Source organism: Denitrobaculum tricleocarpae, assembly GCF_007004665.1.
GTDB lineage: Bacteria > Pseudomonadota > Alphaproteobacteria > Kiloniellales > Kiloniellaceae > Denitrobaculum > Denitrobaculum tricleocarpae.
Map to the genome: position 1 here is coordinate 1 of NZ_ML660064.1, position 115,343 is coordinate 115,343.

The following is a 115,343-nucleotide window of genomic DNA, read 5'->3' on the forward strand; positions in this document are numbered from 1 at the left end:
CGATCGCTGTATCGCAGCTCGGACAGCATGAGTCGTCGTGGCGCTGCCGTGTAGTACCTGTCCCATAGTGCTTCCTTATCGATGGTCTTCAATGTGATACCATCACACCGTGGGACTATACACCTAGAGCGCGTCATGTTTTAACGGAAACACTCTGTGTTTTCGCTAAAACATGTGAACCCGCTCTACATCATATAGTGAGAGCAGATTCACCGGTGCGACGGATCGCCAAAGGCGATTCCATCTAAACCGGAGCTGCCCTAGTGCCTCATACGGGATCGAGGCATGGGCGTTCGGAGTCGAGAGAGCTCTGGGCCGCAGAGGTTCGGCCAGGCGTGTTGAAGCAATAGTGCTTCGGTGTAACGTCGAACCGGTACACACAAGCGGTCTCGCCAGGCCACTGCCCAGGACTTTGTCGGCTGAAGCCTGCATCCGGTATACGACTTATGCCGGATATTATTTTAGGGACAGTATATTTTATAAATGATCAGCGCCGAAAAATCGATGATCAAAGGCAGCGTCAAGAACGGAAAGATGCCGGTGAGTACTGCTCTTGAGATTCAAGGCGGGTGGCGTGAGACTGTTTATGACTTAAAGTCGTGCGATCGGGAGGCACGCCCTGCCGCTGTCGCAGTTTGAAACCTGCCGCCGCTAAAAAAAGAGTGGGATGCACGTACATCCCACTCGCAGTGACAGTAACTCTAGGAGATGGCTTATTGCAGCAGTGACAGGAGGCTTTGGGGCAACTGGTTGGCCTGGGAGAGCGCCGAAACCGACGCCTGCACAAGGACCTGGGAGGAGACCAGTTTGCTCTGTTCTTCGGCCAGATCGACGTCCATGATCGCGGAGCGTGCGGCCGCTACGTTTTCGAGCGCCGTATTGATCTGCTGGCCGCGGAACTCGAAGCGAGAAAGAATGGCGCCGACTTCGGCACGGGCTTCGGAGATCCGATCGATCGCGATATCCACTGCCGACATGGCGGAAGTTGCCGTTGTGACCGACGTGACGTCGGTTGGTCCCGTGAGCGCGAGGCCGCCTGATGTAAAGCTGTCGGAGCCGAAGCTCGTAAAGTCCACCAGGATCACGTCGGCGGGGTCGGTGCCGACGAAATAGCTCTGCTGTGTGGTCGTACCGTCCAGGAGGGAATCACCGTTAAAGCGGGTCGTGGCCGCCATGCCGTCGATTTCCGCCAGAAGGCTCTGGAACTCAGCATCGATGAAACTGCGTTCGGTGTCGGTCGGCACGCCGGAGAGCGATTGCGCGGCCAGCGCCTTCAAGCGCTGCAACACATCGGCAATCCGGGCCAGGCCACCGTCCGCGACCGACATGATCGAACCGCCCTGGGAAGCGTTGATCGCAGACTGGCGCAAAACCGTCACGTCCGAGTTCAGCCGCGTGCCGATCGCCAGACCGGCAGCGTCATCGGATGCCTTCACGATCCGTGAGCCACTTGCCAGCTTGGACACCGAACTTCCCGACTGGGCGGCGTTGTAGTTTAGAAACCTTAGGGCAGAATTTGCTGCGGTATTTGTCGTTACTGTCGGCATTCCGCATCTCCTTAAATTATCGGCTCGTCTCCGAGCGGTTGGCTTTGACCTCACGCCGCGCCGCCCCGATCCGTCTGACCCAATGGCACAACATGAGAGTATCGTTGTGAGCAATTGAGCAAACTACGTGCCAAATTTTAGATTCCACCTTTTCTTCAATTCAATCAAAGGTTTGCGCCGGCTCTCGCACAACACGAAGTGAAACGGTGAGCGCCACACAGCCCCCCATTCCAGAAAAAACTTCCCTGCTCCCGGCAAAGACTGCCGTCTGCCGGACAGAACTGCCCGGCGGGAGTACGTCAAATACCAAGGGTCGGGAAGTTGCCGGACAGATCTTGCGTGGCATGCGTCCCAAGCAAGAAGACAGGAGCGCCGGCTACTTGCTTACTGCAGGAGTGACAGCAGGCTTTGGGGCAGCTGATTGGCCTGGGAGAGTGCGGAAACCGACGCCTGGACAAGGACCTGAGACGACACCAGCTTGCTCTGCTCCTCAGCAAGATCGACGTCCATGATCGCCGAACGGGCCGCCGCCACGTTCTCGAGCGCCGTGTTGATCTGCTGTCCGCGGAATTCAAAACGGGAGAGAATGGCGCCGACATTGGCACGCGCTTCCGAAATCAGATCGATCGACAAGTCGACCGCCGTCATGGCCGAGGTCGCGAGCGCGGCGGTGGAGACGCTCTCACCCGCGAGCGATATACCGCCCGTCGTGTAGTCGGTCGCGCCGAAGCTCGTAAAGTCCACCAGGATCACGTCGGCGGGGTCGGTGCCCACGAAATAGCTCTGCTGTGTGGTCGTACCGTCCAGCAGGGAATCACCGTTAAAGCGGGTCGTGGCCGCCATGCCGTCGATCTCCGCCAGCAGGCTCTGGAACTCCGCATCGATGAAACCGCGTTCCGTGTCGGTCGGCACGCCGGAGAGCGATTGCGCGGCCAGCGCCTTCAAGCGCTGCAACACATCGGCGATCCGGGCCAGGCCACCGTCCGCGACCGACATGATCGAACCGCCCTGGGAAGCGTTGATCGCAGACTGGCGCAAAACCGTCACGTCCGAGTTCAGCCGCGTGCCGATCGCCAGACCGGCAGCGTCATCGGATGCCTTCACGATCCGTGAGCCACTTGCCAGCTTGGACACCGAACTTCCCGACTGGGCGGCGTTGTAGTTTAGAAACCTTAGGGCAGAATTTGCTGCGGTATTTGTCGTTACTGTCGGCATTCCGCATCTCCTTAAATTATCGGCTCGTCTCCGAGCGGTTGGCTATCACCCCTTGCCGCGGCGCTCCGGTCTTCGCGGATTCGTGGCATGACACATGAGTGTTCGTATAAGCAATTGAGCAAACTACGTGCCAAATTGTATGTAGTCTAATTTTTTTCGTTTGTATTCATATACTTATACGACTAATTCAAAATTCCGGCCCCCGGCACAGGCCGTTTCGGGCGAGATAGGAACTGCAAAAACTACCCCTGCCCCGGCAAAGACTGCCGCCGGCAGGACAGAAATCGCCGGGATGGATGCCTGAAACGGCTGGCGGCCGAGATCGGGCGCAGAGAGAAATGAGATGCCGCCGGAGGGGTTCGGACAGCGTTGCGCAGAGCCATGCCAAACGGCAGACACACCGCCAGCGGACGTAAAAACGCGAGACGCCTGTACCAGATCTGACGTGATTCTGACGTTTACCTCTTGAAGCGGAGCGAAGGCCGCGTCGCGGACGGGCGGGACAATTGCCCGGGGCTAGTCTGAGATCACAGGCCGATGCGATAGGGCACGGCGAGGTCATAGCGGGGGCCGGAGCGCCTGCGATATCCCGTCGGCCCAAGATGCACGCAAGGCCGATTACTGCAGGAGTGACAGCAGGCTCTGGGGTAGCTGATTGGCCTGGGAAAGCGCCGAAACCGATGCCTGGACAAGGACCTGTGACGACACCAGCTTGCTCTGTTCCTCGGCAAGATCGACATCCATAATCGCCGAACGGGCCGCCGCCACATTCTCGAGCGCCGTGTTGATCTGCTGCCCGCGGAACTCGAAGCGCGAGAGAATGGCACCGACATTGGCACGCGCTTCGGAAATCACGTCGATCGCCGTGTCCACTGCTGTCATGGCCGCTGTCGCCGATACCGCGGTCGATACAGCCTCGACCGAGAGCGAAAGCCCGCCCGACGTCGAGGTGGAAAAGTTCGTAATGCCGGTTCCGCCAAAGCTTGAGAAATCGACCAGAATCACATCGGTAGGGTCGGTGCCGACGAAATAGCTCTGCTGTGTGGTCGTACCGTCCAGCAGCGAGTCCCCGTTAAAACGGGTCGTGGCCGCCATGCCGTCGATTTCCGCCAGCAGGCTCTGGAACTCCGCATCGATGAAACCGCGTTCCGTGTCGGTCGGCACGCCCGAGAGCGATTGCGCGGCCAGCGCCTTCAAGCGCTGCAAAACGTCGGCGATCCGCGCCAGGCCGCCGTCGGCGACGGCCATGATCGAGCCGCCCTGGGAGGCATTGATCGCAGACTGGCGCAAAACCGTCACGTCCGAGTTCAACCTTGTGCCGATCGCCAGACCGGCAGCATCGTCGGAAGCCTGCACGATCCGCGAGCCACTCGCGAGCTTGGACACCGATTTGCCCGACTGCATTGAGTTGTAGTTCAGAAATCTCAGGGCAGAGTTTGCTGCGGTATTTGTCGTGACTGTCGGCATTCCGCATCTCCTTCGTGTATCTGCTCGTCGCCAAGCGGTTGGTTTAAATCTCTTACGCTGCTCTACCGTGGTCGGTTTGACCCCGGGCAGGACAGGGAGAGTTCGTCAACCGCTCTTGCGCAAGCCACATGCCACTTTTTTCTGATTTGCCTTTTTCGTTTGCATTCAATCACTTGACTACAAACGAAATAACCGGCCGCTCTGAGAGAGCTGCAGTCTCTGCACGGCGGTAGAGGTAAAAACCTCCATCTCCCGGCAAAGACTGCCGGATCGCGGCTTATGGCATCAGCAAAGATCTGCGGGGGAGAATAAGAGAGAATCTGGCAGCGGGCGCTATCCGCGCAGGGCTGCAATGACCGCGGTTTTAACCCTGTGGATGTCGTCACGGGTCATATCAATATAAAAAGGCAAGCCGATTACGCTGTCCGTCAGACCCTCCGTCACCGGCAAGGCGGTCCGTGGGCAGGAGTCAAAGGCCGGCGCCGTGGCGCAGCCGTCACCCCACCAGCGGCGGGCGGCGATCCCGCGCTGGGCAAGAGCGGCAATCAGGGTCCGGGCACTCACATCCGGCACCGCAAAGTTAATGGTCGCCGAGACCCAGGGTTCCAGGCCGCCGGGTTGCGGCTGCAGCTCGGGGATATTCTCCAGTATTGCGTAATAAGCATCGCGCACGTCAAGGAACCGCTGGCGCGTCGCCGGCCAATCCTCCAGCCCCGCGAGGCCGACGGCGGCGCAGTACTCGCTGAACTTGGCGTTCAGGCCGGGCAGGAGCGCAGCACGCGGCTCGGTCTTTTTTGCCGGATCGAGCGGGAAGCCGAAGCTCGAGAGACTGCGGATCTGCGAGATAAGCGCCTTATTGCGCGACAGGATCAAACCACCCTCGCCCACCCCGAAAACCTTGGTACCATGCAGGCTGATCATAACCGGCGACTGCCCGACCCGGGCCGCATCGAAGCTCGCCGCCCCGTCGATCACGGCGGGAATCCCGGTCTCAAGGCTGAATTCATCCCAGGCGGCCACGTCGACGGGCCGCCCGAAGACCGATACCGGCATGACCGCGGCAACACGCCCCGGTGCGTTCGGCAAGCAGTCGCGCGCAAGCGCGGGCTCCAAGGCCCAGCTCCCGGGATCGACATCAACGAACCAGGGCGTCAGACCCGCCGCCATAACCGCGGACGCCGACGCGCTGAAGGTAAAGGCAGGCAGCATACAGAGATCGCCGGGCAGCGCCGCGGCCGCCTGAAGCGCCAGCGTCAGGCCCAGGGTACCGTTCGCGACCGCCAGGACAGAGCCCGCGCCGCTGCCGAACTGCGAAGACAGCCGCTCCTCGAAACGGCCGGCCAGAGGTCCGAAGTTCGAATACCAGCGGCTCGCGTCGATTTCCTCCAGATAAGGCGCGATCCGTGCCGCAGTCGGCAATTGCGGCCGCATAAGAGGTATTGGAGAGGCCGGGTTCTGTTCTACTCTTTGAAAAGAGTCTTGGATGAGATCGGATTCGCCTAATGATTGTGCCACGGGATTCGCTCGGCTGGTTGTTTTTCCTGCGACGAAGAGACTGACTTTCCTCGTCTTTAAGACAGTTTTAAGCAGTAACGTTAATAATTCTACTCTATGAAAAACAAGGGACTGTTAACGCCTCGGCGTGAAACGTGCCGATAACGGGTATATATGGCCAAAGTCGATAAAGTGAGCCGCAAGGGCATTGTCCTTGCCGGAGGCTCGGGCACCCGCCTTCATCCGCTGACCGTTTCGGTCAGTAAGCAGCTTCTGCCCGTGTACGACAAACCCATGATCTATTACCCGCTTTCCAATCTGATGCTCGCGGGAATCGACGAGATCCTGATTATCACCGCGCCGGATCAGCAGGATCTGTTCCGCAACCTGCTTGGCGACGGCAGTCAGTACGGTATTCATCTGGACTATGCGGTTCAGGAGAACCCCGATGGCGTGCCACAGGCCTTCGTGATCGGCGCAGATTTTATCGGCGACGATCCGGTCACCCTGATTCTCGGCGACAACATCTTTTACGGTCAGGGACTGGTTCAGCAGCTGCGGCGGGCCGTCACCTCGAACCACGGAGCGACGATCTTTGCCTACGTCGTGACCGACCCGGAACGCTATGGGGTCGTGACTTTCGACGATGAGGGCACCCCCATCGCCATCGCCGAAAAACCGCGGCGCCCCCGCTCCGACTACGCGGTGACGGGCATGTACTTCTTCGACAACGACGTGGTGGAGATCGCCCGCAATCTCACCCCCTCGAAACGGGGGGAGACCGAGATCATCGATGTCATCCGCAGCTATATGAAACGCGGGGATCTCTCCGTGGAGCGTATGGGCCGCGGCATCGCCTGGCTGGACGTCGGGACGCACGATGCGCTGGCCGAAGCAGCCGCCTACATACAGGCGGTGGATCACCGGCAGGGTTTCAAGATCGCCTGTATCGAGGAGATCGCCTGGCGCCAGCAATGGATCAGCGACGAGCAGCTGCTGTGTCTCTCCGAAAACTACGGCAACTCTCCCTACGGCGCGTACCTGGCCGGGCTGATGGAAAGCCGGCTATGAAGGACGCCGTACTGGACCGCAAAGGCAGGAAACAGGAGACCGCGCCCGGTTACCGCCGACTGGTCGAACACTACGAAAACTGCTTCGAGCGGCACGGCGCCACGCCCCAGGGAGTCGACTGGCCGGATGCGGGGGACCTCGCCACCAGGTTCGACGTCATGACCGGGGTGATCCGCCCGGACACCAAGACCTGCCGACTGCTTGACCTGGGGTGCGGCCCGGGCCTGCTGCTCGATCACCTGAGGGACAAAGCCGCCCCTGCCCCGATCCGTTATCTGGGTATCGATCTCTCGGAAAAGATGATCGCGGCGGCCCGGCAACGGCACCCCGATGAGAGCTTCGAAGCACGCGATCTGCTCGCGGATCCGCTGAAGGAACGCTGCGTCGACTACGTGATCATGAATGGCGTGCTGACTGAAAAACGCGAACTGCCGCAAGCCGAGATGGTCGCCTTCGCGAAGGAAATCATCGCCGCGGCCTTTCATGCCGCGGAGATCGGCATCGCCTTCAACGTGATGTCGACCCAGGTCGACTGGACCCGCGACGATCTTTTCCACTGGTCCTGCGACGAGGTCCTCGGCTTCGCCGCCAGGGAGCTGACCCGTCACGCCGTTATCCGGGCCGACTACGGTCTCTACGAATACACAACCTACCTTTACCGAAGCCCGCAAAGGTGAAGCAGCGATGAAGCAGTTCGATTTGATCATTGTCGGCGGCTCGATCGGCTGCCTGGTCGCCGCGGCGCAGGCCGCGCGCGCGGGCAAGCAGGTCAAGCTCTTCCTGCCCGAACGCGGGGTTGGCAGCGGTTTCGGCGCCCGGCCTTTCAGGGGCCGGCGCCTGGACATCGGCACCCGGGTCTTCGACCTCAATGCCCATCCGAACGCCGCGGCCCCGGCGACGGGTCTCGACGAATACCGCGGCAACGAGGACTTTCGCCTCTACATGCCGCACATCCGGGCCTTCGTTGAAGAACTGCTCGACGGTGAATTGCAGGACCTGCCATCCGCCGAACTGTCCTACGGCGGCAAACTGGTGCCGGAGTTCCTGGCCAGCCTGGACCTCTCCAGCCTGCCGCGGCTCCTCAATGAGGACCAGATCGCGCGGATCCGCGAAGAGACCGCGCAGATCCTCGCCCAGGAGCTGAACGGTACTCCGGTTCTGGGCCGCTCCAGCGAGCTCGATTTCACCGGACTGGACTATCAGTCACTCTCTCTGACCAATCACGGCCGGGCATTTCACGACGCCTTCATCGCACCCTACAGCGCGAAGATCTATCCGGAGAACTGGCAGGAGGTTCCGGCCGACCTGCGCCACAAGATCTGGTCGCCGCTCTTCTACCCCAAGACCCTGAACCAGGCCTGCGACGGCCAGTTGGAACGGGGCCGGGAAACCCTGGTCTTTAGCACCGTCAGGAATGGCGACTTCGGCGTCTTCGTGGACCGCCTGATGACCCGGATCGAAACCACGCCCGGCATCGAACTTGAGCGCACGGGCAGACTGCTCGGCCTTAGGCCACAGGGGGCCGGCCACAGCCTGACCTTCGAAGACCGCGAGGCAACCGCCGAGGCGGCGGGACAGCTGGTGCTCGGACTTTCGGTTGCCGACATCGTGGGCCTGAACGGTCACGCGGCGGAGATCGATATGCTGAGTCTGGGTATCGCCTGGGCCGAAGTGGATGAAGCGGATATCAACAGCCTCGCCAGCTACGTCACGGTCCACGACCCGGATAATCCCGCCTACCGCCTCTCCTTCGGCGGCAGCGGCGCGCCCGAGGGCAAACGGATCGCCAATGTGGAACTGAGCTGCCGAATCCCGCGCGAAGATTATGAAAGCAGCGTCCGCTATGCCCTGGAGCAGAGCGGCGTCTTACGCGAAGGCGCGCCCATCGAGCTGCTGGACGGCATCGCCGGCGTCCGCATTCCCGCCCCGACCCGGCAGAACCGGCGCAGCCTGGAACAGGCCAAGCAGCAGCTCGCGGATGAGGGGGTCGAAGCCGACTACATCGGCACCGCCAAAGACATGTCCCGCGACATCCTGAACCAGCACATTCTGCAGGGCCTGACGCTTGCGGCTTGAACGGAAACAGACAGACTTCTCGCAATCAAATCAGATTGAGGTAAGGCCCAACCTAGCGCGGTGCCCGATATGCCGGGAAGTAACCGTTCCGGTTCTGCGCATCGCAGGCATTTTCCTCGCAGAGCGCGTCGTAAGCTTGCAGATCGTAGACCTGTTTCAGGCACTGCGTCGGGGTCAGGGTGGCGCCGAAGCGGCGTTTGAATTCGCCCACGCCGTCCCCTTCCTTCACCGCACCGCCCAGATTGATCCACTCGGCACCGCGCGCCTTGGCCTCGCGCATCCCGCACCAGATCAGGCCGACGGAATGATCGCGGGCGTCCTCGGTCGCGGCGAAGAAGAGGTAATCGGCACAGGGGGCGGTGACGGCGGTCATGGAGACGGCCTCGATTTCACCGGCCTCGTTGCGCGCGCCGAAGAGAACGACCGAATCCAGCCCGGCCATCCGGCGAAGAGCATCATCACCGAAGAAATAGACGGACGCCGCGCCCAGACGTGACATATGCGGCGGGTAGAGCTTCACGAAGGCATCGACCAGTTCGGCGCGGCCGGTCGCAACCTCGACCTCTTTCAGCCAGCGGCGCAGGCTGGGGCGGCGCCGCTTCGACATGCCGGCAATGATATCGTCCTCGCCGGGCCGTAGATCGAGGAGGTATACGGGGCTCGATTCGAAACGCTCTTCATCGGCGCCAATGGCACTGCAGGACAGGGAAGGATGCTGCGCGAGGTATCCCGCGACATATCCCCGCTCTCGGGCAAATGCCCGCCAGGCCTGGTCCAGACCGGTGAGATCGCCGACCCCGATGAAGCCACCGAAGCCGTAGGGTGTCGCGATATCCGCGCGCGTCTCCAGAGGACGTTCCAGAACCGGGCAGACCGCTTTGCCGCGCTCGCTCTCTGCAACGAAGAGGACACACTGCGCATCGTCGCGACCGGTGTCCAACGCCGCGCGAAAGGCCGCTTCATGGGCTATCGAATGCGGCAAGCCCTCGAGGGCTGCACTCCAGGCCGCCGGGTCTTTAAGGCCGACCAGACGGGTTCGCATTTCCGTCGTCATGCCAAACGCTCCCCCAGCGTCACCGGCGGCTCACTCCGGCACTTCAGAATATCGCCCGCGCCGCAGGCAACTTCGAACCAGCCGCCGGCGCTGCAGGCGAGGACCTCGCCGGGCAGGGCGTCCGAAGCCCGGTGAACGGCGGACAGCCGCGCCTCTTTGACCCTGATCTCGCGGCCCTCCTGCCCCACAGCAAAGGCAGAGGGTAACGGCTCAGGCAAGGCGCGGACAAAGTTGAAAATCGAGCGTGCGCTGAGCGACCAATCGATCCTGCCGTCTTCAGGTCTACGGCGCGGGGCATAGGAACTCTCGCCTTGTTGCTGTTTTTCCTTCGGCAGCGTCCCATGTTTCTCAATGTATTCGAAGACCTCGACGGCCAATGCAGCCGAGAGATTATCGAGATCCCCGGTCAGGCTCCACAGGTCATGGTGATCCGCGATGGAGATAGCACGAGCAGCCAGGATCCCGCCGGTGTCAACACCCGGATCGATCCGATGCAGCGTCACGCCGGTTTCCCGCTCGCCGTTGATCAAGACCCAGGAGACCGGATGGACACCGCGGTATGCCGGCAGCAGAGAAGAATGGATGTTGAGCGATCCAAGACGCGGCGCGCTGAAAACCTCTTCGGAGAGAAGGTTGAAGCGGCAGACCAGCAGCAGGTCGAGATCCTGCAGCCTCGCAGTCTCATCCCGCAGGTCGGAGGTTTCAAGCAGCTCGACGCCGCGCGCCGCGCACCAGCCGGCCAGTTCGGCACGGTCGCTCTCGGGCGCTTCGGGCATAGACGCGACGAAGACCGGGACAAAGCCCCGGTCTTCGAGTGCGGTCAAAACCCGGATGGCTTGCGGCTTACATCCCGCAAAGGCCCACCGCAGGCTCACGCCACGTTTTTCCTTTCTTTGAACTTCTTCCATTCCCAGTCCTGGGGGAAGGTCGCGTACTGCGGCCGGATATAGTTCTCGATGCCCGGGTGCGATTTGCGGTCGAGCACTGCCTGAATATTCTTACTGTCGAGATCGACGTGGTATTCCAGCCAGAACCAGAAGCGGCCCATGTCGCGGGTGAAATCGACGTGCTGATCGGCCTGGCCGACCCACTGGATGATATTCCACATCAGCTTGCCCTGCAGGATACCTGCCCAGATGTGCTGCGGCACGTACAGGGTTTGCTGTACGGGTTCGTCATCGTCCCAGTCGAACGCAAAGCCGTCTTCGGGGCTGGCTTTCAGCACAAAACTGAAATCCGCCCTGTCGCCCTCGATGAAAAGCCGGAAGCGTGAGGTGAAATCGATGTAGTCCTTGGTCATCCACTTCTGGACGATGTCGCAGCGCCGGCGGGACCGGGCCTCCAGATCGTCCAGATCAACCTCGTGCAGCCATTCGTTCAAGGCATCGACCTTGGGCTGGAACAGGCTCTTGATCTTCTTGACCTCGCCGAGCATGTCGTCCCAATCAATCTCGGGATGGTTCCGGGTGACACCGCCGCTCATGGTCCAGGTGTCTGAAGGATAGAGCACCACCACCTCCGTGCCGCTGTCGGGGTAGTCCTGTTCGATCATTTCCCAGAAGAGCTTCAGAGTGGTCCGGTTGGCCCAGTTGTTGTGGAAGTACTTGTCGTCGAGCCAGCAGAAATCGCCGGCAAAGGGCGCGATCCGCGCGGGCGTCACAAAATCCATCAGGCGGCGCTGATCGCGGAAGGCGACCTTGCGCTTCTGCGCGGCTTCGCGCATCTCCGCTTCATCCATGCGGAAACAGCCCGGGAACATGGTCACGCCGCCGGACTGGATAAATCCGATATCGACCTTCGGCCAGCGCGCCTTGATCTCCTTGCAGAGTTCCTCGTCATTGACGTTGTCGTTCATGTTCAGGAGCGTGCAGTCGGGATGCTCGATCACGAAGCCGCTGTTTTCCCAATCCTGGTCCCGGGTCTTGGCGGAGGGCACAACGGTAAAGGGCGTCACACCGCCAAGCTTAACGGTTTCCCAGGAATGCAGCTTCTTGATGTTGTGAAACCCGAGCTCGCGCATCACCCGCTCGACCGTCAGGGCGCGCATTCCAGGGTGTTCGTTATAGGCGGGCAGATAGACCTGTACGTTCCGGTCGATGTAATCGATCGAGGGAATGTGAAAGTGGTCTTCGTGGGAGTGGGTGATGTAGAGGTAGTCGACGTCGCGCGCGACCTCTTCCGGTGGCACGGCGGCAGCCGGGAACTTCCAGGTGCTCAGGTTGTAGACCGGTTCGTTCAGGAACCAGGGATCGCAGAGGAAGGTTCCGAAGTCACCGCGAATTTTCAGGGTTGCGTGAGAGATGAATTCTACTTCTAGCTCGCTCATTGACCGAAATGTCCTTTAGAGATTGCGCACAGCCACCTCAATCTGGCTGGGTATAATGAACCGCAGGTCCGCTCCGTTATCCATTAGATAACATTCATAGTTAATAAAGGCTTACACTTAGGTCCCGCACTACAACCGCCGGTCAAAATGTCGCAACGTGAGCGGTGTTTCAGTCTTTGCTGCGGCCCGGTCCCGGAAAGTCCGGATGGATCAGCTTTTCCGGCGCGGCGTAAGAAAAGGGATTGATAAAAGAGCGCTCTACGAAACTGCTCTCCAGCGCGTTGTTGTAACGGAAGTTCACAGTCAAGCGCGTCCGGTCGGTTGTATTCGTTCCCGAACGATGGACGAGGAAGGACGAGAAGAACAGAACCGAGCCCAGAGGCACCTCGACCTCGACAAAGTCTTCCTCGCGCACGGCATCCCGGCTGAGCGCCAGGGGATAGTCAGCCTCGTCATCAGGCGCGAAAGGCAGGAGGCCGTCCCGATGACTGCCGGGAATGACCTGCAGGCGCCCCATCTCGGGGCTGACCTCGACAAGCGGCAGCCAGGCGACCGCGCCGTCAAGGCTGCCCTGCATGTTCGACCACTCCTGATGGGCCGGCAGGCGATGATAACGTTCCGTCTTGGCAAGACGCCGCGAATGGAACCACATCAGGGGACGCGCGCAGATGGCGGGAAACTCGAGCCCCAGCATCTTCAGGCTCTCCACGAGTTCGTCCGAGGTGCCCAGACGATGCAGGCTGATCAGATGATTGCAGAGCTTTGCCGCGCCGAGATAGCCCTCGAAGTCATTCTCGAACAACCACTGCAGTGTCTCGTCCAGGCTCTCGCGGCCCCGGCCATGGTTCGAGACGTCCGCGCGGGCCGAAAAGACGGCCGCCACGTCAGCGCGCAACGCCGCCAGCTGTTCGGGCGCCAGAAGCTTCGGCAGGATCACAAACCCCTGCTCATCGAAACGGTTACGCAGGTCCGCAAGGGCGCTGTCCGAACTATCGCAGGCCAGGGTCATCCCCCTCCCCCTTCCTTGACGAAATAGGCATAGGGCACGGTGGAGAAAGGAAATTTTTTCATTTCCGGCACGCCGCCCCTATCGGCGAAGAATTCCTCGATCGCCTCGGCCTCACCCTGCCAGGGCGGCATTCCATAGCCGTTGAACGCGACCACGCCGCCGGGCATCACCAGGGGATAAAGATGCTTGAGCCCCGCCATCGTGGGTTCGTAGAGCCCGATATCGAAGTACAGGAGGCTCAGGCGCATTCCGAGGTTCTCGGCGGCGAAACGCGGGAGCGTCTGTGAAATCTCTCCATCGATGATGCGGCAGCGCTCGACGCCGGGCAGCAGATTGTCCTGGTTGTGCAGATCGACGAGACCATGCGCCAGATCCCCGTCGGACACCATCTTTCCGAGGACGCGCTCGACCCAGGGCTGGGCATTGCCGTCGCGTTCCTCATAGGCGGCGTAGCCTTCAAAATGATCGAAGCCGAAAACCTTGCGGGTCCGGTCGCCAGGGCAGAAGGTCTCCAGAAGGTTTGCCCAGGTGAAGAGTCCTGAGCCCCGGAATACCCCCAGTTCCGCCACCGAGCCCGGCATGTCGGCGATCAGTTTGAAGAGTTCGTAGTGGCCAAGGATTCGCGGCAGGTCGCGGCGCTGAATAAACGCAGGATAACTCTTGAGCACATCGCGGATCGAAAGGCCGGCTCCGGCGATCAGGGCTTCGAGTTTTTCCCAGTGCGCGGCGTCGCGGGCGTCGTAATCGGTCCGGACGCTGCCGCCGACGCGGTCTTGATAAGCTTGATCTGTCATACCGAAGCTTTAGCCCTCCGAGGCTTACATATGGTTAACAAAACACCAATCAGGCGATGAGCGGCTTGCTTTGGCTGATGATTTCGCGGGTCAGGTTTGCGGGACCTTCGCGGCGCAGCCGGTGAAGAATGCTGCCCCAGTCCCCCTCGTAAGGCGCGAGAAACCCCAATTCGATCTCCGCGGCCCGAAAGGTCTCGGGATCATAGAGATCGCGGCCGCCAGGCGCGTTGATGTAAGAGCTGCCTTCCAGGCGTTTCACAATCTCGATGATGCGCGCCTGGCCTTTGAGCCCGACCGGCAGGTTAAGGTCGCTGGACCTCACAAACCTGGGAGCGAAGCCCAAAAGTGCGCAGGTCGTCTCGAGGTATTCCGCCAGCCAATCCCCCAGACTGCCCTCGGCTTTGAAGAGAGGCGCGACGAGCGGATGACTCCTGTCCTGAAGATCCGGAAAGCTGCGGGCCTCGGTCTCCAGGCGGCTCAAGGAATCCTGCGAAAACCGCATGGCGTTGATTGCCGTGCTCTGGGGCGCTTTTGCCAGAGGCAGAGTGAGCCAACGGACCACACCCTCGCCGTCCGGCAGCCTGTTCCGGTGAACCCAGCCGCGGCGCGGAAACTGGACGCAATCGAAAATGACAAAGATGTCGCTCGCCGCCGCCAGCCGGAAGTATCCGGCATAGGGTGCGAAGTAGGGCTGCATGACTGCGATCCGGGTCACAACCGGGAATCCTTTTTACCAGGCGGCAGTTTTATCAAATGGCGGCGTCGCCGTATCCCTCGACCACGCCTGCCTCAACCTGCCCTATGCTTGTCGCACCAGCGCCGCCACATGTCACGATAGGCATTTTCAACATCGCGGGTCTGTGCCACCGGATCCGTAATGCCGGTCGCCACGAACCGCTCGCGCAATCCGCCGCGCATGGCGCCCAGCTTCTCCGGGTGCTTCGCGAAGTCCACGCCCTTGGCGATGTAGTCCTCGCGGGACGATGCAATCAGGCTTTGCATACCCATGGCGTCGAGGATCGCGGAGCCGTTGCGCGAAACCCAGGTTTCGCCCTCGAGCGCCAGAAGGGGTATGCCCATGTAGAGCGCTTCGAGCGTCGTCGTTCCGCCGTTGTAGGGAAAGGGATCCAGGGCAATATCGATGGCGTCGTAGCGCTTCAGGTAGTCCTTATGCCCTGATGGCCCCTCGCAGGTAATACGTTCGGGATCAACACCGTGGGCTTCGAACGCCGCCTTGCTGGTGGCAACCACGCTTTCGCTGCGGTAAGCATGGGCCTTTAACAACAACTTGGTGTCGGGTGCTTCACGGAGAATCCCACTCCAGGTTTCGATCGCCGTTGCCCCGACCTTGATGCAATTGTTGAAACAGCCGAAGGTCACGTGACCGTTGCGTTCATAGGGATTGCCGGAGAGTTCGGGGACATCATCCGGAATCCTGAATGTCGTCGGGACACGCGGCAGATAGTAGACCTCTTCGCTGAAGTACTCCTTCAGCGCGGGCGGAACGTAGTTCTTCGTCGTCAGAATGTAGTCCATGTTTTTCAGGCCGGTGGTGTTGGGATAACCGATCCAACTCACCTGCACGGGGGCAGGTTTTGCCCCGAAGACCGGCAAGCGGTTGTTGCCGGTGTGCCCGGCCAGATCCACCAGAACATCGATCCCGTCATTGACGATCTGTGTCGCGACTTCGGTATGGTTTCGGTCGACGGTCGAATACCAATGATCGAAGTAACCCTTCAAACGCTCGGTTATATGATCAGGATTGTGAACCTCGGCGTAAGCGTACAATTCGACCTGGTCCCGGTCGTGCGCCTTGAGCACTTCCTCGATGAACTTGATGACGACGTGTTGCCGGAAATCCGGTGAGACGTAACCGACTTTTAAACGGCGGTCCGGATCGGGCTGGTTGGTAAAGTTGGCTTCGTCATACGGGAGATCCCAGCGCTCACCGTACTCGAAGTGCTGGTCTCTGCTCTCCGACAAGGAAACCTCAGGTACGTAGGTCAAGGAAAACAACTTGTTGGAATGCGCCAGACTGAACTTGGGAGCGGCAGTGATCGCGTCGTCGAAACTCTTGAGCGCCTTGTCGAGCTGGCCCAAAAGGATATAGGTCATCCCGATATTGTTGTGGGCGATGCAATCCTCCGGATCTTTCTCCAGCGCCTTAGTATAGGCCTTCAAAGCCTGTTCGTATTCCCCGTTTTCGGAGAGCGTCAAACCCATTTCACGATAGGCTTCAGATATTTCGGGAGCCAGCTTGATGGCCTTGTTCAAGGCCTGGACGGCCTCGATCCTCTTGCCCTGTGCCCTGAGAATCTTTCCCAACACACAATGAGCGGCCGAGGAGTCGGGCGCCAGTTCGATCCCTTTACGCACCTCGGCTTCGGCGCGCTCGTTATCGCCGAAAGCGTTGTAGGTCGCCGCCATGTTGTTGTGGGCGTCGCCAAAGCCCGGCTTGATTTCCGATGCCATGGCAAAACAGCTCATGGCGTTATCCAGGTAACCATCCCGCCGCCAGGCCACACCCATGTTATTGTAGGCCTCGGCGTTTCCAGGATCGAAGCTCAGAGCCTGCTCGAAGTAGGTCTTGGCATCTTCGGTTTCATGACGCTCAAGCAAAATCGCACCGATGTTCAGATGCGCATCTGCGTAGTCGGGACTAATTTCCAGAGCGTTGCGGTAGGCAGTCATCGCCACATCTTTATCGCCCTTGAGACTCGCCGCCCGTCCCAGGTTCAGGTGCGCCTGCTCCGACTCCGGAGCAAGCTTGATCAGCTTTTTGAAGACCGACGATGCCCGGTCGTACTGTTCCAGGTCCATATAGACGTTGCCCAGATTGAGGTGGGCCGGCGCAAGGTTTTTGTCACCTTTGATCGCTTGGCTATAAGCCTTGGACGCTTCCTTCAGCTTGCCCTGCTCCTGAAGAGCCACACCGAGATTGAAATGCCCCTCCGCGAACTTCGGCTGCTTCCGCAGGGCTTTCGTGAGGTACTCCGCCGCAGCATCATTCACACCGTTCTGCAAATAGAGAACGCCCAGGTAATACAGCGCGTCGATCTGCCCGGGAGAAATCGCGAGAGCCTGCTGGTAGAGACTCTCCGCCTCCCGGATCCGGCCCGCGTGATGATGATCGAAGGCCAGCTCTATCGACTGCCTGGCGAGATCCCCGCGCGCGGGGGTTCCATTGCCACCTGCCGGCGGCACGGCCGCTGCACCCTGAAATTTTCCGGCCATTAAGCCCTCTTTACGGATAAATCGTGTTGCTTTTCTGCCCATGCGAAGCAGCGGATGCCAGAAGGACATGCCAGCGTCTTTGCAATGATGGTGAAGAGAGTTTGACCAAACAGAGTTAATGAACGCTTTACCTGCGGTGGGTTGTGGCGCTGATAGTGCCCTTCACGCCTCTCCCGGAACCAGGACATGCGGTTTCCGCCCTGCCCGGTCCCTTGCGGAAATTTTTACCCCGAGGTCAGGCGCAGCTAGGAAAAGTCCGCCTACCTGCTTGGGTTTTCACGCCCAAAATCATAAATTATATATAAAATACAATGAGTTATGTTTTTCTCGAATTTTGGCCCGCCCTTTGCAAAGACTTGGCCGAACCAATCCGTCCCTGTATCGGCGCAGTACTTCGCCGGGACCATACGAGGAGGTATCGGAGGACCCTGCAGATCCGATCGGCAGATCAGATCAGCGGGTCCGACACAAGAATGGAGTAAAGCAATGGCACTACCCGCTGCTCATACAGACTACGGCGAGATGATGGAATCCCGCCCTGGCCGCGCCATGGTCGAATTGCACGACGAAGCAATCACGGCCCTCCTGGCTGCGGTTGAAGCCATCGGCGCGCAGAAGATCGAGGAACGCTTCAACGAAACCGCGGCGGCCATGCAGGCCGTCACTGCCCTCTACACCATGATCGATCAGACCAATGGTGGCGAGCTCGCGGTCAATCTGGGACGCATCTACCACGATGTGCTCACCAAGCTCGGCCGGATTTCCTTCGACAGCGATCCGGCAAGGCTTGCCGGGGAATCGATCGATCTCCTGAAGCCCCTGCGCGATGCCTGGGACGGCCTGGACCGGCGCGAGGCCGGTGAAGAGGAACCCGTTGCCCCGGTACGGAAGGTTATCTCGGGCGCAAAAGCAAGTGCAGTCCAGTCGCAAGCCGGTCACCTGTGACCCGGGCCCGTCTTGCCCAGTCCCGTCTGACTTAGGCCCGTCTGACTTAGGCCCGTCTGACTTAGGCCCGTCTGACTTAGGCCCGTCTGCAAACAGGATCTCAAGAGCAAACGTTAGAGAGCAGAGCACCGCAATGAGTTCGATCCTATTCGACCCAGCGACATCTTCCGGTCATTCCGCCGGATCGCACAACACCTCCAGGTCTGCGGCCAACGCAGCGGCAGGTCTGTCGTTCGACTCTTTTCTGGCCAAAAACCAGAGCAGGTATGAAGCGAGCACGGCCTTGCGCTCTGAGCGGGCCGACAATGACCGCGGTTACGATAACGACCGTGATTACAAGTCAAGCCGGACGGACGAGCGTGACACCAAGGTAGATTCGAGCAGTCGAACCGAAGACACGGGTGATGATTACAGTCACTGGGACGATGAAGAAGATCTCAGCGCAGATGCTCCCGAGCGTGAAGCCGGCATAAGCGAGACCGAGGACGAACACCCGGAAGCGAGCGCTGCGCAGAGCAATAATGAAGCGGCTCAAACGGAAGAAAGCTCCGATGCTCGTCCGGGGACACAGGAAACAGACGCTGTCAGTGCTGCTGACGCGACCGCAGATCCGGCCGCAACCGCGGCTGCCGCCGCGAGCACGAACGCGTCGGCAGGCGCCGCGTCATCGGCTGCCGCCGCAGGCAACAATCCGGCGAGTGCGCAAGCTTCCCAGGCCGCCGGGAACACCGCAGCAGCGGCGCAACAGGCGGCCAATGCCAATGCAGCCAATCAGAATCAGGCCGGCAAGGGCAGCAGCGAAAAGAATACCGCAACCACCACCAGCGTCTCCAACAATGCGTTGGTGTCACAGTCGAACACGGCCCTGACCAGCGGCTCGGCAGTGATCACCCTGCAGTCCGTCGACCCGAAAACCGGCGCGCCGGCCGGGCAGATAGCTGCGGGCGATGCCGCGGTGACAGCTCAAATGGATGGGAAACCCGAGGCCGCGGCAGAACCGAAGCCGGCGAATGCCGCCGCACAGGCCGCGAAGGCCCAGCAAGCGGGTAATCCCGCTGCTCAAGCCAACGCAGGCCAGGCTGCTCCGAACGCCGCAGTAAACCCGGCGGCAGCCCAGAGTGTCCAGACGGCACCCACCGCCCCCTCTGCCGCACCGCTTGACGCCTTGGCAAACGTGAGTGCGCCGCAGGCCGCCACCAGCACGGGCACCCCGGCCTTCACCAGTCTGACACCGGTCGGCGGGGTCACGCAGACCGCGAACGCAACCGGGGCCGGTGCCGCGGCATCGGGGAACGCTTCGGCAGGCGCAGCCACCCCGACCGACCAGGTCGCTGTAGAGATCCGCAAAGGGGTCGCCGCCGGCAAGGACTCGATCACGATCAAGCTCAATCCGGCGGAACTCGGGAAAATCGACGTAAAAATGGAGATCTCCGACGACGGCACCCTTCGGGCGACCATCGCCGTGGAGAAATCCGAGACCCTCGACATGCTCCAGAAAGATGCCAGAGGCCTGGAACGGGCACTCCAGAACGCGGGCCTGCAGGCCGACAGCGGCAGCCTGAACTTCAGCCTGCGCGGTGAAGGCAACAATAACGCGAACGAATTCGACACGGCATCGAACGCGGGATCCGGAGACGGAGGAGATGATACCGCCTCCGGCGACCCGGTTACCGGGAATGAAGCAAACGGCAGGTCGTCGCACGACGGCGCGCTCGACATCTCCGTTTAACGGCAGCGACTGAGGACTCAGATCTATGGAAACGACCGCAACCAGAGCACCCGTTAATGGTGTGGACTACGTCGACACCAGTGGCGGCAGCACCGGGATCGCCGGCGCACAGTCGCTCGCGGAGACCTTCGACAACTTCCTGGTACTGCTGACCGAACAGCTCAAACACCAGGACCCGCTCTCGCCGATGGAATCCAACGAATTCACTTCGCAGCTGGTCGAATTCACCGGCGCAGAGCAGGCCGTTCTGACCAACAACAAACTCGATAGCCTGATCCAGCTGCAGTACAGCAATCAGCTGAATTCGGTGGTCAGCTACATCGGAAAAACCGTGACCGCCAACAGTCTGGCCCTGAACCTCGATGAGAACGGTGCCACCATCAAGTACAGCCTCGGCGGCAATGCGAAGACCACCGAGATCAGAATTATCGACGAAGACGGGAACACGGTCACAACCCTCGAAGGCAAGATAACCGGCGGCACCCACGAGGTGACGTGGGACGGCAAAAACTCCGAAGGCGAGCAGATGAAGGAAGGCGTATACGGCTTCCTGGTGGTGGCGAAAGACGCCGAAGGCGAACCTGTCCAGACCACCCAAGGCATTGTCGGCGAAGTGACCGGCGTGGAATCCGACAACGGCACGCTCCTGCTCGCCATCGGCAAGGTCGTCATTCCTCTGGACCAGATTTCCTCGGTCCAACAGACCAAGACGGCGGAAACGCCTCCCGATGAGGAGCCCGCCGATGAGGAGCCCGCCGATGCCGCAACCTAATTCACACCTTGATCAATACTCTATTGGTTTCAGAGTGTTCGACCGTTTCTTTAAGAACGAACTTAACATCACAAGCGCTTCGCTTCCCAAGTCAACCAGGGAGATTCGACTATGAGCTTATACGGCGCACTTTACGCAGGTGTTTCCGGTCTATCGGCCCAGGCCAATGCGATCGGTATCATCTCAGACAACATCGCCAACGTGAACACCGTCGGCTACAAGGGAACCAGTGCACGCTTTTCGACGCTGGTCACCCAGCAGGCCACACAGACTCTGCATTCGCCTGGCGGTGTCAGGTCCCAGCCCTTCAACCACATTGACCAGCAGGGACTCTTGCAGGCATCCGCGTCAGCCACGGATATCGCGATCGCGGGCAATGGCTTCTTCGTTGTCAACGAATCCGCCACCCCGGGCGTTGGAGATGAATATCTCTTCACACGGGCCGGCTCGTTCTTTCCGAACCAGAACGGCGATCTGGTAAACACGGCGGGCTTCTTCCTGCAGGGCTATAACCTTGCCAACGGTCCGGCAACGACCAGCGCGAGCACGGTCACTGGTTTGGAGACCGTCAACGTTGCCGACCTGGCCGGCGCCGCCACCCGGACGTCTGAGATTGAAATCGGACTGAATCTGCCCTCGACCGCCGCGAACGGCGACACAGAAACTCTGACCATCCAGGTTTACGATTCCTTGGGCAACTCCCATGATCTCGATCTGCTCTTCACCAAGGTAGCGGACAACGACTGGTCGATCACACCGCAGGACCCCACACTCACGTCAAGTGGTGCCGCCAGCGGTAACGTCACCAGCGGCGCAGGCAGCATCACCTTTGTTGACGGCTTGCCCGCAACCATCACGATGCCTGACATCGACATAACCTGGACGATCGGCGGCGCCACAAACAGCAGCATAGTCGTGGACGCCGGCGCCATCGGGCAGCCCAACGGCATCACCCAGTTCTCCGGCGAATTCACAGTCCGGAAGTCAAACCAGAACGGTGTCAGTTTCGGCAACTTCTCGGGCGTATCGATCGATGAGGAAGGGATTGTCACCGCCCTGTTCGATAACGGCGAAACCCTCGATATTTATCAGCTTCCCATCGCAACCTTTCAGAGTCCCAACGGGTTGAGCGCGGAGTCCGGAAACGTCTATCAACAGACGTCACGCTCCGGTCCCTTCCTGCTGAACCTGCCGCAGTTGGGCGGTGCAGGAACGGTTGCTCCGTCGTCCCTGGAAGCCTCGACCGTCGATCTGGCCGATGAATTCACCAATATGATCGTGGTTCAGCGGGCCTATTCGGCAAGCGCGGAAATCATCACCACCGCCGATGAGATGCTTGAGGAACTGATCAGAATCAGCCGTTAGATCTGACGCCTGATCACTTGAAGACAGAAAACAGCGGCCTGAGTGAAGTAAAGCCTTCGCTCAGGCCGCTCTTGTTTGGGCCGCAGCGCAGTAACTCAAGGCGGGGCGGGTAAAAACATAGATAAAACTTCCTTAAACCCTTGAATTAAGGGTTTTTCAACACCGAAGCGATAGTTTGTGCAGACCATCAATTGTGAGGAAATTTGGAGCGTCTTGATGGAGTCAGATCGCCCAGGTAGGCCAACACGAGTCATTGGACCGGCAGGAGAGCCGTTGACCCTTAATGACTTGCCGCCACCGAGTACAAAGCGTTGGGTTATCCGGCGCAAAGCAGAAGTCGTCGCCGGCGTCCGCAATGGCCTGATCACCATTGAGGAAGCCTGTGAGCGCTATAAGCTTTCGATGGAGGAATTGCTGTCCTGGCAACGCCTTATTGATTCGCACGGCATGCGCGGCCTGCGGACAACCAGGCTGCAGCAATATCGCCGAAAGATTGAAAACGCGACGCCGAACTCAGGCAGCGCGACCTCCGGCGCGTCATCGTAACGGAAAGCGAGATCGCCCGCTTTTGAAAAGCATAGAGAAACCGTTGAATTAGTTCCTTTATTCAACTTCAAGATTCTTCCTCACAAAGCCGGCGAACATCGCGTTCGCCGGCTTTTTCATTGGCTTTTTTACCTACCTTTGGATGTCGGCAATTTTTTCCCAAAGCTAGGCAATAATTGCCTCACCGTTAACGCCCTATTTACCCAAACGCCTTAGCCTCTCTTAAACAGGCAAGGACATCTGCGCGGTCTCCAGGAGCCTGAAAAATCAGTACCCCTCCAGGCAGGATTCATCGCAGCGTGAACTCAACAATCGTCGACACCTTCCGCAGTCTTGGCCCCATCCGTTTGGGGATCATGGCAGCCGTCGCCGCGGGCGTTCTGGCATTCTTTGTCTACCTCACGAGCCGCCTGGCAACGCCGGACATGTCCCTGCTTTATGCCGAGCTGGACAATCAGGACAGCGGACAGATCGTGGCGCGCCTGGAAGAACTCAACGTCCCCTACCGCATCGAGGGCAACGGCTCCCGCCTGATGGTTTCGGAAGACCAGGTGGCGCGCGTGCGCCTTCAGATGGCGCAGGAAGGCCTGCCCAGCGGCGGTTCCATCGGTTACGAGATTTTCGACCGTTCCGAAGGCTTTGGCACCACAAACTTCGTTCAGAACATCAACCATTTGCGCGCCCTGGAAGGCGAACTGGCCCGGACCATCAAATCCATCGCCAATGTGAAGCAGGCGCGCGTGCATCTGGTCATGCCGCAGCGCGAGCTTTTCAGCCGCGAACGGCAGGAACCCAGCGCATCCATCGTGCTGGTCATGCGCAACACGGGCCGGCTGGAACGCAACCAGATTGCCGCGGTTCAGCATCTTGTGGCTGCGGCGGTGCCGGGGCTCAAGCCCACCCTGGTTTCCATCATCGACGACAAAGGCACTCTGCTGGCGCGCGGCGCGTCCGATGACGACCCCACGCAGCTTGCCACCACCGCGGAAGAGCGCCGGATCGCCCACGAGACCCGATTGATCCGCACGGTCGAGGAAATGCTGGAGCGCACCGTCGGCCCCGGCAACGTGCGCGTGCAAATCTCGGCTGAAATGGACTTCGACCGCATCACTGAGAATTCGGAAACCTATGACCCCGACGGGCAGGTCGTGCGCTCCACCCAGGTCGTAGAGGAAAACGCGGGTTCGAACGAAGGACAGGACCCCGGCGTTACCGTCGGCAACAACCTGCCCGACGCCGATCTCGATCAGCTCGGCGAAGGCGGCGGCAGTCAGTCCAACTCCTCACGCAGCGAAGAAACCGTCAACTACGAGATCTCGCGCACGGTCAAGACGGCGGTGCGGGAAACCGGTCTGGTCCGGCGCCTGTCGGTCGCGGTTTCGGTCAACGGCCTGACCTCGGTCGGCGAAGACGGCGAGACGGTCTACGAACCACGCAGCGAAGAAGAAATGGCCCAGCTCGCGGCGCTCGTGCGCGCGGCGGTGGGCTACGACGAAGAGCGCGGCGACACCCTGGAGATCGTCAATCTGCGCTTTACCGGTATCGATGCGGGCCTGCAGGCCGACGACACCATCTTCGGTTTCGAAAAGGCCGAACTGATGCGCTTCGTCGAGCTTCTGGTCCTGGGCGTCGTTGCCATCCTCGTGCTGCTGCTGGTCGTGCGCCCCCTCATCGCCCGTGTACTGGACGGTGATTTCGAGGCCGGCACGATCGATCCGGAAACCGGTCTGCTGCGCGGTCCCGAGGGTATGCAGTACGCGATTGCCGGCCCCGGCGGCGGCGCGATCGCGGGCGCGACCGAGAGCGGCCCGATGCTGATCACCAACCCGGACGGCACGACGACCACGGTCGCCCGCCGCGTCGGCGACGGCGGCGGCGGCGAGGACGGCCCGACGGTTGCCGAAGAGATCGAACAGATGATCGACATCAACAAGGTCGAGGGCCGTGTCCGCGCCTCCTCCGTCCGCAAGATCGGTGAGATCGTCGAAAAGCATCCGGACGAGGCCGTCAACATCCTGCGCGCCTGGCTGCACCAGACGTAACTGAAAAACGAACGACAACGATGAACGAGCACAGAAGCAATGCGTGACGATTACCGCACTATGACGGGCCCGGAGAAGGCCGCTCTGCTGGTTATGACCGTCGGCGACGAGAACGCCGCGCGCCTTTTCTCGATCATGGAAGACGACGAGATCCGCGAGATCTCGCAGGTCATGGCGAGCCTGGGCACGGTGAGCTCCGAAATCATCGAACGCCTGCTGATGGATTTCGCCGACCAGATCTCGACCACCGGGACCGTGATCGGCAACTACGACAATACGGAACGCCTGCTGAACAAGGTTCTGGATAAGGACCGCGTGAGCTCGATCATGGAGGAGATCCGCGGTCCCGCCGGACGCACCATGTGGGAGAAGCTCGCCAACGTGAACGAGCAGGTGCTGGCCAACTACCTGAAAAACGAATACCCGCAGACCGTTGCCGTCATCCTGTCGAAGATCAAACCGGAGCACGCCTCGCGCGTCCTGAGCCTGCTGCCCGAGCCCTTCGCCATGGAGGTCATCATGCGGATGCTGCGCATGGAATCGGTGCAAAAGGAAATCCTGGACGACGTCGAGCGGACCCTGCGCAACGAGTTCATGTCGAACCTCGCCCGCACCAACCGGCGCGATTCCCACGAGCTCATGGCGGATATTTTCAACTTCCTGGACCGCAACATGGAGTCCCGCTTCATCACGGCCCTGGAAGAACGCAACCGCGATTCCGCTGAGCGAATCAAAGCCCTGATGTTCACCTTCGAGGATCTCGGCAAGCTGGATCCGGGTGGCGTTCAGACCCTCATGAGCAATGTTGAAAACGACAAAATGGCCCTCGCCCTCAAGGGCGGATCGGAAACGGTCCGGGACCTCTTCTTCTCGAACATGTCCGAGCGCGCGGCCAAGATCCTCAAGGAGGACATGGCCTCCATGGGACCGGTTCGCCTGCGCGATGTCGACGAAGCCCAGATGTACATGGTCACTATCGCCAAGGACCTCGCCGCCAAGAACGAAATCGTTATCGCCGACTCAAAGGGCGACGACGAGTTGGTCTATTAATCGGGGCGCCACCGGATGTCAGCAGGACAAAAATTCCTCTTCAACGATGCCTTCGAAGCCCCGCTCACAACAGAGCGGCAGGCCGAGGCCCAGGCTGCAGCTTCGGCCCCGCCGCCGGAGCCGGAAGTTGTCGAGCCGGAAATCTCGGAAGCGGACCTGGAGCAGGCCCGGGCCGAGGGACGGCAGGAAGGTCTTGCTCTGGGCCGGGAAGAAGGCCGTACCGAGGCCTTTACCGGGATCGAGCAAACCACGCAGACCCTGCTGCTGAACCTGACCGGCCGTGTCGGCGAGCTGCTGTCGGAGCAGCCACGGATGCATGAGACGGTCGCAGAAGAAGCCTTGAAAGCGGCCTCGACGATCCTGCGCAAGCTTGTGCCCTCGTTGGAGAAATCGGCCGCTCTCAAGGAGATCGAGGCCGTGGTCTCGGAATGCCTCGAGCGCGCCCAGGACGAACCCCGCCTTGTGGTACGGGTGTCCGAGCCGATGCTGGAACCGGTCAAATCGAGAATTGACGCCTTGGTCAAGGCCGAGGGTTTCGAGGGGAAAGTCGTGTTCCTCGCGACCGACGATCTCGGCGACAGCGACGTTCGGGTCGAGTGGGCCGACGGCGGCGCGGAACGCAGAACCGATGAGATCTGGCGCGACATCGACGAGGTGCTGGGGCGTTTTCTCAAGGTGCCGGCGGAGAGTCTCTCCCGGCAACCGGTGTCGGCACCTCAAGTTCAGCCGGCGGTTCAGCAGGCGCCTCCGCTCCCCGCGGCCGCAACAGAAGCACCGCCACAGCATCAGCCCGAGGTAAAAACCCCCGGGGGAACGCAGCCCGAACCGGCTGAGACGCCACCGCCTCTGGTATCGCCCATGGAACAAATGGGTCTGGCGACCGTGGAAGACGGCTCGAGCGCCGGGAACATCTCAACCGCACCGGCGCAGCCCGTTCCGGCCACGCCGCCTGTACCCGACACAGCACCGGTAGCCGAAACTGCACCGGTGGCCGATACAGCAACAGCGCCGGATACAGCAGCGGTCACCGAAACGCCGGTCGCCGAACCGCCGGTTACTGAAAACACACCGCAGACCCTTCAAAAGCCGGCAGCCCCCGCCGCCGGCCCTCAGGAGCCTAGCCATGACTGATTCTGAAACACTGACGCTCGACGACCTGGATATGGCGCAGCCCGATCAGGTTGCCCTTATCGACGAAGGCGAGGTTCCCGAGGTCGCGGGCCGCCCGCCGACCAATGCCAAGGAACTGGAAGCGGTTTACGACATTCCGGTTCAGGTTTCCGCTGTCCTGGGCAAAGCCAACATGCAGGTCAGCCAGCTTCTCAAGCTCGGCCGGGGAGCCGTGGTGGAACTCGACCGTAAAGTCGGCGAGGCCATCGATATCTACGTCAACAACCGGTTGGTCGCGCGCGGCGAAGTGGTTGTCGTTGAAGACCGTCTGGGTGTGACCATGACGGAAATCATCAAAATGGACCGCAATTGATCCCGATGCGCCACCTGAACCCACAGCCGAACGCGCGTTCACAGCCGAGAAGAGTCCGTCATGGCTAATGTAGCAGCCAATCCGCCAAGGGCCCGCCGGCCTGCAAAAAAACGCAAGGCACCGGCCGGACCGACGCTCGATTTCGCGACTCTCGTCGGGGCTATCGGCGCCTTCGTCGTCATCGGCGCGGCCATGACCCTGGGCGGCTCTCCAGGTTCCTTTATCGACATTCCCGCCATGCTGATCGTCTTGGGCGGAACCTTCCTGGTGTCATCCGTATCCTTCTCGATCACGGAGGTCGTGCAGGCCCAGCGCGTGATGCTGCAGGCCGTGCTCTATCAGGTGGTCGAGCCTGACGACGCCGCGCGCCACGTTCTGACCCTGGCTGACCACGCCCGAAAGAACGGGATCCTGGCGATCCAGAACACGCTCAAAGACCTGAAGACCATGCCATTCCTCTACCGCGCCGCGGCGATGGTCATCGACGGCATGCCGCCGGAACAGGTCGAGAGTATTCTGATGCGCGAAGCCGATGCCATCCGGCAGCGCCACATCCGTTCGGCAGGCGTCTTGCGCCGCGCCGGGGAAGTGGCTCCGGCCATGGGGCTGATCGGCACTCTGGTCGGCCTGGTACAGATGCTGGGCAACCTGGAAGACCCCTCGACCATCGGTCCTTCCATGGCAATCGCCCTGCTCACCACCTTTTACGGGGCCGTGCTGGCGAACATGCTGTTTCTGCCGCTGGCCAACAAACTCGACCGAAATTCAGAAGCCGAAAGCATGATCAACCAGATCTACGCCATCGGCATCGCATCGATCAGCCGGCAGGAAAACCCCCGCCGTCTGGAAGTTGAACTCAACACGATTCTGCCACCTGCGCGCCGGGTGGAGTACTTCGATTAAAAGGGACTTGGAGAAAAAATATGAGACTCCTCATCGTCGGATCACTCGAGGGTCACATCGTTACCGCAGGCAAGATTGCCCTGGATCGAGGCGCGAAAGTCGCCAACGTCGACGATATTGATGCAGCCCTGGATGCTCTGCGCTCGGGCCAGGGTTCGGAGCTGCTGATGGTCGATGTCGATCTGGACATTGCTCAGCTTTGCGCCAGCCTTGAAGCGGAACGGATCTCCATCCCGGTCGTCGCCTGCGGCATCGATACCTCGCCGGCCCGCGCCGTGGAGGCCATCAAAGCCGGCGCGAAAGAGTACATTCCCCTGCCCCCGGACGCAGAGCTGATCGCTGCGGTTCTGGCCGCCGTCACCGAGGAATCGACCTCGCTGGTGTTCCAGGATCCGGTCATGAACGCCGTCCTGAAGCTGGCCGAACAAATCGCCCCCTCCGAAGCCAGCGTGCTGATCACCGGTGAATCCGGCACCGGTAAAGAGATCATGGCGCGCTACGTGCACAGCAAGTCCCGCCGCTCCAAGGCCCAGTTCATCTCGGTCAACTGCGCGGCCATTCCTGAAAACCTGCTGGAGTCCGAACTCTTCGGCCATGAGAAAGGCGCCTTTACCGGCGCAGTCGGCCGCCGCATCGGTAAGTTCGAGGAAGCCAGCGGCGGCACCCTGCTGCTGGACGAGATCTCGGAAATGCATCCGCGTCTGCAGGCCAAACTCTTGCGCGCCGTCCAGGAACGTGAGATCGACCGGGTTGGCGGCAGCCAGCCGATCAAGGTCGATATCCGCCTGCTGGCGACGTCGAACCGGAACCTGGAAGACGAAGTCCGGCAGGGCAACTTCCGGGAGGATCTCTACTTCCGTCTGAACGTCGTCAACATCGCGCTGCCGGCGCTGCGCGAGCGCCCCCGGGACATCGAAATTCTGGCCGATCACTTCATCGCAAAGTATGCCGAAGCCAACGGCGTTCCGGTTCCGCCAATTTCCCCGGAAGCCCGCCAGATCCTCTTGAACCATCACTGGCGCGGCAACGTGCGGGAGCTGGAGAACACCATGCATCGCGCGGTGCTGCTGGCGCAGGACGGCCGGGTCACCGAAAACTCGATCATGCTGACCGGCGAAATGCTCGCACCGGAAGGAAGCCCGGCATCGCAGGCTGCGCCTTCTCACGGCACAGCGGCAGCGGGTTCGGCGGCTTCACCCGCGCGCACAGGAGACGCGAGCGAACTGGTCGGACGCACGGTCGCGGACGTGGAACGGGATCTGATCCTGGACACGCTGGAGCATTGTCTCGGCAATCGCACCCATGCCGCAAACATTCTCGGCATTTCGATCCGGACCCTGCGCAACAAGCTGAAGCTCTACGGCGAGAAGGGATTGCCGATTTCCATGCCCGGCGAAGCCGAACGCACGACCGCCTGACCCGAAAAAAGACAACAGCGATTGGCCGACGGTACTTCGCGGCCCGGTATCACGACTGGATTAGTTTATGTCCGAGACCAGCACTTCGGATGATCCCCAAGCAAGCGGTTCGCGGGAGTCATTCAACAACGCGCTGGATTTTTTAAAGCGCGGCGACATTGCCCTGGCGTTGGGCGTCGTCTGCATTCTGGTCGTCCTGATCCTGCCGATGCCGGCGTGGCTGCTGGACGTCGCGCTTGCGCTTTCCATGACTCTCTCCGTGCTGATCCTCATGACCGCCCTCTTCATCAGCCGGCCGCTGGATTTCAGCTCCTTTCCGACCGTGCTGCTGATCGCGACCATGCTCCGGCTGTCGCTCAATCTGGCCTCGACGCGACTGATCCTGGCCAACGGCCACGAGGGCACCGCCGCCGCCGGTAAGGTCATCGAGGCCTTCGGCGGCTTCGTCATGAGCGGCAATTTCGTGATCGGGATCATTGTCTTTTCGATCCTGGTGATCGTGAACTTCATCGTCATCACCAAGGGTTCCGGACGTATCGCCGAGGTCTCGGCCCGCTTCAGCCTGGATGCCATGCCGGGTAAACAGATGGCCATCGACGCCGACCTTTCGGCGGGTCTGATCGACGAGCAGGCGGCGCGCGACCGGCGCAAGACCCTGGAGGACGAGAGCAACTTCTTCGGCTCCATGGACGGTGCCGCGAAATTCGTGCGCGGCGACGCCATCGCCGGTCTGCTGATCACCTTCATCAACGTCATCGGCGGCATCATCATCGGCGTCGCGCAGATGGATCTTTCCTTCGGTGAAGCGGCGGAAGCTTACACCATGCTGACCGTGGGCGACGGCCTGGTCAGTCAGATCCCCGCGATCATCGTCTCGACCGCCGCGGGTATCCTGGTCTCGCAGACGACCCAGACCGGCTCCGCGGACCAGGCGGTGTTCGGACAGCTCGGCGGCTATCCCCGCGCACTGGGGCTCTCCTCCTTCCTGATGGTCGCCCTTGCCCTGCTGCCCGGCATCCCCGCCGTCCCCTTCCTGATGATCGCGGCGGTCACCGGCGGCCTGGCCTGGAAATCCAACCGGAGGATCGACACAGCCGAACAGGACGCGGAAGCGGCCAAGCAGGCCGAAGCCCAGGCCGTGCCGGTTGCGGAAGACCCGATCTCGAACTCCCTGCAGATCGACAACCTGCGCCTGGAACTGGGCTATGGTCTGCTGCCCCTGATCAACGGCCAGGGCGGACAGCGCCTGACCGATCAGATCAAGGCCCTGCGGCGGCAGATGGCTCAGGACCTGGGCTTTATCCTGCCGTCGGTGCGTATCCAGGACAATCTGCAGCTGCCGGCCAACAACTACATCATCCGGGTCAAGGAGATCGAGGCAGGCAGCGGCGAGCTGCGGCCGAACATGCTGCTGATCATGGACCCGCGCGGTGAAAAGATCTCCCTGCCCGGCGAGGACACCATCGAGCCGACCTTCGGTTTGCCCGCAAAGTGGGTCGACGAAGCCAGTCGCGAAGAAGCGCTCTTCCGGGGCTACACCGTGGTGGATCCGCCAACCGTGGTCACCACCCATTTGACCGAAGTGGTCAAGGACAACGTCGCCGAGCTCTTGTCCTACGCCGAGACGCAAAAGCTGATGGACGAACTGGATTCCGATCAGCAGAAGCTGATCGCGGATCTGATACCGGCGCAAATCTCGGTCGGCGGCGTACAACGGGTCTTGCAGAACCTGCTGAACGAGCGGGTCTCGATCCGCGACCTGCCGACCATCCTGGAAGGCGTCTCCGAGGCTTGCGGCTACACCCGCAACGTCACGGCGATTACCGAGCATGTCCGTGCGCGGCTTGCCCGGCAGATTTCCAACGCGCAGATCAACGAAGCCGGCTTCATTCCCATGGTCACCATGACACCGAACTGGGAACAGGCCTTCGCGGAAGCCATCATCGGCGACGGCGAGGAACGTCAGCTTTCCATGGCCCCCTCGAAACTGCAGGAGTTCATCGCAGAAGTCCGCAAGACCTTCGAGCAGCACGCCATGATGGGCGAAACCCCGGTGCTCATGACCAGCCCGGGTATCCGCCCCTACGTGCGTTCGATCGTCGAACGTTTCCGGCCCTCGACCGTGGTGCTTTCCCAAAACGAAGTTCACCCCAGGGCCAAGATCAAAACCCTTGGCCAGCTATAGCCAGTTTTTGCCAACTCTAGATTGAGTTTATTGAGTGTGATTTGGAAGTGTACGATACAGCCGGGGCAGAGCGCCGGCCCGCGCGGATCCCGGGGAGGCGATAGGTCCCATGCGGCTTAGAAGCTTCACCGCGGAAACGCTGCCCGATGCCATGCATCAGGTCCGCGAGGAACTGGGCCTGGATGCCGTCATCCTCTCCACCCAGGAGCTGGGCGGCGCGCTCGGCGTCAAGGTCATGGCGGCCCTGGACAGCGATCTGGACGACGAACTCGATCTGCAGGAGCCAGAGAACCTGATCGAAACCGTCGACGGCCTGTCGGAGGTGCTCGATTACCACCAGGTTCCAGCCCCGCTCGCCAACCGCCTCCTGAGCAATGCGTCGGGATTGAACGCCGAGGACAACGTCATGGCCCTTGCGGGCGTTCTGGACGGTGCCTTCGACTTCGCCCCCCTGCCCACGGCCGCCAGCAAGCACCCGGTGATGATCATCGGCCCGAGCGGGTCGGGCAAGACGGCAACAGCCGCGAAGCTCTGCGCGCTGGCCCGCCTGGCCGGACAGGACGCCAGTCTGATCACCATGGACGCAGAGAAAGCCGGCGGCATGTCCCAGGCCGAGACCTTTGCGGCAGCCCTCGAGGTTCCGCTGCAGCGGGCCGACACGGCGACGGCGCTCTCGGCGGTGATCGCGGCCTCGTCGAAAGACCCCTTGATCGTGATCGATACTCCGGGGGTATCGCCCTACGACGAAGCCGCATTGCAGGAACTGCGCGAGACCGCCGACAAGGTTGGCGCGCAGACCATCCTGGTTCTGCCCTCGGGTGGAGACTGCTACGAACAGGCCGAGTGCGCCCTCGCCTTCCGGGACGCCGGAACCCGCCACCTGATCATGACCCGGCTCGATTCCAGCCGCCGCTACGGCGGGCTGCTCTGTGCCGCCCATGCCGGCCGCTTCAGCCTGATGGGTGTCGGCATCTCCGCCCAGATCGGCAACGGACTTGCCCCGATCAATCCGGTCTCCATGGCCCGCCTGCTTCAACCCGCCACGAACACGCAAGAGCATCTGTCGCTCGTTTTGGGAACACTGTGATAATGGAAGTATCGAACGCACTTGCCGATAACGGAAAGTCATCCGCAAACATCGTCGCCGTCGCCTCCGGCAAGGGCGGCGTGGGAAAGACCTGGCTGTCGGTGTCCCTCTCCCAGGCGCTGGCAAATGCGGGCAAGGCGACGATGCTTTTTGACGGCGATCTCGGCCTTGCGAACGTGGACATTCAGCTTGACCTGGCCCCGGAACGGGATTTGGGCGGCGTGATCGCCGGACGCTACGCGCTGGAAGCCGCCAAGGTGCGCTATGATATCGGTGGCTTCGACGTGATCGCGGGGCGTTCCGGCTCCGGCAATCTGGCCAACCTGCCCAATAACCGGCTGGGCGGCCTGATTTCAGATCTCGTCGTGCTGTCAAACAACTATGGCTACGTCATTCTGGATCTGGGCGCGGGGATAGAGCGCACCGTCCGTCAGTTCGCCAACCTCGCCGGCACCTGTCTTGTGGTCACCAATGACGAGCCGACGTCCCTGACCGACGCCTATGCCTTCATCAAACTGACGCACCAGCAGTTCCCCGGTATGGACCTGCGCGTGGTCGTCAATATGGCGGACAGCGTCAGCGAGGGCCAGCGAACCTACGGAACGATCCGCAAGGCCTGTGAGTCCTTCCTGAAGTTCACCCCGCCGCTGGCCGGTATCATCCGGCGCGACAGTTCGGTCAAGGAGAGCATCCGGCACCAGACGCCCCTGCTGACCCGGCATCCCAACTCTAAAGCGGCCGAGGATATCGAAGCCCTGGCCCGTCGCCTGATCAACGGTCCATGAGAAGCGTCTCACCCTCTCCCCCTCCGTCACAGCCCTCGGGCACGGCGGCGCCCAGCCAGACGGCCTCCTCCTCCGGCACGGTCACGCCCGTGCCGCCCGCTACCGGCGCCGCAGCCACGTCCCCCGCGGCAACCCAGCCCGTCCAGATTCCGATCGTCAAGGCCCCGGAACCGCTCTCGACGCTCCCCGGCGGCACCGTGCTGTCCGGCACAGTGGCGACGGCGGAAGAGTCCGCGCTGCTCAAAATCATGACCAGGTACGGCAGCTTTGAACTGGACTCAAAACTGGCCCTTGCGAGCGGCACCAAGGTCGCGCTGCAGATCCGCGACGGCGGCCAGGTTCAGTTGCAGATCGTCAAACCCGAGATCGCGGCAAACCTTCCGGATGCAGCCGCGAAGGCCCTTGCCGACGCGGCGGTGCGCCTGCCGAACCAGATCCTGCTGGCGACGCTCCAATCCAGAGGCAACCCGTCACCGGCCCCTGCGGCCGGAAACACCCTGCAGGGCGGCAACGCTCCGGGCAACGCTCCGGGCAGCAGTCCTGTCCCCGGCGCGGCCCCGCCGGGCAATGCCGCCGCGGCGAGCCTGCAGATTCCCGCCGTCCTCCGGCAACTCACCGCCGGCGCCCAGTTTCAGGTTCAGTTGACCGCGATCAATGGCGGCGCGGCCGGCGTCCAGGCGAACCCGACAGCGACGACCACGGCAACGCCCGCAAGCGCAACGGCGCCCGGCGTGACGGCGCAAGGCCCTGCGGCGGGACCGGCAGGCCCGGCGGCGGCCACCGGCGCTTCGGTGACGGCAAATGATCCGATCCTCTCGGGCACTGTCATCGCCTCGGCGGCCAAAGGACGCCCCGTCCTGCAAACCCCGTTCGGCATCCTGTCCCTGGAAAACGGTGTTCAGTTACCCCTGGGCACCAAAGTTCAGATTCAAATTCTGAGCAGCAGCCTTCCCCAAGCAACCGCCGGATCCGCCGCACCGCTCAATCCGCTCGCGCACCCCCTTCAAGGCTCAAACTTCGCCTGGCCGAGCCTGGACGTGATCGCGCGCCAGGGCGAAGCGAATGCTCTCTCCAGTTCCCTGGCATCCAAGATCATGAGCCGCGTGCCCACTGCCGGCGCGGCCCTGAGCTCCAACATGCTCTTTCTTCTCTCCGCGCTCAACACGGGGCAGCTCAACGGCTGGCTGGGCCGCGCGACGGTGGATCAGATGCAACGCGAGGGCCATCGCGACCTGGTCGGCAAACTGGATCAGGATCTCGCGCAGGCGGGGCGGATCTCGGACGCGGCCGGCGGCGAATGGCGGACACTCATCCTGCCGTTTCTCGACGATCAGCAGATCCGTCAACTGCGTCTTTTCATCCGCCGTGACCAGGAAGACGGCGAAGGCGACGGCCAGGAGCAATCGGGAGCGGATACGACCCGTTTCGTTCTGGAAATCGAATTAACGAAAACGGGCGATCTGCAGCTTGATGGCCTGATCCGCTCAAAGCTGTTCGATCTGATCCTCAGGACCCGCAGCCCCTTCCCGCAAAGCATGCGTGACGAAATCATCAGGATCTTCAACGAAAGCAATCACAGCCTGGGACTCGCCGGTCAGATCGTCTTTGAGGCGTCGGGCGACTGGCGTTCCAAGACGATCGAAAGTGCCGGGCTGACGGACTCGCCCGATCTTATGATCTGAGGCCCTTTCGGGCTTTCGTTACCCGGTGGCGGCACGCGCAGGCGTTAGCTCCACGAGTTCCGGCTTGCCGAGACCGAGACGATGGCCATCGTAGCTGCTGCCGATAATCGGCTTCCAGAAGTCGGGTGTGTCGAGGTACCAGTCGATGGTTTCTTCCAGGGCGGTTTCAAAATCGGCCTCTGGTTTCCAGTCCAGCTTCGTCATCAGCTTCATGGCATCCAAAGCATAGCGTCGGTCGTGGCCGGGCCGGTCGGTGACAAAGGAAATCAGTTCTTCATGGGACCCGCCGCCGGTCATGACCTTTCGGCGGTCCAGCGAGCGGCAGATCTTGCGCACCACATCGAGGTTGGAAGCCTGATTGCCGCCGGCAACGTTATATGTCCCGCCCGGCTGTCCGGCCTCGAGCACCGCGAGCACGGCGCGGCAGTGATCCTTGACATAGAGCCAGTCACGCACGTTCCCGCCATCGCCGTAGACCGGCAGCGGCAGTTCGCGCACCGCCTTCAGGATCATCAGGGGAATCAGCTTTTCGGGAAACTGCATCGGACCATAGTTGTTCGTGGCAACCGTGATCAAACTCGGCAGGCCGTAGGTGGTGTGGTACGCCCGCACAAGATGGTCAGCCGCGGCCTTGCTCGCGGAATAAGGCGAGTTCGGCTGGTAGGGACTCTCCTCCGTCGCGGCAGCGCCGTCGATCGAGCCGAATACCTCATCGGTCGAGATCTGCAGAAACCGGAAACTGCGGCTTTCGTGATCCGCCAGCCCGGCCTGATACCGCACGGCCGCATCCAGCAGATTTTGAACACCGACAACGTTGCTTTGAACGAAGATCCCCGGGTTGTCGATCGAGCGGTCGACATGGGTTTCCGCCGCGAAGTTGATGATGGCTGAGGGGGCGTGCTGGCGCAGAATGATATCGACAACCTCGCGGTTCTCGATCCGGTCATTCACGAATCGGTGCTCCGGATGACGCAGCAAGTCATTGAGAACGAAAGAGCCGCCCGCGTAGGTCAGGGCGTCCAGGTTCACGACCCGGTATCCCTCACTCAAGGCAAGATGAACAAAGTTGCTGCCGATAAAACCGGCGCCACCCGTTACGAGAATGCAGCCTTTATCCATTTTCACCACCGTTGTCCGATCGCCGCCGAAAGCCGGTCATTGGAAAGCCTGTCGTTCTGAAACCCAGTTTCGAAATTCCGTCCGGCACTTCATGATGTTAACTAAACATAGTCACTGAAACTTAAAGAGAGATTGATCCGCAGGAATCTCCCCGGACTGGCAGGTTAAGCCCGCCGCGCCGTTCGTCGACGATAGAGGTTCAGTCCCACTTCGTCCAACGCCTGCTGCTCGCGTTTCGCGCGTTTAGCCTTCTCGCGCCGCAGTTCGTTGCTCTCGGCCGTCTGATACTTTTTGAGTTCCTGGAAAGACGCGCGCACTTCTTCGCGAGCGTCTTCAATCGACACGCTGAGCACCTGCATGGAATCCTGGATGCGCTTACGCCGCAGCTTGACCGCATCGGCATAGTTGGGGAAAGCCGCAGCCGCCTCGGGTGACGTCGTCGCGATCTTCTTCTCCGACTCGTATGCCTGTTCGATCTGCATCAGGTCATTTTGCAATTTATCGAGCAGCCGCTCCATATCGGCGAGTTTCTGCCGCTTCTCGTCAAGCTCCCACTGATGCACCCGCACCAGGCTGTTTAATGCTGTCACAGTCTCCACACCCTTTTTCGAGTCAGTCGTTCTCTCACTTGCATCGAGAACCTTGTCTGTTCGTCAGGAAAAACCTGAAGCGGTTCGCCCCCTGGCCGGCCTACCAGATGCGCCTCTTGGATCAAGTCCCCCCGCTCAGGCAACTCTCTCGGCTTGAGCTTCGGCATTTGCCCCTTGCAGAGCATCCACGCCAGGCTGAGCGTTTGTCTCCTCAGCAGGCCAGGCTTCGTTGAGCAGACGCGCGAGCTCGGCATATCCGTCTTCGATCTGGAACCTTTGAGTCCGGCCCTGAGACAGGAAGCTTTCCAGCGCCGGGTAGTAGGCGAGCGCCTCGTCCGTCGCCGCGTCGCTGCCCTGCTTGTAGGCGCCGATGCGGATCAGTTCCGCCATATCCTCGTAGGTCGAGAGCAGACCGCGCGCGCGGGTCACCAGCGCGGTTTCGGCGTCCGAATTGCAGCCGGGCATGGTACGCGAAATGCTGCGCAGAATGTTGATTGCGGGATAGCGGTTGCGCTCCGCGATGCCACGCTCGAGCACGATATGGCCGTCCAGAATACCGCGCACGGCATCGGCGACAGGTTCGTTGTGATCATCGCCCTCTACCAAAACCGTGAAGAGACCGGTGATCGAGCCCTTGCCGACGCCCGGACCGGCACGTTCCAGCAGCTGCGGCAGCTCGGCAAAAACCGATGGGGTATAGCCTTTACTCGCGGGGGGCTCGCCGGCAGCCAGTCCGATCTCGCGCATGGCCATGGCGAAGCGCGTGACCGAATCCATCATGCAGAGGACGTCGCGGTCCTGGTCGCGGAAGTACTCGGCAACGGCAAGGGTCAGATAAGCGGCCTGCCGGCGCATCAGCGGCGGCTCGTCCGAGGTCGCCACGATCACCACGGAACGGGCGAGCCCTTCTGCGCCCAGATCGTCCTCAAGCCATTCCTGAACCTCGCGGCCGCGCTCCCCGATCAGGCCGATGACATTGACGTCGGCCTGGGTGTAGCGCGCCAGCATAGAGAGCAGAACGGACTTGCCGACGCCCGAACCGGCGAAGATACCCATGCGCTGGCCACTGCAACAGGTCAGGAAAGTATTGATCGCGCGCACGCCGAGATCCAGCTTCGCGCCGACCCGGCTGCGGCTGTGTGCGGGTGGCGGCGACGCCCTCAAGCGGTAAGGCTCGATGCCGGTCGGCAAGGGCCCCTTGCCGTCGATCGGCTCGCCCATGGCATTGATGACCCGTCCGAGCCAGGCATGGTGCGGTCTGATGACAGGGTCCGAATCCGCCAACTCGGCCTTACAGCCGAGGCCGACTCCGTCCAGAGATCCGAATGGCAGGACCAGGGCCCGTTTCTCCCGGAAGCCGATGACTTCCGCCGGAACGCGCCGGTTGCCCCTGGCCACCAGGTTGCAGCGTGCGCCGATGGAAAGGACCCGGTCCAGGCCGGCGACCTCAACCAGCATGCCCAGTATCCCGGCAACGCGACCATAGATCTGATAAGAAGGAACCTGTTCGATTTCGTTGAGAAGAGAGGAAGACAAAAGAGGCACGATACCATCCGAAATTCAAAGGGTTATGGCTAACCCTGCAGAAGATAAAGATGTCCGATTACGCTTAAGGTTTGTTTAAAAAAATCCGCCGCCGACTCATTTTTATCCCCGGCCGGCTGCGTCGAGATCTGAGTCCCGGAAATTTTACAGATTTCGCTTAAGAGTGTTTTTATTAATATTATCAAAGTGTTATATGCGCCTGCTTATTATTACTGGAAATTTTGCGAAAATTTGTTCGTACATAACCGTCTTTGAGTAAGGGTTTGTTAATAAAGCTTCCCCAAAATGGTTAACGGTCTTAATCTTGATTAATCTTAACCATTTGGGTTGGAGCTATGAGAGTACTTCTCGTCGAGGACGATTCTGCGACGGCACAAGGCATCGAAATGATGCTGCGGTCCGAGGGCTATGTATGTGACACCACCGATATGGGTGAGGATGGCCTCGAGATCGGTAAAATTTACGATTACGATATTATCATTCTGGACCTCATGCTGCCGGATATCGACGGCTATGAGGTGTTGCGGCGTTTGAGGGCCGCGCGGGTCAGAACCCCGATCCTCATTCTATCGGGCCTGAATGGTCTTGATGATAAGATCAAGGGACTGGGTGTCGGCGCCGACGACTACCTGACCAAGCCTTTCGACAAGCGCGAGCTGATCGCCCGGATCCAGGCAATCGTCCGCCGCTCCAAAGGCCACTCGGATTCGATCATCCAAACCGGCAAGCTCACGGTCAACCTGGATACCCGCACCGTTGAGGTCGACAGCCAGCCGCTGCATCTCACCGGCAAGGAATACGGTATTCTGGAGCTGCTTTCTCTGCGCAAGGGCACGACCCTGACCAAGGAAATGTTCCTGAACCACCTTTACGGCGGTATGGACGAGCCTGAGCTTAAGATTATCGACGTCTTCGTCTGCAAGCTTCGCAAGAAGCTCTCCGCAGCGACGGGCGGTGCGAACTACATTGAAACCGTTTGGGGACGCGGCTACGTGCTGCGCGATCCGGTCGGCGGGCAAGAGGCACAGCCTCAGACCAAGTCAGAGCCAGAACAGGAAGCTGTTTCCGCTTAGAGCCTCAATCCCGTTCTCGGGCGCATGCGCTTTGAGAAGGGTTTGCTGCTCCTGGTCTTCGGCCTCTCCGCCACACGTCCGGTTAGTAAAGGGCCTGCTCCTCTCGGTGCGGGCCCTTTACTTGTCCTGCCTTCCGCAAAAGGCTGGTTCCTTCCCACTGGTGCCCCTCAAGGCCTTACGGTGGGTCTTGCCGGGTCTTGCTGGAAGCGTTTGCCGGCGGCCGTGCTCCTAGGCCCCGGCGCGACCCGGAAGCCGCCTCAGATCGGTGGGGGTAAAAACTCTCCTGTCCCCCCTTCCCTCGCCACGAAAAGACCCTGTGCCGGTTCACGACCAGTCGCAGGCTTGTTCCGATGTCATCTGCGGTGCAGCAGGTTGGACATGGACGCAGATGCAAAGAGCGCGACCGTGTTCCGCCCTGCCGGCAAAACACAATCGCGCCCTCACAAAAGAAAAAGCTGACCGATTCACTTCAGACAAAGTAAATCGATCAGCCTCTCCTACAGGCAGTCACCTGCCGTTCAAATCCAGACCGGGCGGCGGCGGTCTCTTAAGATCACACGGCTTTCTTGACGGCGCCTTCGTTGGCCAGACCGTAGATTCCGCGCTGTCCGGGGATCAGCAGGAAGCGGTCGGAGATTCCCAGCACCGTCTCGGCACCGCCGAGATAGAGGAACCCGTCGTTCGCCAAAAGACCCGCCATCTGATCCAGAACCTGCGTCTTGGTCGGCTGATCGAAATAGATCAGAACGTTCCGGCAGAAGATCACATCGAACTGGCCCATCCCGGACATGCTGTTCAGAAGGTTGAAATTCTTGAACGTCACCATGTTGCGGATTTCATCGTTCAGCTGCCAACGATCCTCAACCTGGGTGAAGTACTTGACCAGAAGGTTGATCGGAAGGCCGCGTTGCACTTCGAACTGCGAGTACACGCCTTCCTTGGCCTTATCGAGAATTTCCTGGGAAATATCGGTTCCCACAATCTCAACCCGCCAGCCGGCCAGCTTGGCTTGTGCTTCCTTGAGAAGCATCGCCAAGGTATATGGCTCCTGCCCGCTTGACGCGGCAGCGCACCAGATCCTGATCGACTTTTTCGGCGCCCGGTGTTCGAGCAGGTACGGGAGTACGACGTCCCGGAACTGATCAAACGGCTTTTGGTCCCGAAAGAAGAACGACTCATTGGTCGTCATGGCTTCGGTAATATCAACCAAAAGCTTTTCGTCGTTGGTCTTACGGACCTGTTGCGCCAACTCGTCGAAGCCGCTGAGGCCCCACTTGCGCGCGACAGGATTCAATCTGCTTTCCAGCAGATATGCCTTGTCTTCCGAAAGAACCAACCCCGAACGCTTTTTCAGGAGTTGAGAAATGAGTTCGAAATCGTTCACGTTCATGCCGCCGACCTCATAACAAGCTTTAGCACCTGGGGACCGATCTCCTTGAGCGGCAAAACAGCCGAACAAAGACCATCGCTGGCTACTGCGCCAGGCATCCCCCAAACAACACTTGTCGCTTCGTCCTGAGCGACCACTGCGCCACCGGCCGCAGTGACAACTTCAGAGCCTCGTTGCCCATCAGACCCCATCCCCGTCAGAATGATGACGAGAAGTTTGGGCCCATAGATTTTACTCAAACTTCTGAGCATCGGATCGACCGATGGTCTGCAGAAGTTCTCCGGTGGATCTTGCGTTAAACGGATGACTTTGTTTCCACCCTCGGCTTCAAGCACCATGTGGTAATCGCCAGGCGCCACGTAGGCCTGCCCCCCCACAATCGCTTCACCGTCCGTTGCTTCGTTACAGGTCATCCCACTCACTCGTGAAATATGCTCCGCCAGCAGCTTCGTAAAAGTCGCCGGCATATGCTGTGTTATCAGGATCGGCTGCGTCACCTTTCCCGAGAGGCTTTTCATCACCTCGAAAAGCGCTTGCGGTCCGCCAGTCGAGCTGCCGATCGCAATGATGTCCGGAATCATCGTCGGCATCGGCCGGAGCTGTATCGGTCTCTTCGCCGATACCGGCTTGGCCACGACAGTGTCCGAAGCAGTCGTCTGAGCCGGAACCGCGACCGGCGCTTGTGTTCCCCCCCGGGCCGCGAGGCCCAGAGCTTTGACCTTCTCCGTCAGTTCCCGCTTGAAATCGCCGGCGGTAGATATGCTCCCGGTCGAAGTCGGTTTGGGAATGTAGTCAGCCGCGCCAGCCTGCAGTGCCTGCATGCTGATTTCGGCATTCTTCAGGGTCAGGGTCGAAGCCATGATCACTTTGACGCCGGGCTGAGTCTTTATGATCAGCGGCAAAGCGGTCATTCCGTCCATAACGGGCATCTCGATATCGAGAACCACCACATCGACCTTTTGACGTTCCAGGGTCGAGACGGCGATTTTGCCGTTCTGAACGGAAGCAGCGATTGATATCTGTGGATCCGACTCAAGCGCACGCGTCAGAAGGCCCCGGATCACAGCCGAATCATCGACTATCATCACCTTATAAGGACCCGTCAGACCGGTTGCTGAAGCTTCACCAACAGCCATGATCAAATCAAACCCACCTGCGTGAATTTCGATTCGATAATCTCGCTGTCAAACGGCTTCATAATGTACTCATTCGCACCGGCCTGGATGGCTTCCTGGATGTGCGACATGTCGTTTTCCGTCGTGCAGAAAACCACGACAGGCTGCTCGACATCCTTCATGGCGCGAAGGTCGACAAGGAACTCGATGCCACTTTTGATAGGCATGTTCCAATCGAGCAGTACGGCATCAGGCATGTTTTTCTCGCACGCCTCAATGGCCTTCTGGCCATCTTCAGCCTCGTCGATTGCAAAGTTGAGACCCTCGAGGATTTTTCGGGCCACCATTCGAACGACTTTAGAGTCGTCGACGATCAGGCAGGACTTCATATTGAGACTCCGGATCGAGTTGTAAACTCATGAAATTCTAACATTTTTTTCACGTGCCTTCGATAACTTGCCTTACGCGGCGACCTCGCGGCCGTAGTCGAGAAGACGAGTTACGTCCAACACCACCAGTAGCTTATCGTCTAAACGGTAAATACCGTCTGAATACTCTCTAAACTTTTGATCTAATGTCGGAGGATTTCGTTCGAAGTGGCTTGCTTTCAGCTGAAGGACTTCACCGACCGAATCAACCATCAGGCTATAGAGCTCGCTGTCGTGCTCGACGACGATGCTCATGCCCTCGTCCCCCTCATCGCGGCCATTCAGGCCGAGACGAAGCCGGACATCGATCGCGGTCACGATCCGGCCACGCAGGTTGAGCGATCCGGCAATCTCAGGCGGCGCCAGCGGGATCGGTGTGATCTGCTGCGGGCTGAGGACATCCTGGACCTTCAGAACCGGAACGCCGAACAGCTGGCCCGCAATCACAAAGGTAATGTACTCGTCGGTCTGTGCGACCGAGGCCGAGGTGGAAACTTCCATTTGCTCGCTCATGCGGCACCTCTTACTTCAGCTAGGGTGTCTTTCAGGGTGTGAAGCAGGGCATCACGGTCATTCTTGGACACATAATCCGTGAAGCCGACTTCGCGGCCCCGCGCCAGATCGTTGGGCGAAGCGAAGGACGACAGCGCGACCAGTGGAACATTGGCCCAGCGCGTGTTGTTCTTGACGGTTTCGGCAAACTCGAAGCCGCTCATACCAGGCATTTCGATGTCGGAGACGATGACGTCGAAGACCTTGCCCGCTTCGCAAAGCTCCAAGGCTTCCGCCGCGGATTCGACCGTCGTGACTTCATAGCCGGCGACTGAAAGCAGGGGTGCAAGCAGGTTCCGGAAGAAGGGGCTGTCGTCGACCACCAGGATCTTGGATCCGCCCTCTTCAGCACCGTCACCGCGCTCACCGCCGGCAAACCAATCCGAGAAGGCCTGCTGCAGGTAGAAGCTGGCATCGATGATGTCGGTTGCCTTGTCGTCGATGATGGCACTGCCGATACAGCCCTGTTTCTCGGTGCCGAGCTCGATGTTCATGCGGTCTTCGACGATGTCGACAATCTCGTCGACCACGAGGCCCATGGTGCGATCCCGGTCGCTGAAGACCAGGACGGGCTGGCGCCCTTCCGACTTCAGTTCCTTGCCGTCCATCTGCACCAGCGGCATCAGGGCGCCACGATACTGAACGACCCGCTGACCGCCGGAATTCTCGACGCTCGCAAGATCGATTTCCTCAAGCCGCGCAACGAGACCAAGAGGCACCGCCTTGGGCGCTTCGTCTGCTGCCCGGAAGACCAGCATGGCAACGGTTTCCGCATTGTTGCCGGCATGGCGCTCGGCCGCGCCTTCCGCGGCAGAACCGGAAACGGCGATTTCACCGGTTGCAGCGGCAATTCCATTGGGATCAAGGATCATGACAACGGCTCCATCGCCCAGGATCGTATTGCCCGAGAAGAGCTGAATGTCGCGCAGGATCGGTGCGACAGGCTTGACCACGATTTCCTCGGTGTCGAAGACCCGGTCGACAATGATGCCGAAGCTGTAGGTTCCGACCTGGGCCACGACGATGAAGTTGTCGTTCTTGATAAGGCCTGTCGTGTCTTCTGGGCTCTTGCTCTCCGCATCGGCCATTTCCGCGTGCTCCGCAGTCTCGGAAGCTTCATCGCTCTCGCTGCCGACGGGACCTTCGGCTTCCTGAGGCGGCAGCTTGAGAAGCTCACGCAGATTGACCAGCGGCAGAAGACGGTTACGCAAGCGGAGAACCGGCGTATCGTTGATCCGCTCGATCGAGTGCTCGGAGTTGCCGGACGCCCGGACCAACTCGACGACCGAAAGCTGCGGAATGGCGAAGCGCTCGCGGCCGCAGGCCACGATCAATGCCGATACAATCGCAAGTGTGAGCGGGATCTTGATGGTAAAGGTTGTTCCCTTGCCTTCGACTGACTTCAGCTCGACCGTACCACCGATTTTCTCGATGTTGGTCCGGACCACGTCCATGCCGACACCCCGGCCCGATACCGAAGTTACGGCAGCGGCGGTGGAGAAACCGGCCTTGAAGATGAACTGCTGAATCTGCTGTTCGCTCATGGATTCCAGTTCGGCTTCCGTGGCGAGGCCGTTCGCCAGAACCTTTTCCTTGATCTTGGCGCTGGCGAGGCCGCGGCCGTCATCGACGATTTCGATGATGATGTGGCCGCCTTCATGGAATGCATTGAGCAAAACCTTACCGGTCTCGGGCTTGCCGACCTTGATACGATCCTCCGGCATCTCCAGGCCGTGATCGGCGGAGTTCCGGACCATGTGGGTCAGCGGATCCTTGATCAGTTCCAAAACCTGACGGTCAAGCTCGGTCTCGGCGCCCTTCATAACCAGATCTATCTTCTTGTCCAGTTCGAGCGAAAGATCGCGGATGATACGGGGCAGCTTCGCCCAGGCATTGCCGATAGGCTGCATCCGGGTCTTCATGACGCCTTCCTGCAGCTCCGACACCACGTGGTTCAGGCGCTGGAGCGGCGCGGCAAACTCGCTGTCCTTCTGCCCGCGCAGGATCTGCAGGGTCTGGTTCCGGGTCAGCACCAGCTCGGACACCATCGTCATGAGATTTTCGAGCAGATCAACGTTGACGCGGATTGACTGGTTGGCAACGGAAGATTCCTTGGCAACCTCCTGATTTCCGGCCGGTTTTTTCGCGGCTGCCGCCGGTGCAGGCGGCGCAGCGGCGGGTGCTTCCGGCGCGGCGGGTGCCGGCGTCTCGGCAACAGGCTCAGGCGCGGCCTCGGCGGCCGGCTCTTCGGCCACGGCCTCGGCCTGCGGCTCTTCAGCCATCACGTTCATATTGCCGGTCTCGGACGCAGGCGTCGGGACGAACTCTTCCTCGGCTTCCGCCTCGGGCTCAGCTGCTGCAGGCGCGGCTTCCGCCGGGGCCGCCGCCGGTGCAGCAGCCTCCGCAGGCGCGTCCGCCATATTCCCTTCTGCAGCCGCATTCAACCGGCTGATCAGCTCGCTATCATCACCTTCGGGCTCGGCCTCTGTTGCCTCAAGCGCGTTGAGAATGTCGCGGATCTGGTCGAGGCATTCCAGAATCAGGGATACGATCGGTCCGGTGACGACCAGTTCGCCGTCACGTACCTTACCAAGGATGTTCTCCCCCGCATGTGCAACCGATTCCAGCCTCGGCAATCCGAGAAACCCGCAGGTTCCCTTGATTGTGTGCATCAGCCGGAAGATGTTTCCCAGCAAGTCCGCATCATTTGGATTCTGCTCGAGCTTCACGATCTCGACATCAAGTGTCGACAATCCCTCGCTGGTCTCGGTCAAAAATTCACTCAACAGGTCGTCCATGACCGCTGCCCCATGATAGTGATTTGAATTTTAAACGGGAAACTTTGCAGGTGTTAACTAAGCCTCCGCTTCAGCGTTAGAGTGCCAAACAGAGCTTAATAAGCCCTTACTGCTGCAATGCTCCTACCCGCGATAGATAAATCACTGAAAAATTTAAATTTTTTCTCTTGAAAATTGCCCTTTCCAACCCTGGAGAGAATCCATGGGGGCAGCGTATCCAGGTTGACGCGTATTCAAACGTCTACAAATGCGACCGCCGCTCTTTAATTCCACAGAGACCTGAGACAAATTTTTGAACAAAGCATTGTTTGCGAACGCGTCGCGTTGTTAGTTATAAATCACTTCTGCTTCACAGAGCCTGAAGACAGGTGTTTTGGGCGCAAGAGTGCGTGACCAAAATCGGAATGAAGGCATGTGAAACGGAGGCGCACAGACCGGTGTGAAATCCCGAGCTTTCGGAAACCGCGGTCTGAAGCCAGTGCTATGGGATCCGGCCGCTTTCCGTCAACTCGGCGGCGCGAACGCACCGGGCCTCAAGAAGCTTATGTGTAGACGATTCAGTCTCTTGACCATCCCGGCGAGAGGGATCGGGTGGTTAAGGAATGCTTGTAAAGGTGGGATCTTCGTGACGGACGATGTGCGCCAGGGCCCGCCGGGAGTTGATACGCGGGCAGGCTTAGGGGAAGCTATCAGCCTTCGTTTGCGCGACGTCATACGCTCGTTCGGCGAACTCTCCGCATTTACATGGCTGTCGCTGGCGATTGCCTGCCTGCTGACAATCCCGGTGATCAGTGTCCTGGCCAACGTCTTTTCCAGTGGCTCGGGAACCTGGCAACACCTGGTTGAGACAGTTCTGCCGAACTACACCATTAACACGACCCTGCTCATTCTGGGTGTTGGCATTTGCGTTCCCATTATTGGCACCACGACCGCCTGGCTGGTCACCATGTGCAGGTTTCCGGGATGGCGTATCTTCGAGTGGGCGCTGATTCTGCCACTCGCGGTCCCTGCCTACGTCATGGCCTATACCTATACGGACTTCCTGCAGCCCAGCGGCCCTCTGCAGCAATGGATCCGGGACACCTGGGATCTTTCTTTCCGGGAGTACTGGTTTCCCGAGGTCAGATCGCTGGGCGGCGCCATAACCATGCTGTCGCTGGTGCTCTACCCTTATGTCTATATGCTGGCGCGCGCGGCATTCCTCGAACAATCGATCTGCGCACTGGAAGTCAGCCGGACGCTCGGCTGCAGCCCGCGCAGCAGCTTCCTGCGCGTGGCCCTGCCCCTGGCCCGCCCCTCGATCGCCGCCGGCACCGCCCTGGCTCTGATGGAGACCCTGGCCGATTTCGGAACCGTGTCGTTCTTCGGGGTTCAGACCTTTACCACCGGGATCGTGCGGGCCTGGATCGACTTTGGCGACCGGATTGCCGCCGGTCAGCTCTCTTCCGTCCTGCTCGCCTTCGTGTTCGCCATTCTGCTGATGGAACGCCTCAACCGGGGGGTCGCCCGCTATCATCAGGCCACGAACCGTTATCAGAACCTGCCGCGCTATGAGCTGCGAGGAAGCCGGGGGATCCTTGCTTTTCTGGCCTGCGGCCTGCCCCTGACCCTGGGTTTCCTGCTGCCCTGCATCCTCCTGATCTCCATGGCGCTGGAGAGTGAAACCGCCCTGATCACGTCCCGTTTTCTGGACCTTGTCTTCAACAGCTTCACCCTTGCAGCCATAACGGCAAGCATCGCCGTCGTTATCGCCCTGGTGATGGCCTATGGGGTGCGCTTGAACCCGAACAGCCTTTCCAGGTTCGCGGTGCGGATCGCATCGATGGGCTACGCCGTGCCCGGTACGGTCATCGCCGTGGGAGTCCTGATCCCCTTCGCGCGCCTGGACAATGCGGTCGACGCCTGGATGGAGAGCAGCTTCGGCATCTCGACAGGACTGCTGCTCACCGGCGGCATCGCGGCCCTGGTGTTTGCCTATCTGGTGCGCTTCATGGCCGTCTCGCTCAATACGGTGGAAGCCAGCCTGGGCAAGGTCAGACCTTCGATGGACGATGCCGCGCGCACCCTGGGCCAAAGCGCGGCCAGCACCCTCTGGCGGGTGCATATGCCCCTGATGTGGGGCAGCCTGCTGACCGCCGGTCTGGTGGTCTTCGTGGATGTCATGAAGGAACTGCCGGCGACCCTTGTCATGCGGCCCTTTAATTTCGACACCCTCGCCATCCAGGCCCATAACCTGGCTTCGGACGAAAGGCTGACGGAAGCTTCGATCCCATCCCTCGCCATCGTGATTGTCTCTATTCCGCCCCTGATCCTTTTGACCCGCGCCATCGCCCGTTCGCGCCCCGGCTCGGGCCCCCGTTCGTAACCCGGTTCGTGACCTGGTTCGTGTCTGGGCTCGGGCCTACTTGATCCCGGCGCGCATGAAGCTCTGAACGAACTGCCGCTGAAACAGCAGGAAGGCGATCAGCAGCGGGCCGGAGGTCATCAGGGTGGCCGCGGTAATCAGCGACCAGTCCACCCCCTGATCCACAGAAGCGAAAATCGAGAGCCCGACGGTGACCGGACGGGTTTCGACGGAATTGGTGATGATCAGCGGCCAGAGGAAGTTGTTCCAGTGGTGGCTGACCGAGACCAGTCCGTAGGCCAGATAGGTGGGTTTGGCCAACGGGACATAGACTTTCCAAAGAATACCCAGCGGCCCTGCCCCCTCGACCCGCGCCGCGTCCTCCAGTTCCTTGGGCACGGTCTTGAAGGTCTGGCGCAACAGGAAGATACCGAAGCCGGAGGCAATATAGGGCAGGCCGATGGCGACGATGGTATCCACCAGACCCAGGACGCGCATGGTCGCATAGTTCTCGACGATCAGAATGTCGGGCATCACCAGCAACTGCAGCAGCACCAGCGTGAAAAGCAGGTTATGTCCCGGGAAGGTAAAGCGCGCAAAAGCGTAGGCGGCCAGTGTGCAGAGGATGAACTGTCCGATCAGGATAAAGGTGACCAGCAGAATCGTGTTCAGGAAGTAGCGGGCGAAGGGCGCGGCGTTCCAGGCGCGCTCAAAGTTATCGGTGGTCAGCGGCGCGAAGAGCTCGAAGCGCGTGGCGAACTCGCCGGGATGGATCGCGGTCCAGAGGCCGTAGATGACCGGCAGGAACCACAGCAGCCCGAGCGTCCAGGCGCCGATGGTGTTCAGCGTCCTGTCGAAGTCGAAGCGGGGAACGGCAGACAAGCGGCTTTTGGCGGAGGGAGCATTCAGATCCTGGAGGCTCATCTGTAGTGCACCTTGCGGTCGAAGAAGAAAAACTGCCCGATCGCCAGCAGCGACAGCAGGAGCAGGAGCACGACCGTCAGCGTCGAGGCGTAAGCGGTCTCCCAGTACTGAAAGGCGGTCTCGTAGATATAAAACAGCAGCAGGGAACTGGCGTTGTCCGGTCCGCCGTTGGTCATCACGAAGATATGGTCGACCAGCCGGAAGGAATTGATCACGGCATTGATCGAGACAAAGAGGGTGGTGGGCATCAGGAGCGGAAAGACGATGCGCCGGAAATAGGTCCAGCGGCTAGCGCCTTCGATATCAGCCGCCTCACGCAGGCTCGGCGGGATCGATTGCAGGGCCGCCAAGTAGAAGATCATGAAAAAGCCCGCTTCCTTCCAGATCGCGACCACGATGACGGAGCCCAGCGCCAGATCCGGATCGCCCAGCCAGTTCACTTCGCCCAGGCCGAAGAGGCCGCGCACCTGATCGATCAATCCAAAACCGGGGGTGTAGAAGAACATCCAGATGTTCGCGACCGCGATCAGCGGCAGCACGGTGGGCGCGAAGTACGCCATGCGGATGAAGGAGCGGCCGCGCAGCTTGCCGTCAACCCAAAGAGCCATGATCAACGCCAAAGCAATCGAGACCGGGATCGTGATCCCCGCATACCAGGCGTTGTTCACCAGCACCTGCCAGAAGGTCTCGTCCTCGAGCAAGGTGACGTAGTTCTCCAGCCCGACGAATTCCGCCTCACGGCGGCCGCGCGGCGTCGAGAAGAAGCTCGCCCAGAAAGTCGTGACCGCGGGGTAATGAGTAAAGGCAAACAGCAGGATCAGGGCAGGCGTCAGCAACAGCCAGGCGTAGATCCATTCCATGCGCCGATGCATCCGCCCTCCCCTTATCCTCGATTGAACTTGATCATGAATTGAGAAAGATGAGCCGGCGAACCGGGCTGCAGCCCCCGGTCCACCGGCTCAATCCGGTCTTTCCTACCGGTACTTTTTCAGGATGCGGTCGGCCTTTTCCTGGGCTTCCTTCAGCGCGGCCTCAGGGCTGCTCTTGCCGGTGATCGCGGATTCCAGCGCATCGTTGAAGATCCTGGTCACGCGCTGGTTCTGATAGGTCGAGAGTTCCGCAACCGCGTGCTCCAGCTGATCGCGGGCCACCAGAGCCGGTTTGAAGTCGGCGACATAGGCCTTCATCGCCGGCGTTTCCCAGGCATCGGGACGCGGCGCAACATAGCCGGTCGCAATGGTCCAGCGCGCCGCCTGCTCCGGTGCGGTAATCCACTTGATGAAGTCCAGCGCGCCGGCTTTCTGCTCGTCGGTGGAGTCGGCGAAGATGTAGAAGTTGCCGCCGCCGGTCGGTGCGCCCCGGCGCTTGTTGGCGGGCAGCATGGCCACGCCGAAGTCGAAGGGGGCATTGGCACGAACGTTGGTTAGGTTACCGGTCGTGGTCCACATCATGGCCGTCTCGCGCTCGAAGAAGGCCTTGGGTGTTGCGCCCCACTCGACGATGCCGGGCTGCATGATCTTGTGTTCCGTCGAGAGATCGACGAGGAACTGCAGCGCTTCGACCACTGCCGGGTCATCGAAGTTGGTCTCGTTTCCCGCATCGTTGGCCAGAATGACATCGTTCTGCGTGGTCAACCCCTGGAAGAGCCAGTAGGGAAAACCCGAGCTGGGAATCCGCAGGCCCCACTGGGAAACATTGCCATTGGAATCGCGCTTGGTCAGCTTCTTGCCGAATTCGACCATCTCCTGCCAGGTCGCCGGCGGCGTCTCGGGATCCAGGCCCGCTTCCTTAAAGGCTTCCTTGTTCCAGTAGAGAACCGGAGTCGAACGCTGGAAGGGAATGCCGTAGGTCTTGCCACCGGTGCGGCTGTTCTCCATGAAGGCCGGATAGAAGGAGGACATCCAGAGCTTGCCCTCGGCCGAGGTCACCAGATCTTCGAAGGGCACGATGGCATCCTCTTCGATCAGGGTGAACATATCTACCGAGAGGATCACGGAAAGCTGCGGCGCGGTGCCGCCCCGGACCGCCGTCAGGGTCTTGGTGATGGTGTCCTGATAACTGCCGGCATAGACCGCATCGATATTGACGCCCGGGTTGGCGGCGACGTATTCCGCGGTCAGTTCCTCGATGGTGTCCGCGGCTTTACCGCCAACCGCCACGGGGAAATAGAACTGAAGGTCAACGGCAGACGCGCCGCCGGCGAGAAAACCGCTCAGCGCAAGCGCGCCGGCTGTCACTCCAAATCTGCTCATAAACGACATTTTCCTGGTCTCCTTTTGGTCTTTTCTTACGGACTTTTATGGTCGGGTTGATTTCGTCTTTACCGAGGTCCCTGTGCTGCCGACGCGGGCGGCGCCGACAGCTCTCTCGTCTCGTCACGCGGCGGCCCGGCTGATCGGGCGAGAAGCCGTGACGCTTCCTCCAGCCGCTCCTCCGTCAAGGCATTGAAAAGGTGGGCAGCACCGGGCGCCCAGGTCAGCCGGATGGTCTCACCCGGCGTGATCTTAAAATGGTGCGGCAGGCGCGCCGTCAGCCGCTCGGTTCCGATACGGCAGTCGATCATATTGTCGGCGCCCAGGTATTCGACAGCCTCGACCACAGCGGGCACACCTCCCTCGCCGGCAAGGCTCAGATCCTCCGGACGCACGCCGAAATAGAGTTCGTCCGGCAACGGCCCTTCGAATTGCTTAGCGAAAGGCGCCGCGTCTCCGGCAATCATCCAACCGCCGTCCTGCCGGGCAAGACGCAGCAGGTTCATCGGCGGGGTGCCGATGAAACGCGCGGCGAAGAGGCTGGCGGGCGTTTCATAGAGGGCCCGTGGCGTGGCGGCCTGCTCGACCCGCCCGCCATTCAGCACAATGATCTTATCGGCCATGCTGATGGCCTCCGCCTGATCATGGGTCACGTAGACCATGGTCAGTCCGAGTTTCTGCTGAAGCGCGCGCAGCTCGATCCGCATCTCGTGGCGCAGCTTGGCATCCAGGTTCGAGAGCGGTTCGTCCATCAGGCAGATCGGCTTTTCCGCGATGATCGCACGTCCGAGCGCAACCCTTTGCTGCTGCCCGCCCGAAAGCTGACTCGGCCGCCGCTTGAGCAGATCGCTCAGTCCCAGCAGAGCCGCGGTCTTTTCGAGACGATCCGACTGTTCGCGCGCTGGGACGCGGCGGACCTTCAGGCCGAAGAGAATGTTTTCGGCGACACTCAGGTGCGGAAAAAGTGCGTAGGATTGGAAGACCATGGAGATCTTGCGTTTGTTCGGAGGCTGACGTGTGACGTCGTCGCCATCGATCAGAATCTGTCCGGAACTGGCCTCTTCCAGACCGGCGATCAGGCGCAGGGTCGTGGACTTGCCGCAGCCCGAGGGTCCCAGCAATACAGTGAACTGGCCCGCCGAAGCCGAGAAGGACACAGCATCGACCGCGGTGGTTTCCTCCCAGCGTTTGGTAAGCGCGCGCACTTCAATGCCCACTCCCTTCATGCTGCTTCCTCCGCCCCACAGAGTACAAACTCCCGGCCGGCGTCAGCCAGAGCCGCCTCGACCGACTGCGGCGGCCGGTAGTCGGAGAAAACCACGTCGGCGTCGGCGATGTGGCCGCCGCGCACATGCGCCGCGCGTCCGAACTTGGTGGCGTCCAACAGCAAAAAGGCTTTGCGGCAGTTCAGGCGGATGGCCTCGCGCACGCGCACCTCATCCTCATGAAAGTCCAGCAAGCCACCGTCGGCATCGACACCGCCGACACCGTAGATGCCGATATCGACCTTGTATTGCGCGAAGAAGGACTCGACCGCCGGGCCGACCAGATCACGCGCGCCGGCCCGGATCATGCCGCCTGGGATGTGCACCTCCGCACTCGGCAGGGTGCAGGCACTCAAAGCCGCCATGATGTTGTTGGTGAAGACTTTCATATCGCGGTGGTGGGTCAGATGCCGCACCACGATTTCGGGCGTCGTCCCGATGCTGACGGCGAGGCTGGCGCCGTTGGGGATCTGCCCGAGCGCAGCCCGGGCGATCTGTTCCTTCGCTGTGAGATTGAGAATCTGCCGGTCGGCGAAGCTGAGGTTCGCACCCGGCTCCGGCAGTTCGACACCGCCGTGACGGCGCTTCAGGATTCCGCGCTCGCTCAGTTCATGCACGTCCCGGCGGATCGTCTGGCCGGTCACTTCGAAGTGCGCGGCGAGTTCGGCAATCGTCTGAAACCCGCGCTGGCGCACGCGCTCGGCAATCAGGGCCTGACGGTCCGAAATGGCATCATCCATCGCCGTGGCCGACGTGGTGGCGGGCGTATTGGCAGGTAACGCGTTCCTCATCATGCTGCAAAGTACCGCTGCAATGCTTCAGACCGGGCACAGTTCAATGAAGGATTTATTTCAAATGAACGTTCATATGGACATTTATATCATATCTGAAGATGACGCGTCCCTTGGTCTATGGTCTCCCCCGAACCGCAAAAAAAGCCGGCGGCCTGGCGGCCGCCGGAAGATGGCGCGGTTTTTTAATCCGGCCCCAAAGCATGCCGAAGCGATGCGGTCTTTTGACCTCTGGAGCCTTTTTATGTTTGCGGTCTTTTACTGGCGCTGCTCCGCAATGATATCGACGAGCAAATCCGTCATCTCGGTCACGCGGATATAGGCTTTCTCGAAAGCCTCTTCTTTCGTCAGGCCTCTCTGCGCGGCAACGCCGAAGGCGCTGCGGTTCCACACCGTGACCGGCAAGGCCCCCATGCGGTCGAGGATGGCCCGGGTTTCAGCGTCCACCCCGGTGATGTTCTGCGCCGGGATGCCGGTATGGAACGACAGCTCGACATGCAGCGCGCATTCAACGTTGAGCGCGCCGAAGGCAATGTTGCCCACGACCAGCGAGGCATCGACCTGGGCATCGGGGGTTTCAATCAGATCGAGCTTTTCCATGGCCGAAACCGCATGGGCCCGAATTTCCTTATCGCGGACATCAAGGGCGCAATCCGCAGCGTCGTCATCGAGGATCACCTCGAGGCTGCGGTACCCACGAAGCTCCTTGGCCACCAGGTCCGCTGCCTGGGCAAGCGGAACAGCAGCCATGGTCACAGCAACAGTGACCGCGGCGAGCGAGGTCGCCGAAAACCAGGTTCGACGACGTGAGAAAAAGTGGTTTAACTGAGATTTTTTTGCACGGAGACATGAACAGGCTTGATGAAGATCTTGCACAGTACCCTCCCGAACTATCAGTAGTGTTTTTACAGTACACAACAACCTGTGTCATTTGGGTGCTTTGGCAAGCGTACACAAAAAAAGCCCCGCCGAACCGACGGGGCTTCTTGTCAGAAAACGCTGATGGGAGGCTGTTACTTCCAGCCGGCCCGATCGAAAATCTTCTGTGCAACAGGCTGATTGTCACCAAAGACCGCAACATTCACAGGGTCGGCCTTGAAGTCACCGAGACCGGCAACTGCCGAGGCCGGTGCCACACCGGCCACCACCGGATACTCGTTATTGCCGTTGGCAAAGTAGCCCTGGGCTTCGTCGCTCGCCAGGTACTCGAGGAACTTGACTGCGGCGTCACGGTTCGGTGCGTTCGCGAGGACACCTGCGCCCGATACGTTGACGTGGGTTCCACGATCATCCTGGTTCGGGAAGACATAGCCGAGCTTGTCGGTCAGGCCCTTGTCCGAATCCTTCGGATTGGTCAGCAAACGGACGAAGTAGTAGGAGTTGGCAACCGCGATCTCGCATTCACCGGAACCGATGCCGCGAAGCTGGTTGGTGTCGCCCGATACGGGGTCGCGCGCGAAGTTGGCGACAACGCCCTTCGCCCAGTCCTCAGCCGCGGCCTCGCCGTGTGCTGCGATGATGGATGCAAGCATGGACTGGTTGTAGACATTCGAGCTCTTGCGAATGCAGACCTTGCCCTTCCACTTGGGATCAGCGAGGTCTTCGTAAGACTTGATTTCACCGGCCTCGATCTTGGCTTTATCGTAATAGATCAGGCGGGCACGGGTCGAGAAACCGAACCAATGACCGTCGGGATGACGAAGGTTTTCCGGAACGCGCTTTTCCAGGGACGCGGAAGACGTCGGCTGGAACAGGCCGGCCTGGTCGGCGCGCCACAGGCGGGTAACATCGACAGTCAGCAGAACATCGGCCGGGCTGTTGGCGCCTTCGCTTTTGATCCGCTCGATCAGGGCATCGCCCTTGCCTTCGATACGGTTGATCTTGATGCCAGTCGCCTTGGTGAAGTTATCGTAAAGCGCCTCGTCCGTGGAGTAATGACGCGAAGAGTAGAGATTGAGCTCTTCTGCGCCGGCCGCAGCGGCGGTGACCGCCAGAGCCACGCCGGCGACACCAGCGCCCAGTCTGCGGAATAGTTTGTTCATTACTTGGTCTCCTGTAAGTCCGTCTGAAGCTTTTGAGCGTCGCGCGGATCTCCTCCCCCACTGTCCCTAGCCGGACAATGAACCTTCTTCCAATCAGCTCCGAGGCATGGAGAGAAGAAACTGCAAATCACTTTCAATCGCGACTATGGTGCAATTGAGAGGCTTTCGCAAGTCGAATTACGAGGAGAAATAACAGAAGAAACCTGGGAAAATCAGGCATCCCAGCAGGAACAACGACTTGGATCATGAATTGGGAATCCGGTTTCGCTCTGCCGCCCTGCCCAAGCCGGCCTCGCTTCCAGAAGAAACGCTCGTGCAGGTTTTTCTTCCGCGCGAAAGCAGAGAAGCAGAGTTACAAGATCACTGTGGCGTAACGCGGCGGGACGAGATCAGACCGGACGAGACGAGGGAAAGTTCCTTCACTCAGAACTCCGCCAGAAAACGAACCCGTCCGGGAACCGAGGCCTCGACGCTGAGGTCACTCCCCATCCGGCGGCAGAGCAAGCGGGTGAAATAGCCCTGAACATTGCGCGCGGTGAGATCTTCAATAGCAACGTCGGGTTTCAGGGCGATCTCGGCTTCGGGCCGCAGACCGGCGTTCTCCCCTGCCGCCAGAACCGACAGCGTGACGCCATCCGGCCGGGCGATCACGTCAACCGTCAAGTGGCCGCCGCGGGGCAAAGCCTCAGCTGCCAGAGCGATCATATTCAGGATCAGCTTTCCAAGATCTTCGGGGCCTTCGTCCGGCGCAGGGCTGTCCGGCCAGTCCAATTCCGCTTTTGAATGAGACACAAAACCGGCCGCCAGCGTGCGCAGGGTGCCAAAATCCGAACCGATACGGCTGCCCGCCACGCCGTAGGCCAAGCGATAGAACTGGAGGGCGTTGGCAGCTTGCTGGGCGCTGGCATTGGCAAGCTTCATGGCGTCATCCGCCATATCGAAACTCTCGTCCTCAAGCAGTTCGAGACCGTTTCCGACCGCCCCGATAGGCCCGACCAGGTCGTGACAGAGTCGTGAAGAAAGAAGTTCCAGAACCCGGAAATCAATTTGCGACGTCATGACTACGCTTCCACTTTCGTTTTTTCCCGACCAACGCCGTAGCAACCTCGCACCGTCCTGCCGCATCGGCGGTTCCAGCAATCCGCGTCAGCAACACCCCAATAGACCCTCGCCAGAGCGTTTATGCCCGGCAGCGCACGAAACTCCTGAATAGATGGGAAAGGCGCGATTCGCCTTTTGCGCTTCCCCTCATACAATGCTCCTTATACACTAACTTCTGAATTGAAAACCCTTGGATTTTTCCGCTCAAGAGGCCAATGCGATACGATCTGGTTCCCGGCGTTTTCGTCCGCCACCCCGACGAACCGGATTGGGGCGTCGGCCAAATCCAGTCCTCGATTGGCGCACGCGTCACGGTGAACTTTGAGAACGCAGGCAAACTCCTGATAAATATAGATAAAGTAGACCTTGAGGTCTGCAGAGATCAAAAGCCCTGAGCGTTTCGCGTAGCTGTCACGCACCCATATTCAGGTATCACCATTGCCCACTGCCGCAGGGGCTGCTGGAGCGGCTGGGCCATCTGCACCGTGAGCAGGAAAATGCGCGCCTGACCTGCGGTCAGACTTTTATTAATTTTGTTGAAGCAGATGCTATGCGACAAATCACCGGTGACCCGGGTTCGCCCAGGCTTTAGCGAATAGCGCTTCAACGAATGGCGCTATAGCAAAGCTTGCACGGCGGCCCGATCGTGCGGTGCCCCAGGAGACAGCTTTGAACATCAGGCAGCTTCAATTTCTTGTCGCGCTCTCTCAGGAGAAGCACTTCGCGCGCGCGGCTGCCGTCTGCAACATCTCGCAACCGACTCTGTCCTCGCGGATCCGTCAGCTGGAAGAAGAACTGGGTGTGCCGATCGTCGAGCGTGACAAGCGTTACATCGGTTTAACGGTCGAGGGTACCCGCGTCCTGGAGTGGGCCAAACGCATTCTGGCGGACTGCGAGTTCCTGGAGCAGGAACTCAGCGAACTCAAAGGTGGTTTATCCGGCCGTCTGACGATCGGTGTGATCCCCTCGGCCCTGCCGGTTGTCTCCCTGCTCACCTCCCCCTTCTGCGTGGCACATCCCGGGGTCAAAGTAACGGTCCTCTCGCGCAGCTCGGTGGAGATCCAGCGGCAACTTCAAGACTTCGAGATCGAAATCGGCTTGACCTATGTCGAGAACGAGCCGCTCAAGCACGTCAAAACCCTGCCGCTGTATCAGGAGCATTATATACTGGTGACCGCGACCGACGGCCCGCTCGCCGGACGTGAGACCGTCAGCTGGCAGGATGTGTCCGCGATTCCGCTTTGCCTGCTCACCACGGACATGCAGAACCGGCGGATCGTCGATCAGGCGTTCCGGCAGGCAAACTGCGAGGTGTCGCCGCAGGTTGAGGCGAACTCGATCACGGCGCTCTACTCTCATGTCCGCTTCGGCCGATGGTCAAGCGTCCTGCCTCAAGCCTACAGCGCAATGGTCGGATTGGGTGACAGCCTCGAGGCTATTCCCATCACAGCCCCTTCGGTGTCGCATTCCGTGGGCCTGATCGCCTCCGACCGCGATCCTCCCTCGCCCCTGGCCAGCGCGATCATGGCGGAGACCGCCAAGCTGGATCTTACGGATTTGCTGAGCACAGTCTGAGGCCCAGGCGGCGTGTACAGTTAGCGTGTACAGGCAGCAACTGCAGTCGGGATGTACAGGCGCAGAAACCTCTTAGCTCTGGCCCAAATCGCTGGAACGTGCGAACTTGTTTGTAGACGTTTCGATTTTTTGGGCGTGTTCCCGTGATTTTTCCCTGGCGTATTTTCGTTACGATTGTCCCGCTGATGATTGCGCTTTTGGCGCTGCAGTTCTTCGTGCCCGACACCGAGTTGCGCGCGACGATGGCGGAAAGCTGGTGGCAATCCCAACTTAAGCCGGCAGCTTACAGCGGCGGTTTCATCGGTTACGCAACGGCGGTCAGCGTGCACATCCTGATCTGCATCGTCGTCATCGCCTTTAATCTCTATCACATCCGCGCCTGCGAGAAGAGCAGCCGCCGAAGGCTCTTGTCGATTGCGATCGCCTATCTGTTGCTGCTTTCCGGGCTTCTGATCGCAACGAATCACCCCGGGCTCGCGGCCTATAAGATTACCTTTCTGAATTTTCGAGAACTCTATGCCGGCAGCCACCTCTTCGACGTGCTCCAAACGATGCTCGGGGTCCAGGTTATTGTCCCGACTCTTTTCGGCATCGCGGCGGTGATCTTCGCGGCCACCGGCGCAGAGAGCCTCTTTGTAGACTTCGACAAGGAAGCGCCGAAGCTGAGTGAGGCGGAACTGAAAGCAAAGATCGCGATCCTGAAGCGCGGCTTCCAGTCGCTGAGTATCGTTCTGGTATCAACGACCATCGCCGCCGCGGTTTTTTTTCATCTGCCCGCACGGCTCTACAAAGAGGACGGCGAGAAAATCGTCACGGCTTATGCCGACGAGGTCACGATTTTCTGGGGCGCTATCTTTACCCTCACCCTCATTGCAACCTACGCGCCGCACCTCTTTCGATTGCGAAGTCTGAGCAAAAGCTACGCCAAGGCGCTGAAGCGCAGCGCCGACGGCAGCGGCCTTCCGGAATGGTTGAGCGACACCGCCTTGTTCGGAAACTTCAAAACCCATCTGACGACGCTCTTCACCCTGCTCGCCCCGCTCATCACAGGCTCCTTGAGCACTATCATTCAGTCGCTTCCGCTATAGGCCGGTTGATCACGCGCCCTCCCGCAGGGCTAAGACGCATCGTGGAAAATCATACCGAGGGTGTGGCGATTGCCATGCCTGATCCGGCTGACACCGTGGCGCATTTTGACCCGGTAGTCGCCGCGCGCGCCCTGCACGGGCCGCTCATTCACGCAAAAGATCACCGCCTCGCCCCTTTTTATGGGAACGACTTCGGCGCGCGACTGCATGCGCGGGCGCTGCTCGGTCAGGATAAACTCGCCGCCCTCGAAGTCCCGGCCCGGTTCGTTCAGCAGAACCGCCAACTGAAGCGGAAACGACGTCGCGCCATAGAGATCCTGATGCAGGCAGTTGTAGTCCCCTGCAGCGTATTTCAGGATCAGCGGGGTCGGACGTTCCTGGCCCTGGGCATGGCAGTCGGCAAGGAAGCTCCCGAGGTCTTCGGGATAGCGGAGGTTCTGTTTCATGCGCGCGGCCCAGCGATTGGCCAAAGGGGCCAGGAAGGGATAGGCCGCAGCGCGCAGACCCTCAATCAGACCGGGCAAGGGGTAGGAGAAGTAGCGGTACTCACCCAGACCGAAGTTATGGCGCTTCATGACAACACGGCTGCGGTAGATCGACTCCCTGTCGTAGTCCCCGACCAGTCTCTCGCACTCCTGCGGGCTCAGGAGTTTGCCCGGCAGCGCGTAGCCCCGTTCATCGAGTTCATCATAAAGGCGATCCCAATCGAAGCCCGCAACTCGGGCCTCGATGGTCCCGGCGCACGCGAGGTCCGCCGAGCGAGACCTTGAAGACTGGGCGCTATCCGTCACGCCGCCCGCTCCCGCGCGAGCAGATCCTTCTTGCGCTCAAGCCCCCAGCGATAACCGCCGAGGCCGCCATCGCTGCGAACCACCCGGTGACAGGGGATCGCGACAGCCACCGGGTTGGCGCCGCAGGCCTGCGCCACGGCACGCACCGATTTGGGTTTACCGATAGCTTGCGCAACATCGGCGTAGGAGGCGGTCTGACCGGCAGGAATTCTGCGCAGCGCTTGCCATACCTGTTCCTGAAAGGCCGTACCGGCAATATCGAGCGGAAGGGAAAACTGCGCTTCCGGCGCCTTCATAAAGGCCAGGGTATCGTCGATCCATTGCTGGAAATCGGAACCGGGTTCGGCGGGCTCGAAGACCGCACCTGGAAAGCGTGCGTGCAGGTCGCTTTTCAAGCCCCTTTCATTCTCGCCAAAGAGGATCGCGCAGATCCCGCGTTCTGTTGCCGCGACGACCACCGGCCCAAGCCAGCTGTGGGCCGTTGCATACCTGATGGACATCCCCTCTCCTCCTTTTTTGAACGTCGTCGCCGTCATCCCGATCCTCGCGTCCGCCTGTTCGTAGAAACGGCTGTTTCCTCCAAAACCGGCGTCGTAGATGGCTTCCGTCACGCTCACGCCGGACCGCAATGCCCTCTTCATGCGATCCGCGCGGCGCGCAGCCGCATACTGCTTCGGCGTTACGCCGATGGCCGCTTTGAAGATCCGGTGGAAATGATGCGGGCTCAGGCCCGCGTCGGCAGCCAGCTCGGCCAAGCCCGGGGGCGTCTCCGCATCACTCAGGCTCCGGCAGGCGGCGGCGACCAGATCACGGTGACGTTCGGCCCGGGGCGGCAGATCCGGGCGGCAGCGTTTACAGGGCCGAAAACCCGCCCTTTCCGCGTCAGCTCTGTGGTCGTAGAACGCGACGTTCTCCCGGCGCGGCTGGCGCGCGGCGCAGGAGGGACGGCAGTAAACACCGGTCGTCATGACCGAAAACCAAAAACGTCCTTCCGCCCCCTCATCACGGGCAAGAACTGCGGTCCAGCGGGCATCGTCACTCCGGTATCCCCGCGTAGAACCGGTCGGACCAGTCTCTGATCCAGGTGAAAAGATATCTGCGTCGATCATCGTCATGGTTCTTCCTCAATCTGCTGTCCAACGGCTCTGAAGGCCTCTGGCATAGCAGGAAGATGAAGCTTACCGGCTTGCGATTCACTCCGATCCTTGCGGTCAAATCGAAAAACCGCTGTCTTCAGGTGGAACTTGCCTTTCAACCACTCACGGCAGGACGTGGTCCTTTTCCCGTGGCCGCGGCATCGGGCCGGCGTCGGGCCGGGCGTTGCGGGTGCTGGAGACCGGTGCGGTATCGGAGACCTCCGCCCGGTTTTCACGCCATACGACGAAGAGACCGCTGCCGATGATGATGCTTGTGCCCGCCGCAACCCAAAGGTCGGGAACGTCGCCGAAAAGGAAGAAACCGAAGGGGACCGCCCAGATGATCTGGGAATACTGAAAGGGTGCCACCATGGCCGCCGGTGCGGCACGAAACGCGCCGATGACGCAAAGCTGCGCCACCATGCTGAGCAAGCCAACCGAAGCCATCAGGCCGAGGTCGGTCAGCGGCATGGGCACATAGACCCAGGGCAAGAGCATCGCCATGAAGAGAATGTTCGCCAGCATCGGAAAGAGAATAAGGACGGCACTGCGCTCCTCGGAGCCGATCTTGCGCACGATGATCCCCGAGAAGGCGCTCGCAGTAGCCGCCGTGAGCGCCGCCGCGTGCCCCAGGCTGAAATCGCTGTAACCCGGCCGCAGGATCACGAGCACGCCGATCAGGCCCACGAAGACCGCGATCCATCTGCGCAGACGCACGGTCTCGCCCAGCAGCGGCACGGACAGGGCGGTGATCATCAGAGGCGTGGCGAAGAGCAACGCATAGGTCTCCGCCAGGGGCAGCACCGAAAAGGCGTAAAAGGCACAGACCATGGAGGTCATCATGGTAAAGGTGCGCACCACCACCAGCCAGGGATGGTGCGGCCGCAGATTCGCCTCGGAACGGTCGACCAGCAGCATCACCATGACCGGCACAAAAGCAAAGAGCACCGAGAAGAAGATGATCTGAAAGACCGCGTAGTTGGCGCCCAGGCTTTTAATCACCGCGTCGTGGGTGGCGAATACGCCGTAGGCCAGCATCGCCATGCCGGCGCCCCGGCCACTCGCGGATATCTTTTTCTCTTGCACGGCTGTCCCGGTCTTCTTGCTTATGCAAATGTGGATTTGACGCTGAGGTCAATCGGGTAGAGTCTATTGCAGTCGCCCTTACGCCGATAGGGGTGATTGCAGAAAGATCGGATTTTTACAATGATGATTCCTTAGGGCCTGCTGACAATCGCCCGCAGTGCCGCTTTCGACACTTGCGTTCGCGAGAGCATGCCGCTACAGGACTCCCGTTTCACCAATCAAGCGAGTGTTATTGCAACATGACGGCCATCAATTCGCCCCACGACGAGTCTTTGGAACTGACCCGGACCTTCACGCTCGTGATCCCTATTCTTCTGGTCGTCGTTCCCTTTGCCGCGCTGTTGATCGGCGAGGACTACAGTTTTTACCGCACCCGCATGATCACCGAGGCCGGCCTCATTGAACACGCCACGGTGCTCTTCAGCGTTCTCGGCTTTGTCTTCGCCCTTCTGGTGGTAGCCAACCGGAAGTCCTGCCCGCGCCCCTGGATGACTTATTTCATGCTGCTTTTCGCGCTCGGTTTTTTCTACATTGCGGGTGAGGAGATCAGTTGGGGCCAGCACCTCTTCAAATGGGACACCCCCCAGTGGATCGGAGAAGCCAACCGCCAGAACGAGACCAATCTGCATAATCTGCATCTCTCGCTCGACCGGATCCCCAAGACTATTATCGGCGTCGGAATCGTGCTCTCAGGTATTGTCTGGCCGCTCTTCAGCCATTACCGGGGCGTGAAGATCGAGAACGTCGAAGGTGACTGGTATTGGCTCTGGCCGAACTCCGTCGTGCGGGTGACGGCGGTTTGTTTCCTGATCGTCTGGCTGCTGGACCGGCTGATGGTTCAAACCGATTTGCTCAGCGGCGAAGGCTACAGTATCGGGTTTCAGGAACATCGCGAGATGATCATGCTCTACTTCCTCTTGCTGTACACCGCGTCGATCTATCTGCGCGTGAAAGCCCGCGGGGAGACGGCCGGCTCATCCTGAAGAGACCCCTAGGCCTGAAGAGACCGTCAGGTCTAAAGAGACCATTGGAAGGAAATACGATGGCGGCGTTTCAGGGAGTCTGGCGGTTGGCGCTTGATCCGCGGGCATGACCTCGCGCGCGCCTCTCGTGGTAATCGGCGGCGGCCAAGCAGCGGCTTCCATGATCCTGAAACTGCGGTCCCTCGGCGACGAGCGCTCCATCGTCCTCTTTAGCGATGAACAGCACGCACCCTATCAACGCCCAAACCTGTCAAAAAAGTACCTGCGGGGCGAACTCGAATTGAGCGACCTGATGGTGCGGCCCTCGGAATGGTATCCGGCACACGCGGTCGAACTTAAGCTCGGGCAACGCGTCAAGGCCATTGAGCGGGCGGAAAAGCGGATCCGCTTGGCCGACGGGTCGACTCAGGATTACAGCGACCTTGTTCTGGCAACCGGCGGCGAGCCGCGCCGCTTGCCGGCGGCGATCGGCGGTGAGCTGTCAGGGGTTTACACGCTGCGCGATGTGGCCGATGCCGACAAGCTTGCCCCGCTCTTCACTGCCGGCCGGCGCCTTACCATTATCGGCGGCGGTTACATCGGCCTGGAGGCCGCTGCGGTCGGCGCACAGCTCGGCCTTGAGGTCACGCTGGTCGAGATGGCCGAACGCATATTACAGCGCGTCGCCGCACCGGAAACCTCAGACTACTTTCGGGTACTTCATCAGGGGCACGGCGTGCGTATTCTTGAAAGCACGCAGTTGATCTGCATGACGGGTGACGCCGGCCGGGTCTCGCAGGTCGAGCTTTCGCAAGCAGGCCATCCGGAGACCGAAACACTTGCGGCCGACTTCGTCATCGTCGGTGCTGGAATCAATCCGCGTTCGGAACTGGCGGAAGCCGCCGGACTTGAGGTAAACGGCGGGATCGTGGTCGACGCCGCCTGCCGCAGCTCGGATCCCAGCATCCTGGCCGCCGGTGACTGCGCAAGCTTTATCTGGAACGGCCAGCGCACGCGGCTGGAATCGGTGCAGAACGCAACAGATCAGGGCGAGGCTGTTGCATCAACACTTGCCGGTCACGAGACCGACTACCAGCCCGTGCCCTGGTTCTGGTCGGATCAATACGACGTGAAACTTCAGATCGCCGGCCTGAACAGAGGCTACAGCGATAGCGTCATCCGTCCCGGCACCCGGGATCAAGCCATATCAGTCTGGTACTACAAAGATGAGCGCTTGCTTGCGGTCGATGCCATGAACGATGCCCGCAGTTTCATGACCGCCAAGCGGCTCCTGCAGAAGGGTATCTCGCCCACCCGCAATCTCGTTGCGGATCCGCAGAGCGATTTGAAAGCTCTGCTGCAAGCCTGATTGCGCGGATTTGCTCTACTGCTCTTGCGCGCGGCCGTCTTCGGGCTCAAACCCCAGGCGCGCAATCACCGGCAAATGATCGGATCCCACGTAGGGCCCCCGCTTTATGCTGTAGGTTGCCATGCCAGGTGCCGCAAGCACATGATCGATGGGCAGGCCCAACCCGGGCACCCACTTCAGCGAGGGGCGGTAAAGTGTCAGGCGCAGGCCTTCAATCACCGAAGCGCGCGCAGCGCCTCCAACCCGGTTAACCGAGTGGCTCCAGGGTGCCGCATTGAAGTCGCCGCCGACTACGACAGGGCCGGGCAGAGCCTGCAAATGCGCCTCCAGACGATCGAGCTGCGCGCTCTGACCAAACGGAAAAGGCCACTTCAAATGCAGGCTCGCGACCGTAACGGGACGATCGCCGACCATCACCCGGATCCAGCCAAGTCCGTCCCCAACCACGCACCCCCGTCTGGAGCCGGTTTCCTGCTCAAATGGAAGACGCGAGAAAACCGCAACGGCCCCGACGCGCCCAAACTGGCAAACCACGTTGTAGGGATAGTCTTTGAAAAGTCTGGCAACCTCGACCCACACGTAGGAAGAGACCTCCTGTAACGTTACAACATCAGCGTTTTTCTCGCGAATCATCGTAATGGCGTCACGAACGTTTCGATTGCGGAAGTTGAGATTGAGTTGAACAAGCGTAAAGGCCGGCTCACTGTCGGGCATGGATGACGTGTGCGCCGCAGGCAGTGCCGGCGCCAGACCGCCAATTCCCGGCAGGATCAGCGCAGCGGCCAACATCGCATGAACCGGTGCGCGCAGCAGCCCAAGCGCGACTGCCGAAATAGCCAAGGCCACCAAAAGGTGAAAGCGGAAGTGCGCGAAGGAATCCGCGACCGGGAACCAGGGGGCCAGAAAGCCAAACGCCAGGGCTGCCGCTAAAAGCGCCGCTCCCCAACTGATCAGCACAAGCAGAACGGCCTTCAACCTGAAACTCCGCGCCCGCTCATTTATACTCAACCGGTCAGTCAAAATCCCGTCTCATCTTGCCGCAAACACCCTTAATAGCCTGGAATAGAGGCCCGTTTCCCGCATTGATACGAGCCTCTACACCTTGGAACCGAGGGCAATAACGTCAAGATGTGGCGATCCTAAGGCAGGGCCGCCGGCAATTATGAGATCTCAATCCATTCGATGAATATGCCACAGGCTGCCGCGGCCGGCGTGGTTACACGCGGCTCGCGCGACGTGAGCGCAATTCCGACGAACACCGGGCTGCACTCGCTCGTGAGCTTCAGGGAAGAATCGCGCTCCATTGCGGCCTCAGGGGTCAGAATACGAACCTCCTGCCCTGCCCCACAGGCAACCGCCTTGCCGCCATCAATGCCCGAGACCTCGCCATCGAACATCCTGGAGACAAAAGCCGCATCCCGTGCCGGATCCGGCGACGCGATGTAAACCGCGCAGATCACCTGGGCGCCGTTTTCGTGCTGCTGAAACTCGGGTTTCCAGAAGTACTGCGGCGCCCGGTTCTGGCAGACGAAAAAGGCGATCTCCGGCATATCAGGCGAGGTCGCGAAGGTCAGAGAGAAGGAAACCGTCACCTCGTCACCACCCGGCAGACGCGCCTTCCTGTCGAAGTCGAAGACCTCGTAAGTCGGAACGCCGGCCGCGTTGAAACGGGCGGCGTCGGCATGGGCATCCTCACCTGCAAAAACCAGCATCGAGATCCCCTCGCGTTCCTCCAGAAGCGCTTTACTCTGGCCGCCGAAGCTGAAAAACGGCGGTTCCTTTGAGAAGTCATGCGGTTCCAGCTTGTCAGGACGGTCAACCTCGAGAATTTCGATGAAGTTTTTGCCGGCGAATTGCGCAATACGGTTAGAGGTTCCCATGCGGTCTTCGTGGGTGGCCCGCGGCGTCAGTGTAAAGCCGAGCTCTTGGTAGACTGCAGCGGCGGCATCCAGGTCATGGACCGCTAGAACAATATGATCGATCGGACGTCCTGTATTCATTCTTCTCTTCCTCCCTACGGTCGGCACAGCACCTCACTGCAGAAGCATGTGCAACCACGGCCACCAAAGTGCCGTCGCCCGTTCGGGCGTCAGCTCACTTTATTGAAATTACGAAATGAGTCTCTCTGGAAATGTAGAACATCACCTGCCAGCGCAGGTGACTGCCCTCATCGTGACTCTCTAGTACCGATTTGGTCAGCGATCAGTCAACAGCTGCTTGTCTGAAGAGGGCCAGCCTCGAAGAGCATCGGTCAGCCGAACATCTGAACCGAGAAGAGTTTTTGAGGATCTTCCCACACCCGTACCGGCCGCCAGCCGCAGTCTTCGGCCAGGCTTTGCAACCCCGGCACCGAGAATTTACGGGAGTTCTCGGTGTGAATGCTCTCGCCCCCGGCAAAATCGAAGCTTTTGCCGAGCAGCGTAATGGATTGAGCGATGTCGCTGACGAGATGCATCTCGATCCTGCTGTCCGCATCGTTCCAGACCGCTTTGTGGCTGAATCGCTCCAGGTCGAAATCTCCGCCCAGTTCACGATTGATCCGCGCCAAAAGATTCTTGTTGAAGGCCGCCGTCACGCCCGCCGAATCGTCATAGGCCGGGATGAGAATGTCCGGGCTCTTGCGAAGATCGGCGCCAATCACCAGCATACCGTCCTCGCCCAGCTGGCGGCGAGCACGCCTGAAAAAGGCTGTGATTTCATCGTCACTAAGATTGCCGATCGTCGAACCCGGAAAGAAGCCGAGCCGTCTTTGCGCGGTTTGCAGCTCTGTCGGAATCTCGAGATCGGAAAGAAAGTTCCCGATAATCGGGCGCATGGCGATCGCCGGATATTCGCGCGCCAGATTCTCAGCAACCCCTCTCAGGAACGCCGCGGAAATGTCGACCGGCGCATAGTAAAGCGGTGCTTCCAACGCATCGAGGAGCAGACGGGTCTTGACCGCGGCCCCAGCCCCATATTCGATCATCGCAACCCGCGGCCCGGCGAGACCACTCAGCTCCAAGGCACAGGCCGTCAGAATCTTCGCCTCCGTTTTGGTGGGGTAGTACTCAGGCAGACCGGTGATCGCTTCAAAAAGCTCCGACCCGCGCGTGTCGTAAAACCAACGACAGGGCAGTTCCTTTTGGGGCTTCGAAAGTCCGGCCAAAACATCGCTGGCGAAGACTTCATCGATGACTGCGGGCTTTGCACGCCGCAGTCCGGCCTCGGGCCGTTCCAGGGTGCTCATAGGTCGTCCGCGAGCCTGAGGCCGGAGAATTGCCAGCGTTTGTCGGGCTGAAAGAAGTTCCGATAGGTCGCGCGGACATGACCGCCCGGCGTCACGCAGGAACCGCCGCGCAGAACATACTGGCCGTTCATGAATTTGCCGTTGTATTCACCCACCGCACCGGCCGAGGCCTTGAAGCGTGGGTAAGCCGTGTAGGGACTCTGTGTCCATTCCCAAACGTCGCCGAAAAGGCTCAAGAGCTCGTCATCACCCTGCCCGGCCACGGGCGGTTTCGGACGCAGGCGGCCGCTGTCCGCAAAGTTACCCTGCAGCTTATGAAGGGAAGCAGCATGTTCCCACTCGACCTCTGTGGGCAACCGCCGATCCGTCCAGCGCGCAAAGGCATCGGCTTCGAAATAGCTGACGTGACAAACAGGTGCGGCAGGGTCGACCGGCTGCATCCCGCGCAGGGTCATGACCTGCCACTCGCCCGCGCGGTCTTCCCAATAGAAGGGTGCGTTCCAGCCGCGCTCGTTTGCAATGGCCCAGCCGTCCGAGAGCCAGAGAGTCGGTGTCCGGTAGCCGCCATCGGCCATAAACTCGAGCCACTCACAGTTCAGGACAGGACGCGACGCCAGCTTGAAGGGCCGGATGATGGCGTCATGGCGCGGCCCTTCGCAATCGAACGCAAATCCCTCACCTTCATGGCCAATCTCGGCCATCGCGGCGTCAAAGCTTTTCCAGCTCAGCGCGGCGGGACCTTCTTCGTCAACTGCCAGCGGTTCGGGAGAATGAAAGGCAGGTCTGAGAGGATTCTGGGCAAAAAGATGCAGGATGTCGGTAAGCAGCAATTCCTGGTGTTGTTGCTCGTGATTGAGGCCAAGCTCAACCAGATTCAGAATGTCTTCTGCCGGTTCGGTCTCCAGCAGACGCAGCATGGCGCCGTCAACATGCTCCCGGTAAGTCCAAACCTCTTCAAGCGACGGCCGGGTCAACATCCCACGGCGCGGGCGCGGATGGCGTGCCCCAACCTGTTCGTAATAGGAATTGAAGAGATAACAGAAAGAAGGGTCGAAGGACTGGTAGCCAGCAAGCTGCGTTTCGAGCAGAAAGGTCTCAAAGAACCAGGTGGTGTGGGCCAGGTGCCACTTGGCGGGGCTGGCGTCCTCCATCGATTGTACGGTCGCATCGGCGTCGGAGAGACCACGCGCGAGAGCAAGTGTTTCGTTTCTGACTTTGAGGTATGACTCGCCCAACGCCCCGGACCGCCGGGCGGACTGCAGTGACTGACTCACGGGATGGCTCCTTTTGGGTACTCGGTTCTCACAGTCGGGTCGCCGCCCCGTCGAATGCCTCGCCATATTGAAGCTTCCATTTGCTCACGCAACGACCATATCTCGAACAATGTGGTTCAAATCTGTTACAGTGGAAATCGTGTGACCAATTGGGATGATCTGAAGTTTTTTCTGGCACTGGTGCGGCACCGGTCGGTCCGGACAGCCGCAACCTCGATTGGTGTCAGCCACTCCACCGTTGCGCGGCGCATTGTCGAGCTGGAGGGTATGATGGGCGTGCGGCTCTTCGACCGGACGGCGGAAGGCTACGCGCCGACAGCAGCCGGCGAGGAAATGATCGAGGCCGCTGAAAAGGTCGAAGAAGAAATCGCGGGCATCGAGCGCAGGGTCTTGGGTACCGACGCCAAGCTCTCGGGTGAAATACGCGTCACCATGCCGAACGTGGTGGCCGAGGGACTGCTGATGCCGGACTTCGTGCGCTTCGGCCGGGACTATCCCGATATAGATCTGAACATCATCACATCTCATGACTTCGCTGACCTGACCCGGCGTGAGGCCGACGTGGCGATCCGGCTGGTGCGGATCGGCCAGAGCCCGCCCGAGCATCTGGTCGGACGGCGTATTGCCCGCTTTCACAGTGCCGCCTATGCGACGCGGGAGTATCTGGAGAGCGTGTCGCTCGAGACCGATCCGGCGTCAGCGCGATGGATCGGCTGGGGCGACCGGGAGGCCTTTCCAGGTTGGGTCAAGAACAGCGCTTTTCCCCAGACACCAGCGCGCGACCGGATCAACGACGTCATGGTTCAATATCAGGCGACCCGTCACGGGATGGGTCTCGCCCTCCTGCCCTGTTTCCTGGGTGACCTGGACCCCCTGCTCAACCGCGTCGGATTGAGTCCGCCCAAGCCCAACTTCGATATCTGGCTGCTCAGCCACCCCGATCTGCGCGACACGGCCCGGCTGCGCGCTTTTCGTGACTTCATTGCCGGTGCGATCGCGGCGAAACGGGATCTGATCGAGGGCCGTTTGCCGAAGCGCGAAAGCCGTCAGCTCGAAACATTCGGCGCCGGTTCATAGCGCGGCGGCGAAGCTGAACCTCAGCTCTCTGAATGAGAGCCGCTGCCTGGCTGCGTGTCCCCGCCCTTCTTCGCCCCATCGCTCGCTTTTACATCATCCCCCGACTTGTGATCATCAAAATGCTTACTCATCCTGATAGCCGGCAGAAGGGAGCCGTTGGAGAGTTCAACAACGGAGTTATCCAGTTTCCTGTAACCGTGCGAAGCGTAAAAATTCACGGCGGAGAGAATGGTCACCAGTTCGGCGGAATGATACCCGGCCAGTCGGATATCTTCCTCGGCGGCGTTCAATATGGCGGTTCCGACACCGCGCCGGATGTAGTCCGGATCGACAAAAACCGTACAGATGCATGGCGGCAGAAACTTCGATTTCTGCGCCTCCAAGTCGGATGCCGGCCGCCCCCTGCGGTCACTCCAGCCGCCGGAACCGATAATGTGGTTGTCTTGTTCCACGACATAATAGGTTCGGCGGTTGATCAGATCCTTGTCGAGGCCCCCGATTTCACGGATGTAACTGCTGAGCAGCAAGTCCTTGTGAAACGCGAGCCCCAATTGATGGGTGCATTCGACCTGAAGCGCAACGACATGGACCTCATCCGCAGGGGTTGCAAGACGGCACTGCCAGTGTTTTAGGGTCATTTTAATCTCATTCTGTTATCAACACCGCGTTCAGTGCCGGATGTGACCAGACAACGATTCAAAGACGAAAAAAATTCCTCAAGGCAGAAAAAAATAGCTTGGCCGCGCAAAAGGCGGTTATCAACCACCTGGAGGGGGTCTTCGAGTTTCGTTTAGAACGCAAGGCAAAGCCACGTTTTGGATCGTCATCGGGACTTGAACCTGTGATCGTGAGTGTGCAGTTGCGCTTCATTGGTTCAATGATGGCCTGTTGATAGTCAGGTTGACGCCAGCCGCAGGGAATCGAAAACTGCCCTGCGCGCTTTCGCCCTGCGACTTATTCGGCCAACCGGGATTAAGCTCCCGCGCCGGGTTTTGCGGCTGAAGCTTGTCACCGGTTCCTGACGCAGGTCTTTGGCCGATATCAGGCTGGTCTTGACCGCGCGCGTGTCTCGCGCGACGGAAGACCGGCGGAAATTGAGGGGAGCAAGAGTGCTCGTAAGCAGCGCACGTTTGTTTTGGCAGGTCGCCGGTCTGATATCCCTTGTGCTCGGGGTGATCGGAGTTTTCCTGCCGCTATTGCCGACAACGCCCTTCGTGCTTTTGTCCGCCTACTGCTTCAGCCGCGGGTCGCAGAAACTGCACGACTGGCTGCTGGCGCACCCTCGGCTCGGCCCGCCCATTCTGGAGTGGCGCGATCACGGGGCGATCTCGAAGAAAGCGAAATGGATGGCGGCCATTGCCTTGATCCTGGCTTTCGTGATCGCCTGGCTGGGCGGTGCGCCAAAAGAGGCTCTCATGCTTCAGGTCGCCGTTTTGCTTGGGGTTGCGATCTTCATTTTTACGCGTCCGAGCCCGCCTGCGGACGAATTGTAACGGCCTTACTCAACGATGCGAGGAAGCGGCAGAGGTCTCCGGTGGAGATCCTCTGCCAAAATCGCGCGAGCCTGTGACGTGCTGCAAAGACCGGTGCAGGCTGGCGTCAGTCCGCCGTGTCGCTGTCCTCGCTGTCGGGGAAGCCTTCCAGCAGCCGCTCCGGCCAGCTCTCGTCTTCCCAGTAGGGTTCGTTGAGCATCCAGTCCCACATGGGCTCAGGCACATCCTCCAGAGTGAAATCCGATTGTGCGCCTGCGTCACTGGCGAAGACCGCAAGGTCGACGAGGTCATTGGCGGTGAGCTCGATCTGGTAGCCAAGCTCGATGGCCTGCAGGTCAAGCATGGCCGGAGCCCCGCGCCACATGCGCGCGACGAAATCGAGCGGATCGACCGCGGGCACTTCGTCGCCTTGTTCAAACGCGATGGCATCGAGCGCGGGCGCAGCGCGACCGCCAACTCCGTTGATCGAATGGCAGATCACACAGCCCTTGGAAACGAAGAGCTGCCGGCCATGCGCGACGTCCGCCAACGGCAGCACCATGGCCTGGGGAGACGCCGGTTGCATATCGCTGGATGCCTCCTTGGAGTCACTGGCCGCGTAGGCCGGCATCCGGTCCGTCACCGTATCGCTCATCAGCAGCACGCCAAAAGCAGCCAGACTCAGCATCGCCGTTTTGGCACAAGTTCCCGTTTTGGTGTGTGTCTTTTCCGTCATCAATTCGCAGCCTCTCTATGCAGGTATTGCCAGGTGGAAGCGGGTCACAGCCTCCGTTAATAAGGTGACGCGATAGAGGATTCAGCGCATTGATCTCGCTCAGTTCCCACAGGCGTCGCTTCAGCATAGACTTATGCATCACAACTATGGATCTTCCTACCCGGAAATCCCAAGTGTTGGGGGCACAAAGTCCGATCAGGCTCGCATCAATCAAGATGGAGACTTCGCATGAAACCGACCTATGCCATCGCAGCCACAGTCTTAGTCATCACCCTTTCCACAAGCGCCTCGGCCGCTGAGTCTGCACTCGACGAATGTTGGGCCGGATCCGATAATCAGCTCGAACTTGGAGATTGCCTGCGCACGCTGAAAAGCGACGTCGACGGAAGCCTCGCGAATAGCTATGACGAAGCTTTGGAGGCGCAGGCGGAAATCGACGATATCGTCGGCCAGCGGCAGGCAAGCCGTACACTGCAACGCGCCCAAAAGGCCTTCGAACTCTACCGCGATCTGAACTGTCACCAGGACGAGCTGCAGGCCGGTGCGGGCACCGGTTCCGGTGATTTCTTTTTGGGTTGCTGGATCGACATGACCCGCGAACGGATTGCGCAGCTGGAGCGCCTTTTGCCGGAACCTGATGAGACGCTCAGCGTAGTCGGCGACTGGTTCGTCGACAGTCTGAATGGCGGCAAGGTGATGCCGGGCACCCGCCTTACCCTGGTGATTGAGAGCGAGGACCGGGTCGGCGGCGACGGCGGATGCAACCGCTTCTTCGGCCCCATGGAACTGGATCCGGTAACCGGGCCGGAGGGCAGCATCGAGATCGGTCCTTTGGGCGCGACCCGCAAAGCCTGCGGCGACATGATCGACGAGCAGGAAATGCGGTTCCTGAATGCGCTGGACAGCTCGGAACAGTTTGCAATTACGGGCGACAAACTCTCACTGAAAGACGGGGAAGGCAGTCTTCTGGTCCGCTTCTCTCAGATGCAATAGCCGGACATTGCGGTTCGACGGATCGGAGAGACTTCGGCACATCCCTCAAAAGTCATAAACGATCGACGCGCGGGTTGTGGTGTCGGTGCTTTTCGTATCTTCGGGCACGTTGCTGCGGTAACGGGTGTTCAGTGAGAGCTTGCCCGAAAGCTTCTCGACAATCCGCAGCTTCACGCTTGCATCGTTCTCCAGCGTGACCCGTTCCCGATCCCACAGCACCTCGGTTTCATTGGCCAGCAAAGCGTTCTCCGAAACCTGCCAGCTGACATCGTTGGTAAAGCGAGCGCCCGGCGCGGTCTCGCTCTCGTCGCTATCCGAGAATTCGGCATAGCGCAGGCTGGGACCGGCCGTGACTTCCCATGTCACGGGATCTCCCTCGAACAGACGCACCCCCAGGCCAGCGGAGCTCAAGGTCTCGAAATCGAAACCGCTGAAACGATCATCCGTGTAGTTGGCCAGGCCAAATGCAAAAAGCCTGTCCGTGATTTCGTAATTGACCTCGTACTCCAGCACCGCACGCTGCTCGAGGGTTTCGGCCTCGCTTCTGAGATAAGAAGCCTCCGCCTTACCCTTGTGTTCCCAGCGGTCCGGTTTGTAGCCGAGCTTCAACTGTCCTTTTACGCCCGCGTTCTCCGTGTTGCCGGTGCGCAGGATGCCGCCGAAGTCCACACTGCCGGTAAAGGCCGGGTTGGAGGGTGCTTTCGCTGCAGGTGCCGCCGCCGGTTCCGGTGGGGCCTCGGTATCAGGCGCGGGTATAGGCGCCACTCCGGCAGTAGTGGCCGGGACTGCCCGCTGGGTCAGGGCTCTGCCGGGCCCGGACGGGTCAGGTTTCGCGGCCAGACGGGAACCCACCAGCGCGGCAGCCCAATCGGGCCTCAGGACAATGGCGAGGCGCAGGATCGCGGGTTGCTGTTCGGGGTTCGTCTCGAGTGCCTGCCGGACCGCCGCGTCAAAGGCGTTGGGATCCGCGGAAGCGGCTGCCCGCTGAAGCGCATTGGCAAGTGGCGCATCCAGGGGCGTTTCAGTCCTAAGCTGGCCGGCCTGATGTTGATCTGCCTGATGTTGATCTGCCTGACGTTGGTCTGCCTGAGATTGCTCGGCGGTCAACACTGGCGATGCGGCAATGGAGACGATGATAACCGGAAGGAAAAATCGGCGGCGCAGCCTTAAGAAATCGATCATGGGACCGGACTATAGGGACAAAAAGAAACCCTCGCCTGTGCCCTCTTTGTGATGCCGGTTGAAAGGCTTAGGCATATCCCGCAAAGGCTCGCGACGCTCAGCTATTCTTAAACTCTTCCTGTGCATATTGCCGGAAACACAACACGCTCAGGAAAGATAAAATGGCTTTGAGTTGGTTAACCGCAGGTAGCGACCCTTTCAAACCCTTTGAATTCCAGTGTGATCTCTGCGGAGACCTGCACAAGGGATCGCCCTCATTCGCAAACGATGCGCCTTATAGTTACTATCGCTTAACCAAGAGCGAGCGCACGACGCAGGCGCAACTGACCGAAGACACCTGCGTTATCAACGGCGAGAGCTTTTTCATCCGGGCCACCCTGGAGATCCCCATCGACGACGCGGAAGACCCCTTTTGCTGGGGTGTCTGGGTAAGCCAGAGCGAGAAGAGCTTCAACCGCTACATCGATACCTTCCACGAGAACCAGGCCGAAGACGGCAGCTTCGGCTGGCTGGCGGTCACCATGCCCGGTTACAAGCGCACCGGCGAGGGCGAACCTCTCGAGCATCTTGCCTGTAACGTCGAGTGGCAGGACAAGGGCACGCGCCCGCTGGTGTTCCCCCACGAATGCGACCACCCGCTCTACGGCGACGTGGTCGACGGCATCTCCTGGGACCGCGCGGTCGAGCTGGCGAAGCAGATCCTGCATCCCTGACCTTCCGGCAGAGCACTTAATTGGCGCGTCATCACCGACCGCGTTCATACATTTTTGTATAGGCATACGTCTAAAACTGACTCATCAAAATCCCTGACCCGCGCACCAACATCTCGAGTCGGATGCCGCAACGTCATGGCCCTTAACTCAGCAGTTTTGCTGATGGGTTGCTGCGGCCAAACAACGGGAGGTTTCGATGGATTTGAATGACTTTGTGGTATTCGCATTTCAGCAGAAGGCTGTGCTGGCGAAAAGCTACGACGATAGGACCGCAGACAAGGGAGTTTGCGCGGGCCTGGTCATACGCTTCGCTCAACTCTACTACTTGGGCGTTCGCGTCACCGAGGACTTGATGACGAACAACGTTTACTACGCAAAACTGGTACAGGATAAATTCGACGAGAAGTTTAAGGAGGGCGTCAGGGAACACGACGTTTATGCCGAATTCAAAGCCCTGACCGGGGTCAGCCCCTACACCGGGTTCATTGCGAAAGCCAACGCCGCCGACCCAAACGTCGAGAAAACACTCGCTGTCAGCACAAGTGCGCCTGGCAGAGCCCACTACATCGTCTTAAATTTCGCCAAGGGCGGCGCTCACGCCGTTGGGATCGCCGTGAACCCGGACAAGAGCTGGCAGGTCTTCGATCCCAATCTAGAGTATTTTGAAGGAGAGACCCATGAGGGTCTGACTGAGTTCTTCACCAGCCTGTCGAAGCTGTACGCTCAGCTCCAACACACGGTTTCCGAATGGGAAAACATTAGCCTGATAAAGCATCCAGGTTTTCCGACTCTCATGAGTTTTCTTAAAAGCAAAGGTTTAGAGTGACCTGACACTCTTTTGACCATGAGGGCTCATCCCGCGCCGAGAGCCTTCGAACGCCAGTGGGCATCACAGGAGGGCATCGCAGGTGAGCCCTCAACCTAAAGTCATGTTTACAGGGCGCTTATTGCTTAAACGGCAATGTAATCAGCTTCCCCTATTACCTCATTCGAAATAGCGATTTGCTTATTTTTCCGGCATCTCGGCAATATTGCTTGAGATTCAGCATGCCAGGGGAATCAGGCGTGCGCTGAAATAAGCCGCTGCGAAGCGGTAGACAGAGGTGGAGAGAAGATGGCGCAGGGCGCAGCAAGTGGAGTGACAGGGGCGAGCGGTAAGATTCATCCCGGTTCCGGACGGCGGAAGGCACCGGCCTTCAACAAGGGCCGTCAACTCGATCCAAGAGACCTCGATGAGATCCTGGAGCTGCTCGACGAGCGCTCGACCCAGCGGGATCTGCTGATCGAACACCTGCATCTGATTCAGGACAAGTTCGGCAGCCTGAAGGCCGGGCATTTGCATGCCCTGGCCGACATCATGAAGCTGCCCATGTCAGAGGTTTACGAGGTTGCCTCGTTCTATGCCCATTTCGATATCGTCCAGGACGGCGAGAAAGTCGATCACGAGATCACCGTGCGGGTCTGCGACAGCCTGACCTGCGAGCTGAAGGGCGCGCAGGCTCTGCTCGAAGGCCTCAAAGCCAATTCCGGTGCGTCGATCCGCGTGGTCCGCGCGCCCTGCATGGGCCGCTGCGACACGGCGCCGGTCGCCGAGGTCGGGCATTATCATGTCGATAACGCCAACGTCGAGAACATCACCAGCGCGGTCGAAAGCAAACACACTCACCCGGAAATTCCCGCCTACAAGGATTTCGAAGCTTATCAGAACGACGGGGGTTACAGCCTGCTGCGCGACTGCCTCGCCGGGCAAAAGACCCCCGACGAACTGATCAAGGTCATGGAAGACTCCGGCCTGCGCGGTCTGGGCGGTGCGGGCTTCCCCGCCGGCCTGAAATGGAAGATCGTGCGGCAGCAGCCCAAACCCCGCCTCTTCGCCATCAACGGCGACGAGGGCGAGCCGGGCACCTTCAAGGACCGCTTTTACCTGGAATCCGACCCGCATCGCTTCCTGGAAGGCATGCTGGTTGCCGCCTGGGCGGCTGAGGTCGAGACCATCTACGTTTATATCCGCGACGAGTATCCGGCCGTCATCGAGATCCTGCAGCGGGAAATTGCCAAGCTGGAGACGGCGGGCCTGACCGCCGGACGGCGCATCGAAGTGCGCCGGGGCGCGGGTGCCTATATCTGCGGCGAAGAGTCAGCGATGATCGAATCCATCGAAGGCAAGCGCGGCCTGCCCCGTCACAAACCGCCCTTCCCCTCCGAAAAAGGCCTCTTTGGTCTTCCGACCCTGACCCATAACGTCGAGACGGTTTACTGGGTGCGCGATCTGGTCGAGCGCGGCCCCGAGTGGTTTTCCTCCGAAGGCCGCAACGGCCGTAAGGGTTTGCGCTCTTTCTCTGTCTCCGGACGGGTCAAGTCGCCGGGTGTTAAACTGGCGCCAGCGGGCATAACCGTGCGCGAACTGATCGAGGAATACTGCGGCGGCATGGCCGACGGCCACAGCTTCAAAGGCTACCTCCCCGGCGGCGCATCTGGCGGTGTTCTGCCGGCTTCCATGGGCGATATCCCGCTCGACTTTGGAACGCTCGAGGAATATGGCAGCTTCATCGGCTCCGCCGCCGTGGTGATCCTGTCGGATCAGGACAATATGAAGGATGTGGCACTCAACCTCATGCGCTTCTTCGAGGACGAGAGCTGCGGCCAGTGCACGCCCTGCCGCAACGGAACGGAAAAAGCCGTCAAACTGATGTCCGAACCCAAGTGGGATCAGGACTTGCTCAACGACCTCTCGGTCGTGATGCGCGACGCCTCGATCTGCGGGTTGGGCCAGGCCGCGCCGAACCCCCTGCTCACCGTGATGAAATACTTCCCGGAGGATCTGTGATGTCCGGAGGAAACGACACCATGACTTCAGCCGTCACTTTCAACCTCAACGGCCAGGACGTGACCGCCCAAGACGGCGAGACCATCTGGCAGGTGGCGCAGCGCCAGGGCGTGGAGATCCCGCACCTCTGCTATTCGCCGGAACCCGGCTACCGGGAAGACGGCAACTGCCGGGTCTGCATGGTGGAGATCGAGGGTGAACGTACCCTCGCCGCCTCCTGCATCCGCACCCCGACCGAGGGTATGAAGGTCAACACCGCCAGCGACCGGGCCAAGAAATCCCGCGAACTGGTGTTCGAGCTGCTGGTCGCCGATCAGCCGGCGCGCGAGGTCGCGCATGATCCGGAGTCCAAATTCTGGAACTGGGCCTCGGACATCGGCGTCACCGAAAGCCGTTTCCCGGCCAAAGAGCATCATGCGCCCGATATCAGTCACACGGCCATGTCCGTGCATCTGGATGCCTGCATCAACTGCGGCCTCTGCGTGCGCGCCTGCCGCGAGGTCCAGGTCAACGACGTCATCGGCATGGCCTACCGCGGCGGACATGCGAAGGTCATCTTCGACTTCGACACCGAGATGGGTGAAAGCACCTGCGTGGCCTGCGGCGAATGCGTTCAGGCCTGCCCGACCGGCGCTCTCATGGAGTCTTCCCTACTAAACGATCAAGGCGTGCGCACGGAGTTCGAAGACCGGGATGTGGACACGCTCTGCCCCTTCTGCGGTGTCGGCTGTCAAACCACGGCCCATGTCAAAGACGACAAGATCATCTCTGTCGACGGACGGGACGGACCGGCCAACGAAAACCGGCTCTGCGTCAAAGGCCGCTTCGGCTATGACTACATCGACCACGCGGGCCGCCTGACCAAACCGCTGATCCGCCGGGACGATGCCCCTAAGGACTGGCAGGCCGAGATGCGGGATGGCGACTATAGCGCCGTCTTCCGGGAAGCCACTTGGGAGGAAGCCCTGGAACGGGCCACCGGCGGTCTGAGAGCTATCCGTGACGAACACGGGCCCTTCTCCATGGCCGGATTCGGTTCCGCCAAAGGCTCCAACGAGGAAGCCTACCTCTTCCAGAAGCTGGTGCGCACCGGCTTCGGCAGCAACAACGTCGATCACTGCACCCGGCTCTGCCATGCCTCCTCCGTGGCCGCCCTGATGGAGACGGTCGGTTCCGGCGCGGTATCGGCGCCCTTCACGGCCATCGACGATGCGGAATGCGCCATCGTCATCGGCGCGCGGCCGGCGCAGAACCACCCGGTGGCGGCGACCTACTTCAAGCGGGCGGCCAAGCGCGGCACCAAACTGATCATCATGGATCCGCGCGGCCAGAACCTCTCGCGTTACGCCAGCCACAGCCTGCAGTTCAAGGCGGGCCGCGACGTGGCTCTGCTCAATGCCATGCTCTACACGATCATCGAGGAAGAGCTCTACGATCGGCAGTACGTTCAGGCCAACACCGAGGGCTTCGAGGAACTCCAGGAGCGGGTAAAGGACTATTCGCCGGAAGAGATGGAGAAGGTGTGCGGCATTGAAGCCGCCGTCATCCGGGACGTCGCGCGCACCTATGCAACCGCCCGCACCTCGATCATCTTCTGGGGCATGGGCATCTCCCAGCATGTGCACGGCACCGATAACTCGCGCTGCCTGATCACGCTGGCGCTGATCACGGGCCAGGTCGGCCGGCCGGGCACGGGGCTGCACCCCCTACGCGGTCAGAACAACGTTCAGGGTGCGTCCGACGCCGGCCTGATCCCGATGTTCTATCCGGATTACCGCTCGGTCGAGACGGACGAAGTGCGTGAATCCATCGAATCCTTCTGGGGCAAACCCATGGATCCGAAACGCGGCCTGACCGTGGTGGAGACCATCAACGCAATCCACGACGGCCAGGTCAAAGCCATGTACATCATGGGCGAGAACCCGGCCATGTCCGACCCGGACCAGAACCACGCCCGGCAAGCGCTCGCAAAGCTCGAGCATCTCGTGGTTCAGGACATTTTCATGACCGAGACCGCCTGGCATGCGGACGTGATCCTGCCGGCCTCGGCCCATGCCGAAAAGACCGGTACCTTCACCAACACCAACCGTCAGGTCCAACTGGCCCGGCAGGTCGTGCCCCCACCCGGCGAAGCCCGTCAGGACTGGTGGATTACTCAGGCCCTGGCCCAGGGTATCGGCCTCGACTGGAGCTATCTGCACCCCAAGGATGTCTTCGCCGAGATGGCGCAGGTCATGCCGTCGCTGAACAACATCACCTGGGACCGCCTGGAGCGCGAGGACTCGGTTACCTACCCTTGCGATGCGCCGGACGAGCCGGGCAACGAGATCATCTTTGTTAACGGCTTCCCCACCACCAGCGGCCGCGGCAAGATCGTTCCAGCCAAGCTGATTCCGCCGGATGAGCTGCCGGACAACGACTATCCCATGGTCCTGACCACGGGCCGGATGCTCGAGCACTGGCACACCGGCGCCATGACCCGCCGGGCCACCGCGCTCGACATGCTGGAGCCGGAAGCCGTCGTGATGGTGAATGCGCGCGATATTCTGCGCATGGGCGTGGAGCCGGGTGATTACGTTCAGGTCCAGACCCGGCGCGGCACGATCCTGCTCAAGGTCCGCCAGGATGGGGACGTGCCCGAGGGAATGCTCTTCATCCCCTTCTGCTTCGCGGAGGCCGCGGCCAACGTCCTGACCAATCCGCAGCTCGATCCCTTCGGGAAAATTCCCGAGTTCAAGTTCTGCGCAGCCCGGATCGAACCGGTGCAGGCGGTGGCGGCACAGTAGGCACAGGTCCGCCACAGAGAGTAAGGCCGCTGACCGGTTTGGTTAATTTCGAGAGCCCTCGATAGATCAGGACAGGATTTATCGGGGTCTTCGGCGGTGAAGTGTAATCTCGGTCATATTTAACGCGCGACGCTGCGAGAATCGCGTGCGTTGGAGCGCCTGGTCAGATAAATTCCGGCCATCGCGCAGTCCTGCCCGGCAAGACTGTGCCCAAACATACTGAATCAATATCTGTCGGCCAGCCGTGAGCCCGCCCGAATGCAGTCGGCCTAACGGTTCCGCCACGAGAATATGGGGTTGAGATGTCAGCTGTACCTTCAACGAAAACGACCGGCCTGGAAGCGGGTGTGGTCACCGGATCCGACTATTTGGCCCTGGTCAAGGCATGCAAGGACGGCGGTTACGCGCTGCCTGCGGTCAACGTCGTCAATACGCATGGCTGCAACGCCGTCCTGGAAGCCGCGGCGGCGGCCGGCTCGGATGTCATCATCCAGCTTTCCGGCGGCGGCGCGCAGTTCTTCGCCGGCAAAGGCATCAAGGACAGCGAGCAGGCCAAGGTTCTGGGGGCGATCTCCGCCGCCCGCCACGTCCACACGGTCGCCAAGGCTTACGGCGTCTGCGTGGTTCTGCATACGGACCACGCGAACCGCAAGCTGATCCCCTGGGTCGAGGGCATGATCGCAGCCAGTGAAGAGGAGCACGCCCGAACCGGCCGTCCCCTCTTCTCCTCCCATATGCTGGACCTCTCCGAGGAGCCGATCGAGGAAAACCTTGCGGAATGCGCACGTATCCTGAAGCGCCTGGCGCCGATCGACATGAGCCTGGAAATCGAGCTGGGTGTCACCGGCGGCGAGGAAGACGGCGTCGGCCAGGACGTCGATCAGATCGACAACAGCAAGCTTTACACCCAGCCGGAAGAGGTCATGCGGGCGCACGAGTTGCTCTCGCCGATCGGCCATTTCTCGGTCGCGGCTGCCTTCGGCAACGTTCACGGTGTCTACAAGCCGGGCAATGTGGTCCTTCGTCCCGAAATCCTGGCTCACTCCCAGGAGCTCGCACAGAAAACGCTGGGTGGCGCCGACAAGCACTTCGACTTCGTATTCCACGGCGGCTCGGGCTCCGAGAAAGCCAAGATCACCGAGGCTGTCGGCTACGGCGTCTTCAAGATGAACATAGACACCGACACGCAGTTCGCCTTCGCTGAAGCCGTCGGCAAGTACGTCGAAGAGAACGAGCGGGCCTTCAAGTACCAGATCGATCCTGAGAGCGATAAGCCCTATAAAAAACAGTACGACCCACGCGAGTGGCTCCGCAAAGGCGAGGTCAGCGTTGTCGAACGCCTGAAGCAGGCTTTTGACGATCTGGGTTCGACCGGGAAATCCCTCGCGGGATAACGCAAGCCGGTTCAGTCCTCGCAGAAACGAGGCCGGTTTGGCATTTTCTTACGGGAAATGCTGAACCGGCCTTTTTCTTCGGAAGCATCCGGGTGCCACTCTCCGAAGTTGAGCCACATCAAAGCCCGCATCTCTCCATCCACTACACTTCTTTACAATAATCACACGGCAAAGCGAGATGATATGTACGGAGAACACCACGACCTGAGGCACGACCTTCCGGAGCACGAAGACGCCATCCATGCGCTGAAAATCTCGAACGCCCATTTTGCGAAACTCTTCGACGAATATCACGAAGTCGATCGGGAAATCCGCCGTATTGAGCAGGAAATCGAGGCCCGTGGCGATTTCGCCATGGAAGATCTGAAGAAACAGCGCATTCAGCTGAAAGACGAGCTCCTGGCGATGATCCGGGCCCATGAAATTGCAGAGGGCACGAATTAATCGCTGCAAAGCCCAACAGAGTCGGGGTGCCGCCAGTTCAAGGAGAATGATCCGGCGGCACCTAAGGCCTCAAGGCCTCCAAGTCGTCTTGCCCGGCGACCGGAACGTCATCCGCTATCTGGTAGTAGTCGCCCTTGGTATCCGCATAAATATGACAAGCCACGCTGAGGCCCGTGGGTGAATCAAGCGTGCCCGCCATGATGGAAAAGAGTTCATCGCCATGCCGCCGCCAGAACAGGCTGCTGCCACAGTCCCTGCAGAACCCTCGGCTCGCAGTCTCGGACGAACGGAACCAGGCAAGCCCGTCTTCGCGTTTCAAATGCAAGCGATCCCAACGCCCCTGGGTCGCTGCCACGTAGTGCCCGGAGGTTTTCCGGCATTGATTGCAGTGACAGGCAACCACCGGCCGCAAGGGACCGGTGATTTCGTAGTTGACCGCCCCGCAGAGACAGCCGCCTGTGTAGAGTGTCTGGTCCTTTGTCATGTGCCCCCGGCTTATGATTCCCGTTAAACGTCCAGATCGAAGAACGCCATGGTTCGGATTTCGATCGACTTGCGGGGCGGCACGAAGCCGGCCGCGCGCGGCAATTCGAAGGCCGTATGCGGACTAAAGCGGGCTGTCCCCTCGCCTCCCGAATCGTAACCAGCCGAATCGTAACCTTTGATCAGCAGGACTTCCTCCGGTGTCATCTCCGGGAAATGCAGCCAGCGATGCTCCGGATTGTAGGCGACGCTGTAGATCTCCCCAACCCGGTCCGGAAAGATGAGATCGGTGGCAACCAGATCTTCCGGTGCCAGGGTACGGGCATCGATCAGGGCCAAAGGTGACGTCTTCACTGGGTTCTCCAGGGGCCGCCAGACGTTGACTTGCGCGACGCGGCCCTCCAGCGCTTTTGCCGCCTTCGCTTCGCCGAGCAGATCGATGCTTCGCTGTGCGATGGACTTTGGCGTGTAGTCGTTGTGCACGTGCCGGGCGGGGCCACGGACTCCGTCCTCCGGCGCATCGACCCGAGTCGTATGATCGAAAGGAATCACCAAGGAGGCGCCGGTCTCGGACTTCACCAGATCGACGACCTCATCGTAGTATCGGCTCTCGACCTCATGACTGTCGCTGAAGTCCTTTACACCGGTCGGGTGATGGAGCAAGGCAAAACCCTCGGCGCTCAGGGAGGGGGTCTCCTCCAGTTCACGGGCATTAAAGATGGGCACGGATTGCGCAACGTAATCAGCGGACCGCTCCGGCTTGTCACCCGCCTCACCGATATGAATAACCGGACGCGCCGCATCGCGGACTATGTAGCTCACCTTACCAATGACATTATCCAGCATCTGCTTTCTCCAGGTCTCGTGAAGAGAGGCTCACACCAAATGGCGCATAGACCTCTAGATTCTCTCAAACAGGATCTAGAGATGTGTCGCCTGGCGGCGATGGACAAACGAGATCTTCTTCTGTATTAATTAGTTTTTCTAATCAATAAAGCGCATGAAATATAAGCTTCCACCCCTGAATAGCCTCCGTGCCTTCGAAGCGGCCGCGCGCCATCTCAGCTTTCGTCAGGCAGCCGAGGAGTTGAACGTCACCCCGGCTGCTGTCAGCCAGCAGATCAAACAACTGGAAGCCACGCTGGGGGTCCAGCTTTTCATCCGGACCACGCGCGCCCTTGCCTTGAGCGAAGCGGCCCGCGCCGCCCTGCCCGCCATCCGCAACGGCTTCGACAGCCTCCACGAGGGCATGCGCAGCCTGCAGGCGCATCATGATCCTGGAATCCTGACGGTGAGTGTGAGCCCCTCGTTCGGCATGCGATGGCTGCTGCCCCGGCTGGAGCACTTCCAGCAGTCACATCCTGACATCGAAGTCAGGATCGACGCCTCGAACCAGTTGACCGATTTCAGCCGGGGGACCGTGGATGTCGCCTTGCGCTATGGCAAAGGCGAATATGGGAAGCTTACCAGCGAACTGCTGATCGAGGACGTGGCCTTTCCGGTCTGCAGCCCGGCGCTTGTCGCACCGCCCAATAGACTGAGCAAACCGCAGGATCTGGGCGAACAGGCCTTGCTGCACGTCGATTGGGTCATGGAGAGCGAATCTGCGCCGACCTGGCCGAGATGGCTTGAATATGCCGGTGTGACAGGCGTGGATACGACACGGGGCATCCGCTTCTCCATGGACGATATGGCCGTCAGCGCGGCGATCAGCGGCCTGGGTATCGTCGTGGCCGCGCGGGCCTTCGTGATCGCGGATCTCGCGGCGGGACGGCTGGTCAAGCCCTTCCCCGGCAACCTGGATATGCCGACGGCGTTTCATCACTATGCCGTCTACCCGCCGCAGAACGCCAGGCAGCCGAAGATCAAAGCTTTTATGGAATGGGTCCGGGGCGAAGCGGCCGAGGACAAGGCCCTATACGAGACACTCCCGAAGCAACAGAACGTCGCCGGGTAAAGAATCAAAAAACCGGCACGGATCAGATCCAGTGCCGGTTTCTTCCGAAGTCCCCGCGCTGTGCGGGCTTTCGTCTTGTCTCACCATCAGGCGAGAGCCTGTTTGGCAGATGCCTCGACCTACGTCGATTGCCATCCACCATCAGGCAAATGCGGTGACGAGCAAACCCACGATCACCAGTGCGGCAACATAGCCGAGGCCGGTGCGGGTCACGACACCCCCAGAATCATCAGAACCGAACATAATCATATCCTCCTGCCACCGAACGGCGCGCCCAACTGGCGCCACCGTTCCAAAGCCGGGCTGCAGTTATGCAGCGTGGGCACCGGAAACAGAAACCCGGCGACCAGTGCGCGTTGCACCGGCGGGATAGGCTTCGTTGACGATCCGGGAGATATCCGCACGCGAAATGCCGATGTCGTTCAGGGCACGGGAGTCCATAGCTTCCATGTCACGACGCAGTTCGTTGCGCTTCTGCAGACGCCACAGCGGGTCGATGATGTAGGCGTTGATCAGGCCGCGCAGGCCAAAAGTCTCAGTCATTGTTTCTACTCCATAAAAAACTGCGTTTTCGCAGTTGCACACTGAAGCCTATTTCTTTCTTTTCTATTGCGTTTTCAAGATGAATTCGCATGCAATGGTGCATTGCAGTATTGCGGCGCCTGCATAGCTCGAGACGAAATGGCGCAATTCCGTATTTTCGTTAGTTAACAAGGCGTTAATCTTTAATTTTAAAGCGAACAAGTCAAAAATAAATTCAGCCGTGCATAGCTCTCTCCCAGGTGCAAAACACCGGGCCCGTCGGCCTTCAGGCTCGAACCCCGGCCTTGGGTGGTCTAGTCTGGAAAAATGGTGAGCAGTCGCACATCTGAAAGCCGTTCGGCGGCGCGTCCGGAGGTCGAGCTGCGCAATGCGGATTCCCCAACCGATCTCGATGCGGTGATCGGACTCTGCCGGGATTTTCGGGCCTGGCTCTGCACGCGCTACCCCGAGCACGATTGGGAAAATGACCCCTTTTACGCCCCTGCGCGCTGGGAAGGCCTCATGGAACGCCTTCACCGCCTGCATGCGCGCCCTGTGGGATTTATTCTCTTGGCATGTCTGGACGGCCAGCCGGCGGGCTGCGTCATGCTGCAGAGGCTTGAGCCCGGGGTCTGCGAGATGAAGCGGCTGTTCGTTGATCACGACTGCCGCGGGCACGGCATCGCCCGGGCCCTCTGCCGAGGCCTTATTTCGGAAGCCAGAGCGTTGGGATATCGCACCCTGCGCCTGGATACCGGCATTCGGCATCACGAGGCGCAGGCTCTCTATGCCGCCCTTGGATTCCGGCAGATCGAACCCTATTACGATTGTCCGCCGGAACTCCGCGATGTGATGCAATTCATGGAATTGGACCTGTTCTCTGTTCCGTGAGATACCACTCTTGGTAAGCTAAAACCTCGATGAAAGGTGGCGCTGATGACCGGAAAAGAGTCCGACAACCCGCTTGCAAGCATTTACGAGACCGGTGACGAAGCCGCACTGGAAACCGAATACGACAAGTGGTCCGTCAGTTACGACGCAGACACCGCCGGCAGCGGTTACCGCCTGCCCTTCCTGCTCACGGGGTTCGTGGCCCGGCACATCCCTTCGACAGAGGCTGAAATTCTGGACGCCGGTGCGGGTACGGGCCTCGGTGGCGAGAGTCTGGCCGTGCTTGGCTACCGCAATCTGACCGGCATCGATCTCTCCCGGGAAATGCTCGATCAGGCAGCTAAGACGGAAGCCTATCGTGACCTGATACAAATGAAGCTCGGCAGCGCGCTGGCCTTTGACGACCGGCAATTCGACGGCGTGATTTCAACAGGCGTCTTTACCGAAGGCCATGCGCCGGCGTCGAGCTTCGACGAGTTGCTCCGGATCACCCGGCCGGGCGGCCACATGATCTTCAGTGTCCGCGATGACATCTATTGGGAGCGAGGATTCAAAGAGAAGCAGGATAGCCTGGCAGACGCCGGCAAGTGGAAACTGGTTGAGCAGAGTGAGGCGGTGCGTGCCTACACCATTGGCGAACCGCATTTGCGTGTGATTTTTTTCGTTTACCAGGTCGCGTGATCTGCCGGGTTACTCCGTCAGGGGACGACAGCGGCGTTTAAAGTGCCGCCGCTGCAAAAGTCTCCGCCTCCAGCAAATCATCGGGTCGATTGGTGTTAAAAAAAGGATCAAGCGCGCCGGCTCCGGTTTCCACTGGCTCGAAGCCGACGGAAACGAGCTTGTGCCGCGCCGTCCAGAGATCCACCTTGCGCAGACTCTCTTCCACCACGGCCTGACGCAGATCTTCGCGCAGCGCCATCGACCAGAGCCCGAAAACCGGATGGCTGCGCCCGTTTGATTCGGCGCAGACAAGATTGGCCCCCGCCCTTTCGGCGGCCGCAAGCATCACCGGGACCATATCCCTCGGAAAAAAGGGCGCATCGCTGGCAAAGCTCGCCATCCACTCCGCCTTCGGGGCGTGAGCGGCAACCCAATCCATACCGGTGAGGATTCCCGCCAGCGGACCCGCGAAACCCTCGATCACGTCCGCCGCGACGGGCAACTTGTAGTCCGCAAAGCGTGCGGGATCGCCATTCGCATTCAGAACCAAAGGGCCGACCTGAGGAGCGGCCCGCTCAATGATCTGCGCCAGAATAGGCCTGCCGCCGAGCGGCCTCAGGCATTTATCGCCACCCCCCATGCGGCGTGATTGACCGCCCGCGAGGATGACTCCGGCAACGGCGGGAACATTCTGCTTCAAGGTCTCAGGACTCGTCATGGCTGCGGCTCGACTTGCGCTGATGGCGTTTATCCTCTTCACCGGCGGCCGAGGCATCGAAGTCGTGCTCGATCCGGTCCAGACCCGAGAGCGCCAGGAAGCGCTTGCCTTTGGAGCGGCCGATGAGAGTGAGACCGGCCTGGCGCGCCAGGTCCACACCCCAGGCCGTGAAGCCCGAACGCGAGACCAGAATCGGTATTCCCATCTGCACGGTCTTGATGACCATCTCCGACGTCAGGCGGCCTGTGGTGTAGAAGATCTTATCCTCCGGCGCGATATTCTTCAGAAACATGTAGCCCGCGATCTTATCGACGGCGTTATGCCGGCCCACGTCCTCCATGTAGAGCAAGGGACGGTCTTTGACACAGAGGGCGCAGCCGTGAATAGCGCCGGCCTCAAGATAGAGGCTGGGCGCGGAATTAATCTTGCGGTTCAGGCTGTTGAGCCATGACGTTTTTAAGAGAGCGTCGGTCGAAAGCTCGATGTCCTCGAATTTCTCCATCAGGTCACCAAAGACCGTGCCCTGCGCGCAGCCGGAAGTCCGGGTCTTCTTTTTGAGCTTTTCCTCGTAGTCGGTTTCCCGCTCGGTGCGGACCACGACCAGTTCCAGCTCCTCGTCGTAATCGATATCCGTGATCACATCGTCCGGGCGCAGCATGTTCTGATTCAGCAGATAACCGACCGCCAGATAGTCCGGATAGTCGTTAATCGTCATCATGGTGACGATTTCCTGACCATTCAGGTAAAGGGTCAAGGGGCGCTCCACAACGACCGCCGTTTCAATCGCCGTGCCGTCCTGGTCGATCCCCGAAATCCGCTCAGTCAGGCGCGGATCAGACGGATCGGGCCGCACCAGAAACTCGCTGAGAAGTTCCGGATCCTTGAGCTTCGCCCGCCCTCTCGCAGCGGAGCCAACTGTCGCCGCATTGCCGGCTGAAGTCCGACTGCCCGCCGGTGTTACCGGGGCCGCCTCCTTCGCATCGTTCGGGGATTGACTGCTCATTCAGAACCTTACTTCCATCCAGTTTTATTTGATCCCGGTCCGGTGCAACAAATAGGTGCCTGATCGGGCTTTCGCAATGAGATCACAGACATCCGCACCCGCACAAGGCAAGGCTGCAGCCACAAGTTAAATCACAGATAAGCTTCTTACAGGCCAAGAACCCGCGGTACTCACCAGTTTAATAGAAAAATACAATGGAACAGCGGAGCGATTTTTTCATTACAGCTATTGGAGAAACCGGTAAAATTAGCGAAATATTGAGGCGGATAGAGTCTGATCGTTTGAGCTAAATCAGTGAAAACGCGGCGCAGGCTCCTTATTGTGCAGGTAGACAAGGGTTTGCGAATTTCGCTGTTTTAGGTCAGGAACGATCGTGCTCAAGAAAAAAAGTGCCTCATGTCAGTTGCCGTAGATTCAAAACTGGACCCGCGGGTGAACTGTTACCGTGACGACCTCGCAGCCAGCTATCTGGAAGGCAAGGTAGATTCGCGGCGTTTCGTGATGGGACGTCAGGCACAGGTCGTGCAGTGCGGTGCACCGCTCCTGCGCAATCCAAGCGCGGACAGTCCCCAAGACAGCCAGCTGCTGGTCGGCGAGACCGTCCAGGTTTACGATGAAGCCGGTGGTTATTCGTGGCTCCAGAGCGAATTCGACGGCTACGTCGGCTACGTTCGCACCTCCGCTCTGCGTGACGAAGTCACCGAGGCAACCGATTGCGTCAGCGTTCTTCGGAGCTTTCTCTATCCGGAACCGGATATCAAAACCCCGCCGATTGCGACCCTCAACATGGCTGCGCAGGTGACGGTCAATGATCAGTATCAACGTTTCAGCCTGCTCTCGACCGGCGGATGGATCTATTCCGACCACCTGATGACGATCGATGCCCATGAGCCCGATTTCGTGGCCACAGCCCTGAGATTCCTGGAAATGCCCTATCTCTGGGGCGGTAAAGGCAATATGGGGATCGACTGCTCGGGACTGGTGCAGGTTTCGCTCGCCCGCAGCGGCCGGGCCTGCCCGCGTGACACGTACATGCAGGCAAAGACGCTGGGTATCGAAATCCCCGGAGAGGACGGTAACTATCCCATGCGCCGCGGCGATCTGATCTACTGGCCGGGCCACGTGGCCATCGTTCTGGACCAGGAAACGGTCGTTCACGCCTCGGGACACCACATGCTCGTCACCATCGAACCCTGGCGGGATGTAGACGAACGAGTCCGCATCGAAACGGGCGGCAAAGGAATAGAGGTTTTACGACGTGTTCCTCAATCAAACGGCTAAAACCCGCGTTTTCCCACCATGCGGAAAATCTGCGGAATTCTACCTCCGGGAGCCATAGACTCCTTGAGAATATTCAGTAAAATGCCAACATCAAACGCAAGAAAAGCGTATTTCACGGGAGCTCATCTTGTCGGCGCCACTGATCGATCCCTTCCAACGCAAGATTAACTATCTGCGCGTTTCCGTCACCGACCGCTGCGATTTCCGCTGTGCCTACTGCATGTCGGAAGACATGTCGTTTCTGCCGAAATCCGAGGTTCTGAGCCTGGAAGAGCTGGAACGTCTCTGCGAGACTTTCATTCATCTCGGCGTCAAGAAGCTTCGCCTGACCGGCGGGGAGCCCCTGGTCCGACGTAATATCATGCATCTGTTCCGCGGGCTGTCGCAGCATTTGAAAAGCGGCGAGCTGGAAGAGCTGACGCTGACCACCAACGGCAGTCAACTGAGCCGCTTCGCGGACGAACTGGCGGATCTGGGCGTGCGCCGGATCAACGTGTCCCTGGACACCCTGGATGCCCACAAATTTGCCGCCATCACCCGCTGGGGCAAGTTCGACAAGGTTATGATGGGCCTCGATGCCGCCAAAAAGGCCGGGCTGAAGGTCAAGATCAACACCGTCGCGCTGAAAGGCGTGAATGACGACGAGGTTGATAAGCTGATCTCGTGGTGCGGCGACGAAGGCTTCGATCTGACCTTCATCGAAGTCATGCCCATGGGCGATATCGGCGAAGTCGAGCGGGTCGATCAATATCTTCCGCTCAGCCAGTTACGCGCCAGCATCGAGCAGAAATGGACGCTCAACGAGAGCTTGCATAACAGCGGCGGTCCCGCCCGCTATGTCGACGTAATTGAGACCGGGCAACGGATCGGCTTCATCACGCCCCTGACCCATAACTTCTGCGAAAGCTGCAACCGGGTCCGGCTGACCTGCACAGGCATGCTCTATATGTGCCTCGGTCAGGAAGACGCGGCCGATCTGCGCATTCCCCTGCGCGAGAGCGACGATAACGCGGTCCTAGAAGCCGCCATCCGCGAAGCCATCACGCGCAAGCCGAAGGGTCACGACTTCATCATTGACCGCGAACACAACCAGCCTGCCGTCGGCCGCCACATGAGCGTTACCGGCGGTTAAAAGGCACCCGCAAGTTCCTTTGCGCTTTCGGGCGCTGTGTGACGGTCATGCCGGGTTCCGCGGCGCCAAGGTCCTGCGCTACCAAGCGCCACGGCTGCTACATTTAGCCAGGGGTGCCAAGGCTTGCCGGGAGCACCAAGTCTTGCCGGGAGCGCCGGGGTCTATAGTGTCGCGCCGCTCAGCGCGTTGGCCTCGGCCAGTGCCTGCTGCAGGCGGGGTATTGCGGACATCAGCCCGACGCGCTCGGCATCCTCGCTCAGTTCACGCAGGCTTTCCAGTTCAGCGCCATCGCGCAGACCGCGTCCGAAGTCTGCAAGTGCGCGTCCCCGGGCCACGTAGAACGCACTCCAGGGCGTAGGTTCGGTTCCCTTCGAATAGGCCTCCAACGCATTGGCATAGCGATCCGCTTCATCCCAGTCGCCGCCATCCAGGGCCGCGTCAATGGCGTGCTGGTAAAAATGCAGATAGTTATGGCTGACACAGCGTTCCTGCAACAGCACTTCGCCCTCGATCAGCGCCCACTTTCTGAGCGCCACGTCCTTGGTCTCGACGGCTAGCGCGGAAAGGATCCATGCGGCACCGTAGGTCCGGGCGCTGGAAGCCACGCGATAGGCCTCTAACAAGCGTTCTTCGATCGATTCGCCGTGCCCCAGCCTGGCCAGCGACTGCATCTTGTGCATGAGGCTTTCCCCCTCGAAAACGCTCGACCCCAACTGCTGCGCCAGCAGGTAAGCACGCTCAACATGCTCATAGGAACCCGCGGGGTTTCCCATGTAGAGCATCGTCGGACCGATGACCAAGTGCGCCAGCATCTCCGCGCGGTAGTTATTGACCTGCAGGGCGATCTCAATTGCCCTCAGCGCGTCTTCTTCGGTCCGTTCAAGATCGAGCAGATAAAAAGCAATGATCGCACGCATAGGCAGGTTCGTGCAGAGCAGTTCGCGGACGTTCTCCCGCTCACAGAGACCGATGCACTTGTCGAAGTAGCCATAGGCGGTTTTGAACCAGCCGCGCTGGTAATAGGCGTCTCCAAGTCCACTCAGTGCCCGCGCCTCATCCAGCACCGAGCCGCTGCGCTGCGCCGCGAGAATTGCGCCCTCATGCGCCTCAAGGCACTCGTCCAACCGGCCCAGCGGGAAGTAGACGGCACCGGTCAGGGAATAGATCCGCGCAAGGCTGCGGTCGTCAGCGCAGTTCAGTGCCGCCTCCTCGGCCTTGGCAAGCACATCCAGGGCCTGATCAAACTTGCTGATCAGACGCAGGCCCTCCGCCATGCCTGTCCAGGCACGGCATTTTTCGGCATCGCTCTCGGCATAACTCAATGCGCGTTCATAAACCTCGACAGACTTGCTGACACTGCCCGGCACGCGCAGGAGGAATCCGCTGAGCAGCGAGAGATCATAGCTCAACACCCGGTCGCGCGACCGCTCCAGCCCGCGCGACGCAAGTTCAAGCGCGGTGCCGAAATGATACTTCGCGGCTGAATGACGGGCGGCCTGCAGGATCGCGGCGGCAGCTTCCGGGCTCTCGGCCCGGTCCAGATGATCGGCGTAGAGAATGGCGTTCTTGCCCTCGAAAAGCTTCGATGCCTCGATATGCATCTTATCGCGCTCGGACTTCAGAATGGCACCGTAGATGGCCTCGTGGATCAGCGCATGGCAAAAAGCGAATTCGTTGTCACCTTCGGGACGCAGGATCGCGATTTCCGTAAGATTCGCGCAATTGTATTCCGCATCGCCGAGGACTTCTCTCAGATCGGCAAGACCGAAGCGTTGTCCCAGGACCGAAGCAACGTTCAGAGCATGTTTTTCGCGGGCGGACAGGACGTCCAGGCGTGCCAGAACAATGGACTGGATCGAGCCGGGCAGTTCTCTGGTCTCATGTCCGTAGGCGCGCAGCAACTGATCCAGGAACAAGGGGTTGCCCTCTGAGCGCGCGATGCAGGCCCGCGCATAGGCGTCGTCGACATCCAGGTACTGGCGGGACAGCACCGCGCATTCGTCACTCGACAGCGGCATCAAGTCCAATGTCGTCAGGGGCACGCCTTGCGCACTTGCGCGCCAGCTGCGGTCCAGAGGATCTTCGATGACACGCGACGTCATCAAAAGAATGACAGGCGCGTCTCGCAACTGAGCAGCAACGCCAGCGAGGATCGTAAGTGTGCGGTCGTCTGCCCAATGGATGTCATCAACCAGAATCATGACCGGCTGCTCCAGGCAGCGGCGTTCGATCAAGCTGGACAGGAGCTGGATTTTGCTGCTCAAGCGCGATGCATTTTCAATCGTTGTATGAAGCGATTCAAGTTCGGCCGGCTGTTGCATATCCAGGAAGTCGTAGAGAAAAGCGCGGGCATCCTGAGGCAGCCAGCCTTTCACGACAGCATCTTCGAAAGCCGCGTCGACGGCTCTGGCCTCGGCCCCCCATGGGAGGTCAAGAAGGGACAGGGCCAGGTTCTTAAGGGCCCCACGGCCACGTTCGGAACCGAAATCCTGGAGGCGTCCCATGTGGCAGTCATAACCTTCCCGCCGTGCAATCCTCTGCAACTCGTTCGATAAACGGCTTTTGCCGATACCGGCCTCGCCGCGCAGATAGACCACGCGCCCTTTGCCTGACTGCACACAGCTGCGTGCAATGCCCGCGAATTGCTCCAGTTCAACCTCCCGTCCGACAAAGCTTGTCTCCTGGCTTTCGTCCCGCTCCTGCCGCAGTTGAACCAGTCGCCAGGCTCTGGTCTCGCTCGGGATACCGTGGATCAGCAGGCCATCCATCAGCTCGCCCTCCACCGCATGCACGACAGACTGGTAAAAGCTATCCGACACGATGATCTCGGAGGGTCCGGCGAGGTCCTGCAGGCGGGCCGCGAGGTTGACGGATTCCCCAAGCACCGTATAGGCACGGTGCAGGCGGCTGCCGGTCTTGCTCGCAATCACCTGTCCACTGGCCATACCGACATGAACTTTCAGCTCATGACCGACTTCCTCGGACAGCGCCGCGATACGCTGACGGATTTCCAGGGCTGCGCGCATCGCCCGTTCGGAGTCATCGCTGTGGGCCACCGGCGCCCCGAAGATCGCCATGACGTTGTCGCCCATGTGTTTGTCGATCGTGCCGCCAAACTGTGTGATGACCTCGTCGGTCACGTCGAAGTAGCGATTGAGCAGCCGATGCATGTCTTCCGCCCAGAGCTGTCCGGACAGAGCCGTAAAGTTCGATAGATCGGCAAACATCACCGCCACATGGCGTAGTTCAGCCGCCGGCGCATCGGGTTGCGGCAGGTCGGTGGCCCGCCGCCGGCGCTCCGGACCTTTGAAAGCTCCAGCGGTCTCGGGACGGGCAGCGGATGGCTGCCCGGATGGTTCGGTTTCGCCTGGCACTGCCTTTGGAGCCTGTACAGGCTCTGCAACTGCGGTGCCGTCCGCTTTCGCACCATAGCGCCGGCGGTCCAGGATCTTCCGTTGAAGCGCTTCTGTCTCGTTTGCCGGCGCGACGTCCAATTCCTTGCGCAGTACGTCCTTGCAGATCTGATACTGGCGCAGTGCATCGTTCAGCTTGCCCTGATCCGCAAGCAGGCTGATGAGCCTGCGGTGCCCCTCCTCATTGAGCGGGTCGTGACTGACAAGGGCGGAGGCAACCTCGACGGCGCGGTCCATCTGACCGTCAAGTTCCAGCAGCTCGCCGAGGCGCTCCATCGCCCCCAGCGCCATCTGGCAATAACGGCGTTGCTCGCTGACGAGCCAGTCCTCGAACTCGGGCGCGGTAACGGTCAGGTTCTGCAGCAGATCACCGCGATAAAGGGCGATGGCATCCGTCAGATTGCCGATGGTGTCATCTTGAACGAGACGCTGAAACTCCAGGGCATCGACCGTGACGGCCGCCTCGTTCAGAGTCACGAATTCGCTGTCCGACCGCAACGCATCGGCGTCGTTCGGCGGCAGGCATTTGCGCAGCGTCATCAATGCCTGACGCAGGCTGGACCTGGCCTGGGCGTCACCGCTGTTGCCCCAGAACAATGAAGCGAGCATGTCGCGGGATTGGGGCATGCCCTGTGTCAAGGCGAGATAGCTGAGCAGCGCACGCGCTTTCTTCGCCGACACGGCAATCGGACGGCCGTCGTCGGTTTCGAAACGGAAACCACCTAAAAGCTGCATGCGCATGCTGGGCATTGTTTGTTCCTTGCACCCCTCTTCCGCTTAACCAACACGGCGGGTGCGCCGGATATTCCATTTACACAAAAAAAAAGTTGTTCCAGGGACTGCCGGTCAGTCTGCCGGAGAGAAGTATCTTAAAATCTGCGGTTCCCGCGTCTCTTCGGCAGGCGGGATCACATACCGCAGACCTCCCACTATACTTGATCAGGCCTCAGAATTCCAACGCACTGAACTGCAGACCTCGCCTTTCACGTGAAGTTCCGAACTTCATGCACGCTTTGATCTACATAACGCCGGAGTGAAACAGCCGCCAGCGATGCACCTTATACCGCCCGGGCAATGGGCAGGTTCATCAAGAGGTTCTGTGGCTTCAGCTTCAAGAGTTCGTCAGCCGTCATGGCCATGCCCAGATAAACCGGTTTGCCCTCCAGGTCGGGCCGCATGTCGCCGGCATCCTTGAATTCGAGCCGGAAGAGACTGAGCAGGCGTGCGTTCCGCGACTCCTCGATCTCCTCGCCGTTATAGAGATCGTTCAGGATCTGATTGGCTTCCGCATCCAGGCCGATATGCCAGGACCATTTGGGGTCGCTGATCTGCTGAACCGGATAGATCGTCACCTCGACGGACAGGAAATGGAAAACCCAGGCTTCGAGCACGCGGCAAAGCGCATCGAGCCCCGGCCGGGTAAAGCTCACATCGATCACCGTGTCGAAGCTGTCGCTTCTCGGCCAGTAGATCTCGGCGTTCTCGGCACTGAGCACATCCAACTCGACGGAGCGCATGGGTGTGGCATTGTCGGCAAGCAGTTTGCCCAGAGATCCGAAGCCGCCGTCGCGGGTATACATCTCGACGATTTCCTCATCCGCCAACATGATGCCGCTGTCCTGGATGCTGACTTTTTGGCTCCGAAACAGCAGTTCCGCCGCCCGCGCACGGAAGGCGTCGTTCCGGCCTTCGAGAATAGTCCGCAGGATGGCATGGACCATCTGATCGATGAAAAGCGGCGGGACCGTGACGGCATTGCGCAGGATTTTAAGATAGGCTGCCTCCAACGTCTTTTCGGCGATCAGGACGTCGCGAAAGTCCAGGACGATCTGATAGTTATCGCGCGCATCCGGGTCCTGAAGCTCCGCGAGCCGTGCTGCGGTCACCTTTTGCCGGGGATCCTCCAGAAGCTGCGCGTGCAATGCCTGCTCCGACTTACAGGATTCCTCGACGATGGCCATCTCCGGGCGCTGGAAGAACGCGCGAAGGTATTCATTGGTGACATAGAGCCGCCCGTCTTCGCCGCGCCGCAGTAAATGATAGCCGCTCGTCAGCCAGAATTCAGCATCCAACGACGGCGGCAACTCCGCACCACCCGCTTGTTCGTTCTGTTCCATATCAACTCTCGTTCTGGAGGGCGTCATCGTCGGGATCGCTCTCCTGTTCGACGATTTCCCAAATCTTCGCGTGCGACTTCGGACCTTCCGGGGTAATGACCCGGAAAGACTCGACGATACCCCGGTCTTCGAGTTCGCGCGACACCGCCAGCAAGGTGTTAATGGGATGATCGCACAGGCTCGCGGCAAAGGCAGCCTCTTCCTCGGCAGCGGGCCGAGCCGCGGCCATATCCGGTGCGCCGTAGTGCTCGACAAAATGCCGGGCCAAGAGATCTATAATGCCCTCATAACTCTCCCGGTCGATGTCCGTCACGGTCACAAGCGTCGAACGGCCAAAGGACTCCAGGCCGAGAAAGCCATGGGCAAAGGCCTGACGCGTTTTCCCCTGCAGATCCTCCGGAGTCAGTTGCGAGAAGGCAAATGCCCCTGATACAGCCCATTCTCCGGGCGCCGCGGCGGACTCAAAGACCGAAACGTCCGATTCGTCGAGGCGTATGCTGCGCGGAAAGCGCAAGGGCTTCTCGGTCATGCTATCGGGACACCCAGCTTGGCCCGGCCAACGCGTCCGACAGCGGTCTTGTCTTACTCCCCTCGCGACAGAGTCCCCCCTGGGAGTCGATCTCTTTTTTGGGCTCCTCGCTCTGTTTCAGGCGCGCCAGCCACGCCAGCCGGACGGGCTCAAACCCCTCCTCCTGCCAGCGGTGGACCCAGGTCAGAAAGTGACGGGCAAAACTCTCGGTAAGCTGATCGGCCGTGATATCGCCACAGCCCTCGTCGTAGAGTGTCGTCTCGTTGACTTTGCGCCCCGGCGCGTCGTCCGTGAGATCCATCTGGACCGCAATGCTGAAGCCGATCACCAGCCAGGCGGGAACCTGATCGTCGTCCTCGACTTCGGCCATAGCCACGCGGAAACCACCCACGAAGCCTCCATTCACATCGACCGCGTCCGGCCAGCGAAAGTGAACCGCGAGCACAGGCGGTCCGATGGCGCCCAGAGCATCGCCGAAAGCCACCATGGCCAGAGGCAGCATAGTCAGGGATTCGGCAACCGGCGACTCAGGCTCCAGCACGATGGCCAATTCGACCCGGTCCAAACGTTGAGACCAGTGAAAATCGCCGGCCTCACCCTCACCGGAACCGGCCGCGGCGACCGCTGTTTCAAAGGGATCTTCGCCGGGCGCGAGGCGCTTCAAACTCAAAAGTGGCGGTAACTGAGGATATTGCAAAATGATCGCTTCCCGGTCTTTTATGATGGGCCGCCGCCTGTTTCCAGCCAGCGCGGTGCGATCTTTCACAATCAGGAGGGGATTGTCCAATCTATTGGCCGAATTCTCCGAAAAATACGCCGATTCTATGACCCCGCCCCTCAGCTCCCAACCAGGGTCACCCCCTGTTGAGACAGACCGACCGAGACATCGCTGTCTTTTGCAATGGGCCGGGCGACGTCACCAGAGATCACGAAGAGCTCACCGATCGGCGTTTCGACGCTGTATTCGATATGACTGCCCAGATAGGTCGCTTTGCGCACAACGCCTCTCGGGCTCTCGCCCTGCACTTCAGTTTGCAGCGTAATCGCCTGAGGACGAATGGCGATTCGGACCGAGCCAGTCTCTAAACCTCTGGCGGGCAGCCTGAGCCGGATATCCCCAAGCGCGACCAGCGCTTCCGTGCCCTCGAGCGAGAGGATTTCCGCGTCGAGCAGATTGGCATCGCCGATGAAGTCAGCCACGAAGAGATCGGCCGGTTCGTCATAGAGTTCACGGGGCGAGCCTTCCTGTGCGATACGGGCCTGGTTCATCACGATGATCCGGTCCGAGACCGCCAACGCCTCCTCTTGATCATGGGTCACATAGACCGACGTCAGGCCGAGCTTTTGCTGAATCTCCCGAATTTCTTCCCGGACCCTACGCCGAAGCTTGGCATCGAGATTCGACAGGGGTTCATCGAACAAAAGAACCTGCGGCTCCAGTACCAGTGCCCGCGCCACCGCAACGCGCTGTTGCTGGCCGCCTGAAAGCTCACTCGGCAGCCGGTCGCCGTAGCCCTTCAGCCCCACCAGTTCCAGGCCGTCGTGCGCGCGCTCGCCGACCTCCTGTTTCGCCAGGCCACTAACGCGAAGACCATAGGAGACATTCTCGAGCACAGTCATGTGCGGGAAAAGCGCATAGGACTGGAAGACCATACTGACATCGCGATCCGTCGCGGGAAGCGATGTCACCTCTTCATCGCCGATCAGAATCCGGCCATGAGTCGCCATTTCCAGACCGGCAATCATACGCAGCGTCGTTGTCTTGCCGCATCCGCTCGGCCCCAGCAGAGTCACCAGAGAGCCTGCTTCCACGCGGAAGGAAACCTGATCCACGGCCACCACCGGACCGAAGGCCTTGGTGACCGCGTCAAAGCTGACCGATGCTGCTTTACTCGCGATTGTCATGCCGCCTTACTCTCCGCAATTGGTGATGCAACACCGCTATCTTGGTTTCGCCGTTTGATGCGCCGTTCTCCAACTGCGAACTGCACCATGGAAATCGCCACAAGCATGACCAGGATCAGAACCGACGAATAGGCAATCGCGAGGCCGTAATCATTGTTCTCAACCCGGCCGATAATGTAGGAGGTCGCCATATCGTAGTTCGCGCTGACCAGGAAAATCACCGCAGAGATGGCCGTAATGGCGCGCACGAAACTGTACACCAAAGCCGCGACGATGGCGGGACGCAGCAAGGGCAAAATGACTTTCCGCACAGTGGTGAAACTGGTCGCGCCCAGGGTCAGAGAGGCTTCGTCGAGGCTCTTGTCCAGCTGGCTCATGGAGGCGATGCCTGCCCGGACCCCGACCGGCATGTTCCGGAAGATGAAACAGATCACCAGAATGACACCCGTGCCGGTCAACTCGATCGGAGGAACATTGAAGGCCAGAACGTAGCTGACACCGATGACCGTGCCGGGAATGGCGAAGCTCAACATAGTGCCGAACTCAAAACTATCCTTGCCCGCAAACCTCTGCCGAACCAGCAGATATGCGGTGACCAGACCAATGCCGGCGGTCAGTGGCGCCGACACGCCCGCGATGATCATGGTGGTGAAGAAGGAATTCCAGGCCGATCCGGTCCAGAGCATGCCGCCCTCTCCTGATGAGACAGAGAATGCCGCGATGTAATGGCGCAGCGTCAGGCTGTGGTCCCTGCCCCAGGTTTCTACAAACCCGCCGAAGACGATCATGACATAGATAATGATGGTCAGGACGGCCCAGGGAACCGCGGTTCCGTAGACAAGCCAGGTCAGACGTTTGGGCAGGTAAGGATGCGTGCCCGAATCACCTTTGCCGGTCACGGTCGTATAGGACTTCTTCCCGAGCCAGCGGCGCTGAGCATAGAAGGCAGAGAGCGTGAAGCCCAACAAGATAAGCGCCAGAACGGCCGCACGGCCCTGATCGTTCTGTGCCCCGACAATGGCGAAAAAAATCTCGGTCGAGAGCACATCATAGTTCCCGCCCAGAACCAGCGGATTACCGAAATCGGCCATGCTCTCGATAAAACCCAACAGAAAAGCGTTGGCGAGCCCCGGCCGCATCAAGGGAAGCGAGATAGTGGTAAAGGTCGTCCAGCGGTCGGCACGCAGGGTCTGCGCGGCCTCTTCCATAGAGGGACTCACACCCTCGACAACACCAATCAGCACCAGAAAGGCGATGGGCGTGAAGGCCAGCATCTGCGCGAACCATATGCCCGGAAGACCATAGATCCAGCGCCCCGCGGGAATGCCCAGAAGATCGCTCGCGAACTGGGTCACGCTGCCCGAGCGGCCGAACAGCAGAATGATGGCCAGGCCGATGACGAAGGGGGGCGTGATGATCGGCAGAACTGTGAGCGCCCGCAGCAGCTTCTTGGCGCGAAAGCGCGTCCGTGTGACGACGAGGGCAAAGGCGAGCCCCAGGATCGTCGTGCCAGCTCCCACCGTCACTGCCAGAAACAGGGAATTCCAGGCCGCACCGCAGGAGACGTTGCCGCTCAGACAGCCCAGACCCCAGATCTTCTTATCGAAAAACTTCGTCAGGAACACCGAAGGCGCATAGAGGCCCGCGTCATCCTTTAAAGCACTGAGGAGGATCTGAATGACCGGGAAGAGAATGAAAATACCGACGAGTGCGATGACCAGCCCGATGGAGCCGACCACGAACACATCGCCGTTGATCGCACCGCGGGCCGCAATTCCCTGGGTCAGAAAAAACAGGAACCCCGCCGAAGTCAGCAGCGCCCCGTAGCCGAGGCCGAACTGGCGCCGCTCCAAAGGGCCGAAAAGCTGCTCGAGGCCCGCGAACTCCCAGCCGTCGATCCCGATGGAAAAACCCTGGAGGCCGACATAAGCAAGTCCGCCGAGCCCAGAGATCAGGAGAATACTTGCGAAAAGCGGATCGTTCTTGGCCCGGCCGATCAGCCCCAGAGGCAAGAGCAGAAAGAAGCTGATCGGGGCCAGCCAGATCTTATCGTCCAAAAAGACCTGAAGAATACCGGGCGCATAGTCCCGGTCAGCGGGGTAGCCGTCAAAAAGCCATTCGAAAATCCAGAAGCCGTCCTCTATGGCGTACCACGGCAGGAGCGCGTAACCGAGCCAGCCCACGGCCAGCCATAGAGCAACGGTTCTGTTCATCAAGGAGACGGTCTCTCAAAGCTGTCTGAATTGGGCGTCGCCAGGGGCTGATCGGGGCCGACCGGGCCAGATCCGGCCGATCAGCCCCTCGCAGCTCAACGCGGCAGAGACTTTACTTCGTCGTCCCACTTCTTCAGCAGACGCTTGCGCTCCGCCGAAGATCCGTACTTTTTAAAGTCGTAATCAATCAGCTTGATCTCATCGAGTTTCGGCGCGCTTGGCGAAGAGTCGGCGGCCTTGTTCGACATGACCTGGTAGGCCTTGACCTCCAGGGACCGCGACTGAACAGCCGACGTGAGCGCCCAGTCGTAGAACTTCTGAGCGCTTTCGGGATTGCGGGCGCCCTTGATAATGCTCATGGATCCGATCTCGTAACCGGTACCCTCCGAGGGGGCCACGACATTGATCGGAAAGCCGCTGACCGCCTGTTTCACCGCGTCATGCATAAAGACAATGCCGATGGTGGTTTCGCCACGGGCCGCAGCCTTGATCGGTGCCGATCCGGATTTGGTGTACTGGTTGATGTTCTTATGCAGGGCCTTCATGAACTCGAAGCCCTTTTCCTCCCCGAAGAGCTGAACGATGGTCGCCAGCGTCGTATAGGCCGTGCCGGAGGAATTCGGGTTCGCCATCTGAACTTCACCCTTGTAGACAGGATCCGTCAGATCCATCCAGCTCGCCGGCACCGGCAGGCCTTTCTCCTTCAGCAGTTCCGTGTTGTAGCCGTATCCCAGACCGCCGGCATAGATCCCGATGGTCTTGTCGTTGGCCGAGGCGGCCTGACTGAGCGCCCAATCATGGAGTTCACCGCGCATGGGCGAAACATAGGCCTCGGTCAGTCCCTCCTCCGCCGCCTGCAGATGAGGGTCGCCGGTCCCGCCCCACCAGATGTCACCCTTGGGATTGCGGGCTTCAGCCTTGATCTGGGCGAAGGTCTCCCCCGAGCTCTTACGGCTCATGGCGACCTTGATACCGGTTTCCTTCTCGAAAGCCTGCACCATCAGCTGGCACCAGTCTTCCTGGGCAGAGCAATAGTAGGTGAGCTTGTCGGCTGCGAAGGCCGTCGATGTTGCGAAGCCTGAAAGGGCGACGACTGCAGCAGCCGCCGCGCCGAAAAGCCACTGCGAGCTGCGTGTTGTTTCATTCATGATTCATTCCTCCCTGTTGGCGATATTACTTTTTATTTTCAAACCGTTATTTGAAATCTCTATCGCCGTTTATTATGATGCACCCCTTCAGGGAACCTTTGCTCCTGTCTAAGGCGCCGGTACCGGATTTGCGGAATTCGTTTTCCACGAAGTCATAGGAATGGAATATCGTTTCCATACACATTGCAATAAAATTGTCATAAAACTGTAATCTCTATTTTCTTGTACCCGCCCCTGTTCACACCGAGCGTAGACCCGTCACCCTGGTCACGGATTCAAAGTTTCTTTCAATGACACGCAATTCCAACGAACGACGGCTTGAAGTGGCCTGCGAGGTTGCACGGCAAGCCGGAAAACACGCCCTCTCCTACTTCGCCGACCGCAGCAGGCTCAATATCGAGGGCAAGGGCGTCCAAGACATGTTCAGTCAGGCGGACGTGGAGACCGAAGTGCTCATCCGTGAGCAGCTGGCGGCCGCCTTTCCCGATGACGGCTTTTTCGGCGAGGAGACCGAGCCCTCCGGATTGGAGTCTTCAAACGGAACCTGGGTCGTGGATCCGATCGACGGAACCGCCTGTTTTGTCGTCGGTATTCCAACCTGGTGCGTCTCGATCGCCTTCGTCCGCAACAAAAGGATCGAGATCGGAGTCATCTACGATCCCAACAGCGACGAGCTTTTCTCGGCCTCTCATGGCCAGGGTTCATTCTTGAACGGTCAGGCCATAGCCGTCGCGAAGGCGCAAGACTTTACCGGCGGCATGACCGGGTTCAGCTTTTCCCACCGGGCCACGCCGCAATCCATCACGGGCGTGCTGGAGAGACTCCTGAGCCAGGGGGGAATGTTTTACCGCAACGGATCCGGGGCCCTCACTTTGGCATACGTCGCCTGTGGCCGGCTCAATGCCTTCTTTGAACCCCATATGAACTCATGGGATTCCAGTGCAGGCGTTTTGCTCATCAGAGAAGCCGGTGGCTGGGCGAATGAGACTCTTGAGGGCGATGGCTTGGTCAAAGGTGCGCTGGTGATGGCAGCCGCGGACGGGCTTGCCGGGTCTTTGAAAAAGCTCATACTCGGTGACGAGACTTCATCCTAAAGACCTGATAAATGTAGGCGCCGCGAGCCCACTTAAGTCTTCTTGTCAAAAAACGCCACGATTCGGTTCTGCTGGGTTTCGCTCAAGGTCGGCCAGAGCTGATCCATGTTCACTTTGACCTCCTTGGCGCCCGCCAGATAGGCCTTACCGTACCAGATATAGGCCAGCTCGCTCAGCTCATCCTCGTCCTTCCGCTCGGGACTGAGGCCCTGCGCGTACATCCAGGCAATCAGCTCCATGGCCTCCTGTTCGCCCGCTTTGGCCTGCTCCACGAGCATTTCGACGTCTTTCGATGACGCCCGGCCCGATTTTACGCGCTTTGCCAGCGCGGTGCGGGCCGCAATGATGTCGGCCGCCGCCTTTGCCGCGGCTTCGCGCTCTTGAGCCGCCTGCTGCCGTGCCGCCAAGACGCCGGCAATGGACTTGGGCACCTCGACTTTTCCAGGGAGTTCGTCACACCATTCGGGCGTTTCGCCATAGCTGGCACAGATAAAGCGCTTGGTCAGAATATCGGCGCCGCGCCAGTAATCCTCCGTGTAGGATACCGCCTGGGCCGGCGTCACCTGAAGCGCGCTCCATAGAAGTGCTATCGAAATCAAACGCATATCAACCGGCCGCTTCCTGCGATCCCGTTTCGCTCCATCAGAGAGCTTAGCCCTCTTGAGGGCGGAATACTGCCGTTAAAACTTTAAGATCGCGTTTTTATCCAATTGATTTTAAATAAAATTTTATCTTCTTCACCTTGAGGAATCGGTTCTCGATTCTGGCGTTTGACGACACATTCCATTAAATTGGAAAAATCATTCCATTTCCTCTGCCGGAAGATCATGTCCCAGACAACACCGCCTTCAAGCTACGAAGACCTGCGCAGGATCATCTCGACAAGACACGATGGCTTGAGCAAGCGCCTCAGTCAGATCGCGGCTTTCGCCCTGGCCAATCCCAACGATATGGCGCTGGAAACCGTCTCGGAAATTGCCGCACGCGCTGCAGTCCAGCCTTCCAGCCTGATTCGCTTTGCCAAGACCTTTGGTTTCGATGGCTTCAGTTCCATGCAACGGGTGTTTCGCGAGCGCCTGACAGAGCGGCAACCAAGCTACCGGGAACGCATCAAAGCTCTAAAAGAGCAAAGCGACGCGCCGCTGACAGCCATCACCGTCCTCGACCGCTTCACCGAGGCCGCATCCCACGCACTCCATCACCTGCGCGAAGAGACCAAGCCGGAATTGCTGGAGCGGGCCATCGAACATCTGGCCGAAAGCCGACAGACTTACATCATGGGGCAGCGCCGGGCCTTTCCGGTCGCAGCTTACCTCAACTACATGCTCAGCCACCTGGGATGCCGGGTCTCGTTGATCGATTCAGTGGGCGGGATGGCTTTCGAACAAGCGCGAAGCCTTTCGTCCAACGATCTGCTTCTTGCCATCAGCTTTCAGAGCTATGCCCCTGATACGCTTGCGATTACGACCCAGGCCCGTGAACAGGGAAGCAAGGTCATCGCCATCACGGACGGCCCCCTCAGTCCGCTTGCAGCGTTATCGGATGTCTGCTTCGAAGTTGAGGAAGCACAGGTCGAATCTTTCCGCTCGCTCTCGGCCTGCATGTGCCTGTCTCTGTCGCTCGTCGTCTGCCTGGGTTACCGCCTGGAGAAGACCACAGACTTTGACCGTCTCTTTGCCTAAGACGCCTCACCAAACCAGGGTAACGGTGCGTTTTTCCTTGAAGGACTGAAGGGCCGCATCCGCCAGACGCAAAGCCGCGTGACCGTCGTATCCTCCCGGACTTGGCTCGGTGCTGGAGGAGACCGCATCGATGAAGGCATCGAGTTCGGCTTTATAGGCGGCTGCATAGCGTTCCAGGAAGAAATAGAGAGGCTTATCTCGGGAGACACCGTCCCCGGTCGCGGCTTCCACCGTCGTCGGCCGGTGGTTTTCGGCGCGCAGCATACCTTTGCTGCCCAGCACCTCGATGCGTTGATCATAGCCGTAGGCCGCCCGGCGACTGTTGCTGATCTGGCATAGGCGTCCACTCGCTGTCCGCAAAGTCACCAGGGCAGTATCCACATCACCGGCTTCGGCAATGGCTGGATCAACCAGGCAACTGGCTGTGGCGGCGACCTCGACAGGCTCCTCGCCCAGAAGCCAGCGCGCCATGTCGAGGTCGTGGATCATCATGTCCCGGAACAAGCCGCCTGACACCTTGATATAGTCGATTGGCGGGGGTGCAGGATCCCGGCTGGTGATGCAGACCATTTCGACTTCGCCGACTTCCCCTTCCGCAAGCCGCCGCTGCAGCGTGGCGAAACTTGGATCGAAACGCCGATTGAACGCCAGCGCGAGAGGGACACCCGCCTCCTTCGCGACCTCCAGGCAGCTCTCGACCCGCGTCAGGCTCAGATCGATCGGCTTCTCGCAAAAGATCGCCTTCCCAGCCCGTGCCGCAGCTTCGATCAGATCCGCATGGGTGTCGGTCGAACTGGCGATGATCGCGGCGCCAACAGCCCGGTCGGCCAGGGCCGTCTCCGTCGAGACGACTTGCGCGCCATATTTATCCGCCATGGCCCGCGCCGCCGCCTCGTTGACGTCCACGACATAACGCAGCGTCGCCCCGCTATGAAGGGCGATGTTATCGGCATGAATTGCGCCGATCCGACCGGCGCCAAACTGGCAAAACTCGAGCACTTTGAAGTTTCCTTGTGACAGGGACCTGATGCAGCATTTTACCCTCTCCGCTCATCCCTGTCGGAGAAAAACCGGACTGCGTCATTCGCTCTATCAAAATTTCTATTCTCAACTTGATAGTCAAATAGAATTTTTGTTTCATAACCCTATTATCCGGGCCAGCGCAAACGCTGGGAGTTAAAGCCAAGTGGGAGCATAAGAGCATGACGGAGCGCCGCTTCGATGTCATCGGAATGGGCCGCGCGGGGGTCGACCTCTATGGCGAACAGATCGGCGGCCGCCTCGAGGATATGGCGAGCTTCGCCAAGTACGTCGGCGGCAGTCCTTGCAACACCTCAATCGGCGCTGCCCGCCTCGGCTTGCGGCCGGCCATGCTGGCGCGTGTGGGCGATGAGCATATGGGCCGTTTCATCCGCGAGACCCTTGATGCCGAGGGGGTCGATACGAGTCATTTGAAAACCGACAAGGAGCGTCTCACCGCGCTGGTCATCCTGGGCATCCGGGACCGTGAAACCTTTCCGTTGATATTCTACCGCGAGAACTGCGCGGACATGGCCATCGATCCTGCCGACTTCGATCCGGCCTTCATCGCCGACTCCAAATGCCTGCTGGTCAGCGGCACGCACTTTTCCACGCCCCAGGTCGACAATGCCAGCCGCACCGCCATGCGCTACGCGCGCGAAGCCGGAACCAAGGTCGCGCTGGACATCGACTATCGCCCCGTCCTCTGGGGCCTGACCGCGCGCGGCCTCGGCGAGCAGCGGTTCGTGGCCAGCGACACGGTCAGCGAACACCTGCAATCCATTGTGCCGGACTGCGATCTGATCGTCGGCACGGAAGAAGAGATCCATATCGCGGGCGGCAATACGGACACGCTGACCGCTCTGAGGCACCTGCGGACGCTGACCGACGCCGTTCTGGTGGTCAAGCGCGGCCCCATGGGCTGCGTCGTCTTCCCCGGTGCCATCCCGCAGGACATCGAAGACGGCATCAAAGGTCCGGGCTTTCCGATCGAGGTCTTCAATGTGCTGGGCGCAGGCGATGCCTTCATGGCGGGTTTCCTGCGCGGCTGGCTGCGCGACGAAGCTTATGAAACCTGTTGCGCGTACGCGAATGCCTGCGGCGCTTTTGCCGTGTCCCGGCATGGCTGCTCGCCGGCCTGTCCCAGTTGGGACGAACTCTCCGATTTTCTGGAAAAAGGCAGCCCGCACTTTCGGCTGCGCGACGACGCTCGTCTCGAGCAGCTGCACTGGGCCAGCAATAGGGCGAAGGACTGGCCGGAGATCTGTGCCTTTGCATTTGACCACCGTATTCAGTTGGAAGCGATTGCCGAGCGCCACGGCAAGGATGAGAGCGCGATCAACCGCTTCAAATTGCTGGCATGGAAAGCCGCCGAGAACGCGGGCGTCCTGCGTAACGAAGGCGGCGGTATCCTCTGCGACGGGCGCCTTGGCCAGGACGCGTTGGATGCCGCAAGCGGCAAGGGCCTTTGGATCAGCCGTCCGATTGAACTGCCGGGGTCTCGGCCGCTCCGCTTCGAAGGTGGCGGTAACGTCGCAGCCACCCTCAGGGAGTGGCCCGTGGAGCACTGCGTAAAGTGCCTGGTTTTCTATCACCCTGATGATCCGGAGAACCTCCGGTCGGATCAGGAAAGCAAACTGCAAATGCTTTTCGAAGCCACCCGCAAAGCCCGCCTCGAACTCCTGCTGGAGGTCATCCCCCCGAACGGGAGTGACGTGGACACCAAAACCGTCGCGCGTGCCATGCAGCGGTTTTATGACATCGGGATCTTTCCCGACTGGTGGAAGCTGCAACCACCCAGCGCCCAGGAAGGTTGGGAAAACATCGCGCGCGTCATCGCGCAAAACGATCCTTACTGCCGCGGCGTCTTGCTCCTGGGCCTGGATGCCCCCGAGACCGAGTTAGAAGCTGCGTTCGCCGCAGCCGCAAAGAATGAAGTCTGTAAAGGCTTCGCCGTGGGCAGAAGCATTTTTGGTGTGCCAGCCGAAGCCTGGTTTTCGGGCGAAGCGAGCGATGACGATACGATGTCGGCAATGTCGGACAACTATGCGCGGCTCATCAAGCTATGGCGCAAGAATCGCGAGACTGTTTAAACGACTATAGCCATAATTGATTGATAGAGATGCATTTTAAGACTTTCTGAAACAAGTAAACATCCTGCACACTCAAACAGGACTCGTCACTGCCGCTCAAACAGTAGAAATGAAGCCAATGACATGCAGATTACTTAGTGATAGTGAATACAAACAATTTACGACAACACACTAAATCGTTTGAATCGTATGATTACTCATAACAATTCCGGGTTGATTATATCTTAACCACGTCACATGATTGGGGCATGCGCCGCCCGCCGACACGACAGACGTCCTCCACAGCCCTCTGGCTTTCGGAAACTTTGCGTCACGCCATCATTATGGGAACGCTGCCGCCGGATGAAGTGATCCTGGTCGACGAAGTCGCGGAAAGCTATGAAGTGAAAGCCACCGTCGTTCATGAGGTTTTTGCTCTGCTGAAACGCGACAATTGGATCGACTCAGTCAGCAGGCAGAGTGCCGTGGTTTCCCCCCTGAGGGCGAAGGAGGCCATCCAGCTCTTTGAATCCCGTGCGGAGCTTGAAGTCGAGGCCGCACGGCAATCCTTTCCAAAGCTCACCAAGGACCAGGTGCTTGCTGCCGAGGCAGCCTATCGCGCCCTGCAGAATGCCATCGTCGAAGACCGGTCAAATGCCCATGTCGCCTTCCACCTTGCTCTCTACGCTGCCGCGGATGAGGCACTTATCAGAGCTGTAGAAGAGAGGATCCGCGCATCCGAGCGCTATCTTTGCTTTAAGCGTGCCGTCTTGAACGAAATCGGGACCGAACAATCGGAACACCTTGAACTGCTCCATGCCGCGCGGATCAGAGATGTCGCACGCGCCGAGCGCGTCATAGACGCGCACATCTCAAACTGCGGACGGCTGATCGCGCAAAAGCTCTGACGGGCAAGAACTTTCGTCAGAGGAAATCCTGTTCTAAGCTGTGACCATGATTGAGATCACCGAGCGGATTCACCTCGATCCTTCCGAGGTCGAGGAAACCTTCGTCCGCGCTTCGGGCCCGGGCGGTCAGAATGTCAACAAGGTCTCAACCGCGGTTCAGTTGCGCTTCGACCTCCGCCATTCGCCGTCTCTGCCCGCCTATGTGCGCGAACGCGCACAGCAGCTGGCCGGCAAACGTTTGTCCAAAGACGGCGTTCTGGTTTTGACCGCCGCGCGCTTCCGGACCCAGGAAAGAAATCGGGAAGACGCCGTTGCGCGTCTGGTCGAGCTGCTCAGAGAAGCCTGCGAGCGCCCGGCCTACCGGCGCCCGACCCGGCCAACGCGCGCATCGAAACAGCGGCGGATGGATTCCAAGACCAAACGCGGCTCCATCAAAAAGCTCCGCAGCCGCAAGTTTGACGATTGACCCCCTCACCTCAGGCTTGACCGAGCGCCCTTGCCTGCTCCCGCAAAACGTATTTCTGGATCTTCCCGGTCGAGGTTTTGGGCAGATCCGTGAAGACCACGGTCTTGGGACACTTGTAGTGGGCGAGGTTATCGCGGCAAAACTTGATGATCTCGGCTTCAGTCGCCTCGGCACCTGACTGTAACGCTACGAAAGCGCAGGGCGTTTCCCCCCATTTCTCGTCCGGCCTGGCGACCACCGCCGCCTCCGACACCGCCGGATGTTTGTAGAGCACGCCTTCGACCTCGATGGTCGAGATGTTCTCGCCACCGGAGATTATGATATCCTTGGAGCGGTCTTTGAGTTCGATATAGCCATCGGCATGCATAACCCCCAGATCGCCGGTATGAAACCAGCCGCCCCTGAAAGCCGCGTCCGTCGATTGGGGGTTCTTCAGATAGCCCTTCATGACCACGTTGCCGCGCATAAAGACCTCGCCCATGGTCTCCCCATCCCAGGGAACCGGCTCCAAACTGTCGGCATCGGCCACCATAAGACCCTCGAGGACCGGATAGGTCACGCCCTGGCGCGACTTCAGCCGGGCCTGCTCCTCCATTTCCAGGTCGTCCCACTCTTCATGCCAGGCACAGACGGTGACCGGACCATAGACTTCAGTCAGGCCGTAAACGTGGGTGATTTCGAACCCCTGCTTCTGCATCCGCGCCAATACCGCGGCCGGCGGTGCGGAAGCTGCCGTCATCATCTTCACCTTACCCGGTAAGGGACGCCGGTCCTCCTCAGGAGCCGAAATCAGCAGTCCCATCACGATTGGTGCCCCACAGAGATGCGTCACGCCGTTGTCTGCAATCGCGTCGTAGATCGCCTTGGCTTCGACACGGCGCAGACAGACGTGGGTGCCGGCCATTGCCGTGATGGTCCAGGGAAAACACCAGCCGTTGCAGTGAAACATCGGCAGTGTCCAAAGATAGACCGGGTGCTGCTCCAGGGACCAGGTCAGCACATTTCCCATGGCATTCAAATAGGCGCCCCGGTGATGATAGACCACGCCCTTCGGATCGCCTGTCGTACCGGAAGTGTAGTTCAGGGAGATCGCCGCCCATTCGTCGCTTGGCGGTGACCAGGGGTCCGCCGGATCCCCCTCGGCCAAGAGGGCTTCATAGTCTTTTTCCCCTATCAGGCTGCCGCTCTCAGCCAAAGGGTCGTCAATGTCGATGACCAGAGGTTTCTCGTCGAGCAGTTTCAGGGCCTCGGTCATCACACCCGAATACTCCCGGTCGGTGATCAGGACCTTGGTCTCGGCATGCCTGAGGGTGAAGGCAATCAGCTCCGCGTCCAGGCGTGTGTTCAGAGCATTGAGAACCGCCCCCGCCATTGGGACACCGAAATGGGCCTCCATAATCTCCGGAACGTTCGGCGCCATGATCGAGACTGTATCCCCGACGCCGATACCGCGCTTGCGCAAGGCCGAGGCGAGGCGCAGGCACCGGATGTAGGTCTCCGCCCAACTGCGCCTGATTTCGCCATGAATGACCGCGAGGCGGTTCGGATAGACCGAGGCGGTGCGCTTTATAAAGGACAGGGGCGAAAGCGGTTCGTAGTTGGCTGCGTTCTGACCCAGACCACGCTCGTAGATACTTGCGTTTTCCTGCGACATTTCCATCTCCCTCTCTGCCTCGGCGGTGCCAGTTTTTTCGTTGTTTTTCGCTCTACCGCTTCGTTCAGCGTCTAATACCAGCCGTTGATGCGATCCCAAGTGTCGACAACCTCAAGACCATCCTCCACGACATGATAGCTGTTATAAGCGGCGGCTGTCATACAGGCATGATTGGGCAGAATCCGCACCCGGGTGCCGACCGGCAGTTTATCATACGGGGGTGGGCCGTCCTTTGCCGCGATCAGGCCATGCTCCTGATGAACCGAGTCGACATAAACGCCCTCAAGCGGACGTGTCGCGTCGAGCGGGCAGACCAGACCATAGCCCGCATCCTCGAGGAACTCTGCCGCACTCAAATCCTTGGACAGCGCCAGGCCGCCGGCGTCGATCAGGATCCGCCCCGCCGCATGGTTATGGCCGATCACCGTTGCCACGACACTCAGGGCGATGTCTTCTATGGCGCAGACCCCCAGCGCCATCTGATCCAGATCGAAGAAGGTGTAGACGCCGGGCCGCATCTCGGTCACGCCCTCCAGGGACTTTGCGCGGATCGCGGTCGGGGTCGAACCCGCCGAGACGATCTCGCAGGGCAATCCGGCATCCCGCAGGCGCTGCGCGGCGCGTACAGCACCGGCCCGCTCGTCCTCCGCCACTTGCTCGATCTCCGCCGGGCTATGGCAGTGGTAGGAATGTCCGGCGTGGGTTAAAACGCCTGCCAGCGCGAGGCGAGGACTTTCATGCAGATAGCGTCCCAGCTCCAGCAGCACCCCCGACTCAGGCGGCACGCCGCCCCGCAAACCGCCGGTATCAACCTCTATCAAAAAGCTGAAGTCCGCATCCAATTCGTCCGCTTTGCCCTCAGCCGCCACGAGCGTGTCCAGGCTGTCGGTTAGCAGCTTCATCCGCGCGCCCTCAGCCTGAAGCCTCGCCACGACATCAAGTTTGCCGGCGGCAAGGCCGACGGCGTAGGTCAGGTCCGAAATTCCCTGCTCCAGGAAATAGCGTGCCTCCGCCAGGGTGGACACGGTGATCCCGCCGAAGTGGCCACGGGTCGCAACCTCCGCAACGCGCGCCGATTTCGCAGTTTTAAGATGAGGACGCAAACGCACTCCGGCGTCCGTCATGCGCCGGGCCATCCGGTCGCAGTTCCGCTCGAGCACGCCGCGGTCCAAAACCAGAGCCGGTGTTTCCACAAGGGTCAGAGAGGTCATGGCTGCACTACTCCCTGATCGTCGGGACCGTATGCGCGCGGCTCTCCGCGGACACAGCGTCGCTCCAGGGATGCATGACCTCTGACGCACCCTGATTCTCGTTGCCTTTGCGCAAAACGGCTGAGGGACAGGCAAAGGCCAGCGGGAAAACATCGCGCGGCGTTTCCGCCGTATTGAAGCGCGACACCAGATCACCCCTCACAGCGAGTGGAAGCGCGGCATCCATCACCACGCGTTCGGTCCCGCTGACATCGATGCGGGCGTGATGCATGGCCTCGTCCAGGCTCATGCCGAAGTCCTTGATGTAGGAGAGGATGTGGAAGACGGCCGGGAAGATCTTGCGCCCGCCGGAGGCCCCCAGCGCCACCCTGCCCCAATCGTCCTTCATAATGGTCGGGCTGTAGTTCGCGAGACAGCGTTTTGCAGGTGCCAGCGAGTTGGGATGACCGGGACGCGGATCGAACCACATGATGCCGTTGTTCATCAGAATGCCGCTGGTCGGCAGGACCAGCTTGGAGCCGAAAATCGACAGCAGGGTCGTGGTGAGCGTCACCATGTTGCCCTCGGAATCGACCGCCGAGAGATGAGTGGTGCAGGATTCGCCGCGCGCTTCATCGGCGTCACCCAAGGTGGCAAGCCGCTCCTCGTAGACCTTCAGCAGGCTCTCGGCGTAGGCTTTGTAAGTGGCCGCGCCGGGACGATCGCCGGCAAGGTCTTGCCCGGAGATTTCGTCAAAGGCCTTCAGCATCGTCGGGCCGCCGTTGAGCTCCGGCTGCACGTAAATCTTTGCTCCCCGGTAATCCTGCACCAGAGGTTCCAGTTCACGCGCTTCATAAGCCGCAAGATCGGCCTCAGAGAGGTATCCACCGGCCTCCTGAACATCCTTGGCGATGACCTTGGCCAGTGCGCCTTCGTAGAATTCGCGCGGCCCGTATTCCGCCAGATGCTTGAGTGTGTTGGTCAGTCCCGTGAGTTCGCGGGTCGGCGAGCGCCCCACTGCGTGCCATGTCGGCGAGGGCGGAAAACCATCATCCAGATAGACGGAGGCCGAAGAGGGAAAGCGGCTGAGGTCTTTTGCCGAAGAGGCAATCACAAGCGCGCTGAACCAATCGACCGAGAGGCCGGCTTCCGCGAGATCAATGGCAGGCTGAATCGCTTCATGCCACGCGATGGTACCGTAGGCTTCCAGGGCCTTGCCCAGACCATCGACGGCGCCGGGAACGGCGATGGATTTCGCCCCCAGCAGGTTCCGGTCCTCGACCACCGCAGGCCAGGGAAAGAGGTCGGAGGCGACACCGCCGCTGAGCGGATAATCGGCGGGATCGAGGTTCGATGGCGAGACCATGCCGAAGTCGATCACCTTCACCTGGTCTTCCTTGGCCAGATAAATCAGCATGGAGCCGCCGCCGCCCAGGCCGCTCATCCAGGGTTCCGTGGCCGCAAGCGCAAATGCCGTCGTCACCGCCGCATCGATCGCGTTGCCGCCGCGCACCATTGCTTCCGCGCCCTGCTCGGCGGCGAGCCGGTTCTGTGCGGCGACGATGCCGCTTTTGCTGACCACGGCTGGCTTGCGGACGGTCTGACTCTTGCTCGCGTAACGGCTCATTGCGGCGGCGCTCCCTGCGTTGAATTTTTCTTCTTCGATACTGGGATAGCCGAGGCTTGGCCTTTTGTCACCACCGCAGCGCGGATTTGATCAGGACGCCGCGGTTTTCGAAACTGTTTTTCGGGCGCCTTCCGCATAGAGCCGCGTCAGGGCACCGCCAAGCGCCTCCCGGAAGGCTTCGGATCTCGGCAGATCCTCGCCAAAGACCTCCTTCACCGTGAGATAAGAGGCAACCAGCGCCTCGGGCTCGCCATCGGCATTACCATCCACATCGGCGGCAAGCGCGGCGAGACGTTCGGCCAAGGGATCGCGGACGTCGATGCCCTGCCCCGTTTCGTCCCGGCCACTTGCGTAGCGCATCCAGGCAGCCACGGCGAGAGACGCCAACTCGAACGAGCCTCCGCATTCCATCTGCTTCCGAATCACCGACAAGAGGCGCTGGGGCAGTTTCTGCGAACCGTCCATGGCAATCTGCCAGGTCCTGTGTTTGAGCGCCGGATTTTTGAAGCGTTGAATCAATTGCTCCTGATAGCCGTCAGTGTCCACGCCGGTTGGCAAGGCAAGCGTCGGCTCTGCCTCTTCCTGCATGTAGCGGCGCACGAGCTTTTCGAAATCCGCGTTTGCCATGGTCTCCGCGACCGTCTCGTAGCCCGCGAGGTACCCGAGATAGGCCAGCATGGAGTGGCTGCCGTTGAGCAGGCGGAGCTTCATATCTTCAAAGGGCGCGACGTCCTCGACCAGTTGCGCGCCAGCGTCTTCCCAGGCCGGGCGGCCCTGGGTGAAGCGGTCTTCGATCACCCACTGGCGGAAAGGTTCACAAACAACGACCCCCTCATCCTGCAGTCCAAGCTGCGTTTCGATCGCGGCGCGGTCCTCGTCGGTGGTCGCGGGCACGATCCGATCGACCATGGTGCTGGGG

99 protein-coding genes (1 of these 99 running past the window's edge) are annotated in these 115,343 nt (G+C 60.1%); 44 read left to right on the top strand and 55 right to left on the bottom strand.

The genetic code is table 11. The features are described from left to right. Positions 1 to 713 precede the first annotated feature (713 nt). From FKG95_RS26160 to FKG95_RS26175, 4 genes are all read right to left on the bottom strand, one after another. A complete protein-coding gene (locus FKG95_RS26160) occupies positions 714 to 1,547 on the bottom strand; it encodes a flagellin (protein ID WP_142899413.1) in 834 nt (277 codons plus the stop codon). A gap of 384 nt (positions 1,548 to 1,931) precedes the next feature. Then, complete coding sequence (locus FKG95_RS26165; protein WP_142899414.1) at positions 1,932 to 2,762, bottom strand: flagellin; 831 nt, start codon at positions 2,760 to 2,762, stop codon at positions 1,932 to 1,934. 618 nt (positions 2,763 to 3,380) lie between these two features. Beyond that, on the bottom strand, positions 3,381 to 4,229 hold the full coding sequence (locus FKG95_RS26170; RefSeq protein WP_142899415.1) for a flagellin: 849 nt from the start codon (positions 4,227 to 4,229) through the stop codon (positions 3,381 to 3,383). A 333-nt stretch (positions 4,230 to 4,562) separates the two neighbouring features. Then, a complete protein-coding gene (locus FKG95_RS26175; RefSeq protein ID WP_142899416.1) occupies positions 4,563 to 5,660 on the bottom strand; it encodes a DegT/DnrJ/EryC1/StrS family aminotransferase in 1,098 nt (365 codons plus the stop codon). 237 nt (positions 5,661 to 5,897) lie between these two features. Between FKG95_RS26175 and rfbA the strand changes: the two genes are divergently transcribed. The 3 genes from rfbA to FKG95_RS26190 are packed head-to-tail and all read left to right on the top strand — an operon-like array spanning position 5,898 to position 8,870. Next, positions 5,898 to 6,794, top strand: a complete 897-nt coding sequence (gene rfbA / locus FKG95_RS26180) for a glucose-1-phosphate thymidylyltransferase RfbA (RefSeq protein WP_142899417.1) — start codon at positions 5,898 to 5,900, stop codon at positions 6,792 to 6,794. Next, on the top strand, positions 6,791 to 7,471 hold the full coding sequence (locus tag FKG95_RS26185; RefSeq protein WP_179954296.1) for a class I SAM-dependent methyltransferase: 681 nt from the start codon (positions 6,791 to 6,793) through the stop codon (positions 7,469 to 7,471). Before rfbA ends, FKG95_RS26185 begins: the two co-directional genes overlap by 4 nt. 7 nt (positions 7,472 to 7,478) lie before the next feature. After that, positions 7,479 to 8,870, top strand: coding sequence for a hypothetical protein (locus FKG95_RS26190; protein ID WP_142899419.1), 1,392 nt, complete (start codon positions 7,479 to 7,481; stop codon positions 8,868 to 8,870). A gap of 52 nt (positions 8,871 to 8,922) precedes the next feature. Here FKG95_RS26190 and FKG95_RS26195 read toward each other — a convergent pair whose 3' ends face one another. The 7 genes from FKG95_RS26195 to FKG95_RS26225 form a co-directional block, all read right to left on the bottom strand. Next, positions 8,923 to 9,924 carry a GNAT family N-acetyltransferase gene (locus FKG95_RS26195; protein ID WP_142899420.1) on the bottom strand — a complete coding sequence of 334 codons (1,002 nt, stop codon included), beginning with the start codon at positions 9,922 to 9,924 and terminating at the stop codon, positions 8,923 to 8,925. Next, positions 9,921 to 10,799 (bottom strand): methionyl-tRNA formyltransferase, encoded by an 879-nt coding sequence (locus FKG95_RS26200; protein ID WP_142899421.1) that lies wholly within the window; start codon positions 10,797 to 10,799, stop codon positions 9,921 to 9,923. The genes FKG95_RS26195 and FKG95_RS26200 overlap by 4 nt, the downstream gene beginning before the upstream one ends. Then, entirely contained in the window at positions 10,796 to 12,250 is a 1,455-nt protein-coding gene (locus FKG95_RS26205) for an MBL fold metallo-hydrolase (RefSeq protein ID WP_142899422.1), read from the bottom strand. The genes FKG95_RS26200 and FKG95_RS26205 overlap by 4 nt, the downstream gene beginning before the upstream one ends. A 169-nt stretch (positions 12,251 to 12,419) precedes the next feature. Next, positions 12,420 to 13,259, bottom strand: coding sequence for a phytanoyl-CoA dioxygenase family protein (locus tag FKG95_RS26210; protein ID WP_142899423.1), 840 nt, complete (start codon positions 13,257 to 13,259; stop codon positions 12,420 to 12,422). Then, positions 13,256 to 14,053, bottom strand: a complete 798-nt coding sequence (locus FKG95_RS26215; RefSeq protein WP_142899424.1) for a TylF/MycF/NovP-related O-methyltransferase — start codon at positions 14,051 to 14,053, stop codon at positions 13,256 to 13,258. The genes FKG95_RS26210 and FKG95_RS26215 overlap by 4 nt, the downstream gene beginning before the upstream one ends. Positions 14,054 to 14,102: 49 nt before the next feature. Continuing rightward, positions 14,103 to 14,768: a WbqC family protein gene (locus FKG95_RS26220; RefSeq protein ID WP_142899425.1), complete on the bottom strand. Its 666-nt coding sequence runs from the start codon at positions 14,766 to 14,768 to the stop codon at positions 14,103 to 14,105. Between the two features lie 74 nt (positions 14,769 to 14,842). Then, on the bottom strand, positions 14,843 to 17,287 hold the full coding sequence (locus FKG95_RS26225) for a tetratricopeptide repeat protein (protein ID WP_179954297.1): 2,445 nt from the start codon (positions 17,285 to 17,287) through the stop codon (positions 14,843 to 14,845). 486 nt (positions 17,288 to 17,773) lie between these two features. On the opposite strand from FKG95_RS26225, the gene FKG95_RS26230 reads away from it, so the two are divergent. From FKG95_RS26230 to FKG95_RS26300, 15 genes are all read left to right on the top strand, one after another. Then, positions 17,774 to 18,232 (top strand): flagellar protein FliS, encoded by a 459-nt coding sequence (locus FKG95_RS26230; protein ID WP_179954298.1) that lies wholly within the window; start codon positions 17,774 to 17,776, stop codon positions 18,230 to 18,232. Between the two features lie 133 nt (positions 18,233 to 18,365). Next, a complete protein-coding gene (locus tag FKG95_RS26235) occupies positions 18,366 to 19,961 on the top strand; it encodes a flagellar hook-length control protein FliK (RefSeq protein ID WP_142899428.1) in 1,596 nt (531 codons plus the stop codon). A gap of 25 nt (positions 19,962 to 19,986) precedes the next feature. Beyond that, a complete protein-coding gene (locus FKG95_RS26240; protein WP_142899429.1) occupies positions 19,987 to 20,733 on the top strand; it encodes a flagellar hook assembly protein FlgD in 747 nt (248 codons plus the stop codon). 111 nt (positions 20,734 to 20,844) lie between these two features. Then, a complete protein-coding gene (gene flgE / locus FKG95_RS26245; RefSeq protein WP_142899430.1) occupies positions 20,845 to 22,098 on the top strand; it encodes a flagellar hook protein FlgE in 1,254 nt (417 codons plus the stop codon). A gap of 216 nt (positions 22,099 to 22,314) precedes the next feature. Next, positions 22,315 to 22,644 carry a CtrA inhibitor SciP gene (sciP, locus tag FKG95_RS26250; RefSeq protein ID WP_142899431.1) on the top strand — a complete coding sequence of 110 codons (330 nt, stop codon included), beginning with the start codon at positions 22,315 to 22,317 and terminating at the stop codon, positions 22,642 to 22,644. Between the two features lie 299 nt (positions 22,645 to 22,943). Next, entirely contained in the window at positions 22,944 to 24,686 is a 1,743-nt protein-coding gene (gene fliF, locus FKG95_RS26255; protein WP_142899432.1) for a flagellar basal-body MS-ring/collar protein FliF, read from the top strand. 39 nt (positions 24,687 to 24,725) lie between these two features. Next, complete coding sequence (gene fliG / locus FKG95_RS26260; RefSeq protein ID WP_142899433.1) at positions 24,726 to 25,736, top strand: flagellar motor switch protein FliG; 1,011 nt, start codon at positions 24,726 to 24,728, stop codon at positions 25,734 to 25,736. Between the two features lie 15 nt (positions 25,737 to 25,751). Beyond that, a complete protein-coding gene (locus tag FKG95_RS26265; RefSeq protein ID WP_142899434.1) occupies positions 25,752 to 26,867 on the top strand; it encodes a FliH/SctL family protein in 1,116 nt (371 codons plus the stop codon). After that, entirely contained in the window at positions 26,860 to 27,219 is a 360-nt protein-coding gene (gene fliN, locus FKG95_RS26270; protein ID WP_142899435.1) for a flagellar motor switch protein FliN, read from the top strand. The genes FKG95_RS26265 and fliN overlap by 8 nt, the downstream gene beginning before the upstream one ends. 60 nt (positions 27,220 to 27,279) lie before the next feature. Further along, the gene (locus FKG95_RS26275) at positions 27,280 to 28,122 is read left to right on the top strand and encodes a motility protein A (RefSeq protein ID WP_142899436.1); all 843 of its coding nucleotides are present in this window, start codon (positions 27,280 to 27,282) and stop codon (positions 28,120 to 28,122) included. A gap of 20 nt (positions 28,123 to 28,142) precedes the next feature. Next, on the top strand, positions 28,143 to 29,540 hold the full coding sequence (gene flbD / locus FKG95_RS26280; RefSeq protein WP_142899437.1) for a sigma-54-dependent transcriptional regulator FlbD: 1,398 nt from the start codon (positions 28,143 to 28,145) through the stop codon (positions 29,538 to 29,540). 67 nt (positions 29,541 to 29,607) lie between these two features. Then, positions 29,608 to 31,725, top strand: a complete 2,118-nt coding sequence (gene flhA / locus FKG95_RS26285; RefSeq protein WP_142899438.1) for a flagellar biosynthesis protein FlhA — start codon at positions 29,608 to 29,610, stop codon at positions 31,723 to 31,725. 109 nt (positions 31,726 to 31,834) lie between these two features. Further along, positions 31,835 to 32,812: a flagellar biosynthesis protein FlhF gene (locus FKG95_RS26290; protein ID WP_142899439.1), complete on the top strand. Its 978-nt coding sequence runs from the start codon at positions 31,835 to 31,837 to the stop codon at positions 32,810 to 32,812. Positions 32,813 to 32,814: 2 nt separating this feature from the next. Beyond that, positions 32,815 to 33,597, top strand: coding sequence for a MinD/ParA family protein (locus FKG95_RS26295; RefSeq protein WP_142899440.1), 783 nt, complete (start codon positions 32,815 to 32,817; stop codon positions 33,595 to 33,597). Further along, positions 33,594 to 35,279 carry a hypothetical protein gene (locus tag FKG95_RS26300; RefSeq protein WP_142899441.1) on the top strand — a complete coding sequence of 562 codons (1,686 nt, stop codon included), beginning with the start codon at positions 33,594 to 33,596 and terminating at the stop codon, positions 35,277 to 35,279. Before FKG95_RS26295 ends, FKG95_RS26300 begins: the two co-directional genes overlap by 4 nt. 18 nt (positions 35,280 to 35,297) lie before the next feature. Here the strand turns inward: FKG95_RS26300 and rfbB are convergent, their stop codons facing one another. From rfbB to fliI, 3 genes are all read right to left on the bottom strand, one after another. Beyond that, a complete protein-coding gene (gene rfbB, locus FKG95_RS26305; protein WP_142899508.1) occupies positions 35,298 to 36,398 on the bottom strand; it encodes a dTDP-glucose 4,6-dehydratase in 1,101 nt (366 codons plus the stop codon). A 164-nt stretch (positions 36,399 to 36,562) separates the two neighbouring features. Beyond that, entirely contained in the window at positions 36,563 to 36,988 is a 426-nt protein-coding gene (locus FKG95_RS26310; RefSeq protein WP_142899442.1) for a flagellar FliJ family protein, read from the bottom strand. A gap of 135 nt (positions 36,989 to 37,123) precedes the next feature. Beyond that, positions 37,124 to 38,533, bottom strand: coding sequence for a flagellar protein export ATPase FliI (gene fliI / locus FKG95_RS26315; protein ID WP_142899443.1), 1,410 nt, complete (start codon positions 38,531 to 38,533; stop codon positions 37,124 to 37,126). A gap of 335 nt (positions 38,534 to 38,868) precedes the next feature. Here fliI and ctrA point away from each other — a divergent pair, with 335 nt between their 5' ends. Continuing rightward, a complete protein-coding gene (gene ctrA / locus FKG95_RS26320; RefSeq protein ID WP_142899444.1) occupies positions 38,869 to 39,606 on the top strand; it encodes a response regulator transcription factor CtrA in 738 nt (245 codons plus the stop codon). A 553-nt stretch (positions 39,607 to 40,159) separates the two neighbouring features. Here the strand turns inward: ctrA and FKG95_RS26325 are convergent. From FKG95_RS26325 to FKG95_RS26345, 5 genes are all read right to left on the bottom strand, one after another. Next, the gene (locus FKG95_RS26325; RefSeq protein ID WP_142899445.1) at positions 40,160 to 40,996 is read right to left on the bottom strand and encodes a CheR family methyltransferase; all 837 of its coding nucleotides are present in this window, start codon (positions 40,994 to 40,996) and stop codon (positions 40,160 to 40,162) included. Then, complete coding sequence (locus FKG95_RS26330) at positions 40,993 to 42,138, bottom strand: protein-glutamate methylesterase/protein-glutamine glutaminase (protein ID WP_425456781.1); 1,146 nt, start codon at positions 42,136 to 42,138, stop codon at positions 40,993 to 40,995. Before FKG95_RS26330 ends, FKG95_RS26325 begins: the two co-directional genes overlap by 4 nt. Beyond that, on the bottom strand, positions 42,135 to 42,500 hold the full coding sequence (locus FKG95_RS26335; RefSeq protein ID WP_142899446.1) for a response regulator: 366 nt from the start codon (positions 42,498 to 42,500) through the stop codon (positions 42,135 to 42,137). The genes FKG95_RS26330 and FKG95_RS26335 overlap by 4 nt, the downstream gene beginning before the upstream one ends. A 72-nt stretch (positions 42,501 to 42,572) precedes the next feature. After that, positions 42,573 to 43,040, bottom strand: a complete 468-nt coding sequence (locus tag FKG95_RS26340; protein ID WP_425456782.1) for a chemotaxis protein CheW — start codon at positions 43,038 to 43,040, stop codon at positions 42,573 to 42,575. An 8-nt stretch (positions 43,041 to 43,048) separates the two neighbouring features. Continuing rightward, entirely contained in the window at positions 43,049 to 45,889 is a 2,841-nt protein-coding gene (locus FKG95_RS26345; RefSeq protein ID WP_142899448.1) for a hybrid sensor histidine kinase/response regulator, read from the bottom strand. 625 nt (positions 45,890 to 46,514) lie between these two features. Here FKG95_RS26345 and FKG95_RS26350 point away from each other — a divergent pair. Then, positions 46,515 to 48,254, top strand: a complete 1,740-nt coding sequence (locus FKG95_RS26350; RefSeq protein ID WP_246116907.1) for an ABC transporter permease — start codon at positions 46,515 to 46,517, stop codon at positions 48,252 to 48,254. 36 nt (positions 48,255 to 48,290) lie between these two features. Here FKG95_RS26350 and FKG95_RS26355 read toward each other — a convergent pair whose 3' ends face one another. From FKG95_RS26355 to FKG95_RS26390, 8 genes are all read right to left on the bottom strand, one after another. Then, complete coding sequence (locus FKG95_RS26355; RefSeq protein WP_142899450.1) at positions 48,291 to 49,157, bottom strand: carbohydrate ABC transporter permease; 867 nt, start codon at positions 49,155 to 49,157, stop codon at positions 48,291 to 48,293. Continuing rightward, a complete protein-coding gene (locus FKG95_RS26360) occupies positions 49,154 to 50,017 on the bottom strand; it encodes a carbohydrate ABC transporter permease (RefSeq protein WP_246116908.1) in 864 nt (287 codons plus the stop codon). Before FKG95_RS26360 ends, FKG95_RS26355 begins: the two co-directional genes overlap by 4 nt. Positions 50,018 to 50,131: 114 nt before the next feature. Next, the gene (locus FKG95_RS26365) at positions 50,132 to 51,409 is read right to left on the bottom strand and encodes an ABC transporter substrate-binding protein (protein WP_218940379.1); all 1,278 of its coding nucleotides are present in this window, start codon (positions 51,407 to 51,409) and stop codon (positions 50,132 to 50,134) included. A gap of 68 nt (positions 51,410 to 51,477) precedes the next feature. Beyond that, entirely contained in the window at positions 51,478 to 52,635 is a 1,158-nt protein-coding gene (locus tag FKG95_RS26370; protein WP_142899453.1) for an ABC transporter ATP-binding protein, read from the bottom strand. Next, on the bottom strand, positions 52,632 to 53,468 hold the full coding sequence (locus FKG95_RS26375; RefSeq protein WP_218940380.1) for a DeoR/GlpR family DNA-binding transcription regulator: 837 nt from the start codon (positions 53,466 to 53,468) through the stop codon (positions 52,632 to 52,634). The genes FKG95_RS26370 and FKG95_RS26375 overlap by 4 nt, the downstream gene beginning before the upstream one ends. Positions 53,469 to 53,723: 255 nt before the next feature. Beyond that, positions 53,724 to 54,215 carry a hypothetical protein gene (locus tag FKG95_RS26380; protein ID WP_142899454.1) on the bottom strand — a complete coding sequence of 164 codons (492 nt, stop codon included), beginning with the start codon at positions 54,213 to 54,215 and terminating at the stop codon, positions 53,724 to 53,726. Between the two features lie 263 nt (positions 54,216 to 54,478). Beyond that, positions 54,479 to 55,507: a Fe(3+) ABC transporter substrate-binding protein gene (locus FKG95_RS26385; RefSeq protein ID WP_142899455.1), complete on the bottom strand. Its 1,029-nt coding sequence runs from the start codon at positions 55,505 to 55,507 to the stop codon at positions 54,479 to 54,481. Between the two features lie 423 nt (positions 55,508 to 55,930). Then, positions 55,931 to 56,566, bottom strand: a complete 636-nt coding sequence (locus tag FKG95_RS26390) for a histidine phosphotransferase family protein (protein WP_179954299.1) — start codon at positions 56,564 to 56,566, stop codon at positions 55,931 to 55,933. A 257-nt stretch (positions 56,567 to 56,823) separates the two neighbouring features. Between FKG95_RS26390 and FKG95_RS26395 the strand changes: the two genes are divergently transcribed. From FKG95_RS26395 to FKG95_RS26405, 3 genes are all read left to right on the top strand, one after another. Then, the gene (locus FKG95_RS26395) at positions 56,824 to 57,003 is read left to right on the top strand and encodes a DUF3553 domain-containing protein (RefSeq protein ID WP_142899457.1); all 180 of its coding nucleotides are present in this window, start codon (positions 56,824 to 56,826) and stop codon (positions 57,001 to 57,003) included. A 274-nt stretch (positions 57,004 to 57,277) separates the two neighbouring features. After that, positions 57,278 to 58,183, top strand: a complete 906-nt coding sequence (locus FKG95_RS26400; RefSeq protein ID WP_142899458.1) for a LysR family transcriptional regulator — start codon at positions 57,278 to 57,280, stop codon at positions 58,181 to 58,183. A gap of 143 nt (positions 58,184 to 58,326) precedes the next feature. Further along, a complete protein-coding gene (locus tag FKG95_RS26405) occupies positions 58,327 to 59,271 on the top strand; it encodes a hypothetical protein (protein ID WP_142899459.1) in 945 nt (314 codons plus the stop codon). 29 nt (positions 59,272 to 59,300) lie between these two features. Here the strand turns inward: FKG95_RS26405 and FKG95_RS26410 are convergent, their stop codons facing one another. The 3 genes from FKG95_RS26410 to FKG95_RS26420 all read right to left on the bottom strand — a co-directional run bounded on the left by FKG95_RS26410 (position 59,301) and on the right by FKG95_RS26420 (position 62,284). Beyond that, complete coding sequence (locus tag FKG95_RS26410; protein WP_142899460.1) at positions 59,301 to 60,062, bottom strand: 2OG-Fe(II) oxygenase; 762 nt, start codon at positions 60,060 to 60,062, stop codon at positions 59,301 to 59,303. Beyond that, positions 60,059 to 61,177, bottom strand: a complete 1,119-nt coding sequence (gene ada / locus FKG95_RS26415) for a bifunctional DNA-binding transcriptional regulator/O6-methylguanine-DNA methyltransferase Ada (protein WP_246116909.1) — start codon at positions 61,175 to 61,177, stop codon at positions 60,059 to 60,061. Before ada ends, FKG95_RS26410 begins: the two co-directional genes overlap by 4 nt. A gap of 144 nt (positions 61,178 to 61,321) precedes the next feature. Next, positions 61,322 to 62,284 (bottom strand): DMT family transporter, encoded by a 963-nt coding sequence (locus FKG95_RS26420; protein WP_218940381.1) that lies wholly within the window; start codon positions 62,282 to 62,284, stop codon positions 61,322 to 61,324. Between the two features lie 239 nt (positions 62,285 to 62,523). Here FKG95_RS26420 and FKG95_RS26425 point away from each other — a divergent pair, with 239 nt between their 5' ends. Further along, the gene (locus FKG95_RS26425) at positions 62,524 to 63,267 is read left to right on the top strand and encodes a hypothetical protein (protein ID WP_142899461.1); all 744 of its coding nucleotides are present in this window, start codon (positions 62,524 to 62,526) and stop codon (positions 63,265 to 63,267) included. A gap of 106 nt (positions 63,268 to 63,373) precedes the next feature. Beyond that, positions 63,374 to 64,615 (top strand): NAD(P)/FAD-dependent oxidoreductase, encoded by a 1,242-nt coding sequence (locus FKG95_RS26430; protein ID WP_142899462.1) that lies wholly within the window; start codon positions 63,374 to 63,376, stop codon positions 64,613 to 64,615. Positions 64,616 to 64,630: 15 nt separating this feature from the next. Here the strand turns inward: FKG95_RS26430 and FKG95_RS26435 are convergent, their stop codons facing one another. From FKG95_RS26435 to egtB, 4 genes are all read right to left on the bottom strand, one after another. Continuing rightward, entirely contained in the window at positions 64,631 to 65,590 is a 960-nt protein-coding gene (locus tag FKG95_RS26435) for an endonuclease/exonuclease/phosphatase family protein (RefSeq protein WP_142899463.1), read from the bottom strand. A gap of 185 nt (positions 65,591 to 65,775) precedes the next feature. Next, positions 65,776 to 66,615, bottom strand: a complete 840-nt coding sequence (locus FKG95_RS26440) for a VOC family protein (RefSeq protein ID WP_142899464.1) — start codon at positions 66,613 to 66,615, stop codon at positions 65,776 to 65,778. A gap of 251 nt (positions 66,616 to 66,866) precedes the next feature. Continuing rightward, positions 66,867 to 67,841: an L-histidine N(alpha)-methyltransferase gene (gene egtD / locus FKG95_RS26445; RefSeq protein WP_142899465.1), complete on the bottom strand. Its 975-nt coding sequence runs from the start codon at positions 67,839 to 67,841 to the stop codon at positions 66,867 to 66,869. Further along, positions 67,838 to 69,115, bottom strand: a complete 1,278-nt coding sequence (egtB, locus tag FKG95_RS26450; protein WP_246116910.1) for an ergothioneine biosynthesis protein EgtB — start codon at positions 69,113 to 69,115, stop codon at positions 67,838 to 67,840. The genes egtD and egtB overlap by 4 nt, the downstream gene beginning before the upstream one ends. Before the next feature lie 141 nt (positions 69,116 to 69,256). On the opposite strand from egtB, the gene FKG95_RS26455 reads away from it, so the two are divergent. Then, positions 69,257 to 70,192 carry a LysR family transcriptional regulator gene (locus FKG95_RS26455; protein WP_218940382.1) on the top strand — a complete coding sequence of 312 codons (936 nt, stop codon included), beginning with the start codon at positions 69,257 to 69,259 and terminating at the stop codon, positions 70,190 to 70,192. A 20-nt stretch (positions 70,193 to 70,212) separates the two neighbouring features. Here FKG95_RS26455 and FKG95_RS26460 read toward each other — a convergent pair whose 3' ends face one another. Further along, positions 70,213 to 70,830 carry a GNAT family N-acetyltransferase gene (locus tag FKG95_RS26460; RefSeq protein ID WP_142899468.1) on the bottom strand — a complete coding sequence of 206 codons (618 nt, stop codon included), beginning with the start codon at positions 70,828 to 70,830 and terminating at the stop codon, positions 70,213 to 70,215. A gap of 471 nt (positions 70,831 to 71,301) precedes the next feature. Between FKG95_RS26460 and FKG95_RS26465 the strand changes: the two genes are divergently transcribed. After that, positions 71,302 to 71,685, top strand: a complete 384-nt coding sequence (locus FKG95_RS26465; RefSeq protein ID WP_142899469.1) for a YbaN family protein — start codon at positions 71,302 to 71,304, stop codon at positions 71,683 to 71,685. Between the two features lie 106 nt (positions 71,686 to 71,791). Here FKG95_RS26465 and FKG95_RS26470 read toward each other — a convergent pair whose 3' ends face one another. Further along, the gene (locus tag FKG95_RS26470; protein WP_142899470.1) at positions 71,792 to 72,400 is read right to left on the bottom strand and encodes a c-type cytochrome; all 609 of its coding nucleotides are present in this window, start codon (positions 72,398 to 72,400) and stop codon (positions 71,792 to 71,794) included. Positions 72,401 to 72,628: 228 nt separating this feature from the next. On the opposite strand from FKG95_RS26470, the gene FKG95_RS26475 reads away from it, so the two are divergent. Further along, on the top strand, positions 72,629 to 73,393 hold the full coding sequence (locus tag FKG95_RS26475) for an META domain-containing protein (protein ID WP_142899471.1): 765 nt from the start codon (positions 72,629 to 72,631) through the stop codon (positions 73,391 to 73,393). Positions 73,394 to 73,438: 45 nt separating this feature from the next. Here FKG95_RS26475 and FKG95_RS26480 read toward each other — a convergent pair whose 3' ends face one another. Continuing rightward, positions 73,439 to 74,575, bottom strand: a complete 1,137-nt coding sequence (locus tag FKG95_RS26480) for a DUF481 domain-containing protein (RefSeq protein WP_142899472.1) — start codon at positions 74,573 to 74,575, stop codon at positions 73,439 to 73,441. A 161-nt stretch (positions 74,576 to 74,736) separates the two neighbouring features. Between FKG95_RS26480 and FKG95_RS26485 the strand changes: the two genes are divergently transcribed. The 6 genes from FKG95_RS26485 to FKG95_RS26510 all read left to right on the top strand — a co-directional run bounded on the left by FKG95_RS26485 (position 74,737) and on the right by FKG95_RS26510 (position 82,739). Continuing rightward, positions 74,737 to 75,288 carry a DUF2199 domain-containing protein gene (locus tag FKG95_RS26485; RefSeq protein ID WP_142899473.1) on the top strand — a complete coding sequence of 184 codons (552 nt, stop codon included), beginning with the start codon at positions 74,737 to 74,739 and terminating at the stop codon, positions 75,286 to 75,288. A gap of 196 nt (positions 75,289 to 75,484) precedes the next feature. Continuing rightward, positions 75,485 to 76,114 carry a YopT-type cysteine protease domain-containing protein gene (locus FKG95_RS26490; protein WP_142899474.1) on the top strand — a complete coding sequence of 210 codons (630 nt, stop codon included), beginning with the start codon at positions 75,485 to 75,487 and terminating at the stop codon, positions 76,112 to 76,114. Positions 76,115 to 76,402: 288 nt separating this feature from the next. Then, positions 76,403 to 78,115 carry an NAD(P)H-dependent oxidoreductase subunit E gene (locus FKG95_RS26495; protein WP_142899475.1) on the top strand — a complete coding sequence of 571 codons (1,713 nt, stop codon included), beginning with the start codon at positions 76,403 to 76,405 and terminating at the stop codon, positions 78,113 to 78,115. Then, positions 78,115 to 80,901, top strand: coding sequence for a formate dehydrogenase subunit alpha (gene fdhF / locus FKG95_RS26500; RefSeq protein ID WP_246116911.1), 2,787 nt, complete (start codon positions 78,115 to 78,117; stop codon positions 80,899 to 80,901). The genes FKG95_RS26495 and fdhF overlap by 1 nt, the downstream gene beginning before the upstream one ends. A 302-nt stretch (positions 80,902 to 81,203) precedes the next feature. Continuing rightward, complete coding sequence (gene fbaA / locus FKG95_RS26505) at positions 81,204 to 82,295, top strand: class II fructose-bisphosphate aldolase (RefSeq protein ID WP_142899476.1); 1,092 nt, start codon at positions 81,204 to 81,206, stop codon at positions 82,293 to 82,295. Between the two features lie 183 nt (positions 82,296 to 82,478). Continuing rightward, positions 82,479 to 82,739 (top strand): HP1242/YdcH family protein, encoded by a 261-nt coding sequence (locus FKG95_RS26510; protein ID WP_142899477.1) that lies wholly within the window; start codon positions 82,479 to 82,481, stop codon positions 82,737 to 82,739. Between the two features lie 61 nt (positions 82,740 to 82,800). Here the strand turns inward: FKG95_RS26510 and FKG95_RS26515 are convergent, their stop codons facing one another. Together FKG95_RS26515 and FKG95_RS26520 are read right to left on the bottom strand one after the other, a co-directional pair. After that, on the bottom strand, positions 82,801 to 83,223 hold the full coding sequence (locus tag FKG95_RS26515; protein WP_142899478.1) for a GFA family protein: 423 nt from the start codon (positions 83,221 to 83,223) through the stop codon (positions 82,801 to 82,803). A 23-nt stretch (positions 83,224 to 83,246) separates the two neighbouring features. Continuing rightward, a complete protein-coding gene (locus FKG95_RS26520) occupies positions 83,247 to 84,068 on the bottom strand; it encodes a CmcJ/NvfI family oxidoreductase (protein WP_142899479.1) in 822 nt (273 codons plus the stop codon). A gap of 154 nt (positions 84,069 to 84,222) precedes the next feature. Between FKG95_RS26520 and gcvA the strand changes: the two genes are divergently transcribed. Continuing rightward, positions 84,223 to 85,179, top strand: coding sequence for a transcriptional regulator GcvA (gene gcvA, locus FKG95_RS26525; protein ID WP_142899480.1), 957 nt, complete (start codon positions 84,223 to 84,225; stop codon positions 85,177 to 85,179). A gap of 309 nt (positions 85,180 to 85,488) precedes the next feature. Here gcvA and FKG95_RS26530 read toward each other — a convergent pair whose 3' ends face one another. Beyond that, the gene (locus FKG95_RS26530; protein ID WP_142899481.1) at positions 85,489 to 85,722 is read right to left on the bottom strand and encodes a YjiS-like domain-containing protein; all 234 of its coding nucleotides are present in this window, start codon (positions 85,720 to 85,722) and stop codon (positions 85,489 to 85,491) included. 306 nt (positions 85,723 to 86,028) lie between these two features. Here FKG95_RS26530 and FKG95_RS26535 point away from each other — a divergent pair, with 306 nt between their 5' ends. Together FKG95_RS26535 and FKG95_RS26540 are read left to right on the top strand one after the other, a co-directional pair. Continuing rightward, positions 86,029 to 86,592: a GNAT family N-acetyltransferase gene (locus tag FKG95_RS26535; RefSeq protein ID WP_142899482.1), complete on the top strand. Its 564-nt coding sequence runs from the start codon at positions 86,029 to 86,031 to the stop codon at positions 86,590 to 86,592. 45 nt (positions 86,593 to 86,637) lie between these two features. Then, complete coding sequence (locus FKG95_RS26540) at positions 86,638 to 87,273, top strand: class I SAM-dependent DNA methyltransferase (protein ID WP_142899483.1); 636 nt, start codon at positions 86,638 to 86,640, stop codon at positions 87,271 to 87,273. A 37-nt stretch (positions 87,274 to 87,310) separates the two neighbouring features. Here FKG95_RS26540 and mobA read toward each other — a convergent pair whose 3' ends face one another. Next, positions 87,311 to 87,970 carry a molybdenum cofactor guanylyltransferase MobA gene (gene mobA, locus FKG95_RS26545; RefSeq protein ID WP_142899484.1) on the bottom strand — a complete coding sequence of 220 codons (660 nt, stop codon included), beginning with the start codon at positions 87,968 to 87,970 and terminating at the stop codon, positions 87,311 to 87,313. Beyond that, complete coding sequence (gene fdhD, locus FKG95_RS26550; RefSeq protein ID WP_142899485.1) at positions 87,957 to 88,973, bottom strand: formate dehydrogenase accessory sulfurtransferase FdhD; 1,017 nt, start codon at positions 88,971 to 88,973, stop codon at positions 87,957 to 87,959. Before fdhD ends, mobA begins: the two co-directional genes overlap by 14 nt. A 396-nt stretch (positions 88,974 to 89,369) precedes the next feature. Between fdhD and FKG95_RS26555 the strand changes: the two genes are divergently transcribed. Both FKG95_RS26555 and moaA read left to right on the top strand, forming a co-directional pair. Continuing rightward, positions 89,370 to 90,254, top strand: coding sequence for a C40 family peptidase (locus FKG95_RS26555; RefSeq protein ID WP_142899486.1), 885 nt, complete (start codon positions 89,370 to 89,372; stop codon positions 90,252 to 90,254). Positions 90,255 to 90,381: 127 nt separating this feature from the next. Beyond that, positions 90,382 to 91,386 carry a GTP 3',8-cyclase MoaA gene (moaA, locus tag FKG95_RS26560; RefSeq protein WP_246116912.1) on the top strand — a complete coding sequence of 335 codons (1,005 nt, stop codon included), beginning with the start codon at positions 90,382 to 90,384 and terminating at the stop codon, positions 91,384 to 91,386. A gap of 161 nt (positions 91,387 to 91,547) precedes the next feature. Here moaA and FKG95_RS26565 read toward each other — a convergent pair whose 3' ends face one another. The 7 genes from FKG95_RS26565 to FKG95_RS26595 form a co-directional block, all read right to left on the bottom strand. Further along, positions 91,548 to 95,549, bottom strand: coding sequence for a BTAD domain-containing putative transcriptional regulator (locus FKG95_RS26565; protein WP_142899488.1), 4,002 nt, complete (start codon positions 95,547 to 95,549; stop codon positions 91,548 to 91,550). Between the two features lie 308 nt (positions 95,550 to 95,857). Then, positions 95,858 to 96,916 carry a DUF6352 family protein gene (locus FKG95_RS26570; protein ID WP_142899489.1) on the bottom strand — a complete coding sequence of 353 codons (1,059 nt, stop codon included), beginning with the start codon at positions 96,914 to 96,916 and terminating at the stop codon, positions 95,858 to 95,860. A gap of 1 nt (position 96,917) precedes the next feature. Beyond that, complete coding sequence (locus FKG95_RS26575) at positions 96,918 to 97,445, bottom strand: DUF6505 family protein (RefSeq protein WP_246116913.1); 528 nt, start codon at positions 97,443 to 97,445, stop codon at positions 96,918 to 96,920. Between the two features lies 1 nt (position 97,446). Beyond that, a complete protein-coding gene (locus FKG95_RS26580; protein WP_179954300.1) occupies positions 97,447 to 98,115 on the bottom strand; it encodes a biotin/lipoate--protein ligase family protein in 669 nt (222 codons plus the stop codon). 167 nt (positions 98,116 to 98,282) lie between these two features. Continuing rightward, positions 98,283 to 99,350, bottom strand: coding sequence for an ABC transporter ATP-binding protein (locus FKG95_RS26585; protein ID WP_142899491.1), 1,068 nt, complete (start codon positions 99,348 to 99,350; stop codon positions 98,283 to 98,285). Then, the gene (locus FKG95_RS26590) at positions 99,347 to 101,563 is read right to left on the bottom strand and encodes an ABC transporter permease (RefSeq protein WP_142899492.1); all 2,217 of its coding nucleotides are present in this window, start codon (positions 101,561 to 101,563) and stop codon (positions 99,347 to 99,349) included. The genes FKG95_RS26585 and FKG95_RS26590 overlap by 4 nt, the downstream gene beginning before the upstream one ends. A gap of 95 nt (positions 101,564 to 101,658) precedes the next feature. Then, a complete protein-coding gene (locus tag FKG95_RS26595) occupies positions 101,659 to 102,711 on the bottom strand; it encodes an ABC transporter substrate-binding protein (protein WP_142899493.1) in 1,053 nt (350 codons plus the stop codon). Between the two features lie 290 nt (positions 102,712 to 103,001). On the opposite strand from FKG95_RS26595, the gene FKG95_RS26600 reads away from it, so the two are divergent. Beyond that, positions 103,002 to 103,805 (top strand): inositol monophosphatase family protein, encoded by an 804-nt coding sequence (locus FKG95_RS26600; RefSeq protein WP_142899494.1) that lies wholly within the window; start codon positions 103,002 to 103,004, stop codon positions 103,803 to 103,805. 32 nt (positions 103,806 to 103,837) lie between these two features. Here FKG95_RS26600 and FKG95_RS26605 read toward each other — a convergent pair whose 3' ends face one another. Continuing rightward, positions 103,838 to 104,410 (bottom strand): hypothetical protein, encoded by a 573-nt coding sequence (locus FKG95_RS26605; protein WP_142899495.1) that lies wholly within the window; start codon positions 104,408 to 104,410, stop codon positions 103,838 to 103,840. Between the two features lie 222 nt (positions 104,411 to 104,632). On the opposite strand from FKG95_RS26605, the gene FKG95_RS26610 reads away from it, so the two are divergent. Then, positions 104,633 to 105,487, top strand: a complete 855-nt coding sequence (locus FKG95_RS26610) for a MurR/RpiR family transcriptional regulator (protein WP_142899496.1) — start codon at positions 104,633 to 104,635, stop codon at positions 105,485 to 105,487. Between the two features lie 6 nt (positions 105,488 to 105,493). Here the strand turns inward: FKG95_RS26610 and iolG are convergent, their stop codons facing one another. Then, a complete protein-coding gene (iolG, locus tag FKG95_RS26615; RefSeq protein WP_142899497.1) occupies positions 105,494 to 106,486 on the bottom strand; it encodes an inositol 2-dehydrogenase in 993 nt (330 codons plus the stop codon). A gap of 203 nt (positions 106,487 to 106,689) precedes the next feature. Between iolG and FKG95_RS26620 the strand changes: the two genes are divergently transcribed. From FKG95_RS26620 to arfB, 3 genes are all read left to right on the top strand, one after another. After that, the gene (locus FKG95_RS26620; RefSeq protein WP_142899498.1) at positions 106,690 to 108,600 is read left to right on the top strand and encodes a bifunctional 5-dehydro-2-deoxygluconokinase/5-dehydro-2-deoxyphosphogluconate aldolase; all 1,911 of its coding nucleotides are present in this window, start codon (positions 106,690 to 106,692) and stop codon (positions 108,598 to 108,600) included. A gap of 248 nt (positions 108,601 to 108,848) precedes the next feature. Further along, on the top strand, positions 108,849 to 109,487 hold the full coding sequence (locus tag FKG95_RS26625) for a GntR family transcriptional regulator (protein ID WP_142899499.1): 639 nt from the start codon (positions 108,849 to 108,851) through the stop codon (positions 109,485 to 109,487). A 46-nt stretch (positions 109,488 to 109,533) separates the two neighbouring features. Further along, positions 109,534 to 109,953 carry an alternative ribosome rescue aminoacyl-tRNA hydrolase ArfB gene (arfB, locus tag FKG95_RS26630; RefSeq protein ID WP_142899515.1) on the top strand — a complete coding sequence of 140 codons (420 nt, stop codon included), beginning with the start codon at positions 109,534 to 109,536 and terminating at the stop codon, positions 109,951 to 109,953. A gap of 10 nt (positions 109,954 to 109,963) precedes the next feature. Here arfB and FKG95_RS26635 read toward each other — a convergent pair whose 3' ends face one another. From FKG95_RS26635 to FKG95_RS26650, 4 genes are all read right to left on the bottom strand, one after another. Beyond that, positions 109,964 to 111,607: an acyl-CoA synthetase gene (locus FKG95_RS26635; protein ID WP_142899500.1), complete on the bottom strand. Its 1,644-nt coding sequence runs from the start codon at positions 111,605 to 111,607 to the stop codon at positions 109,964 to 109,966. Between the two features lie 71 nt (positions 111,608 to 111,678). Beyond that, positions 111,679 to 112,818 carry an alanine racemase gene (locus tag FKG95_RS26640; protein WP_142899501.1) on the bottom strand — a complete coding sequence of 380 codons (1,140 nt, stop codon included), beginning with the start codon at positions 112,816 to 112,818 and terminating at the stop codon, positions 111,679 to 111,681. Between the two features lie 7 nt (positions 112,819 to 112,825). Next, positions 112,826 to 114,424, bottom strand: a complete 1,599-nt coding sequence (locus FKG95_RS26645; protein WP_142899502.1) for a gamma-glutamyltransferase — start codon at positions 114,422 to 114,424, stop codon at positions 112,826 to 112,828. Positions 114,425 to 114,514: 90 nt separating this feature from the next. Beyond that, positions 114,515 to 115,343, bottom strand: the 3' portion of a protein-coding gene (locus FKG95_RS26650; RefSeq protein WP_142899503.1) for a mannitol dehydrogenase family protein. 662 nt of this gene lie beyond the right edge of the window; only the last 829 of its 1,491 coding nucleotides appear in the window; its start codon lies off the right edge, out of view; it ends in the stop codon at positions 114,515 to 114,517.

What these genes read in the sequence shown, in the direction of transcription:
- FKG95_RS26160 (WP_142899413.1), bottom strand. Translation starts at nt 1,547, where the DNA reads ATGCCGACAGTAACGACAAATACCGCAGCAAATTCTGCCCTAAGGTTT.
- FKG95_RS26165 (WP_142899414.1), bottom strand. Translation starts at nt 2,762, where the DNA reads ATGCCGACAGTAACGACAAATACCGCAGCAAATTCTGCCCTAAGGTTT.
- FKG95_RS26170 (WP_142899415.1), bottom strand. Translation starts at nt 4,229, where the DNA reads ATGCCGACAGTCACGACAAATACCGCAGCAAACTCTGCCCTGAGATTT.
- FKG95_RS26175 (WP_142899416.1), bottom strand. Translation starts at nt 5,660, where the DNA reads ATGCGGCCGCAATTGCCGACTGCGGCACGGATCGCGCCTTATCTGGAG.
- rfbA (WP_142899417.1), top strand. Translation starts at nt 5,898, where the DNA reads ATGGCCAAAGTCGATAAAGTGAGCCGCAAGGGCATTGTCCTTGCCGGA.
- FKG95_RS26185 (WP_179954296.1), top strand. Translation starts at nt 6,791, where the DNA reads ATGAAGGACGCCGTACTGGACCGCAAAGGCAGGAAACAGGAGACCGCG.
- FKG95_RS26190 (WP_142899419.1), top strand. Translation starts at nt 7,479, where the DNA reads ATGAAGCAGTTCGATTTGATCATTGTCGGCGGCTCGATCGGCTGCCTG.
- FKG95_RS26195 (WP_142899420.1), bottom strand. Translation starts at nt 9,924, where the DNA reads ATGACGACGGAAATGCGAACCCGTCTGGTCGGCCTTAAAGACCCGGCG.
- FKG95_RS26205 (WP_142899422.1), bottom strand. Translation starts at nt 12,250, where the DNA reads ATGAGCGAGCTAGAAGTAGAATTCATCTCTCACGCAACCCTGAAAATT.
- FKG95_RS26210 (WP_142899423.1), bottom strand. Translation starts at nt 13,259, where the DNA reads ATGACCCTGGCCTGCGATAGTTCGGACAGCGCCCTTGCGGACCTGCGT.
- FKG95_RS26215 (WP_142899424.1), bottom strand. Translation starts at nt 14,053, where the DNA reads ATGACAGATCAAGCTTATCAAGACCGCGTCGGCGGCAGCGTCCGGACC.
- FKG95_RS26225 (WP_179954297.1), bottom strand. Translation starts at nt 17,287, where the DNA reads ATGGCCGGAAAATTTCAGGGTGCAGCGGCCGTGCCGCCGGCAGGTGGC.
- FKG95_RS26230 (WP_179954298.1), top strand. Translation starts at nt 17,774, where the DNA reads ATGGCACTACCCGCTGCTCATACAGACTACGGCGAGATGATGGAATCC.
- FKG95_RS26235 (WP_142899428.1), top strand. Translation starts at nt 18,366, where the DNA reads ATGAGTTCGATCCTATTCGACCCAGCGACATCTTCCGGTCATTCCGCC.
- FKG95_RS26240 (WP_142899429.1), top strand. Translation starts at nt 19,987, where the DNA reads ATGGAAACGACCGCAACCAGAGCACCCGTTAATGGTGTGGACTACGTC.
- flgE (WP_142899430.1), top strand. Translation starts at nt 20,845, where the DNA reads ATGAGCTTATACGGCGCACTTTACGCAGGTGTTTCCGGTCTATCGGCC.
- sciP (WP_142899431.1), top strand. Translation starts at nt 22,315, where the DNA reads ATGGAGTCAGATCGCCCAGGTAGGCCAACACGAGTCATTGGACCGGCA.
- fliG (WP_142899433.1), top strand. Translation starts at nt 24,726, where the DNA reads ATGCGTGACGATTACCGCACTATGACGGGCCCGGAGAAGGCCGCTCTG.
- FKG95_RS26265 (WP_142899434.1), top strand. Translation starts at nt 25,752, where the DNA reads ATGTCAGCAGGACAAAAATTCCTCTTCAACGATGCCTTCGAAGCCCCG.
- fliN (WP_142899435.1), top strand. Translation starts at nt 26,860, where the DNA reads ATGACTGATTCTGAAACACTGACGCTCGACGACCTGGATATGGCGCAG.
- FKG95_RS26275 (WP_142899436.1), top strand. Translation starts at nt 27,280, where the DNA reads ATGGCTAATGTAGCAGCCAATCCGCCAAGGGCCCGCCGGCCTGCAAAA.
- flbD (WP_142899437.1), top strand. Translation starts at nt 28,143, where the DNA reads ATGAGACTCCTCATCGTCGGATCACTCGAGGGTCACATCGTTACCGCA.
- flhA (WP_142899438.1), top strand. Translation starts at nt 29,608, where the DNA reads ATGTCCGAGACCAGCACTTCGGATGATCCCCAAGCAAGCGGTTCGCGG.
- FKG95_RS26290 (WP_142899439.1), top strand. Translation starts at nt 31,835, where the DNA reads ATGCGGCTTAGAAGCTTCACCGCGGAAACGCTGCCCGATGCCATGCAT.
- FKG95_RS26295 (WP_142899440.1), top strand. Translation starts at nt 32,815, where the DNA reads ATGGAAGTATCGAACGCACTTGCCGATAACGGAAAGTCATCCGCAAAC.
- FKG95_RS26300 (WP_142899441.1), top strand. Translation starts at nt 33,594, where the DNA reads ATGAGAAGCGTCTCACCCTCTCCCCCTCCGTCACAGCCCTCGGGCACG.
- rfbB (WP_142899508.1), bottom strand. Translation starts at nt 36,398, where the DNA reads ATGGATAAAGGCTGCATTCTCGTAACGGGTGGCGCCGGTTTTATCGGC.
- ctrA (WP_142899444.1), top strand. Translation starts at nt 38,869, where the DNA reads ATGAGAGTACTTCTCGTCGAGGACGATTCTGCGACGGCACAAGGCATC.
- FKG95_RS26325 (WP_142899445.1), bottom strand. Translation starts at nt 40,996, where the DNA reads ATGAACGTGAACGATTTCGAACTCATTTCTCAACTCCTGAAAAAGCGT.
- FKG95_RS26335 (WP_142899446.1), bottom strand. Translation starts at nt 42,500, where the DNA reads ATGAAGTCCTGCCTGATCGTCGACGACTCTAAAGTCGTTCGAATGGTG.
- FKG95_RS26340 (WP_425456782.1), bottom strand. Translation starts at nt 43,040, where the DNA reads ATGGAAGTTTCCACCTCGGCCTCGGTCGCACAGACCGACGAGTACATT.
- FKG95_RS26345 (WP_142899448.1), bottom strand. Translation starts at nt 45,889, where the DNA reads ATGGACGACCTGTTGAGTGAATTTTTGACCGAGACCAGCGAGGGATTG.
- FKG95_RS26355 (WP_142899450.1), bottom strand. Translation starts at nt 49,157, where the DNA reads ATGAGCCTCCAGGATCTGAATGCTCCCTCCGCCAAAAGCCGCTTGTCT.
- FKG95_RS26360 (WP_246116908.1), bottom strand. Translation starts at nt 50,017, where the DNA reads ATGGAATGGATCTACGCCTGGCTGTTGCTGACGCCTGCCCTGATCCTG.
- FKG95_RS26365 (WP_218940379.1), bottom strand. Translation starts at nt 51,409, where the DNA reads ATGAGCAGATTTGGAGTGACAGCCGGCGCGCTTGCGCTGAGCGGTTTT.
- FKG95_RS26370 (WP_142899453.1), bottom strand. Translation starts at nt 52,635, where the DNA reads ATGAAGGGAGTGGGCATTGAAGTGCGCGCGCTTACCAAACGCTGGGAG.
- FKG95_RS26375 (WP_218940380.1), bottom strand. Translation starts at nt 53,468, where the DNA reads ATGATGAGGAACGCGTTACCTGCCAATACGCCCGCCACCACGTCGGCC.
- FKG95_RS26380 (WP_142899454.1), bottom strand. Translation starts at nt 54,215, where the DNA reads ATGGCTGCTGTTCCGCTTGCCCAGGCAGCGGACCTGGTGGCCAAGGAG.
- FKG95_RS26385 (WP_142899455.1), bottom strand. Translation starts at nt 55,507, where the DNA reads ATGAACAAACTATTCCGCAGACTGGGCGCTGGTGTCGCCGGCGTGGCT.
- FKG95_RS26390 (WP_179954299.1), bottom strand. Translation starts at nt 56,566, where the DNA reads ATGACGTCGCAAATTGATTTCCGGGTTCTGGAACTTCTTTCTTCACGA.
- FKG95_RS26395 (WP_142899457.1), top strand. Translation starts at nt 56,824, where the DNA reads ATGCGATACGATCTGGTTCCCGGCGTTTTCGTCCGCCACCCCGACGAA.
- ada (WP_246116909.1), bottom strand. Translation starts at nt 61,177, where the DNA reads ATGACGATGATCGACGCAGATATCTTTTCACCTGGATCAGAGACTGGT.
- FKG95_RS26425 (WP_142899461.1), top strand. Translation starts at nt 62,524, where the DNA reads ATGACGGCCATCAATTCGCCCCACGACGAGTCTTTGGAACTGACCCGG.
- FKG95_RS26430 (WP_142899462.1), top strand. Translation starts at nt 63,374, where the DNA reads ATGACCTCGCGCGCGCCTCTCGTGGTAATCGGCGGCGGCCAAGCAGCG.
- FKG95_RS26440 (WP_142899464.1), bottom strand. Translation starts at nt 66,615, where the DNA reads ATGAATACAGGACGTCCGATCGATCATATTGTTCTAGCGGTCCATGAC.
- egtD (WP_142899465.1), bottom strand. Translation starts at nt 67,841, where the DNA reads ATGAGCACCCTGGAACGGCCCGAGGCCGGACTGCGGCGTGCAAAGCCC.
- FKG95_RS26460 (WP_142899468.1), bottom strand. Translation starts at nt 70,830, where the DNA reads ATGACCCTAAAACACTGGCAGTGCCGTCTTGCAACCCCTGCGGATGAG.
- FKG95_RS26470 (WP_142899470.1), bottom strand. Translation starts at nt 72,400, where the DNA reads ATGACGGAAAAGACACACACCAAAACGGGAACTTGTGCCAAAACGGCG.
- FKG95_RS26475 (WP_142899471.1), top strand. Translation starts at nt 72,629, where the DNA reads ATGAAACCGACCTATGCCATCGCAGCCACAGTCTTAGTCATCACCCTT.
- FKG95_RS26480 (WP_142899472.1), bottom strand. Translation starts at nt 74,575, where the DNA reads ATGATCGATTTCTTAAGGCTGCGCCGCCGATTTTTCCTTCCGGTTATC.
- FKG95_RS26485 (WP_142899473.1), top strand. Translation starts at nt 74,737, where the DNA reads ATGGCTTTGAGTTGGTTAACCGCAGGTAGCGACCCTTTCAAACCCTTT.
- FKG95_RS26490 (WP_142899474.1), top strand. Translation starts at nt 75,485, where the DNA reads ATGGATTTGAATGACTTTGTGGTATTCGCATTTCAGCAGAAGGCTGTG.
- FKG95_RS26495 (WP_142899475.1), top strand. Translation starts at nt 76,403, where the DNA reads ATGGCGCAGGGCGCAGCAAGTGGAGTGACAGGGGCGAGCGGTAAGATT.
- fdhF (WP_246116911.1), top strand. Translation starts at nt 78,115, where the DNA reads ATGTCCGGAGGAAACGACACCATGACTTCAGCCGTCACTTTCAACCTC.
- fbaA (WP_142899476.1), top strand. Translation starts at nt 81,204, where the DNA reads ATGTCAGCTGTACCTTCAACGAAAACGACCGGCCTGGAAGCGGGTGTG.
- FKG95_RS26510 (WP_142899477.1), top strand. Translation starts at nt 82,479, where the DNA reads ATGTACGGAGAACACCACGACCTGAGGCACGACCTTCCGGAGCACGAA.
- FKG95_RS26515 (WP_142899478.1), bottom strand. Translation starts at nt 83,223, where the DNA reads ATGACAAAGGACCAGACACTCTACACAGGCGGCTGTCTCTGCGGGGCG.
- FKG95_RS26520 (WP_142899479.1), bottom strand. Translation starts at nt 84,068, where the DNA reads ATGCTGGATAATGTCATTGGTAAGGTGAGCTACATAGTCCGCGATGCG.
- gcvA (WP_142899480.1), top strand. Translation starts at nt 84,223, where the DNA reads ATGAAATATAAGCTTCCACCCCTGAATAGCCTCCGTGCCTTCGAAGCG.
- FKG95_RS26530 (WP_142899481.1), bottom strand. Translation starts at nt 85,722, where the DNA reads ATGACTGAGACTTTTGGCCTGCGCGGCCTGATCAACGCCTACATCATC.
- FKG95_RS26535 (WP_142899482.1), top strand. Translation starts at nt 86,029, where the DNA reads ATGGTGAGCAGTCGCACATCTGAAAGCCGTTCGGCGGCGCGTCCGGAG.
- FKG95_RS26540 (WP_142899483.1), top strand. Translation starts at nt 86,638, where the DNA reads ATGACCGGAAAAGAGTCCGACAACCCGCTTGCAAGCATTTACGAGACC.
- mobA (WP_142899484.1), bottom strand. Translation starts at nt 87,970, where the DNA reads ATGACGAGTCCTGAGACCTTGAAGCAGAATGTTCCCGCCGTTGCCGGA.
- fdhD (WP_142899485.1), bottom strand. Translation starts at nt 88,973, where the DNA reads ATGAGCAGTCAATCCCCGAACGATGCGAAGGAGGCGGCCCCGGTAACA.
- FKG95_RS26555 (WP_142899486.1), top strand. Translation starts at nt 89,370, where the DNA reads ATGTCAGTTGCCGTAGATTCAAAACTGGACCCGCGGGTGAACTGTTAC.
- FKG95_RS26565 (WP_142899488.1), bottom strand. Translation starts at nt 95,549, where the DNA reads ATGCCCAGCATGCGCATGCAGCTTTTAGGTGGTTTCCGTTTCGAAACC.
- FKG95_RS26570 (WP_142899489.1), bottom strand. Translation starts at nt 96,916, where the DNA reads ATGGAACAGAACGAACAAGCGGGTGGTGCGGAGTTGCCGCCGTCGTTG.
- FKG95_RS26575 (WP_246116913.1), bottom strand. Translation starts at nt 97,445, where the DNA reads ATGACCGAGAAGCCCTTGCGCTTTCCGCGCAGCATACGCCTCGACGAA.
- FKG95_RS26585 (WP_142899491.1), bottom strand. Translation starts at nt 99,350, where the DNA reads ATGACAATCGCGAGTAAAGCAGCATCGGTCAGCTTTGACGCGGTCACC.
- FKG95_RS26590 (WP_142899492.1), bottom strand. Translation starts at nt 101,563, where the DNA reads ATGAACAGAACCGTTGCTCTATGGCTGGCCGTGGGCTGGCTCGGTTAC.
- FKG95_RS26595 (WP_142899493.1), bottom strand. Translation starts at nt 102,711, where the DNA reads ATGAATGAAACAACACGCAGCTCGCAGTGGCTTTTCGGCGCGGCGGCT.
- FKG95_RS26600 (WP_142899494.1), top strand. Translation starts at nt 103,002, where the DNA reads ATGACACGCAATTCCAACGAACGACGGCTTGAAGTGGCCTGCGAGGTT.
- FKG95_RS26605 (WP_142899495.1), bottom strand. Translation starts at nt 104,410, where the DNA reads ATGCGTTTGATTTCGATAGCACTTCTATGGAGCGCGCTTCAGGTGACG.
- FKG95_RS26610 (WP_142899496.1), top strand. Translation starts at nt 104,633, where the DNA reads ATGTCCCAGACAACACCGCCTTCAAGCTACGAAGACCTGCGCAGGATC.
- FKG95_RS26620 (WP_142899498.1), top strand. Translation starts at nt 106,690, where the DNA reads ATGACGGAGCGCCGCTTCGATGTCATCGGAATGGGCCGCGCGGGGGTC.
- FKG95_RS26625 (WP_142899499.1), top strand. Translation starts at nt 108,849, where the DNA reads ATGCGCCGCCCGCCGACACGACAGACGTCCTCCACAGCCCTCTGGCTT.
- arfB (WP_142899515.1), top strand. Translation starts at nt 109,534, where the DNA reads ATGATTGAGATCACCGAGCGGATTCACCTCGATCCTTCCGAGGTCGAG.
- FKG95_RS26635 (WP_142899500.1), bottom strand. Translation starts at nt 111,607, where the DNA reads ATGTCGCAGGAAAACGCAAGTATCTACGAGCGTGGTCTGGGTCAGAAC.
- FKG95_RS26640 (WP_142899501.1), bottom strand. Translation starts at nt 112,818, where the DNA reads ATGACCTCTCTGACCCTTGTGGAAACACCGGCTCTGGTTTTGGACCGC.
- FKG95_RS26645 (WP_142899502.1), bottom strand. Translation starts at nt 114,424, where the DNA reads ATGAGCCGTTACGCGAGCAAGAGTCAGACCGTCCGCAAGCCAGCCGTG.